The sequence below is a fragment of the Reyranella sp. GW821-FHT14A01 genome (genome assembly GCF_058803965.1).
The window spans coordinates 55,258-165,888 of sequence record NZ_JBXAPM010000010.1 but is presented as its reverse complement, the minus strand read 5'-3'; the positions used below and the strand labels follow the sequence as shown (position 1 = coordinate 165,888).

General features: G+C 65.3%; 107 protein-coding genes and 1 pseudogene (2 of these 108 cut by a window edge). 64 read left to right on the top strand and 44 right to left on the bottom strand.

The window, feature by feature from the left end; all coding sequences use genetic code 11:
- Positions 1-589: the 5' end (the start) of a glycosyltransferase gene (locus AC1ROX_RS18980; RefSeq protein ID WP_493127945.1), read on the bottom strand. 671 nt of this gene lie to the left of the window's left edge; the window shows 589 of its 1,260 coding nt (coding positions 1-589); its start codon is at positions 587-589; its stop codon lies off the left edge, out of view.
- A gap of 86 nt (positions 590-675) precedes the next feature.
- Entirely contained in the window at positions 676-1,359 is a 684-nt protein-coding gene (locus AC1ROX_RS18975) for a type 1 glutamine amidotransferase domain-containing protein (protein WP_493127943.1), read from the bottom strand.
- A gap of 178 nt (positions 1,360-1,537) precedes the next feature.
- Here AC1ROX_RS18975 and AC1ROX_RS18970 point away from each other — a divergent pair, with 178 nt between their 5' ends.
- On the top strand, positions 1,538-3,166 hold the full coding sequence (locus tag AC1ROX_RS18970) for an ABC-F family ATP-binding cassette domain-containing protein (RefSeq protein WP_493127941.1): 1,629 nt from the start codon (positions 1,538-1,540) through the stop codon (positions 3,164-3,166).
- Between the two features lie 66 nt (positions 3,167-3,232).
- Here the strand turns inward: AC1ROX_RS18970 and AC1ROX_RS18965 are convergent, their stop codons facing one another.
- Genes AC1ROX_RS18965 through AC1ROX_RS18955 form a run of 3 tightly spaced genes read right to left on the bottom strand, consistent with a single transcriptional unit; the run spans position 3,233 to position 4,782 of the window.
- Positions 3,233-3,646, bottom strand: a complete 414-nt coding sequence (locus AC1ROX_RS18965; RefSeq protein WP_493128204.1) for a type II toxin-antitoxin system VapC family toxin — start codon at positions 3,644-3,646, stop codon at positions 3,233-3,235.
- On the bottom strand, positions 3,643-3,903 hold the full coding sequence (locus tag AC1ROX_RS18960) for an antitoxin (protein ID WP_493127939.1): 261 nt from the start codon (positions 3,901-3,903) through the stop codon (positions 3,643-3,645). Before AC1ROX_RS18960 ends, AC1ROX_RS18965 begins: the two co-directional genes overlap by 4 nt.
- Before the next feature lie 57 nt (positions 3,904-3,960).
- The gene (locus AC1ROX_RS18955) at positions 3,961-4,782 is read right to left on the bottom strand and encodes an AraC family transcriptional regulator (protein WP_493127937.1); all 822 of its coding nucleotides are present in this window, start codon (positions 4,780-4,782) and stop codon (positions 3,961-3,963) included.
- A gap of 141 nt (positions 4,783-4,923) precedes the next feature.
- Here AC1ROX_RS18955 and AC1ROX_RS18950 point away from each other — a divergent pair, with 141 nt between their 5' ends.
- From AC1ROX_RS18950 to AC1ROX_RS18930, 5 genes are all read left to right on the top strand, one after another.
- Positions 4,924-5,622, top strand: a complete 699-nt coding sequence (locus AC1ROX_RS18950) for an O-methyltransferase (RefSeq protein WP_493127936.1) — start codon at positions 4,924-4,926, stop codon at positions 5,620-5,622.
- Positions 5,597-6,172 carry a DUF4269 domain-containing protein gene (locus tag AC1ROX_RS18945; RefSeq protein WP_493127933.1) on the top strand — a complete coding sequence of 192 codons (576 nt, stop codon included), beginning with the start codon at positions 5,597-5,599 and terminating at the stop codon, positions 6,170-6,172. Before AC1ROX_RS18950 ends, AC1ROX_RS18945 begins: the two co-directional genes overlap by 26 nt.
- Before the next feature lie 98 nt (positions 6,173-6,270).
- Positions 6,271-6,639: a YciI family protein gene (locus AC1ROX_RS18940; protein ID WP_493128202.1), complete on the top strand. Its 369-nt coding sequence runs from the start codon at positions 6,271-6,273 to the stop codon at positions 6,637-6,639.
- A gap of 130 nt (positions 6,640-6,769) precedes the next feature.
- The gene (locus AC1ROX_RS18935; protein WP_493127932.1) at positions 6,770-8,128 is read left to right on the top strand and encodes a UDP-glucose dehydrogenase family protein; all 1,359 of its coding nucleotides are present in this window, start codon (positions 6,770-6,772) and stop codon (positions 8,126-8,128) included.
- 127 nt (positions 8,129-8,255) lie between these two features.
- Entirely contained in the window at positions 8,256-11,378 is a 3,123-nt protein-coding gene (locus tag AC1ROX_RS18930; RefSeq protein WP_493127930.1) for a glycosyltransferase, read from the top strand.
- 9 nt (positions 11,379-11,387) lie between these two features.
- Here AC1ROX_RS18930 and AC1ROX_RS18925 read toward each other — a convergent pair whose 3' ends face one another.
- Both AC1ROX_RS18925 and AC1ROX_RS18920 read right to left on the bottom strand, forming a co-directional pair.
- Complete coding sequence (locus tag AC1ROX_RS18925) at positions 11,388-13,214, bottom strand: glycosyltransferase family 2 protein (RefSeq protein WP_493127928.1); 1,827 nt, start codon at positions 13,212-13,214, stop codon at positions 11,388-11,390.
- On the bottom strand, positions 13,214-13,801 hold the full coding sequence (locus tag AC1ROX_RS18920) for a hypothetical protein (protein WP_493127926.1): 588 nt from the start codon (positions 13,799-13,801) through the stop codon (positions 13,214-13,216). Before AC1ROX_RS18920 ends, AC1ROX_RS18925 begins: the two co-directional genes overlap by 1 nt.
- 205 nt (positions 13,802-14,006) lie before the next feature.
- On the opposite strand from AC1ROX_RS18920, the gene AC1ROX_RS18915 reads away from it, so the two are divergent.
- The 3 genes from AC1ROX_RS18915 (at position 14,007) to AC1ROX_RS18905 (ending at position 17,481) form a co-directional block, all read left to right on the top strand.
- Complete coding sequence (locus AC1ROX_RS18915) at positions 14,007-15,209, top strand: polysaccharide biosynthesis/export family protein (protein ID WP_493127924.1); 1,203 nt, start codon at positions 14,007-14,009, stop codon at positions 15,207-15,209.
- 91 nt (positions 15,210-15,300) lie between these two features.
- Entirely contained in the window at positions 15,301-16,521 is a 1,221-nt protein-coding gene (locus AC1ROX_RS18910; protein WP_493128200.1) for an NAD-dependent epimerase/dehydratase family protein, read from the top strand.
- 30 nt (positions 16,522-16,551) lie between these two features.
- On the top strand, positions 16,552-17,481 hold the full coding sequence (locus AC1ROX_RS18905) for an NAD-dependent epimerase/dehydratase family protein (protein WP_493127922.1): 930 nt from the start codon (positions 16,552-16,554) through the stop codon (positions 17,479-17,481).
- A gap of 1 nt (position 17,482) precedes the next feature.
- Here the strand turns inward: AC1ROX_RS18905 and rfbD are convergent, their stop codons facing one another.
- The 3 genes from rfbD to AC1ROX_RS18890 all read right to left on the bottom strand — a co-directional run bounded on the left by rfbD (position 17,483) and on the right by AC1ROX_RS18890 (position 19,384).
- Positions 17,483-18,391 carry a dTDP-4-dehydrorhamnose reductase gene (rfbD, locus tag AC1ROX_RS18900; protein ID WP_493127920.1) on the bottom strand — a complete coding sequence of 303 codons (909 nt, stop codon included), beginning with the start codon at positions 18,389-18,391 and terminating at the stop codon, positions 17,483-17,485.
- A 3-nt stretch (positions 18,392-18,394) separates the two neighbouring features.
- Positions 18,395-18,946: a dTDP-4-dehydrorhamnose 3,5-epimerase gene (gene rfbC, locus AC1ROX_RS18895; protein ID WP_493127918.1), complete on the bottom strand. Its 552-nt coding sequence runs from the start codon at positions 18,944-18,946 to the stop codon at positions 18,395-18,397.
- A 99-nt stretch (positions 18,947-19,045) separates the two neighbouring features.
- Positions 19,046-19,384 carry a hypothetical protein gene (locus tag AC1ROX_RS18890; protein ID WP_493127916.1) on the bottom strand — a complete coding sequence of 113 codons (339 nt, stop codon included), beginning with the start codon at positions 19,382-19,384 and terminating at the stop codon, positions 19,046-19,048.
- 163 nt (positions 19,385-19,547) lie between these two features.
- Between AC1ROX_RS18890 and AC1ROX_RS18885 the strand changes: the two genes are divergently transcribed.
- From AC1ROX_RS18885 to AC1ROX_RS18855, 7 genes are all read left to right on the top strand, one after another.
- Entirely contained in the window at positions 19,548-20,021 is a 474-nt protein-coding gene (locus tag AC1ROX_RS18885) for an RrF2 family transcriptional regulator (protein ID WP_493127914.1), read from the top strand.
- A gap of 136 nt (positions 20,022-20,157) precedes the next feature.
- Positions 20,158-21,201: a sulfate ABC transporter substrate-binding protein gene (locus AC1ROX_RS18880; RefSeq protein WP_493128198.1), complete on the top strand. Its 1,044-nt coding sequence runs from the start codon at positions 20,158-20,160 to the stop codon at positions 21,199-21,201.
- 35 nt (positions 21,202-21,236) lie between these two features.
- Complete coding sequence (gene cysT, locus AC1ROX_RS18875) at positions 21,237-22,058, top strand: sulfate ABC transporter permease subunit CysT (RefSeq protein ID WP_493127912.1); 822 nt, start codon at positions 21,237-21,239, stop codon at positions 22,056-22,058.
- The gene (cysW, locus tag AC1ROX_RS18870; RefSeq protein WP_493127910.1) at positions 22,051-22,893 is read left to right on the top strand and encodes a sulfate ABC transporter permease subunit CysW; all 843 of its coding nucleotides are present in this window, start codon (positions 22,051-22,053) and stop codon (positions 22,891-22,893) included. The genes cysT and cysW overlap by 8 nt, the downstream gene beginning before the upstream one ends.
- A 40-nt stretch (positions 22,894-22,933) precedes the next feature.
- On the top strand, positions 22,934-23,974 hold the full coding sequence (locus AC1ROX_RS18865) for a sulfate/molybdate ABC transporter ATP-binding protein (protein WP_493128197.1): 1,041 nt from the start codon (positions 22,934-22,936) through the stop codon (positions 23,972-23,974).
- Positions 23,975-24,033: 59 nt separating this feature from the next.
- A complete protein-coding gene (locus tag AC1ROX_RS18860) occupies positions 24,034-25,416 on the top strand; it encodes an FAD/NAD(P)-binding protein (protein WP_493127908.1) in 1,383 nt (460 codons plus the stop codon).
- Positions 25,417-25,449: 33 nt separating this feature from the next.
- Positions 25,450-26,031, top strand: a complete 582-nt coding sequence (locus AC1ROX_RS18855) for an NUDIX domain-containing protein (protein ID WP_493127906.1) — start codon at positions 25,450-25,452, stop codon at positions 26,029-26,031.
- 13 nt (positions 26,032-26,044) lie between these two features.
- On the opposite strand, the gene rfbB is transcribed toward AC1ROX_RS18855, so the two are convergent.
- Positions 26,045-27,106, bottom strand: coding sequence for a dTDP-glucose 4,6-dehydratase (gene rfbB / locus AC1ROX_RS18850; protein ID WP_493127904.1), 1,062 nt, complete (start codon positions 27,104-27,106; stop codon positions 26,045-26,047).
- 140 nt (positions 27,107-27,246) lie between these two features.
- Here rfbB and yghU point away from each other — a divergent pair, with 140 nt between their 5' ends.
- The 12 genes from yghU to AC1ROX_RS18790 all read left to right on the top strand — a co-directional run bounded on the left by yghU (position 27,247) and on the right by AC1ROX_RS18790 (position 36,114).
- The gene (gene yghU, locus AC1ROX_RS18845) at positions 27,247-28,122 is read left to right on the top strand and encodes a glutathione-dependent disulfide-bond oxidoreductase (protein ID WP_493127902.1); all 876 of its coding nucleotides are present in this window, start codon (positions 27,247-27,249) and stop codon (positions 28,120-28,122) included.
- Positions 28,123-28,226: 104 nt separating this feature from the next.
- A complete protein-coding gene (locus AC1ROX_RS18840; protein ID WP_493127900.1) occupies positions 28,227-29,234 on the top strand; it encodes an asparaginase in 1,008 nt (335 codons plus the stop codon).
- A 67-nt stretch (positions 29,235-29,301) separates the two neighbouring features.
- Complete coding sequence (locus AC1ROX_RS18835; protein WP_493127898.1) at positions 29,302-30,285, top strand: Bug family tripartite tricarboxylate transporter substrate binding protein; 984 nt, start codon at positions 29,302-29,304, stop codon at positions 30,283-30,285.
- Between the two features lie 22 nt (positions 30,286-30,307).
- Positions 30,308-31,393 (top strand): hypothetical protein, encoded by a 1,086-nt coding sequence (locus AC1ROX_RS18830; protein ID WP_493127896.1) that lies wholly within the window; start codon positions 30,308-30,310, stop codon positions 31,391-31,393.
- 13 nt (positions 31,394-31,406) lie between these two features.
- Positions 31,407-31,925 (top strand): UGSC family (seleno)protein, encoded by a 519-nt coding sequence (locus tag AC1ROX_RS18825; protein ID WP_493127894.1) that lies wholly within the window; start codon positions 31,407-31,409, stop codon positions 31,923-31,925.
- A gap of 69 nt (positions 31,926-31,994) precedes the next feature.
- A complete protein-coding gene (locus AC1ROX_RS18820) occupies positions 31,995-32,324 on the top strand; it encodes an ArsR/SmtB family transcription factor (RefSeq protein WP_493127892.1) in 330 nt (109 codons plus the stop codon).
- The gene (locus AC1ROX_RS18815; protein WP_493127890.1) at positions 32,321-32,809 is read left to right on the top strand and encodes an SRPBCC family protein; all 489 of its coding nucleotides are present in this window, start codon (positions 32,321-32,323) and stop codon (positions 32,807-32,809) included. The genes AC1ROX_RS18820 and AC1ROX_RS18815 overlap by 4 nt, the downstream gene beginning before the upstream one ends.
- A gap of 12 nt (positions 32,810-32,821) precedes the next feature.
- On the top strand, positions 32,822-33,586 hold the full coding sequence (locus AC1ROX_RS18810; RefSeq protein ID WP_493127888.1) for a DUF899 domain-containing protein: 765 nt from the start codon (positions 32,822-32,824) through the stop codon (positions 33,584-33,586).
- Between the two features lie 194 nt (positions 33,587-33,780).
- Positions 33,781-34,755 (top strand): Bug family tripartite tricarboxylate transporter substrate binding protein, encoded by a 975-nt coding sequence (locus AC1ROX_RS18805; RefSeq protein WP_493127886.1) that lies wholly within the window; start codon positions 33,781-33,783, stop codon positions 34,753-34,755.
- A 78-nt stretch (positions 34,756-34,833) separates the two neighbouring features.
- Positions 34,834-35,187: an ArsR/SmtB family transcription factor gene (locus AC1ROX_RS18800; RefSeq protein ID WP_493127884.1), complete on the top strand. Its 354-nt coding sequence runs from the start codon at positions 34,834-34,836 to the stop codon at positions 35,185-35,187.
- Complete coding sequence (locus AC1ROX_RS18795) at positions 35,162-35,653, top strand: SRPBCC domain-containing protein (protein WP_493127882.1); 492 nt, start codon at positions 35,162-35,164, stop codon at positions 35,651-35,653. The genes AC1ROX_RS18800 and AC1ROX_RS18795 overlap by 26 nt, the downstream gene beginning before the upstream one ends.
- A gap of 77 nt (positions 35,654-35,730) precedes the next feature.
- Positions 35,731-36,114, top strand: a complete 384-nt coding sequence (locus AC1ROX_RS18790) for a hypothetical protein (RefSeq protein ID WP_493127880.1) — start codon at positions 35,731-35,733, stop codon at positions 36,112-36,114.
- Between the two features lie 40 nt (positions 36,115-36,154).
- Here the strand turns inward: AC1ROX_RS18790 and AC1ROX_RS18785 are convergent, their stop codons facing one another.
- The 3 genes from AC1ROX_RS18785 to AC1ROX_RS18775 all read right to left on the bottom strand — a co-directional run bounded on the left by AC1ROX_RS18785 (position 36,155) and on the right by AC1ROX_RS18775 (position 39,244).
- Complete coding sequence (locus AC1ROX_RS18785; RefSeq protein WP_493127878.1) at positions 36,155-37,432, bottom strand: hypothetical protein; 1,278 nt, start codon at positions 37,430-37,432, stop codon at positions 36,155-36,157.
- A 227-nt stretch (positions 37,433-37,659) separates the two neighbouring features.
- Positions 37,660-38,199, bottom strand: a complete 540-nt coding sequence (ogt, locus tag AC1ROX_RS18780; protein ID WP_493127876.1) for a methylated-DNA--[protein]-cysteine S-methyltransferase — start codon at positions 38,197-38,199, stop codon at positions 37,660-37,662.
- Positions 38,192-39,244, bottom strand: a complete 1,053-nt coding sequence (locus tag AC1ROX_RS18775) for a bifunctional transcriptional activator/DNA repair enzyme AdaA (RefSeq protein ID WP_493127874.1) — start codon at positions 39,242-39,244, stop codon at positions 38,192-38,194. Before AC1ROX_RS18775 ends, ogt begins: the two co-directional genes overlap by 8 nt.
- Before the next feature lie 115 nt (positions 39,245-39,359).
- Between AC1ROX_RS18775 and AC1ROX_RS18770 the strand changes: the two genes are divergently transcribed.
- The 3 genes from AC1ROX_RS18770 to AC1ROX_RS18760 all read left to right on the top strand — a co-directional run bounded on the left by AC1ROX_RS18770 (position 39,360) and on the right by AC1ROX_RS18760 (position 42,665).
- Positions 39,360-40,781: an MFS transporter gene (locus AC1ROX_RS18770; protein WP_493127872.1), complete on the top strand. Its 1,422-nt coding sequence runs from the start codon at positions 39,360-39,362 to the stop codon at positions 40,779-40,781.
- 22 nt (positions 40,782-40,803) lie between these two features.
- Positions 40,804-42,273: a DUF2252 domain-containing protein gene (locus AC1ROX_RS18765; protein WP_493127870.1), complete on the top strand. Its 1,470-nt coding sequence runs from the start codon at positions 40,804-40,806 to the stop codon at positions 42,271-42,273.
- Between the two features lie 77 nt (positions 42,274-42,350).
- Entirely contained in the window at positions 42,351-42,665 is a 315-nt protein-coding gene (locus AC1ROX_RS18760; protein ID WP_493127868.1) for a putative quinol monooxygenase, read from the top strand.
- Positions 42,666-42,781: 116 nt separating this feature from the next.
- Here AC1ROX_RS18760 and AC1ROX_RS18755 read toward each other — a convergent pair whose 3' ends face one another.
- Entirely contained in the window at positions 42,782-44,824 is a 2,043-nt protein-coding gene (locus tag AC1ROX_RS18755; RefSeq protein ID WP_493127866.1) for a molybdopterin-containing oxidoreductase family protein, read from the bottom strand.
- Between the two features lie 138 nt (positions 44,825-44,962).
- Positions 44,963-45,175, bottom strand: a pseudogene (gene rpmE, locus AC1ROX_RS18750) (50S ribosomal protein L31); the annotation flags it as partial.
- Between the two features lie 214 nt (positions 45,176-45,389).
- Between rpmE and AC1ROX_RS18745 the strand changes: the two are divergent.
- From AC1ROX_RS18745 to AC1ROX_RS18730, 4 genes are all read left to right on the top strand, one after another.
- Entirely contained in the window at positions 45,390-45,635 is a 246-nt protein-coding gene (locus tag AC1ROX_RS18745; protein WP_493127864.1) for a type II toxin-antitoxin system ParD family antitoxin, read from the top strand.
- Positions 45,622-45,942 (top strand): type II toxin-antitoxin system RelE/ParE family toxin, encoded by a 321-nt coding sequence (locus AC1ROX_RS18740; protein ID WP_493127863.1) that lies wholly within the window; start codon positions 45,622-45,624, stop codon positions 45,940-45,942. The genes AC1ROX_RS18745 and AC1ROX_RS18740 overlap by 14 nt, the downstream gene beginning before the upstream one ends.
- Positions 45,943-46,070: 128 nt before the next feature.
- Positions 46,071-46,376 carry an iron donor protein CyaY gene (gene cyaY / locus AC1ROX_RS18735; protein ID WP_493127860.1) on the top strand — a complete coding sequence of 102 codons (306 nt, stop codon included), beginning with the start codon at positions 46,071-46,073 and terminating at the stop codon, positions 46,374-46,376.
- Positions 46,373-48,127 (top strand): ABC transporter transmembrane domain-containing protein, encoded by a 1,755-nt coding sequence (locus AC1ROX_RS18730; protein WP_493127858.1) that lies wholly within the window; start codon positions 46,373-46,375, stop codon positions 48,125-48,127. Before cyaY ends, AC1ROX_RS18730 begins: the two co-directional genes overlap by 4 nt.
- A gap of 210 nt (positions 48,128-48,337) precedes the next feature.
- On the opposite strand, the gene AC1ROX_RS18725 is transcribed toward AC1ROX_RS18730, so the two are convergent.
- Complete coding sequence (locus AC1ROX_RS18725; RefSeq protein ID WP_493127856.1) at positions 48,338-49,981, bottom strand: AMP-binding protein; 1,644 nt, start codon at positions 49,979-49,981, stop codon at positions 48,338-48,340.
- 101 nt (positions 49,982-50,082) lie between these two features.
- Between AC1ROX_RS18725 and AC1ROX_RS18720 the strand changes: the two genes are divergently transcribed.
- Entirely contained in the window at positions 50,083-50,892 is an 810-nt protein-coding gene (locus AC1ROX_RS18720; RefSeq protein WP_493127855.1) for a hypothetical protein, read from the top strand.
- A 15-nt stretch (positions 50,893-50,907) separates the two neighbouring features.
- On the opposite strand, the gene AC1ROX_RS18715 is transcribed toward AC1ROX_RS18720, so the two are convergent.
- Positions 50,908-52,176: a COG3904 family protein gene (locus AC1ROX_RS18715; protein ID WP_493127853.1), complete on the bottom strand. Its 1,269-nt coding sequence runs from the start codon at positions 52,174-52,176 to the stop codon at positions 50,908-50,910.
- 81 nt (positions 52,177-52,257) lie between these two features.
- Between AC1ROX_RS18715 and AC1ROX_RS18710 the strand changes: the two genes are divergently transcribed.
- Together AC1ROX_RS18710 and AC1ROX_RS18705 are read left to right on the top strand one after the other, a co-directional pair.
- Positions 52,258-54,369 (top strand): molybdopterin-containing oxidoreductase family protein, encoded by a 2,112-nt coding sequence (locus AC1ROX_RS18710; protein ID WP_493127851.1) that lies wholly within the window; start codon positions 52,258-52,260, stop codon positions 54,367-54,369.
- Positions 54,366-55,304 (top strand): division plane positioning ATPase MipZ, encoded by a 939-nt coding sequence (locus AC1ROX_RS18705; RefSeq protein ID WP_493127849.1) that lies wholly within the window; start codon positions 54,366-54,368, stop codon positions 55,302-55,304. The genes AC1ROX_RS18710 and AC1ROX_RS18705 overlap by 4 nt, the downstream gene beginning before the upstream one ends.
- Here the strand turns inward: AC1ROX_RS18705 and AC1ROX_RS18700 are convergent.
- Positions 55,222-56,478, bottom strand: a complete 1,257-nt coding sequence (locus AC1ROX_RS18700; RefSeq protein ID WP_493127847.1) for an MFS transporter — start codon at positions 56,476-56,478, stop codon at positions 55,222-55,224. The genes AC1ROX_RS18705 and AC1ROX_RS18700 overlap by 83 nt on opposite strands.
- 70 nt (positions 56,479-56,548) lie before the next feature.
- A complete protein-coding gene (locus AC1ROX_RS18695) occupies positions 56,549-57,811 on the bottom strand; it encodes an alginate O-acetyltransferase AlgX-related protein (RefSeq protein WP_493127845.1) in 1,263 nt (420 codons plus the stop codon).
- A gap of 100 nt (positions 57,812-57,911) precedes the next feature.
- Here AC1ROX_RS18695 and AC1ROX_RS18690 point away from each other — a divergent pair, with 100 nt between their 5' ends.
- Genes AC1ROX_RS18690 through AC1ROX_RS18680 form a run of 3 tightly spaced genes read left to right on the top strand, consistent with a single transcriptional unit; the run spans position 57,912 to position 61,100 of the window.
- Complete coding sequence (locus tag AC1ROX_RS18690) at positions 57,912-58,616, top strand: VWA domain-containing protein (RefSeq protein WP_493127843.1); 705 nt, start codon at positions 57,912-57,914, stop codon at positions 58,614-58,616.
- Positions 58,613-59,812 (top strand): acyl-CoA dehydrogenase family protein, encoded by a 1,200-nt coding sequence (locus tag AC1ROX_RS18685; RefSeq protein ID WP_493127841.1) that lies wholly within the window; start codon positions 58,613-58,615, stop codon positions 59,810-59,812. The genes AC1ROX_RS18690 and AC1ROX_RS18685 overlap by 4 nt, the downstream gene beginning before the upstream one ends.
- Positions 59,805-61,100 (top strand): alginate O-acetyltransferase AlgX-related protein, encoded by a 1,296-nt coding sequence (locus AC1ROX_RS18680; protein ID WP_493127839.1) that lies wholly within the window; start codon positions 59,805-59,807, stop codon positions 61,098-61,100. Before AC1ROX_RS18685 ends, AC1ROX_RS18680 begins: the two co-directional genes overlap by 8 nt.
- On the opposite strand, the gene AC1ROX_RS18675 is transcribed toward AC1ROX_RS18680, so the two are convergent.
- Positions 61,097-61,849: an SDR family NAD(P)-dependent oxidoreductase gene (locus AC1ROX_RS18675; RefSeq protein WP_493127837.1), complete on the bottom strand. Its 753-nt coding sequence runs from the start codon at positions 61,847-61,849 to the stop codon at positions 61,097-61,099. The genes AC1ROX_RS18680 and AC1ROX_RS18675 overlap by 4 nt on opposite strands.
- 102 nt (positions 61,850-61,951) lie before the next feature.
- Between AC1ROX_RS18675 and AC1ROX_RS18670 the strand changes: the two genes are divergently transcribed.
- Together AC1ROX_RS18670 and gmk are read left to right on the top strand one after the other, a co-directional pair.
- A complete protein-coding gene (locus AC1ROX_RS18670; RefSeq protein ID WP_493127835.1) occupies positions 61,952-62,836 on the top strand; it encodes a YicC/YloC family endoribonuclease in 885 nt (294 codons plus the stop codon).
- Between the two features lie 31 nt (positions 62,837-62,867).
- Positions 62,868-63,473 (top strand): guanylate kinase, encoded by a 606-nt coding sequence (gmk, locus tag AC1ROX_RS18665; protein ID WP_493128195.1) that lies wholly within the window; start codon positions 62,868-62,870, stop codon positions 63,471-63,473.
- Here the strand turns inward: gmk and AC1ROX_RS18660 are convergent.
- From AC1ROX_RS18660 to AC1ROX_RS18645, 4 genes are read right to left on the bottom strand one after another with little or no spacing between them, the layout of a single operon-like run.
- Complete coding sequence (locus AC1ROX_RS18660) at positions 63,448-64,251, bottom strand: lysophospholipid acyltransferase family protein (RefSeq protein WP_493127833.1); 804 nt, start codon at positions 64,249-64,251, stop codon at positions 63,448-63,450. The two genes, gmk and AC1ROX_RS18660, sit on opposite strands and share 26 nt — an antisense overlap.
- 21 nt (positions 64,252-64,272) lie before the next feature.
- Positions 64,273-65,106: a 16S rRNA (adenine(1518)-N(6)/adenine(1519)-N(6))-dimethyltransferase RsmA gene (rsmA, locus tag AC1ROX_RS18655; RefSeq protein WP_493127831.1), complete on the bottom strand. Its 834-nt coding sequence runs from the start codon at positions 65,104-65,106 to the stop codon at positions 64,273-64,275.
- Between the two features lie 2 nt (positions 65,107-65,108).
- The gene (gene pdxA / locus AC1ROX_RS18650; RefSeq protein ID WP_493127829.1) at positions 65,109-66,107 is read right to left on the bottom strand and encodes a 4-hydroxythreonine-4-phosphate dehydrogenase PdxA; all 999 of its coding nucleotides are present in this window, start codon (positions 66,105-66,107) and stop codon (positions 65,109-65,111) included.
- Positions 66,108-66,117: 10 nt separating this feature from the next.
- Positions 66,118-67,383, bottom strand: a complete 1,266-nt coding sequence (locus tag AC1ROX_RS18645; RefSeq protein WP_493127827.1) for a peptidylprolyl isomerase — start codon at positions 67,381-67,383, stop codon at positions 66,118-66,120.
- A gap of 220 nt (positions 67,384-67,603) precedes the next feature.
- Between AC1ROX_RS18645 and AC1ROX_RS18640 the strand changes: the two genes are divergently transcribed.
- Positions 67,604-68,647: an FkbM family methyltransferase gene (locus tag AC1ROX_RS18640; RefSeq protein ID WP_493127825.1), complete on the top strand. Its 1,044-nt coding sequence runs from the start codon at positions 67,604-67,606 to the stop codon at positions 68,645-68,647.
- 36 nt (positions 68,648-68,683) lie between these two features.
- Positions 68,684-69,844 carry an AGE family epimerase/isomerase gene (locus tag AC1ROX_RS18635; protein ID WP_493127823.1) on the top strand — a complete coding sequence of 387 codons (1,161 nt, stop codon included), beginning with the start codon at positions 68,684-68,686 and terminating at the stop codon, positions 69,842-69,844.
- Here the strand turns inward: AC1ROX_RS18635 and rfbC (AC1ROX_RS18630) are convergent.
- The 4 genes from rfbC (AC1ROX_RS18630) to AC1ROX_RS18615 all read right to left on the bottom strand — a co-directional run bounded on the left by rfbC (AC1ROX_RS18630) (position 69,821) and on the right by AC1ROX_RS18615 (position 73,476).
- On the bottom strand, positions 69,821-70,327 hold the full coding sequence (gene rfbC, locus AC1ROX_RS18630) for a dTDP-4-dehydrorhamnose 3,5-epimerase (protein WP_493127820.1): 507 nt from the start codon (positions 70,325-70,327) through the stop codon (positions 69,821-69,823). The two genes, AC1ROX_RS18635 and rfbC (AC1ROX_RS18630), sit on opposite strands and share 24 nt — an antisense overlap.
- Before the next feature lie 13 nt (positions 70,328-70,340).
- Positions 70,341-71,384 (bottom strand): GHMP family kinase ATP-binding protein, encoded by a 1,044-nt coding sequence (locus tag AC1ROX_RS18625; RefSeq protein ID WP_493127818.1) that lies wholly within the window; start codon positions 71,382-71,384, stop codon positions 70,341-70,343.
- A gap of 25 nt (positions 71,385-71,409) precedes the next feature.
- Positions 71,410-72,429 carry a GDP-mannose 4,6-dehydratase gene (locus tag AC1ROX_RS18620; protein ID WP_493127816.1) on the bottom strand — a complete coding sequence of 340 codons (1,020 nt, stop codon included), beginning with the start codon at positions 72,427-72,429 and terminating at the stop codon, positions 71,410-71,412.
- 114 nt (positions 72,430-72,543) lie between these two features.
- Entirely contained in the window at positions 72,544-73,476 is a 933-nt protein-coding gene (locus AC1ROX_RS18615; RefSeq protein ID WP_493127814.1) for a hypothetical protein, read from the bottom strand.
- Positions 73,477-73,610: 134 nt separating this feature from the next.
- On the opposite strand from AC1ROX_RS18615, the gene AC1ROX_RS18610 reads away from it, so the two are divergent.
- From AC1ROX_RS18610 to AC1ROX_RS18600, 3 genes are all read left to right on the top strand, one after another.
- Positions 73,611-74,561: an NAD-dependent epimerase/dehydratase family protein gene (locus AC1ROX_RS18610; RefSeq protein WP_493127812.1), complete on the top strand. Its 951-nt coding sequence runs from the start codon at positions 73,611-73,613 to the stop codon at positions 74,559-74,561.
- A gap of 75 nt (positions 74,562-74,636) precedes the next feature.
- Entirely contained in the window at positions 74,637-75,563 is a 927-nt protein-coding gene (locus AC1ROX_RS18605; RefSeq protein WP_493127810.1) for a thiamine pyrophosphate-dependent dehydrogenase E1 component subunit alpha, read from the top strand.
- A 14-nt stretch (positions 75,564-75,577) separates the two neighbouring features.
- On the top strand, positions 75,578-76,672 hold the full coding sequence (locus AC1ROX_RS18600; RefSeq protein WP_493127808.1) for an alpha-ketoacid dehydrogenase subunit beta: 1,095 nt from the start codon (positions 75,578-75,580) through the stop codon (positions 76,670-76,672).
- A 9-nt stretch (positions 76,673-76,681) separates the two neighbouring features.
- Here AC1ROX_RS18600 and AC1ROX_RS18595 read toward each other — a convergent pair whose 3' ends face one another.
- A complete protein-coding gene (locus AC1ROX_RS18595) occupies positions 76,682-77,659 on the bottom strand; it encodes an NAD-dependent epimerase/dehydratase family protein (protein WP_493127806.1) in 978 nt (325 codons plus the stop codon).
- Positions 77,660-77,845: 186 nt separating this feature from the next.
- On the opposite strand from AC1ROX_RS18595, the gene AC1ROX_RS18590 reads away from it, so the two are divergent.
- Complete coding sequence (locus AC1ROX_RS18590) at positions 77,846-79,819, top strand: B12-binding domain-containing radical SAM protein (RefSeq protein WP_493127804.1); 1,974 nt, start codon at positions 77,846-77,848, stop codon at positions 79,817-79,819.
- Between the two features lie 16 nt (positions 79,820-79,835).
- Positions 79,836-80,810 (top strand): aldo/keto reductase, encoded by a 975-nt coding sequence (locus AC1ROX_RS18585; RefSeq protein ID WP_493127802.1) that lies wholly within the window; start codon positions 79,836-79,838, stop codon positions 80,808-80,810.
- Here the strand turns inward: AC1ROX_RS18585 and AC1ROX_RS18580 are convergent.
- Both AC1ROX_RS18580 and AC1ROX_RS18575 read right to left on the bottom strand, forming a co-directional pair.
- On the bottom strand, positions 80,764-81,981 hold the full coding sequence (locus AC1ROX_RS18580) for an HAD-IIIA family hydrolase (RefSeq protein ID WP_493127800.1): 1,218 nt from the start codon (positions 81,979-81,981) through the stop codon (positions 80,764-80,766). The genes AC1ROX_RS18585 and AC1ROX_RS18580 overlap by 47 nt on opposite strands.
- Entirely contained in the window at positions 81,978-83,042 is a 1,065-nt protein-coding gene (locus tag AC1ROX_RS18575) for a hypothetical protein (protein WP_493127798.1), read from the bottom strand. The genes AC1ROX_RS18580 and AC1ROX_RS18575 overlap by 4 nt, the downstream gene beginning before the upstream one ends.
- Positions 83,043-83,285: 243 nt before the next feature.
- On the opposite strand from AC1ROX_RS18575, the gene AC1ROX_RS18570 reads away from it, so the two are divergent.
- Both AC1ROX_RS18570 and AC1ROX_RS18565 read left to right on the top strand, forming a co-directional pair.
- Positions 83,286-84,404, top strand: coding sequence for a tetratricopeptide repeat protein (locus AC1ROX_RS18570; RefSeq protein WP_493127796.1), 1,119 nt, complete (start codon positions 83,286-83,288; stop codon positions 84,402-84,404).
- 26 nt (positions 84,405-84,430) lie between these two features.
- Positions 84,431-86,008, top strand: coding sequence for a hypothetical protein (locus AC1ROX_RS18565; protein WP_493127794.1), 1,578 nt, complete (start codon positions 84,431-84,433; stop codon positions 86,006-86,008).
- 73 nt (positions 86,009-86,081) lie between these two features.
- Here AC1ROX_RS18565 and AC1ROX_RS18560 read toward each other — a convergent pair whose 3' ends face one another.
- A complete protein-coding gene (locus tag AC1ROX_RS18560; protein ID WP_493127792.1) occupies positions 86,082-87,413 on the bottom strand; it encodes a UDP-glucose dehydrogenase family protein in 1,332 nt (443 codons plus the stop codon).
- A 156-nt stretch (positions 87,414-87,569) separates the two neighbouring features.
- Here AC1ROX_RS18560 and AC1ROX_RS18555 point away from each other — a divergent pair, with 156 nt between their 5' ends.
- Both AC1ROX_RS18555 and AC1ROX_RS18550 read left to right on the top strand, forming a co-directional pair.
- On the top strand, positions 87,570-89,060 hold the full coding sequence (locus AC1ROX_RS18555; protein WP_493127791.1) for a leucyl aminopeptidase: 1,491 nt from the start codon (positions 87,570-87,572) through the stop codon (positions 89,058-89,060).
- Positions 89,061-89,067: 7 nt separating this feature from the next.
- On the top strand, positions 89,068-89,520 hold the full coding sequence (locus AC1ROX_RS18550; protein ID WP_493127789.1) for a DNA polymerase III subunit chi: 453 nt from the start codon (positions 89,068-89,070) through the stop codon (positions 89,518-89,520).
- A 101-nt stretch (positions 89,521-89,621) separates the two neighbouring features.
- On the opposite strand, the gene AC1ROX_RS18545 is transcribed toward AC1ROX_RS18550, so the two are convergent.
- Positions 89,622-90,707, bottom strand: coding sequence for a class I SAM-dependent methyltransferase (locus tag AC1ROX_RS18545; RefSeq protein WP_493127787.1), 1,086 nt, complete (start codon positions 90,705-90,707; stop codon positions 89,622-89,624).
- Positions 90,708-90,721: 14 nt separating this feature from the next.
- Positions 90,722-91,759 carry a cyclase family protein gene (locus AC1ROX_RS18540; RefSeq protein WP_493127785.1) on the bottom strand — a complete coding sequence of 346 codons (1,038 nt, stop codon included), beginning with the start codon at positions 91,757-91,759 and terminating at the stop codon, positions 90,722-90,724.
- A 136-nt stretch (positions 91,760-91,895) separates the two neighbouring features.
- On the opposite strand from AC1ROX_RS18540, the gene AC1ROX_RS18535 reads away from it, so the two are divergent.
- A complete protein-coding gene (locus AC1ROX_RS18535; RefSeq protein WP_493127783.1) occupies positions 91,896-93,125 on the top strand; it encodes an MFS transporter in 1,230 nt (409 codons plus the stop codon).
- A gap of 3 nt (positions 93,126-93,128) precedes the next feature.
- Here AC1ROX_RS18535 and AC1ROX_RS18530 read toward each other — a convergent pair whose 3' ends face one another.
- Entirely contained in the window at positions 93,129-95,006 is a 1,878-nt protein-coding gene (locus tag AC1ROX_RS18530; RefSeq protein WP_493127781.1) for an ABC-F family ATP-binding cassette domain-containing protein, read from the bottom strand.
- 126 nt (positions 95,007-95,132) lie between these two features.
- On the opposite strand from AC1ROX_RS18530, the gene ndk reads away from it, so the two are divergent.
- Positions 95,133-95,555 carry a nucleoside-diphosphate kinase gene (gene ndk, locus AC1ROX_RS18525; protein WP_298317428.1) on the top strand — a complete coding sequence of 141 codons (423 nt, stop codon included), beginning with the start codon at positions 95,133-95,135 and terminating at the stop codon, positions 95,553-95,555.
- A gap of 73 nt (positions 95,556-95,628) precedes the next feature.
- On the opposite strand, the gene AC1ROX_RS18520 is transcribed toward ndk, so the two are convergent.
- Genes AC1ROX_RS18520 through purM form a run of 3 tightly spaced genes read right to left on the bottom strand, consistent with a single transcriptional unit; the run spans position 95,629 to position 97,617 of the window.
- Positions 95,629-95,832 carry an aa3-type cytochrome c oxidase subunit IV gene (locus AC1ROX_RS18520; RefSeq protein ID WP_493127779.1) on the bottom strand — a complete coding sequence of 68 codons (204 nt, stop codon included), beginning with the start codon at positions 95,830-95,832 and terminating at the stop codon, positions 95,629-95,631.
- A gap of 40 nt (positions 95,833-95,872) precedes the next feature.
- The gene (purN, locus tag AC1ROX_RS18515; protein WP_493127777.1) at positions 95,873-96,523 is read right to left on the bottom strand and encodes a phosphoribosylglycinamide formyltransferase; all 651 of its coding nucleotides are present in this window, start codon (positions 96,521-96,523) and stop codon (positions 95,873-95,875) included.
- Complete coding sequence (gene purM, locus AC1ROX_RS18510) at positions 96,511-97,617, bottom strand: phosphoribosylformylglycinamidine cyclo-ligase (protein ID WP_493127776.1); 1,107 nt, start codon at positions 97,615-97,617, stop codon at positions 96,511-96,513. Before purM ends, purN begins: the two co-directional genes overlap by 13 nt.
- A gap of 45 nt (positions 97,618-97,662) precedes the next feature.
- Between purM and AC1ROX_RS18505 the strand changes: the two genes are divergently transcribed.
- The 5 genes from AC1ROX_RS18505 to AC1ROX_RS18485 are packed head-to-tail and all read left to right on the top strand — an operon-like array spanning position 97,663 to position 101,819.
- Positions 97,663-98,751: a hypothetical protein gene (locus AC1ROX_RS18505; RefSeq protein ID WP_493127774.1), complete on the top strand. Its 1,089-nt coding sequence runs from the start codon at positions 97,663-97,665 to the stop codon at positions 98,749-98,751.
- A 23-nt stretch (positions 98,752-98,774) separates the two neighbouring features.
- On the top strand, positions 98,775-99,857 hold the full coding sequence (locus AC1ROX_RS18500; protein WP_493127772.1) for an AI-2E family transporter: 1,083 nt from the start codon (positions 98,775-98,777) through the stop codon (positions 99,855-99,857).
- 8 nt (positions 99,858-99,865) lie between these two features.
- Complete coding sequence (locus tag AC1ROX_RS18495) at positions 99,866-100,549, top strand: P-loop NTPase family protein (protein ID WP_493127771.1); 684 nt, start codon at positions 99,866-99,868, stop codon at positions 100,547-100,549.
- Positions 100,550-100,562: 13 nt separating this feature from the next.
- Positions 100,563-101,024, top strand: coding sequence for a DUF2147 domain-containing protein (locus AC1ROX_RS18490; protein ID WP_493127767.1), 462 nt, complete (start codon positions 100,563-100,565; stop codon positions 101,022-101,024).
- 15 nt (positions 101,025-101,039) lie between these two features.
- Positions 101,040-101,819 carry an SDR family oxidoreductase gene (locus tag AC1ROX_RS18485; protein ID WP_493127766.1) on the top strand — a complete coding sequence of 260 codons (780 nt, stop codon included), beginning with the start codon at positions 101,040-101,042 and terminating at the stop codon, positions 101,817-101,819.
- A 4-nt stretch (positions 101,820-101,823) separates the two neighbouring features.
- Here AC1ROX_RS18485 and AC1ROX_RS18480 read toward each other — a convergent pair whose 3' ends face one another.
- Positions 101,824-102,348: a SixA phosphatase family protein gene (locus AC1ROX_RS18480; RefSeq protein ID WP_493127765.1), complete on the bottom strand. Its 525-nt coding sequence runs from the start codon at positions 102,346-102,348 to the stop codon at positions 101,824-101,826.
- Between the two features lie 121 nt (positions 102,349-102,469).
- Here AC1ROX_RS18480 and AC1ROX_RS18475 point away from each other — a divergent pair, with 121 nt between their 5' ends.
- Together AC1ROX_RS18475 and AC1ROX_RS18470 are read left to right on the top strand one after the other, a co-directional pair.
- Positions 102,470-104,629 carry an RNA degradosome polyphosphate kinase gene (locus AC1ROX_RS18475; RefSeq protein WP_493127763.1) on the top strand — a complete coding sequence of 720 codons (2,160 nt, stop codon included), beginning with the start codon at positions 102,470-102,472 and terminating at the stop codon, positions 104,627-104,629.
- A 72-nt stretch (positions 104,630-104,701) separates the two neighbouring features.
- A complete protein-coding gene (locus tag AC1ROX_RS18470; RefSeq protein ID WP_493127762.1) occupies positions 104,702-106,207 on the top strand; it encodes a Ppx/GppA phosphatase family protein in 1,506 nt (501 codons plus the stop codon).
- Positions 106,208-106,229: 22 nt separating this feature from the next.
- Here AC1ROX_RS18470 and AC1ROX_RS18465 read toward each other — a convergent pair whose 3' ends face one another.
- The 4 genes from AC1ROX_RS18465 to rnd all read right to left on the bottom strand — a co-directional run bounded on the left by AC1ROX_RS18465 (position 106,230) and on the right by rnd (position 110,325).
- A complete protein-coding gene (locus tag AC1ROX_RS18465; protein ID WP_493127760.1) occupies positions 106,230-107,735 on the bottom strand; it encodes a TIGR01777 family oxidoreductase in 1,506 nt (501 codons plus the stop codon).
- Positions 107,732-108,427, bottom strand: coding sequence for a DUF4166 domain-containing protein (locus AC1ROX_RS18460; protein ID WP_493127759.1), 696 nt, complete (start codon positions 108,425-108,427; stop codon positions 107,732-107,734). The genes AC1ROX_RS18465 and AC1ROX_RS18460 overlap by 4 nt, the downstream gene beginning before the upstream one ends.
- A 72-nt stretch (positions 108,428-108,499) precedes the next feature.
- Positions 108,500-109,057: a GbsR/MarR family transcriptional regulator gene (locus tag AC1ROX_RS18455; protein WP_493127757.1), complete on the bottom strand. Its 558-nt coding sequence runs from the start codon at positions 109,055-109,057 to the stop codon at positions 108,500-108,502.
- A 101-nt stretch (positions 109,058-109,158) separates the two neighbouring features.
- A complete protein-coding gene (rnd, locus tag AC1ROX_RS18450) occupies positions 109,159-110,325 on the bottom strand; it encodes a ribonuclease D (protein WP_493127756.1) in 1,167 nt (388 codons plus the stop codon).
- A 125-nt stretch (positions 110,326-110,450) separates the two neighbouring features.
- Here rnd and aspS point away from each other — a divergent pair, with 125 nt between their 5' ends.
- Positions 110,451-110,631, top strand: the 5' end (the start) of a protein-coding gene (gene aspS / locus AC1ROX_RS18445) for an aspartate--tRNA ligase (RefSeq protein ID WP_493127754.1). The gene runs 1,625 nt beyond the window's last position; the window shows 181 of its 1,806 coding nt (coding positions 1-181); it begins with the start codon at positions 110,451-110,453; the stop codon falls past the right edge of the window.

Genomic DNA, 110,631 nt, shown 5'->3' with positions numbered 1-110,631 from the left:
GATCCGGGATCAGGCGGTCGGTTCGGATACCTTCGTGGACGACGGTGATCCTGTCCTGCATCGACGGCGGATGCGTGGCCTTCTGCCACTCGGTGGCGGTGAATCCGAAGTCGCACCGCTCGAAGCTCAGGTGATTGATGGCGTTGTTCGCGAACAGGCGCGGGCCGATGTCACCGGCTTCGGGGAATTCCGGATCGAACCCGACCAGGCCACCCTTGGCGATGAAGTAGTACTCGAAATAGCCGAGCAGGGGAGCATCGGGCCAGGTTTCCTTGATGTAGAGAAGCTCCCCCCAATTGGCATGTCCGACGACGAGGTCCGGCTTGAAGCCGTTCTGCTTGAGCACCTTGCACGCGTCGCCGGCGCCGATCGCATTGCCGATCGATTCCTCGAACCAGGCTGAATACTTCCACGCATCCTTGGCGGGTTTGTGGGCGGACTCGTAGACCGCAATCATGTGGTCCTTGGCCTGGGGCAGCCTGGTCTGCTGCGTCAGGAACACGATGCGATGCCGGCCGGTCGCGGCGAGCGTCGGAACTATCTCCCGGAATTGACCCGGATAGTTCTGATGAACAAACAGGATGTCCATCGGGCGAGTTCGCCAGCCTCGGCGACCGCCGTCAAGACATGTCCTGCTCGGATGGCTTCAACCGGTGCCGGGGCGGTTCGTTCAGGTCACGCCGACGCGGCAATCCGCTTGAGGGCGGCGAGCAGCTCCTTCGCCAACGGTCCCGCCGAGGCGGGGTTCTGGCCGGTGATGAGGCGGCCGTCGACCACGACGTGGGGCTGCCAGTTGGCCACCGACGAGTAGTCGGCGCCTTCGGCCCTCAGCGCGTCCTCGAGTTCGTAGGGGACGTCCTCGCGGGCATAGTCGAATTCTTCCTTCGTCGAGAACGAGGTGAGCTTCTTGCCGCGCACGAAGGGCGTGCCGTCACCGAGGTCCACGCCGAGCAGCGAGCAGGGGCCGTGACAGACAGCAGTCACGATCTTGTTGGTGCTCCAGGCACGTACGACGGCCCGCTGCACGTCCCTGTTGCGCGCGATGTCGACCATGGGGCCGAGCCCGCCGGGAACCAGAATGGCGTCGTAGTCCGCGGCGTCCACTTCGGACAGCTTGCGGCTGTGGTTCAGGCGGCGAAACGCCTTGCTCTCCAGGAACTCCTTCTGGGCGGGATCCTTCTCGTCGTAGGCGTCGTAGGGCGTCCATCCGCCGGCCGGCGAGGCGAACTCGATCGCGATGCCTGCCCTGTCGAGCACCTCGAAGGGATGGGCCACCTCGGCGAAGAAGAAGCCGGTCTTGCGATTGTGTGGGCCGATCACCGAAGCATTGGTGACGATGAACAGGACATGCTGTGTCATGGGTTCTCTCCGTTCGAGCCTTCGCGGGTCGCGACCTGATTATCATCGGAGCCGGCATGGAGGTGGTTAAGCGAGGTAAAATCGCGAGCGATCGGTTGGAGGCAGGGAGACAATCAGCCGCAATATCGTAACCCGGCCGTGCTTGCGTTGATCCCGCTTTACCGCCAGCAACGCCCGCATGATTCGCCTCGACAACATCAGCAAGCAGAACGGCCACCAGATCCTGTTCATCGACGCGTCGATGGGCCTCCAGAAGGGGGAAAAGGCAGGCCTGGTCGGGCCCAACGGCGCCGGCAAGACCACGCTGTTCCGGATGATCTCGGGGCAGGAACAGCCCGATGACGGCCAGGTGACGATCGATCCCGGCATGACCATCGGCTATTTCAGCCAGGACGTCGGTGAAATGTCGGGCATGAGCGCCGTCGCGGCGGTGATGGACGGCGTCGGGCCGGTGAGTGCGCTGGCGGTCGAGATCGCCCAGCTTGAGGCGGCGATGGCCGATCCCGAGCAGGCCGACAACTTGGAGGCGCTCATCGAGCGCTACGGCGAGGTGCAGGGGCGCTTCGAGGAGCTGGACGGCTACGCACTCGATGCGCGGGCGCGCGAGGTGCTGGCCGGGCTTTCGTTCAGCCAGGAGCGGATGGACGGCGATGTCGGGCTGCTCTCCGGCGGCTGGAAAATGCGCGTGGCGCTGGCCCGCATCCTGCTGATGCGGCCCGACGGCATGCTGCTCGACGAGCCCTCCAACCATCTCGATCTCGAAAGCCTGATCTGGCTCGAGGACTTCCTAAAAGATTACGAGGGTGCGCTGCTGATGACCTCGCACGACCGCGAGTTCATGAACCGCATCGTCGGCAAGGTCATCGAGATCGACGGCGGCGCACTCACCACCTATTCGGGCAACTTCGACTTCTACGAGGTTCAGCGGGCACTGGGCGAGAAGCAGCGCCAGGCGCAGTTCGAGCGCCAGCAGGCGATGCTGGCCAAGGAGATGAAGTTCATCGAGCGCTTCAAGGCGCGCGCGTCCCACGCCGCCCAGGTGCAGAGCCGGGTGAAGAAGCTCGACAAGATCGAGAAGGTGGAGCCGCCGCGGCGTCGCCAGTCGATCATGTTCGAGTTCCGCTCACCGCCGCGCTCGGGCGAGGACGTCGTGAGCTTCAAGAACGTCCACAAGGGCTACGGCACGCAGCCGATCTATTCCGGGCTCGATTTCCGCATGCGCCGCAAGGAGCGCTGGTGCGTGCTGGGCGCCAACGGCGCGGGCAAGTCCACGCTGCTGAAGCTGGTGGCCGGCGCGACCGAGCCGGACGATGGCAGCGTGACCCTGGGCGCCAGCGTGAAGATGGGCTACTTCGCGCAGCACTCGATGGACCTGCTGGACGGCGACGACACGATCTTCGAATCGCTGGACGGGTCGTTCCCGCAGGCGGGCACGGGCGCGCTGAAGTCGCTGGCCGGCTGCTTCGGCTTCTCCGGCGACGATGTCGAGAAGCCGTGCCGTGTGCTGTCCGGCGGCGAGAAGGCGCGGCTGGTCATGGCCAAGATGCTGTTCGACCCGCCGAACTTCCTCGTGCTCGACGAGCCGACCAACCATCTCGACATGGCCACCAAGGAAATGCTGGTCGCCGCGCTGGCAGACTTCGAAGGCACGATGTTGTTCGTGTCACATGACCGCCACTTCCTGGCCGCGCTGTCGAACCGGGTGCTGGAAGTCACGCCTGAGGGCGTGCACCAATATGGTGGCGGCTACACGGAATATGTGGCCAAGACAGGCAAGGAGGCGCCAGGTCTCCATCCGGGGCAGTAGAGAGGACATTTCTGCGCCGCGTGCGACTTGCCCAAATTGGCAATAATCGTCGTGCTACGAAATGCGCTACTGCCGGCCCTGCATCCAGTCTTCGACTTCGAGTCCCTCGACGCGCTGGAACTCGGCGAGGTTGTTGGTGACGAGGACCATGCCGCGCGCTCTTGCCTGGCCGGCGATGAGCACGTCATAGGGGCCGATCGGCGTGCCCTGGCGCGCGAGCGAGGCCCTGATCTCGCCGGACGTGCGGGCGTCTTCGCGGTCGAGGTCGAGGATGACGATATCCGCAAAGAGCAGGCGCAGCGTCTCGAGATTGAACTCGATCCTCTGGCTGCGATAGGCGCCGAAGTAAAGCTCGTGCGCGACGATGGAGGAGGTGGTCAGCGTTCCAGGCTCTGCCGCCTGCACGTGACGCAGCAGGGTCTCCGACCGGCGCGTCACGAGCGCAATGATGGCATTGGTGTCGAGCAGCCAGGCCATCAGTCGAATGCTTTATCGAGCTCGCGCCGGTTCTGATCGTCGGGTTGCTGCCGGCCGTCGGCCATGAAGTCCGGGCTGAATCCCCGGTCCACGGCGGCCCGCAAGGAGGCCCACCGTGTCGATGCGCCCCGGCGAGGCCGCAGGATCACGGCGTCGCCCTCCCGCGAAACCTCGACCTCCTCGACGTCGAAGCGGAAGTCCTTCGGCAGGCGGACGGCCTGGGAGTTGCCGGAGCGAAACACCTTGGCGAACTGCGGCATGGGACTCTCGTGTATATACTCCCAAGTATATACGGTGTGGCGTTCCTTTTCGCAAGTTCATCTGCGGGCGCGGGAGTCCTTGTGGCGCTCTGCCATGTAGCGGCCAGGCGACGTGCCGAGCACCTTGCGGAACATGGTCACGAAGCTCGGCACGCTCTCGTAGCCAAGATCCGCCGTGACCTGCTGGATGGACGCCCCGCCGGCGAGCCACTTCACGGCTAGCATGACGCTGAGCTGCTGACGCCATCGACCGAGACTCATGCCGGTCTCCCGGCCGATCAGGCGGAGAAGGGATCGCTCGCTCATGCCGGCGCGCTTCGCCCAGATCGCCAGTGAACCCCGGTCTGAGGGCGCCGCCATCATGGCGTCGATCATCCGGCGCAGACGAGGATCGTTGGGCATGGGCAGGTGGAGATCCTCGATCCGCGCGTTGGCGATCTCGTCGAGCAGCACCGCCATCAAACGCGTGTTCGCGCCGCCTTCTTCATAGAAGAGAGGCAAGGTCGCGGCACGGAGCAGGAGCTCCCGCAGCAGCGGCGTCACGGAGACGGCGGAGCAGGATGCCGGCAGGCCCGCGTCGACGTCGGGGGCGATGAAGGCGTTATAGCCTTCCAGCGGCCCCGTCGCCCTGATGGCATGGAGGACGCCGCCGGGAATCCAGATGGCGCTGCCCGGCGGGACGATCCAGAGGCCGCTTTCGACCTCGCAACTGAGGGCGCCGCGCCGCACCAGCATGAGCTGGCCCTTGGTGTGGCTGTGCGGATCGAGTTCGAAGCCGCCGATATCGACCGAGGCGATACCGTAGGTCACGACCGCACGCGGCACGTCGTCCGGCTCGATCCAGTCGTCGGAGCTAGAGGTGTCGGTGAGGATCGGCATCGGCTCTGCTCAAGTACCGGGTGTTGGCGGGATCGAATAACAATCTGTCCAGACTTCGGAATGACGCCAGACAGGGAGTCTCCTATCGATGCGCGAGGCGCTCGTCGAGGGGCCTGCTCAAGGGCTCGGACAGGAGGATGAATGAATTCGCTCAGCAGCTTACGGGTGTCGCAGACGTTGGAACGACTGCATCGGGAAGCGGACGAAGCAGACCGCGACTTGAAGACGAGAATCATGGCCGAGCTCGAAGCCTCTGGAGAGACGATCGAGGTCGTCGCCGCCCGGATGATGCGGGAGGAACGGGCAGACTACGGGACGATGTATCGGCGCGGTCACGCCGAACACTTTCTCTCCATCTCGCCAGCCTATGGCCGGTACCTCTACGCGATGGTGCGCGCGCGCAAGGCGACCCGGATCGTCGAATTCGGAACGTCCATGGGAATCTCCACCCTCTATCTGGCGACGGCGCTCCGGGACAATGGCGGCGGCCGGCTGATCGGCTCCGAGCTGGCGCCCAACAAGGTGATGCGTGCGCGCGCCCATCTCGAAGAGGCAGGCCTCGCGGATCTCGTGGACATCCGCGAGGGTGATGCGCTCCAGACGCTGCAGGATGTCGGCGGCCCAGTGGATGTCCTCCTGGTCGATGGCGCGTGGTCGCTCTATCTGGCAGTCCTCAAGCTGATCGAGCCGCACCTTGCTGCCGGTGCCATGATCTTCGGCGAGAATGCGTTCGAGAAAGACTACGTGGCTTATGTGCGCGATCCGGCGAACGGCTATCTCTCGCAGCCGCTCGCGATCGACGAAGGGCGTGGCAATGAATTCAGCGTGCGGGTTGGTTGACCCAGGTCGAAGCCCGACGAGGCCCACGACAGCATCGGCTTGGCGGCAAGCCCTCAGCGACAGCGGCGTCCTCGATCTCCTGGCCGGCTTCGATCCGCGGATCGCCGGTACCTTGCCGCTCGGGGTGTCGATTGCGGGCAGCGACATCGACATGGTGGGTCACGCGCCGGAACCCAATGACGTTGCCGATCGCCTGTGGCAATCCCGTGATCGGCTGCCCACGCTGACCTTGCGGCGGTGGATTTCGAAAGGGCGGCCGCTCGTGGCGACATTCAGTCTCGGCGACTGGCCGGTCGAAGTATTCGCCAGCCCGGTCGAGGTCGATCTGCAGGAGGGCTGGCGGCACTTCATTGCCGAGGAGCGGTTGCTGGCGCTGGCCGGCGAGGCGCTTCGCGAACGCGTCCTGAGTTTGCGGCATGCCGGTGCCAGGACCGAGCCGGCCTTTGCGGCGGCGCTCGGGCTGCGTGGAGATCCCTACGTTGCACTTTACCGCCTTTCGCGGGCTCCAGCCGCAGAATTGCGCGAACTGTTGATCTCGGCGGGCTTCTAGCCGGCACAAAAATTCGCAAGGACCTGTCGGTTCCGAAGAGCCCCGTTCGTCGTTCCGTCACAGGGCCGATGAAGTCGGCTTCAACCAGGAGACAGATGATGCGCGTGATGGTGCTCGTGAAGGCGACCGAGAGCAGCGAGAGAGGCTTCGTCCGTTCGGCCGAGACGGCGGCGTTGATGGAAGCCATGGGCAAGTTCAACGACGAGCTTCAGAAGGCCGGCATCCTGCGCGACGGTGACGGGTTGAAGCCGACCTCGGAGGGCAGGCGTATCGCGTTCGATGGTCCGGGCCGCACGGTCGTCGACGGGCCGTTCTCGCCGGCCCGCGAGCAGCTTGCGGGATTCTGGCTCTGGGAAGTCAAGGACATGGACGAGGCGGTCGCCTGGGTGAAGCGCTGCCCCAATCCCATGCCGGGGCCGAGCGAGATCGAGGTCCGGCCGCTGTACGAGATGTCCGACCTGGAATGAGTTCTGCCTCTCCTGCCTGGCCGCCTTTTTGCGTGGCTTGAGAAGTGCGGGCGATCGCCATCATTGACGGTTCGAGGATCGCAACGATAGTACGCTGCCCGATGGGCGTATCCAGGCAGGAGAGTTGGCGATGCGTATTGCGATGATCGGTTCGGGCTATGTCGGACTGGTGTCCGGTGCCTGCTTCGCCCAGTTCGGGCACGACGTCATTTGCGTCGACAAGGATGCCGGCAAGATCGAGCGGCTGCTGAAAGGCGAGATTCCGATCTTCGAGCCCGGTCTCGACAAGCTGGTCGAGGACAATGTGCAGGCCGCCCGCCTGTCGTTCGGCACCGACCTGGCGGCCGCGGTGGGCGATGCCGACGCGGTGTTCATCGCGGTGGGGACGCCGACGCGGCGCGGCGACGGCCATGCCGACCTGTCCTATGTCTATGCCGCGGCGGCCGAGATCGCCCGGGCGATCACCGGCTATACGGTGGTGGTGACCAAGTCGACGGTGCCGGTGGGTACCGGCCGGGAGGTGACGCGCATCATCCGCGAGGCGCGGCCGGCGGCGGAGTTCGACGTCGTGTCGAACCCGGAGTTCCTGCGCGAGGGCGCGGCGATCGAGGACTTCATGAAGCCCGACCGGGTGGTGATCGGGGTGGAGAGCCAGCGGGCGCGCGACGTGATGGCGGGGATCTACCGGCCGCTGAACCTGATCCAGACGCCGATGGTGTTCACCAACGTCGAGACGGCGGAGGTGACGAAGTACGCGGGCAACGCCTTCCTGGCGACCAAGATCACCTTCATCAACGAGATCGCCGACCTGTGCGAGCGGGTCGGTGCCGACGTGCACGACGTGGCGCGGGGGATCGGGCTGGACGGGCGGATCGGGCGGAAGTTCCTGCATCCGGGTCCGGGGTTCGGCGGCTCGTGCTTCCCCAAGGATACGCTGGCGCTGGCCTATACGGCACGCGAGGCCAATGCGCCGCAGACGATCGTCGAGCAGGTGATCGAGGTGAACAACAGCCGCAAGAAGAAGATGGCGCAGAAGGTCATCGATTTCTGCGGCGGCTCGGTGGCGGGGCTGACGATCGGGGTGCTGGGGCTGACCTTCAAGCCCAACACCGACGACATGCGCGATGCACCGTCGCTGGACATCGTGCCGGCGCTGCAGGCGGCGGGCGGGCGGATCGTGGCATTCGATCCGGAAGGCATGACCGAATCGGGTCATCTCTTCAAAGACGTGACCTTTGCCAAGACTGCCTACGAGGCGGTGACGGGCGCCGACGTCCTTGTGGTGATCACCGAATGGCCCGAGTTCCGCGGCCTCGATCCGCGCCGCATCAAGGAGGCGATGCGCCAGCCGCGCATCGTCGACCTGCGCAACATCTTCGATCCCGGCGAAATGCGGTCGCTTGGCTTCGCCTATGAAGGAGTGGGCCGCGGCGGCAACCGAAAACATGAAGAGAGTCCCGAGGCTTCCGCTCGCCAGCCGAACCTCTGACCGGCATCCGACGGGGGTACCTCGACCCGCGACCTTCCCCCTTGACGTAACAGTCGGCGTGCGAGCACAGATGACCCGTGCCCGGCCCAGCCGTCTGTGATCCAACTTGCCTGTCCCCGGAGGTGTGGTGACCCGCGACGCCGATAAAGACGTTAGCTATCGACTTGGCAGCCGCGACGTAGGCAGTGTCGCCATAGAAGAGGTGCTGTGCCAGCCGGCACCGATCGGCGATCTCGAGAAGCTCGTTCCCCGGACCTCCGTGGCATGGTCGCTGACGTTCCCGGGCCTGGAGTCGCTTCCGCGCTTCGACGGCGCTTCACGGCGGCTGCAGATCTGCATCGCCACGGAGGACGTGGTCGGGCCCGTACGCAACGGTGGTATCGGCACGACCTACGCGGCCCTGGCTGAACTCCTGGCCGGCGACCACGATGTGACGATCCTCTATCTGAAGGGCCACGAAGTCGAGAACGAGACCCTGGATCACTGGATCGAGCACTATGACGCCAAGGGGATCAGATTCGTTCCTGTGCCGAACTATGCCCATGTCGACAGGTACTCGGCGGGCAATGATCGCTGGACACATGCATCCTACAATTTGCTGCGCTACCTCATCGCCCATCCCATGGACGTGGTTCACGTCTCGGAGTGGCGGGGCAGCGGCTATCTGAGCCTGCTGGCAAAGCAGCAGGGCCTGGCGCTCAACAAGACCCTCTTCATCGTGAAGGCATCCTCGCCCTATCTGTGGAACAGGCTGTACGGCCTGCAGCCGCTGGAGCGCCTCGACGACATCGCGAAGGTCCACGCCGAGCGGCGCAGCATCGAGCTGGCGGACATGATCATCGGCGGCAGCCTCCATCTCCTGCGCTGGATGCTCAGCCAGGGCTATAACGTTCCAGCGGACAGGACCTATGTTCAGCCGAACGTGGCGACATTCGACCATCTCCTTCCCCTGCAGAGCGCACGCGGGCTGCAGTACGGCACGCGTCATCCGATCGCCGAGATCGTCTTCTTCGGGAGGCTGGAGGCGCGCAAAGGCCTGTTGATCTTCATCCAGGCCATAAACCGACTGCTGCGGGAGAACCGCCCGCTTCCGCAGCGGATAACATTCCTCGGCAAGGCCGGCGCGGCGCTGGCGGAATACAACGGCGAGAATGTCGTCGACTACATCAAGTCGGAGACCGCGAGCTGGCCGGCAACGGTCGAAATCCGTTCCGAGTTTCAGCAGGTCGAAGCGCTGGAATACCTTCTCGGCGGCGATCGCCTGGCGGTGATGCCTTCCATCATCGAGAATTCGTCACTTGCCGTCTATGAAGCGGCGATCTGCAGAATCCCGTTCGTCGCTTCCGACTCCGGCGGGACACCGGAGCTGATCGAGGAGTCGGACTGGCCTCACGTGCTTTGCCCGGCGCATCCGATCTTCCTCTCGGAAAAGCTCGCCGAAGCGATAGAACACGGTGGATACGTCGCAACGCCCAGTTTCGACAATGCCGAGAACCTGGCGCAGTGGCGCCGGTTCCATGGCGACCTCGGTCGCGGCCTCCTGCAGGACTTGCTGGAGCGGCCGAAAAGCGAGCTAGGCGCCCCTGCCGATCGCATTGCCATCTGCATATACCATACCGACGACGACGATTGCCTCACCGCGACGTTGTCATCCCTCAAGCCGCAGCTCGACGCCTTCGAGACACCCGTCGAGATTCTTGTCGCGATCGATACCGACGATGCTTCCGCCGTGCAGCGCGCGATGTCTGCGGTAAACGAAGCTGGCTTGCAGGCGAATATCCTGCCCGCGTTCGATTTTGGCGCGGGAGCGGCCTTCAATCTCCTGGCCGCCGAAAGCCGGGGCGACTACCTGTTCTTCCTCTGGTCGGGCACCGCCCTGAGGCGGGAAGCTCTTTCGATTTTTGCCAGGGTCGCCCAGACCAGCCGCAGCGACCTGCTGACATGCCTGTTCCGCGTAGTATTCCCGTCGCCGGTGGTAGGCCGCAACTATCTCAGCGCCGAATTGCTCGGCGATCCGGCCCAGGCGTTCTTCCACACCGATATCACGCCGATGCCGATCTTCGTCAGACGGCGGGCTTTCGACGCTCTCGGGGGCTTTACGGCAGATTACGGTATCCTCGCACACGACCATGAACTCGTTGCGAAGGCGCAGCTCATGGGCCTGAACTGCCAAACCGTCCTGCAGGAGCTCTGCAGCGTGGATGGATGGGATGGCGATCGCTTGCGTAAGAGGAGATACAGCCGCTCTGCGTCCGAATTTCGCTCGGCCAGGCCGCAGCTCGCCGCAGCTCCCCTGGCGTTGCGTGAAACACTCCTCATGGCCAAGGGCCTGCAGAGAGCGCTGGGGCGCCGCGGCCGACTGGGCGGGTCGTCCATCATTCGACGAGGGCCGCTTCGGGGTGAGGGCCGCATCGCGAGTCTCCTTGGTGTCGTCGCCGTCCCGCTGCGCCAGCTTGGCTGGTTGCCTGACGCCTCGCGACCGCGTCGGCGCCGCCGCACAGCAGGGGCCCTGCAGCCGATCAAGAGACACGTACGGTCCGATGAGGAGACCGGATCGGCGCCTGCGAACGGGACCGGCTTTCATTGGCAAGCCAGCGACGGGCGTCGTTATGTCGGCAGGGTATTCGGGATTCACAACGGCGTGATTCATGGTTGGATGAAGGATCTCGACCATCCCGGGCGCGCGGTGGAAATCGAGGGCGTCATTGATCATCGCCGTTCGAGGATGGTGGTTGCGGACATCGTCTCGCCGGCGATCGCCTCCGCCGGCAGCGACGCGCGAGGCTGCGGTTTCGCGTTCAAGATCTGGCGCGGCCCCTTCGGCTTCACAGGAGACTGGCGGACGAGGGATCTTACGCTCTCCGTCAAAGGTACGGATATCGTGCTTGGGGAGTTCTTCATTCCCGCAGATGCAGCGGCGCTCGAGCAAACCGGGCATGAGGGCTATTGCGACATTGTCGATTCCAGGATTCGCGGATGGGTATGGCAGCCGGACCATCCGGAGCATTCGGTGGAGGTGGCGGCGTTCGTGGATGGAAAATTCCTCGCGCGCGTGGTCGCGAATATGGTGCGCAATGATCTGCAGACGCTCAATATCGGCACGGGCGCCTATGGTTTCCAGATTGCGCTGCCGCGCGCCCTGAGGCAGGGGCAAGCTCATCGCGTCGATGTCGTCGTCGCCGACACCGGCGTGTTCCTGAAGCAGGGACGCCTTCTTCTGAAGGGAAACGACCTCACCGAGGCGGGATGATCGCGTCTCTCAGAGATCGCCAAGCTCGACATGCTGAGCGTAGCGAGCCAGCATCTCGGCATCGAAGCGGCCGCGATAGGACTTGAAGACGAGGGCACGCGCGCTGGCGACATCCAGCTTTATCGACTGGTTGTCGGCCCGTGCCGTGTCGCGACGATATCTGACGGCCGGCCATTGCAGAGCGCCTATTCCCAGGCCGAGACCGTACGCCTTAGCGAGGCTCACCCAATCGAAGCTCGGATATTCGCAGCCGATGTCGTGGAAGCCGCCATGGGCGGCAAAGGCCTGCCGCCGCACCGCCATCGCGGTATCGCCGAAGAAATTGTAGAACAGGCCTGCCGAACGAGCATCGCCCAGGAAGAGGAGGCGGCCGGCACTCGCCGTCGCGTCGTCGCCGTCGAACACATCGAGGTTGGTGACCACGATATCGTGAACGCTCGTCGCAACCGCCAGGCGCTTCAGCCCGTCAGGAACATAGAAATTGTCGTCATCGAGGAAGGCCACCACGTCGCCTACCGCCGCGGCGAGCCCCTGGTTGTAAGCGGCCGATCGTGTCGCTTGTGCCGGCAACTCCAGGACCTTGAGCCGGCGCCGCTGGCCCGCGACGGCTTCGATCCTGCCCTTCATCCCGCTCATGGGGGTCGCATTGTCGATGACGATGATCTCGACATCGCGTCCATCGATGGTGTCGGGGATGCTCGAGAGCGCGCGCTTGAGCAGCGTAAGCCGGTCATGGTGGAGGACGCACACCGAGACACTCGGCGAGGATGTCTGCCGAATGCGGATTGGCTGATCGAGAAGACCCTCCAGCAATCCATTCCAGTCGATCTCGGTTTCCGAAGGCGGATCCCGTCCGGCGTCGTTCAACGCAGAAGAGAGTGCCGCTTCGAGACGGGAGGGGAGATCGCGGTCGGACATAGGTTGCGCCAGGTGGGTGACATGACGGGGACAACTGGCCCGAATGTCTTCCAGCTCGTCGCCGTGGGGTGAAATACCCACGGCAAGCCGGCCCGCCTGTCCCGCAAAAGCGACGGCAGCCTGCCGATTCGATTCGGCGACGATTCGAAAACGGAAGGTCCATCGGGCAGCTCTCTGCCCCAGCCACTCCTTGCTGAGGCCGTACCGCGAATCGCTGATCGGTCCGAGGAAAGTGATCAGACGCCGGCCCAGCAATCCGCGTTTCTCCAGTCGCTCCACGGCTTCGATGAACTCTGCCGCGCCGCTCGACCGCTGAAAGGTCCCGACAAAGACGATCTCATCGACGTCCGTCGTAAGCCTTGGCTGGGACGGGCGGGTGACGCGGCGGCAGGAAACGTGCGGAAGCCGATTGAGGTCTTCCCCCAGGGAGAGGGGCAGGCTGGACTCGTCGTGGACGATGAGGGCGTCAGCCAGGGACAGACACTGGCGCTCCATGGCGTCGGCGATCACCGGCGAGAGATCGGTGACCGGGGCATCTGCGCCGATGAGCCTGTCGCGCGACGGCACATTGGACCACAGCGCAAAGCGCGTGTCGGCGAAAGCCTCGCCGCAGGCCCTCGCCATGAGCGAGGCCTGGGCGATCCCTCCCTGCAGGGGCGCGACGACAAGGTCGGGAGGAGTCTCGGCCAGCTGCATCGCAATCCGGTAGCTTGCCAGCATGTGTCGTGTCGCGATGGCCCGGTTCTGTGCGGTGAGGAGCGGGGGAAAAGCGCCCGAACCGATCTGTGAAGCGTCGATTGCCATCACGTCGTGGCCGCTGCGGGAGAGGCTGCGCGCCGCTTCCCGGAAGGCATGGATCGGCCCCTGCCAACCATCCGTCTGCAGGGCATCGATCAGTGCAATGCGACGTCTCATCATCAGTGGAGGTTGATCGCCGTCCCGGTAGAGGCATCGACGATGGCCAGATCCGGCGAAGCGTCGACGGGAGGCAGGCTGAAACCATGGAGCCCGTCGCCTCCCTCCACGAGGCTGTCCTCGCGAAACAGGGTTGCCGTCTGGGTGACGAGGATGCGCCCATTTGCACAAAGGAGCAGCCGCCGCCTCTGCTCGAGGTCCTGGCGGTTCACTGTCCAACCGGTCAGTCCCGCGGTGGCGGGGCGTCGGTCGAGGCGAAGGACGAGGGGCCCCTTCCTGTAGGTGGTGCCCTTGATGCGCGCGGTCCGGAACGAGAAGCGCCCCAACTCGCGCAGGGGCCGGCCGCACAGGAAACGGACGCGGGCTGCCGGATCGAAGTATTTCGCGGGGACGGCAAAGCCGCAGTACCCGTCTCCAATGCCCTGCTTGTGCACATCGGCCCGATAGCGATCGGCAACAACCTGTCGTCGTTCCGTTCCGCGCGCCGCTTCGACATGGACCACGACGCAACGGCCGGGAGCCTCCAGATCGATCGCCCACCCGCGGATGTGGCCTCGCGAGAGCCCGTCTACGTAACCGATATGACCCATGCGCCGTCGGCCCGATCTGAGAGGAGGCGGAATTTTACGAGATAGGCGTCAACTTTGGGGCGCTCCCGTGCACCGTTCAACGATTTAATTCACAATAGTCACGGCCGCGCCCTGCCTTGCGTCTGGAAATTTATGATACGGTTGCTGCACACCTGTTCCCGTCTCAAGCTAGGGGACCTGTTCCTTTTACGGATTTCGGCAGGAAATGACGCTATTTTCGCGGATATTGTTATGTTCCTTCCTCCTCAGCCTGACGGCTTGCGATGCCCTCCCGGGGGTGGCGCCGACGGCCACTCAGCTGATCCGATCAAAGGACGAAAACTGGGACGTGTACGTGGTGAAAGTCACGTCTCTGGTGAGCCGGACCCTGGCAAGCTATCGGGCGGAGAGTTTCCCGGCCGCCTATCGAGTGCACAAATACACTCCCAGCGTTGCACTTAAGCCGGGAGATCTCATCGGCATCACTGTCTATGAGACGCCGGGTTCCACTCTGTTCCAGGGCACCGTTCCCGCGTTGATGACCGGAACGCCGGGGCTGGCGGCGCCGCAACCCTCCACGATTCCGCTGCAGTTGGTCGAATCCGACGGAAAGGTGACCATACCCTTTGTCGGACGCGTGACCGTGGCCGGGCGCACGCCATCGCAGGCCGCTGCCATTATCCAGGAGGGGCTGGCTGGCCAGACGGTGCGTCCACAGGTCGTCGTGTCGCTGGTGGGCAACGCGAGCAACACCATTTCGGTGGGCGGCGAAGTCAACAGGTCCGGCCTCATGCCGTTGACCTTGCGCGGCGAGAAGCTGCTCGACGCGGTTGCCTGGGCCGGTGGGCCAAAGCAGACCGCGATCCAGATGGATCTCCGCCTGATGCGGGGGCAGCAGACCTTCTCGGTACCGCTTACGCAAATAATGTCGAACTCGGAAGACAATATTGTCGCTCAGCCCAACGACAATATTTCGCTGGTTTTCAATCCCAAGACTTTCCTCGTCATGGGCGCGACGATGAAGGTGAACCAGTATCCGTTCGACGTCGAGTCGATTACGTTGGCCGAAGCCATTGCGCGTGCGGGCGGCGGAATCGAGACGACGACGAATCTCGCGGCTGTCTACCTCTTTCGGTACGAGCCTGCTCCTCTTGCGCGGAAGGTGCTCACGGTCGACCATCAAGCCGTCGATACGCGGTACGTGTCCTCGCGCGTGGACACGCTGGACGGGGCAGGCAGCACCCCATTCATCTACAGGGTCGATCTGACCCAGGCAGACGGCTATTTCTTCGCCCAGCAAGTACAACTGCGCAACAAGGACATCGTCGTGCTGGCGACGGCGGAGGCCGCGCAGTTCCTGAAGCTCATGCAGGTGATCCGTGCAGTCTCCGGTACGTACTACGATCTGACGAGGAGCTCGAACTACTGAGGCCCGTCGCCTCCTTGACGCCATTGTCTGGGAGGAACTTGTGGCGGCGTCTTAAGCCGGGTAAGGATTGTCCCCATGTTGGAACTGCATGATGGCTGAAGGCACGGTCGTTGTCTTCGGAGGCGATGGGTTCTGCGGTTGGCCGACCAGCCTGCATTTGAGCCGCGCTGGTTACGACGTTGTTATTGTTGATAATTTTTCGAGGCGGCGCATAGAGGCGGAGCTTTCGGCCAGTTCGCTGACTCCCATCCGCTCCCTGGAAGAGCGGCTGGAAACCTGGAAATCCCTGACCGGTCGCACGATCCGGTTTCGCGAATTCGACGTCGCCGCCGATTTCGACGCGATCCTCGATGTCCTGCGTGAATTTCGCCCGCTTGCCTGCGTTCACTTTGCCGAGCAGCGCGCGGCGCCCTATTCGATGAAGTCGGCCGCCTGCAAACGCTACACGGTCAACAACAACCTCAACGCGACCAACAATATCCTCGCTGCGATCGTCGAGGTCGATCGCAACATTCAATGCGTGCACCTCGGCACGATGGGCGTCTACGGTTACGGCGCGCTGGGGGCGGTGGTTCCGGAAGGGTATTTCAACATCAAGGTTCCGCTTCAGGACGGAACCTATGTCGATCGTGAAATCCTGTACCCGCCGGATCCCGGCAGCATCTATCACATGACCAAGACGCAGGACGCTCTCTTCTTTCAGTTCTATGCGAAGAACGACAGGCTGAAGATCACCGACCTGCATCAAGGCATCGTCTGGGGAACGCAAACGCCGGAGACGGTGCTCGACGAGAGGCTCATCAACAGGTTCGACTACGACGGCGACTACGGGACGGTGCTCAACCGCTTCCTGATGCAGGCGGCCGTGGGTTATCCGCTGAGCGTCCACGGGACGGGCGGGCAGACGAGGGCCTTCATCCATATTCGCGATACGGTGAACTGCGTGCGGCGGGCTATCGAATTGCCGCCGGCGGCCGGCGATCGCGTTCGCATCATCAACCAGATGACCGAGACACATCGCATTCGCGACCTCGCTGTGCTGGTGCAAAGGCTCACCGGCGCCGCGATCGAGAATATTCCCAATCCACGCAACGAGCTCGAGGAAAACGAGCTCGAAGTCGCGAACCCGAACTTCCAGGCCCTTGGAGTGTCTTCGACGACTTTGGAGCGGGGCTTGCTCGAGGAGATCACGGCAGTTGCCCGGCTCTACCGGGATCGTGTCGATTTCTCGAAGATCCCTTGCGCATCGTACTGGACGCCGGAGCGGGCGCGGGTCGCCCGCGAGCACTTCGACAAGATGGCCGCGGCATAACAGCCTCGATTCAGCGCAGCGGTTCAACTCGTGACCAGACAGAAGATCCTGATTACCGGCGGGCGCGGCTTCATCGGAACCAATCTGATTCACCGGATTCGCGGCAGGACGCCTGCAGCGGAGCTCGTCCTATTGGACAATGGATCGATGGCACTGCCCGATCGCGTGGCTGACGGGAGTGTCGTCGATCTGGACGGCGATGTCCGCGATCTCGCTGCCGTGAGGCAGGCGGCCAGCGGCTGCACCGCGATCGTTCATCTCGCGGGCCATACGCGTGTGATCGAATCGATTGAGGATCCGCAGCTCAATTTTGAGGTGAATGTACGGGGGACGCTGAATGTGCTGATGGCGGCGCGCGATGCCGGCGTGCCCCATGTCGTCATGGCGTCGACGGGCGGCGCACTGTTCGGAGCCGAGACGGCGCCCACTCACGAAGGGTTGGTGCCCGAGCCTTTGTCACCCTACGGCGCATCCAAGCTTGCGATGGAAGGATACGCCCACGCCTTTGCAAGCTCCTATGGGTTCCGAACGACGGCACTGCGTTTTTCCAATGTCTACGGACCTCACTCGGGGCTCAAAGGCAGTGCGGTCGCGCATTTCTTCCGTCAAATTCTGACGCGCCAGCCGGTCACGGTGTACGGCGACGGCAGTCAGGCCCGCGACTTCGTCTTCGTCGAAGATTTGTGCGACGGCATTCTCCAGGTACTGGAGGCGTCGGCGTCGGGTGTGTTCCATCTGGGCTCGGGCAAGCCCACGTCGATTGCCGAACTTCTCGAGAGCATGCGTCGTGTGGTCGGCCCCGAGTGGCCGTTCGAGGTTCGCTACGCGCCCTGGCGCACCGGTGAAGTCGTGCGGACCTATAGCGACATCGGAAAGGCGGCACGCACCTTCGCCTATCAACCCAAGGTCACGCTCGATATCGGATTGCCGCGGACCTGGCGCTGGTTCCTGGATCAGTAGTCTACCGCGCTGCGGCTGCGGCTGCGGCTGCGGTCTCGTCGATGGCGGTCTTGAGTCCGGCGGTCCAGTGAGGCGCCGGGCTTCCCAGGATCTGGGACAGTTTTGTCAGATCAAGACGGGAATTGAGGGGGCGCGGCGCTTTCATCGGATAATCGCTGGTCGCAATCGGCTCGATCCGGACAGCCTTCAACTCAATGCCTTCGGATCGCAGCCCGCCGACGATGGCAGTGGCAAAGCCATGCCAGCTGGTGCTGCCCGAGGCCGTCAGGTGGATGAGGCCGCCCGTCCTGGCGACGACATCGGAGAGGCCGCGAGGGTCGCCAAACAGGGCCGCTACGGTATCGGCAATGATGGCGGCTGATGTCGGAGCGCCGAATTGATCGGCGACGATGCGCAACTCTTCGCGTTCCTTGGCCAAGCGCATGATCGTGCGGAAGAAGTTGGCGCCGGTCGGCGCATAGACCCATGACGTCCTGGCAATCAGATGCGGACCGCCGACATCCCGGATGGCTATTTCGCCGGCAAGCTTGCTGGCGCCGTAAACGGAAAGCGGGGAGGGAGTATCGGTCTCCTTCCAGGGAGTCGTCCCGCTGCCGTCGAAAACATAGTCGGTAGAAAAATGGATAAGGGGGACCTTCTTGTCGGCCGCCCAACGGGCAATGGCGAGCGGAGCGGCTTCGTTCACCAGAAAGGCGGTCTCGCGATCGTCTTCGGCCTTGTCGACCGCGGTATAAGCCGCGGGATTGACGATGATGTCGGGTGCCAGTTCATCCAGTCGACCGACAATCTCGCGAGGCTTGGTCAAGTCGATCAGAGTGCGATCGGCTGCGATGATCGAGCCGAAAGGCGACAGACGAGGAATCAGCGCCGATCCGACTTGTCCTGTGACGCCCGTGATGAGAATCCGCACTGTCTAACCTTCGTATTCAGGAAGCCGATCGATCTGGGACAGCGGAAGGGCGGCGGCGTCCTTCTCGGAGATCTTGGGATCCGAGATCTGCCAGTCGATGCCGAGTTCCGGGTCGCACCAGCGTACCGTGATCTCGTCCTTCGGGCTGTACAGGTCGTCGCACTTGTAGAAGAAGTCCGCACTTTCGGAGAGGACGACAAATCCGTGGGCAAACCCCCTCGGAATGAACATCTGACGGCCGTTCTCCTCGCTGAGTTCGATCGTGAAGGATTTTCCGAAGGTCGGGCTGCCGCGCCGTACATCGACGGCAACATCCAACACCTTGCCGCGAAGAACGCTGACAAGCTTGCCTTGGGAATTGGGATGCTGGAGGTGCAATCCGCGCAGCACCCCATATGCCGACCGCGACAGGTTGTCTTGAATGAAGGGTCTGAGAACTCCCAAAGCGGCATAACGTTCCGCCTGGAATGTCTCGACAAAAAAACCACGTGAATCGCCGAACCGGCGGGGCTCGAAAACAATTACTCCTGAGAGTGGCGTTTCAAATGTCTTCATGCCCGCAAACTTCGTGGATATGGAATTTGTTTATATGAATGATCGTGACCTGTAGGCAAGGTCCGACCTCGGCGCGCGGGCCCCAGGGGCCTCGAAATCTCAGCCTTCCTGAGTCGGATTCGGACCCAGTTGCTCACGGATATGGTCGGAGCGTGCAAGCGCTTTCCTCATCAGGCGGTCGACGAAAGCTTTGCCGGAGCTGTGAAGACGTCCGCGATCGTCTTCGCGCAGGATGCTCGAGTTCGACTCCTGCCCATATCTCCGCTCCCAGCGCTCGATTGCCAGGCGGGCGAGTTTCCGGGCCTCGTCGTGTCCTGTTTCCAGCATGTCGCGCGTAAGCAGGATTTCGAGAATGAAGTCGTGTGCCATCGCCATCGATAGAGCAGCCGTGTTTGCATCGATGCCGCGAATGCGCTCATCTTTCTCAAGCTCGAACATATGCGTCTCCCCAATCGCTGGCGCGTTGAGACGATAGCGATAGTCCCGCGCAAGGGGAAGGCGGCGATCCGGACCGGGTACGGATGTACTTCGTCCCCAACCTAGTATGTGCCAAAGTTATCTTTGAAAGGATTCAGCCGACTCTACCGGCATTGGGTTTGAAATGATCTCGCAAAGGGCAAGGTATGCGCTGAGAGCCCTCATCGCGCTGGCTCAAACGGATCCCGATCAAGCAGTGCTGACGTCGGATCTCTCGACATCCTGCTCGATCCCCAAGAAGTTCCTGGAACAGATATTGCTGGACCTCAAGCGTCACGAACTGGTGCGGAGCAAGCGCGGTAAGCTTGGCGGTTATCAACTCAACAAGCTACCGTCGCAGATCATGTTCGGGGAGGTGTTGCGGATCGTCGATGGGCCGATTGCCCTGTTGCCTTGCCTTTCGAACATTGCTTACCGCCGATGCAAGGATTGTTCGGACGAGACCAACTGTGAAATTCGGCGTGTGTTTGCGCAAGTCGCGAAGTCGAGCCGGGATATTCTTGATAACACGAGTCTTTCCGACGCCATGAGTGAGGTCCGGCCGGGAAAGAAATCGACGCCGAAGAAGATGAGCTCCCGCGTTGCTTACCCGCTGTAGTGCTGATCGTGTCCACAGGCTCACGATCGATCGAGGGCGAAGTGTTGACAATCTCTACCATTCTAGTCGACAAACCAATTAGGCATTTGTAGCCTGCTTTGGTCCAGCTGTTAGACTGACTGTAGGAGGCACGATGATGAGTTTGCACCGTCGTTCGTTTCTCGTCGCAGGCGCCGCTCTCGGCGCGTCGACTGTCTCCTGGCAAGCGAAGAGCCAGACGCCGGCTGCGGTCGTGCTGACCAACGTCTCCTATGATCCGACGCGCGAGCTCTATCGCGTCGTGAATGACGCCTTCGCCAACGAATGGCAGCGCAGCGCCGGACAGAAGGTGACGATCCGCACTTCTCATGGCGGATCCGGCCGGCAGGCCCGTTCGGTGATCGATGGTCTCGAAGCCGATGTCGTGACCTTGGCGCTGGCCGGCGACATCGATGCGATCGCCCGCGAGTCCAAGCGCCTGCCGGAGAACTGGCAGTCGCGCCTGCCCAACAATTCATGCCCCTATACGTCGACGATCGTGTTCGTCGTTCGCAAGGGCAATCCCAAGGGCATCAAGGAATGGCAGGATCTTGCCAAGTCCGGCGTGTCGGTCGTCACGCCCAACCCCAAGACCTCGGGTGGTGCGCGCTGGAACTATCTCGCGGCATGGGCCGACGAACTCGAACGCACGAAGGGTGACCAGGCCGCCGCCCGCAAACTCGTGGAAGAGATCTTCAAGAACGTCCCGGTGCTCGACTCCGGCGCGCGCGGCTCGACGACGACCTTCGCCCAGCGTGCCGTCGGCGACGTGCTGATCTCCTGGGAGAACGAGGCTTTCCTGGTTCTGCAGGAGTTCGGTGCCGACAAGTTCGACATCGTGGTGCCGTCCCTGTCGATCCTGGCGGAGCCGCCGGTCGCCGTCGTCGATGCCGTGGTCGACAAGCGCGGCACGCGGAAGGCGGCGGAGGCCTACCTCAACTTCCTCTATTCGCCGGCCGGCCAGAAGATCATCGCCAAGAACTTCTATCGGCCGTTCAAGCCGGAGGACGCCGATCCGGCCGATCTGGCGCGGTTCCCGAAGATCAAGCTGGTCACGATCGACCAAGTCTTCGGCGGCTGGAAGAAGGCCCAGGCCGAGCATTTTGCCGACGGCGCCATCTTCGATCAGATCTACAAGCCGGCGGGCAAGGCTCCTCGGTGACGGTTGCTCCCGTGACGGGCCGGCGGTTCACCTTCATGAAACCGAGCGCCCTGCCTGGCTTCGGTATCACGCTGGGATTCGCCACCACTTACCTGTCCCTGATCGTCCTGCTGCCGCTGATCGTGCTGGTATGGCGGGCGAGCGCGCTCGGGCTCGGCGGCATCTGGCAGGTCGCGACCACGCCGCGCGTGATGGCGGCGCTCGAAGTGAGCTTCATAACCTCCGCACTGGCGGCCCTGCTCAACGCCTTCTTCGGCACGCTCGTCGCCTGGGTGCTCGTTCGGTACGACTTCCCGGGCCGGCGGCTGCTCGATGCCGCCGTGGACCTGCCGTTTGCGCTTCCGACCGCGGTGGCAGGCATCGCCCTGGCGGCACTCTATGCGCCCAACGGATGGATTGGCGCGCTTTTTGCGCCATGGGGCATCAAGATCGCGTTTACACCCGTGGGTATCTTCATCGCTCTCGTCTTCATCGGTTTGCCGTTTGTCGTCCGCACGGTGCAGCCCGTGTTGCAGGATTTCGAGCACGAGGTCGAGGAAGCCTCGGCAACCCTCGGCGCAACCCGGATGCAGACCGTCTTTCGCGTCGTGCTGCCGGCCCTCGTGCCGGCGCTGGTGACGGGCGTGGCCCTGGCTTTTGCGCGCGCGGTCGGAGAGTACGGTTCGGTGATCTTCATCGCCGGCAATATTCCCTTCGTCTCGGAGATCGCGCCGCTGCTCATCGTGACCCGTCTCGAAGAGTTCGACTATGCCGGCGCGTCGGCGATTGCCGTCGTGATGCTGGCGATCTCGTTCGTCGCGCTGCTGATCATCAACTCCGTCCAGGCCTTGAGCCGCCGGAGGTACGAAGGTGCGTGAGACGGCGCTGAGCGAGAGCCGGCCATTGCAATGGCTGCTGATTGCCGTGGCTCTGGCGTTCCTGGGACTGTTCCTGGTCCTGCCGCTGGTGGCCGTGTTCATCGAAGCGCTGCACCGGGGCATCGAGCCGTTCCTCGCCACCTATGCCGATCCGGATACGCTCTCGGCGGTCTACCTGACGCTCATCGTCGCTTCCATCACGGTGCCGCTCAACCTGGTGTTCGGCCTGGCCGCGGCCTGGGCGATCGCCAAGTTCGAGTTCCGCGGCAAGAGCCTCCTGATCAGCCTGATCGACCTGCCGTTCTCCGTCTCGCCCGTCGTGTCGGGATTGACCTTCGTGCTGCTGTTCGGCGCGCAGGGTGTCTTCGGCAAGGTGCTCGACTCCTGGGATATCAAGATCATCTTCGCCGTCCCGGGCATCGTGCTTGCCACGATCTTCGTCACCTTTCCCTTCATCGCCCGCGAGCTCATCCCGCTGATGCAGGAGCAGGGCACGGCGGAGGAGGAGGCCGCGCTCACGCTCGGTGCGTCGGGGCTGCGGACGTTCATGACCGTCACCCTGCCCAACGTCCGCTGGGCGCTGCTGTATGGCGTCCTGCTTTGCAACGCGCGCGCCATGGGTGAATTCGGCGCCGTGTCGGTCGTATCCGGCCACATAAGAGGCCTCACCAACACCATGCCGCTCCAGGTCGAGATCCTCTACAACGAGTATAACTTCGTCGGTGCGTTCGCGGTCTCGGCCCTTCTGGCCGGACTGGCCCTTGTCACCCTTGCTGCAAAGTCGATCCTCGAATGGCGACACGCAGAAGGCCTCTCAACTTCGCGACGTCACTGATATGGCAAACACCACGGTCGATTTCAGCACGGACAAGCCGATCGCCATCACGGCGGAAGGGCTGGCCAAATCATTCCCCGGCGTCGCCGCCGTCAACGGCATCGACCTGCAGGTGAAGCCCGGCGAGTTGATGGCGCTTCTCGGACCGTCCGGATCGGGCAAGACGACATTGCTGCGCCTGTTCGCGGGCCTCGAGTCGCCGACGGCGGGGCGCATCCTGTTCGGAGACGAGGATGCGACGCATCTTCCCGTCCGCGAACGGCGCGTCGGCTTCATGTTCCAGCACTATGCGCTGTTCAAGCACATGAGCGTCGCCGAGAACGTGGCCTACGGCTTGCGCGTGCGGCCGCGCCATCTGCGACCGTCGAGCACGGAGATCCGGAAGAGAGCCGAGGATCTGCTGGAACTGGTCCAGCTTCCGGGGCTGGGCAAGCGATATCCGGCGCAGTTGTCGGGCGGCCAGCGGCAGCGCGTGGCGCTCGCGCGCGCACTGGCGGTCGAGCCGCGTGTGCTCCTGCTCGACGAGCCGTTCGGGGCGCTCGACGCGCAGGTGCGCCGGGACCTTCGCCGGTGGCTGCGCGAGCTGCACGATCGTACAGGCCACACCACGCTGTTCGTGACACACGACCAGGAAGAGGCCCTCGAACTGGCCGACCGGGTCGCCATCCTCAATCGCGGTCGCCTCGAGCAGCTTGGTGGTGCCGACGATATCCTCGATCGACCCGCAACACCCTTCGTCGCGGGCTTCGTCGGCGACGCCGTCCGGCTGCCGGTGAACGTCGAGGCGGGATGGATCAACCTCGGACGAGGGAAGGTGCCGGCGCCGTTCCAGTTCCCGGCCGGCCCCGCGGAGCTGTTCATACGTCCCACGGACATGGCGCTGGCCCATTCGACCGGGCACGGCACATTCATGGGCAAGGTGGTCGGTACGCGCCGGGTCGGTTCGGCGCGGCGCGCGGAGCTGATCCTCGAGGACAATCTGCCATCGGTCGAGGTGACGCTTCCGCTCGAGCATGCCGTGCTCAAGGGGGAGGAACTCCACCTGAACCTGCTTACCATGCGACTGTTTCAAGCACGCTGACGGAGGAACGCCATGCCGAGAACTGCATGCACGCGCACGCCTGGCCTGCGAGGTGAAAAGTGACTGAGGACAAACGCCCGACCTTCGGCATCATCGGCGGAGGCTTCTCCGGCACGATGCTGGCCGTTCACCTGATCGAGCAGTCACCGGTACCGGTGCGCATTCTCCTGTTCGATCGTGCGGCGGCGTTCGGCAGCGGAGTGGCCTACTCCACGCCCAACGACAAGCATCTGCTGAACGTGCGCGTCGGCAACATGAGTGCCTACGACTCGCGGCCCGAGCATTTCATCGAATGGCTGGACAGCAACCCGCCTGCCGCAGGAGCCCAGGCGCGCGGCGCCTTCGTCTCCCGCGGCCTGTACGGGAAGTATCTCCGCTCGACGCTGTCGGCCTGTCTCGACGCACATCCTGATTCATCGATGCTCGGCGTCGGCGCGGAAGTGGTCGACCTGAGCGTGAACGGCCAATCGGTCGAGTTGCGGACGTCGGATGGCGCCCGGCACAAGGCCGATCGCGTCGCGCTGTGCGTCGGGAATTTCCCGCCGGCTCTTCCCGTCAGGCCGCAAACCGGCGCCGCGGGAGAAGCCCGCTATATCGCCAATCCGTGGAGCGGCGGCCTGTCGCGAATCGGCAAGAACGATAGCGTCGTCCTGGTGGGCACGGGCCTCACGATGGTGGACGTTGTCCTCGACCTTCATTCGCGAGGACATCAGGGCGTCATCACCGCCGTTTCACGACGGGGCTTCATGCCTTTGCCGCATCGCGACGTCAGCCCCTATCCGGCGTTCCTGAAACCGCAGTCCTTGCCGACCACCGTTACGAGCCTGATGCGCATGGTCCGTGGTGAAGTGGTGGCGGCGGCGGCGAGCGGTATCGACTGGCGGGCCGTTCTCGACTCGATGCGGCCGCAGACCCAGGCGCTGTGGCGCGGCCTGTCGATCGCCGAGCGACGTCGGTTCCTGCGCCATGTAAGGCCCTATTGGGAAGTGCATCGCCATCGTGTGGCGCAGCCCGTGGCCGCCGAAATCGAGGAGTTGCAGCGCGCGGACAAGCTTATCGTGATGGCCGGTCGCTTGCAGACCGTCGAGCTGGGGGAGACAGGCGTGTGCGTGACCGTGAAGGCGCGGGGCGACAACGCCGTGCACCGGATCGAAGGCGCGTGGCTGGTCAACTGCTCCGGGCCGCAACTCGACTACGACCGGATCAGCGATCCCCTGCTTCGGTCGTTGTTCGATGGCGGCCTGGCGCGACCGGATTCGCTGTCCCTCGGCCTCGATCTCGGCAACGACTATCGCCTGATCAGCAAGAGCGGTGTCGCATCCGACGCCCTCTTCGCCCTGGGACCGCCCATTCGCGGCAACCTTTGGGAGACGACGGCGGTGCCGGACATCCGCAAGCAATGCGAGGCGGTCGCCCGCCATCTGACCGCCACGCTGGCGTAAGGCGCTGCTTCGGGAGGGATTGCCTTGGAGCCCGTGGACGAAGCCAATCCCTGGAAGACGCTGAAGGAGGAGACCGGCTACGACTGCCGGTACTTCTCGGTCCGCCACGACCGGGTGACCTTGTCCGACGGCGAACCGCGCAGCTATCACAGCGTGCGGATGAAGTATTACGGCGTGTGCGTCGTGCCGGTGGATCAGGATGGTCGTGTCACCCTGATCGGTCAGTACCGTTACGTCCTGGATCGCTTCACTTGGGAAATCCCCGGCGGCGGGGCGCGCATGGGCGATGATCCGCTCGTCGTGGCGCGGGCGGAGCTGAAGGAGGAGACCGGCTGCACGGCCGAGCATTGGCTCAAGATCGTGGAAGGCTCGGTTTCGCCGGGCATCTCCACCGAGGCCGTGCCGGCTTTCGTCGCCTGGGGGCTCGCTCGGGGAGCACCGCAGCCCGACGATACCGAGCAGCTTTCACGCAGGCTCATGCCATTCGGGGAAGCGGTGTCGATGGCCTTGACCGGCGAGATTTCAAACCTGCCGGGCATCGCCGCCCTGCTGGGCATCGAAGTCCGTCGTCAGCGCGGCGACCTGCCGGCGAGCCTGCTCGATCTGTTGAAGTAGGCGAGGCGGCGGCTCACGAGCCGCCGGTGAGCCCGAGCCGTTCGCCGCGATAGGCACCGCTCATCACGCGCTCCCACCAGCTGCGATTGTCCAGGAACCAGCGCACCGTGTCGCGCAGGCCGCTCTCGAAATCGTGGCGTGGCCGCCAGCCCAGCTCGTTCGCGATCTTGGACGCATCGATGGCGTAGCGGGCGTCGTGGCCCGGCCGGTCGGTCACGAACTGGATCAGCGATTCGTGCGGGCGATGGTTGGCGCCGGGCTGCATCTCGTCGAGCAGGCGGCAGATGCCGCGCACCACGTCGATGTTCCGGCGTTCGCTGTTGCCGCCGATATTGTACGTCTCGCCAGGCCGGCCCTTGCGCAGCACCAGGGTCAGCGCCTCGGCATGGTCCTCGACATGCAGCCAGTCGCGTACGTTCTCGCCCTTGCCGTAGACCGGCAGGCTCTCCCCGCGTAGCGCACGAATAGTGACCAGCGGGATCAGCTTCTCGGGGAAGTGATAGGGGCCGTAATTGTTGGAGCAGTTGGTCGCCAGCGTCGGCAGCCCGTAGGTGTGATGCCAGGCGCGGACCAGATGGTCGGACGCGGCCTTGCTGGCCGAGTAGGGCGAGTTGGGCGCATAGGGCGTGGTCTCGCTGAAGAGGCCGGTGGCGCCCAGCGAGCCGAACACCTCGTCGGTCGAAATATGCTGGAAGCGGAAGCGGGCACGCGCGGCCTCGTCGAGCGTACGCCAGTAGGCGAGGGCGGCCTCCAGCATCGTGAAGGTGCCGTTGACATTGGTCTCGATGAACGGCGCGGCGCCGGTGATCGACCGGTCGACGTGGCTCTCCGCAGCGAGATGCAGGACGGCATCGGGCCTGAACTCGGCCAGGACGGCGTCGATGCCGGCGCGATCGCAGATATCGACCTTGTAATGGCGATGGCGATTGCTGGTCTGCGCCTCGGCCAGCGATTCGAGGTTGCCCGCGTAGGTGAGCTTGTCGACGTTGGCGACGGTCCAGTCGGTGTCGCGGATGATGTGACGCACGACGGCTGAACCGATGAAGCCGGCGCCGCCGGTAACCAGAATTCTCATAAGGCCATCATGAAATGAAACCGCCCCTACCTAGCATATCTTCTGCACCGATTTCTAATTCTAGCTGCCAGGCGGGCAAGGCCGGAGAATGGCGCTAAGATGGTCCCATTCACGAAGCCTTCATCAGAGGAAGCTTGAGCATGAGTGACGCATCCGAGTACACGCCGCCGAAGGTCTGGACCTGGAACAAGGCGAGCGGCGGCCGTTTCGCCAATATCAACCGGCCGATCGCCGGACCGACCAGCGAGAAGGAGCTGCCGGTCGGCAGGCATCCGCTGCAGCTCTATTCGCTGGGCACGCCGAACGGCCAGAAGGTCACCATCATGCTCGAGGAGCTGCTGGCGCTCGGTCACAAGGGTGCGGAATATGACGCCTGGCTGATCAAGATTGGCGAGGGCGACCAGTTCGGCAGCGGCTTCGTGGCCGCCAATCCGAACTCCAAGATCCCGGCCCTGGTCGATCGCAGCGGCCCCACGCCGGTGCGCGTGTTCGAATCCGGCGCGATCCTCCTCTATCTCGCGGAGAAGTTCGGCGAACTGGTGCCGACCGATAGCGCCAAGCGCGCGGAGTGCCTGTCCTGGCTGTTCTGGCAGATGGGCAGCGCGCCCTATCTCGGCGGCGGCTTCGGCCATTTCTACGCCTATGCGCCCACCAAGATCGAATATGCCATCGACCGGTTCGCGATGGAGACCAAGCGCCAGCTCGACGTACTCGACCGGCGGCTGGCCGAGAGCAAGTATCTCGGTGGCGACGACTACACGATCGCCGATATCGCGGTGTGGCCGTGGTACGGCGGGCTGGCCAAGGGGCTTCTGTACGGCGCGGGCGAGTTCCTCGCCGTGCACGAATACAAGAATGTCCAGCGCTGGGCCGACGAGATCGGCGCGCGTCCGGCGGTCCGTCGCGGCCGCATCGTCAACCGCCTGCAGGGCGATCCTGCGGCCCAGCTCCACGAGCGCCACGACGCCAGCGACTTCGACCTGAAGACGCAGGACAAGATCGGCGCCAAGAGCTAGACAGCCTTCATCGTTCGCTGCGCGCAATGTCGCCGATTGGCGACATTGCGGCGGCATCGATCTTGCGTTGAGCGCCTTGTGTACGAACAGCGCAGGAGCATCGGGTGAGCAGCACGAACCGGCCCAAGGTGGCCTTCATCGGCACTGGCGGGACCATGTCCTCGCTGGGCATCCATCCGCTTGAGCTGCAGGACTACGGCGTGCACGATAACCGCATGCACGCCAGCGAGATCGTCGCCCGCTTCCCGGTGGTCGAGGAGATCGCCGAGGTGATCCCGGTCGATTTCCGCAACGTGCCGAGCCCCGAGATCTACTTCGCCGAGTGGCAGGAACTCGCGGCGCTTTGTCATCGCGTCGTGGCGGAGCATCCCGATCTTGCCGGCATCGTCATCGGGCACGGCACGGCGACGCTGGAAGAGACGGCGTGGGTTCTGAACCTGGTCCTCAAGGTCGATGTGCCCGTCGTCCTGATCGGATCGCAGCGGCCGGCCTCGGGCCTGTCGACCGACGCTGCGATCAACCTCGTGAACGGCGTGCGCACGGCCGCCAATCCGCAGAGCCGCGGTCGCGGTGTGCTGGTGCTGCTGAACGACGAGATCCAGGCGGCGCGCGAGGTCACCAAGACCTCGAACTGGCGCATGCAGACTTTCCGCACGCCCGACTTCGGTATCCTGGGCCACGCCGATGCCGACCGCATCGCCTACTACCGACGGCCCGAGCGGCGGCACATGCCCGACACCGAATTCGACATCGCGCGTCTCGACGCCCTGCCGAGGGTCGACATTGCCTACGCCTATGCCGGCTCCGATGGCAGCGCGATGCGCGCCTTCATCGCAGCCGGTGCGAAGGGGCTTGTGTCCGCCGGCTTTGCCCCAGGCATGGCGCCCGCCGCCGATCTCGAAGCGATGGCCGACGCGGTGAAGCAAGGCATCGTGGTCGTGCAATCCTCGCGCGCCGGATCGGGTCGCATCTTCCGCAGCAAGAAACTCGCCGACGCCGGTGTGCTCGCGGCCGACAATCTCAATCCTCAGAAGGCGCGGCTGCTTCTGGCACTGGCGTTGACTCGCACGTCGGATCCGGTCGAGATCGCGAGAATCTTCGCGACTTATTAGAGGTCCGCGTCCGAAAGGCCATGGTACGGTCGGATGGGGCCGAGGAGATGTTGCCGATGGAGGAGACGTGAAGAAGAGCCGACTGAAAGGCCTTCGCCTGACGCTTCTTCTGGCGGCAGCATCGCTGGTCACTCTCGCGAGCCAGGCCTCGGCACAATATCCCGACAAGCCGGTCAGGCTGATCGTTCCCTTCACGGCCGGCGGCTCGCCCGACACCACCGCGCGCCGGGTGGCGCAGCGCCTGGGCCAGGAGCTGAACCAGCAGTTCATCGTCGAGAACAGGCCCGGTGCGGCAGGAAATATCGGCGCGGAAATCGCGGCGCGGGCCGCGCCCGACGGCTACACGCTGCTCACGATGTCCAACAGCCACATCACCAATCCGGCGCTCTATTCCAAGGTCAACTATGACCCCATCAAGGACTTCACGCCGATCTGCCTGATCGTGCGCGGCGGCCACCTGATGGTCGTGCCGCCGGAGAGTCCGGCGAAGACCGTGGCCGAGTTCATCGCTCTCGCGAAGGCCAATCCCGGCAAGCTGTTCTACGGGTCCGGCGGATCGGGAAGTCCCGCGCATCTTGCCGCCGAGGCCTTCCGGCAGGCGACGGGCATCGATTACGTGCACGTGCCCTATCGTGGTGCGCCCGAGACGGTGCGGGCGCTGCTGGCCGACCAGGTCCAGGTGGGGTTTCCAACCTTCGACACGCCTTTGTCACAGGTCAGGCAGGGTACCTTGCGCGCCTTGGCAACGACAGGCTCGAAGCGATCGAGGCTGCTGCCCGACGTGCCGACCATGCTCGAATCACTTCCCAACGGCTTCAGCCTGCAAGGCTGGCTGGGCCTGGCGGCGCCGGCGGGGACGCCGCCCGAGGTGGCGAAGACGATCGTCGCCGCGCTCGAGCGGGCGCTGAAGGATCCGGCTTTCCGTGAAGCGTTGGAGAGTGGTGGCCAGGAGATCGACTTCCTGCCCAGCGCCGAATTCGGCGCCATGCTGCCCGGCGAGATCGTGAAGTGGAAGACACTCGTCGACAGTGTCGGCGCCAAGGTCGAGTAGGCGAGGGAAGGGAGCACGCACCATGGCGACAGCCGTAAAACCCCGCGTTCACGACGTGCCGGACGATCTCCTGGCCGGGATCGACTGGTGCTACGAGCAGGGATGGACGGACGGCCTGCCCGTCGTGCCGCCGGTCGTGGACCGGGTGGATGCGATGCTCGCCGCCGATGCGCGGCCGCGCGAGACGGTGATCGCGCATCATCCGGCGACCGGCCTCGACCTGTCGCTGCACGCCGCCGCCGTCAATGCCGTGATGGCGGGCTGCCTGCCCGAGTATTTCCCGGTGATCGTTGCCGCCTTCGAGGCGATGGACCGGCCGGACTTCAACTTCCACGGCTCGACCGCCAGCACCGGCGGCTCGGCGCCCCTGCTCATCGTCAGCGGCGACTTTGCCGACGAGATCGGCATGAACGCCGACGTGAACCTCTTCGGCCCGGGCAATCGTGCCAACGGCACGATCGGCCGCGCGACCCGCCTGATCCTGCGCAACGTCTTCCAGATGCTGCCGGGCATCTCTGACAAGTCGACCCAGGGCAATCCCGGCAAGTACAGCTTCTGCATCGCCGAACGGTCGCGCGGCAATCCGTGGCCGCTGCTCTGCGAAGCGCAGGGCTATGCCAAGGGCGTGTCGAGCGTTACCTGCTTTGCTGGCGGCGGCTTCTTCAATGTCGAGAACCACGGCGGCAACAAACCCGAAGAGGTGCTGGGCTCGGTCGCGGACACGATGGCCAACACCGGCTGTATCACCCTGGGCCAGAGCGTGGTGATCCTGGCGCCCGAGCATATGAAGATCGTGGCCGATGCCGGCTGGTCGCGCGAGAAGGTGCAGGATTTCCTGTTCGTCACGGCGAAGCGCTCGGTCGATGACATGAAGGGCGTCGGCAAGTATCGCGATCGCGAATACGACTCGCAGCACGGCGAGGGCGCGCATGCGCTGGCCATGGAAGGCTTCCTGCATCGCGGTCTGCGGCCGGACGATATTCTCGTGACCATGGGCGGCGGCGATGCCGGCGGCCATTCCTGTTTCATCTCGTCCTGGAGCCGGGGGCGGGGATCGATCATGCAGCACCACGCCATCGCGGCGCCGGCTGCAGGCACCAGCAAGTAGAAGGAGTCCTCCGATGCAGCTCTACTCACCGATGTCGACGACGCCCAAGCGCCAGGCCTTCCGCGCGCCGCCGCTCGCCAGTCTCGACGGCCTGCGGATCGGCCTGTTGGAAAACGGCAAGCTCAATGCCGACGAGATGCTGCGCGAGGTCGCGGCGCTCTTCGTCGAGCGGCATGGCTGCACCATCCGCACGATCGCCTCGAAGAAGAATGCCAGCGCGCCGGCGCCATCGGCCACGCTCACCCAGGTGGCGCAGGAGGTGGACTTCCTCATCACCGGCCTGGGGGATTGAGGATCCTGCTCAACGTGCAGTCTGCACGACAGCATTACCTTCGAACAACTCGGCAAGCGCGCCGTCGCGATCTGCACCACGCCGTTCGAAGTGACGGTGAGGAACATCGCACGGGTGCTCGGAATTCCTGACTTCCCCGTGGTGAAGGTCCAGCACCCGATCGGTAGCTGCACCCTCGACGAGCTCAAGGTCCGCGCCGAAACGGCCTACAGCCAGGCGGTGGCGATCCTCCTGAAGTGAGGATCGCCGGCCGATGGCGGCGACATTTTAGCATTGACTAATGCATTAGTGAAAACTAATGTATTGGTCATGAACCAGCCTGCTCCCATCGATGCAGTCATGCGCACCCTCGCCGATCCGACGCGGCGGGCGGTGTTCGAACGCGTGGTCGGCGCCTCGGAAATCACCGTGGGCGAACTCACGAAGGGAAGCGGGGTGACGCAGGGCGCCATCTCGCAGCACCTCAAGTCCCTGAAGCAGGCCGGCCTCGTCGTCGAACGTCCCGAGGGCCGCAACGTCTACTACCGCGCCGAGCCCAAGGGGCTCGAACCGTTGGTCGACTGGATGAGCCACTACGGCGTCTTCTGGCGCGATCGCTTCGACAACCTCCGTGCCCTCCTGAAGGAAATGGACCCATGAGCAACGCTGCTGCCCGCAAGCTCGATACCCATGACATCGTCGTCGAGGACGTCTTCCCGCACGCGCCGCCCGCGATCTGGAAGGTGCTGACGACCGGCGCGCTCATCTCCCGCTGGCTGAAGATGCCGCTGGCCGGCTTCGAGCCGGTGGTGGGCAATCGCTTCACCTACAAGACGACGCCGGCCGGCGGATGGGACGGCACGATCCACTGCGAAGTCCTCGACGTGGTCGAGAACCGCCGCTTCGTCCATTCCTGGAAGGGCGGGCACGAATCGAACGTGGGCTACGGCGCGCCGCTCGACACGGTGGTGACATGGACCCTGGCGTCGGTCGAGGCCGGCACGCGCCTGCGCCTCGTCCATTCCGGCTTCGTGCTGCCGCGCAACGAGACTGCCTTCACGGGCATGGGCCATGGCTGGACGCAGGTCGTGAAGACCATCGATGCGCTCTCGGCCGAAGAGACTGCCTCCCGCAAGCCGCATTGACGGAGACTTTCCATGCAGCATCAAGTCGTCTCACGGGATGAATGGATGAAAGCCCGCCTCGATCTCCTTGAGGCGGAGAAGGAGCTGACGCGGCGCAGCGACGAGCTGGCGCGGCGGCGACAGGAATTGCCGTGGGTGCGGGTCGACAAGACCTACAGGTTCGACACGGAGCAGGGGAGCGCCACTCTGCCGGATCTCTTCCGGGGACGATCGCAACTGCTCGTCTATCACTTCATGTTCGGCCCCGATTACAAGGCGGGCTGCCCGTCCTGCTCGGCGGTCGCCGACGGGTTCGACGGCAGCGTCGTCCATCTCGCCAATCACGACGTGACCTTGATGGCCGTGTCGCGCGCGCCGCTCGGCAAGCTGCTGGCCTACCGTCAGCGGATGGGATGGAGCTTCCCCTGGGCCTCCTCGGGCGACAGCGATTTCAACTTCGACTTCAATGTCTCGTTCACTGAGCAGCAGCAGCGTGACGGCGATATCCAGTATAACTACGAACGCGCCGGGCATGCGCTGGACATCGTTCCCGCACCGGAGCCGGTCGTGAAGTTCGCCGGCATGTGCGGCGTCGATGCCTCGACCTACGGCCGCGACCGGCCGGGCGTCAGCGCCTTCGTGAGGGAGGACGGCGTCGTCTATCACACCTATTCGACCTACACGCGCGGCGTCGACGGGCTGTGGTCCATGTATCAGTGGCTCGATCGCGCGCCCAAGGGCCGCAATGAGCAGGGGCCGCCGCGCTTCCGACGCCACGACGAGTACGGCAAGCGCTGACACGATAATGTTGGCATTGGAGGAAAGCGAAAGGTCCCTCACTGCGTTCGGGATGACATCGCTTTTTTGATCGGCGCACCTGCGCCAATTTCAACAATTGTGTCATCCCGAACGCAGTGAGGGACCCTTGCCTCATATGTCTGGCGGGTGACCGGAGGTTCAGCTTAGCACGAAGTGTGATTACCCTCCATGCCATGATGACCCTCTCCCGACGCAATCTCCTGGCTACCGGCGCCGCGGCTGGTCTGGTGCCGGCATCTGCCCGCGCGCAGGCCGCCTATCCGTCGCAGCCCATCCGCCTCGTGGTGCCGTATGCGCCGGGCGGCGGTTCGGATTTCACCGGGCGGCTGGTGGCGCAGAAGCTCCAGGAGATCGGCGCCTACAGCCTGATCGTCGACAACAGGGGGGGTGCCGCCGGCATGCTCGGCACGGAGATCGTCGCGCGGGCGCCGGCCGACGGCTACACCCTGCTCTATGCCGACGTCGCCCACGGCATCAATCCGGCGGTCTACTCGAAGGCGCGCTACGATCCGGTGAAGAGCTTCGTGCCGATCACGCTGGTCGGCGCCTCACCGCAGGTGATGGTGGCCCATCCGTCCTTCCCGGCCAATTCGTTGAAGGAACTGCTCGCGATGCCGCGCGAGCAGTTGCAGAAGATCCCCGTCGGCACGCCGGGGCAAGGCAGCGGCCCGCATCTCACCTACGAATTGCTGCGCACCAAGGTCGGTCTCGACCTCGTGCATGTGCCCTACAAGGGCGGCGGCCCGGCGCTCACCGATGCGATCAACGGCCAGATCCCGCTGGTGATGAACGCGATGGCGCCCGTCATGCCGCATCTCCAGTCGGGCAAGCTGAAGGCGCTGGCGATCGCCACGGCCGAGCGTCATCCGCGCCTGCCCGACGTGCAGACCTATGCCGAGAGCGCGCCGGGCGTGGTCGTCTACAACTGGTACGGTTTCCTGGCGCCGGCAGGGACGCCACCGGAAGTGACGAACAAGCTTGCAGGTGACATTGCGCGCGTTCTCGTCCTGCCGGACGTGAAGGAGAAATTCGAAGGCGCCTTCCTCGATCCCATGCCGCAGGGGAGTGCCGAAATGGCGCGCTTCCTCGACGGCGAAGTGCGCCAGTGGAAGACCGTGGCGGTCGAGACCGGCATCTCGCTGGACTGAGAATCAGAACGCACGCTTGACGCGTCGTCGTGCCGTCTATATTTACGATTGGTAATATAACCAATCGACGATATAAAGATGCAACAACTCGACATGGTCTTCTCGGCGCTCGCCGATCCGACGCGACGCGCGATCCTCGCGCGGCTCGCGAGCGGGGAGGCGACGGTCAACCAGCTGGTCGAACGCTCCGACCTCAGCCAACCCACCATCTCCAAGCACCTCAAGGTGCTGGAAGGGGCGGGGCTGGTGTCGCGCGGTCGCGAGGCGCAGTTCCGGCCGGTCCGGCTCAATGCCGCACCGCTCGAGGATGCCGCGAAATGGATCGGCGACTACCGCCGCTTCTGGGAGGAGAGCTTCGACCGGCTCGACGCCTACGTGAAGGAATTGCAAGCCAAGGAGAAATCGAATGTCCGCAAGCGTCGCCGCAAGTAGCAATCCTGCCGACCGCACCGTCGTCATCACACGCACCTTCGACGCGCCAGCCCGCATCGTCTTCCTGGCGATGAGCAGGCCCGAGCATGTGATGAAGTGGTTCGGTCCCGTGGGCTGGCCACTCACCATGTGCGAGATGGATTTCCGCGTCGGCGGCAAATTCCGGTTCGCCATGACCGGCTCGAGCGGCGTGCAGAACATGCCGTTCGGCGGCACCTACCGCGAGATCGTGAAGGACCGCCGCATCGTCTACGACAACGGTTTCGAGATCGCCGGCGCGGGCCGCATGATCGTCACGATCGATCTCGACGAGAAGGACGGAAAGACCACGCTCATCATGAGCACATTGTTCGACTCGCAGTCGATGCACGACGAGCATGTCGGCATGGGATTCGTGCAGGGTGTGAATTCCGGCTACGACCAGCTCGTGGATGTCGTCGCCGCTTTGCGCCACGCCGAAGGTTGATTGCGCGCTGCGGCATCCCACATCGAACACGGCCGCCTGAGGCAATGGAGCCTCGCGGATCTGCAGGCAGTGAAAGCATGTTCGACCAGCTTCCGCACGATCGGGGCGATGGACCCCTCCGGCATCCGGTGAGCAGCCTGCTGTTCATGGCAATTCTCGACAGGAAGTCCCCAATAGCCGAAGGGGGCCATGCGATCCTGCACGATCTCGGCGATCATGCGGCCTTACCCTACGACGTCGTCGAGAGGGCAATAAAGGCGGCGTCCATGGTCGACGCGCATACTATCGATCTCGCATCGCTCCACCGGCGTCTCGGTGCGGCCATGGCAGAAGTCGGCTTGCCGACGACGGAGGTTCAATCGCGCGACGGTGGGGCTGTACGCGAACTCCTGCTAATGCATGCCTTGCTGGGAGGAGGCGGACATGTTCCGCTCGCACGCTGGAAGTTCGGCCGTGCGTAGAAGCTGAAGTTCGCCTCGTGACCAAGATCGTGCTGTCGGCCTATGGCCAGATGGTGTTCATGCCAGGAAGATTGCCGCAGGTTTCTTCCGGCTTCGCATAACCGAACTCAATCGTTTTGAGCAACGCCTCCTGGCGTCCGTACAAGCGGTCCGCTCGAGATTGCAGCTTCGGATCGCTACGCACTTCGTAGACCCAGCATCCCACCACGGAGATTACGTTCCGCACGTGCTCGCGCCCACTTTCGGTTCCCTCCGACGGCCTTATCGGAGGGGATAGGGCGAGCCCTTCTCGGAGAGGGTACGCTGCCCTCAGAGCCTTATCGGCCTCCCTGAATGCAGCGTCCATGTCGTTATTATTCCGCCGGACCGTGAACATCCGGAAGGCGGAGAGGACTTGAGCGAATGTGATCAGCGTACAATCGCGATCGGATCTGAACGGCTTGCCCTCCGCTCTACATAACTGCACCGCTTCGTTTACGGCTTCGCCGGCGGTCGTGACATCGTCTGCATCCCATGCTGCGACTGCCGCCAGTCGAAGCGCGGCGATCTTCGTCTGGTTTTCGGTTGCCCGCCTCGAAATTTCTGTAGCCTGTGCGCTTACCTTCCTGAATTTCTCCGACGCATCACCCAGCACAACGCCTAAGACACTCTGAACACCCGAGGCAGCCAGGTTCCGATACTCTCCCATGAGGCCAGACAAATCGGCACTGGCTCGCATGATGTTTCGACGATGATTCAGGTCCAGCAGCCCTTTGCGGTACGCCTCGAAGTCAGCAAAGCTTTTGGCCTGCGCCAGCTTCAGCTTGGCTACCTCGATCTCGCCCTCAAGCTGGTCAAGTTCCGTCTGTGCCTCGCGCCTGGCGTCCACTGACTGCTGAATTTGGGTCGCTAGCTTGGCTAGTGCGGCAAGCTCAGCCGCCTGCTTAGTCTGCTCATCTTTGGCCCATATCCGGAGTGGATGCTGTTCGAGTTGAGCGAGCGCGCTCAGATACATCAGCCTGTCGTCGCTCTTCAAATCCGGCTTGGCAAGCCGGTCAAGGTAGCTCGTTGCGAGAGTGGCCTTCTGATCCAGTTCCTTCTGAGCGATTATCGAGCGGGTCTCCGCATCCTTCACCTGCTGAGCCGACCAGCCGCGTGCCGCTTCCGTTGCCGGCACTGCCGCAGAAACAATCGCGGTCATAATCGTGACCCATGCGGCCGTGGAGGCTCTGAAGCGCTCGCCGATACCAGCGAGGCGCTGCCAGAAGCTGGGTCTTAAGGAATTCGATTCTAATTTTTTCTCACCAGGGATTTCTGGAGCTGTATCCAATTGTGCCATCTGAAATCGCACTCCCCATCAGCTTTGATCAGGTTGCGGATCTCGGCGGGCGCAGCAGGAGTCGCGCTGCACACTGCCATCTTACGGACGATCTGGCGCACCGGATTAACCCGCGTCAGAGCAGGATCTGAATTCGCCAAGCGAACAAATGCAAATGAGAGATGCGCATGATCCCCTCTCCCGAGAGTTCATTGCAGCACGACTATAAGGCGAGTTGCCGCCGAACTTCAACTCGCTTGGAGCGCGCCCTCGTGCTCCAACAGCCACTTCTTGCGCGGCAGGCCGCCGCCATAGCCGGTCAGGGTGCCGTTGCTGCCGATCACGCGGTGGCAGGGCACGACGATGCTGATCGGATTGCTGCCGTTGGCGAGGCCGGCGGCGCGGATCGCGCGCGGCTTGTCGATGCGCGCGGCCAGCTCGCCGTAGGTGATCGTCGTGCCGCGTCGGATCTTGCGCAGCGATTGCCAGATGCTTCGCTGGAACGGCGTACCCGTCGTCTCGACCGGCAGCGTGTCGATGACGTCGATGTCGCCCTTGAAGTACGACCGCATCGCCTTCGTCAGCCCGCCGGGATCGCGCGCGGGCGACATCGAATAGCGGCCCTTGCCGTAGTAACGATCGAGCAACTGCCGCATGCGCGCCTCGTGATCCGTCCAATCGATCGTGCGCAGGCGACCTTCATCATCGGCCACGATCAGCAACTCGCCGACCGGTGTCGCGAGTCGATCGACCTTGAATTCGAAAGGTCCAGCGGTGTTCTTAGCCATGACGGGCCATCCTGAGATGTTCTGCGGCATAGGCATGCCAGGGCCGCCAGGCTGGTGGTGCCTTGTCGTCGACGGGAATGCCTGCGGGATCGCGCTCCCAGTCGCCCGGTGCGCGCAAGCCGGGACGGCGTGCGATCAGCGGCGCGAGCTTCGGATCGCGTGCGAGATGGCTGTCGATGGTGGCGATGTCGGCGCCGAGGTCGAACACGCGACGCACGCGCGCGACGATGGCGGGCAACGCCTTGACCGACGGGCAGCGGATGGTGACGGCCACGGCATTGCGGTCCGGCAGGTGCGCGACCGCGACGCTGCCCTGCTCACCGTCGAGATCGATGCAGCGATGCCAGACATCCTTTTCGATCCACTCAGTGCCGGCCGTTGCGCGGGCGGCAAGCGCCGCCAGCATGCCGGGCCAGTCGTAGGGCGGGCGGTAGGCGAGCTTCAAGGTGACGCCATCCCGGGCCGACGTGTCGGCGCCGCTCTTGCGGCGGAGCGCACTCGGTGGCCGGTCGAACAAGGTGCGGAAGGTCTCGTTGAAGCGCCGCACGCTGCCGAAGCCTGAGGCCAGCGCCACTTCCGCCATCGGCAGGTGCGTGTCGTGCAGGAGCTGCTTGGCGAACAGCACGCGCCTCGTCTGCGCCACCGCAATCGGCGATGCGCCGAGATGGTGCTGGAACAGGCGGCGCAACTGCCGGCCGCCGACGCCCAGCCGCTCGGCCAGCGCCTCGACGCCGGCCTCGTCCTCGTCGAGGGCGCCGTCGGCGATCAGTGCCAGCGCGCGGCTCACCGTGTTGGCGGTGCCGCGCCAGAAGGCGAGATCGGGTGCGATCTCGGGCCGGCAACGCAGGCAGGGCCGGAAGCCCGCTTCTTGCGCCGCGGCGGCCGAGACATAGAAGCGGCAATTCTCGAACTTCGGCGTCCGGGCCGGGCAGACCGGCCGGCAATAGATGCCGGTGGAGGTCACGCCCACCAGCACGCGTCCGTCGAAGCGGGCGTCGCGGCTCTGGAAGGCGCGGTAGTAGGTCCTGCGGTCGAGCAATTCCATGCGCCCATACTTCCACGCGCGGGCAGGAGGCGCTCGCGGTTTTCGGACCCGATACTCACACGCCGTTTGAGGCCTTCGTTTGACCGCGGCACGGGAAAATGATCAGTCGCCGGCCATGGTTGCGACAGTCGGCTGGTCGGCGCTCCTGAAGCGCGAATGGTTGTCTTTATTGGTGGCGCTGGTGGGCGGCGTCCTCCTGCATTCGATGAATGTGCTGATGCTCGCGACGGTGTTGCCCAGCATCGTCGAGGAGTTGGGCGGCACCTCGATGATGAGCTGGCCGACCACGGCCTTCCTCGCCTCGTCGATCGTCGCGGCGAGCTGCACCGGCCGCCTCACCGCGCAGCTCGGCGCCCGGACGGCCTTCTGCGCCGGAGCGGTCGTGTTCGGCATCGGCGCGCTGATCTGCGCCGGGGCGCCGTCGATGGAAACGGTGGTCGCCGGGCGTTTCGTGCAGGGCTTCGGCGGCGGAGTCCTGTCGGCCATGGCCTATGTGCTGGTCGGCAAGTCATTTCCCGAGCCGATGTGGCCCAGGGTCGCCGCAGTGCTTTCAGGCGCCTGGAGCATGGCGGCGCTGGTGGGCCCGCTGGTGGGGGGCGCCTTCGCCACCTGGGGCAACTGGCGTGGGTCCTTCTATGCCGTGACCGTTGTCGCGGCCCTGCTGGCCATCGTGGCGGCGCGCGTCCTGCCGCGGGCCACGGCCGACACGGGGAGGTCCGGGCGGGCGATCCCGGTGGGGCGCATCGCGCTGATCTGTCTGGCGATCGCCACCATGTCGGCGGCCAGCGTCGTCGCCCTGCCGGCCACCAAGGCCGGGCTCTTCCTGACGGCGGTTGCACTGCTCGTGACGATGATCCTGCTCGATCGCCGCTCCGGCGCGCCGCTCTTCCCGAGCGATTCCTTCTCGGTGGGAAGCATCACCGGCGTGGCCATGTGGTTCGCGCTGCTGGTCTCGGCCGCCTACAGTCCGCTCTCGATCTTCGTGCCGATCTTCCTGCGAACCCTGCACGGTTTCGATCCGCTGATGGCGGGCTACACCGTGGCCGGCGCCTCGATGGGCTGGACCGTCGCCTCGCTCGTCGTTTCAGGCTGGTCGTCCCGGGCCGCCGGCCGCTCGCTGGCGCTCGGGCCGCTGGCGATGGCAATGGGTCTTGCGGGTGTGGCGTTGCTGATGTCGGCGCACCCCGTGGTCGTCCTGCCGGCGTTGATCGCCCTGGTCGGCCTGGGCATGGGTACCTGCTGGGGCTTCGGGGTCCAGCGGCTGATGGGTGGCGCCAAGGCGGGCGAGGGCGATCTCGCTGCTTCCGCGATCGCGACGGTGCAGCAGACCGGCTTTGCGCTCGGCGCCGGCGCGGCCGGCATCGTGGCCACCCTGTCGGGGTTCACGCGTGGACTGACGACCGAAGGCATCGCCAATGCGGCCTTCTGGGTGCCGGCGAGTTTCGTGTCGATCGCCCTCATGGCGGCTGTCGCGGGCGCGCGGATGGCGGTGCTCGCCGGACGTTACAGTGATATGAAAGAGGCAGCGCGACGTTGAGTGGCTAGAGCGGGAGCGACCCATGGCGGTGGTGAAGTTACAGTCGAACATCGACCGGACCTTCGAGCGCATGAACACCGCGATCGACAACATGACGCTTCGCGAAAGCTTCGTCGCGCAAAGGCCATCGGTCGAGGAGCGCATGCAGGCCGGCAAGGCGTTGCGCACGCAGGTGCCGCGCACGTCGCATGCCCAGTTCGAGAAAGCCGCGGACCGGCCCGACCCCGTCGCCATCCTCGAGGAACAGAACGCCAGCCGGGTGCAGAAGCTGGTGCCGGTGCGCTTTGCGCGCATGCTTGCCTCGCCCTTCGCCTTCCTGCGCGGCTCGGCGGCGGTGATGGCGGCGGACCTGTCGACGACACCGACCACCGGCATGGGCGTCGGCGCCTGTGGCGACATGCACGTCTCGAACTTCGGTGTCTTCGCCTCGGCCGAGCGCAACCTGATCTTCGCCATCAACGATTTCGACGAGGTCCATCCCGGCCCATGGGAATGGGACCTGAAGCGCCTTGCCGCCAGCGCCACGGTCGCTGTGCGCTTCATGGGCGGCGACAAGGTGGCGGCGGAAGAAGCCGCGCAGGCGATCGTGCGCTCCTACCGCAAGCGCATGCGGCGCTACGCCGACATGGGATACCTGGAGATCTGGTACGACCGGATCGACGAGCGGGCCGTGCTCGACACGCTGTCGCCGCGGGCGCGGCGCGGCGCCGAGCGGTTGATGGACAAGGCCCGCGCCAAAGGCCATGTCGCCGTACTGGAGAAGCTGACCGAGCAGGTCGACGGCGAGCATCGCATCATCGAGGAGGTGCCGCTCATCGTGCGCGAGACCCATACGGCGGCGGGCACGCCGGCCAACGAAGCGCTCGATATCATGCTCCAGGCCTATATCGAATCGCTGCCGATCGACCGGCGCCTGCTGCTGTCGCGCTATCGCATCGTCGATTCCGCGCGCAAGGTCGTGGGCGTCGGCAGTGTCGGCACCGGCTGCTGGGTCATCCTGCTGCAGGGCATCGACTCGGACGATCCCCTGTTCCTGCAGGTGAAGCAGGCGCAGGCTTCGGTCCTCGCACCCTATGTCGATAACAAGCTCAGGTTCGAGAATCAGGGAAGGCGCGTCGTCGTCGGCCAGCGCCTGGCGCAGGGCTCGCCCGATATCTTCCTCGGCTGGGGCCATGGCGACGGCGCGGATTTCTATATCCGCCAGCTCGCCGACATGAAGGGCAGCGTCAAGTTCAACGAGAGCGACTCGAGCGGCATCGACGGTTTCATCGAGTATTGCGGCCTGTGCGGCTGGGCGCTGGCACTGGCCCATGCCAAGTCGGGCGACCCGGCGATGATCTCCGGTTATTGCGGCAACAGCGACGCGCTGGATGAAGCGATCGGCAAGTTCGCGATGGCCTATGCCAGGCAGACCGACGAGGATCACAACGCGCTCGAGAAGGCGCGCCGCACCGGCCGTATCCGGGTCGCCGCGCAGGAAATGGTGAAGTAGTCGCTTCGACCCTGGCCGAAACGACGGCGCGGTTTGCCGACCTAGAACCTTCCCGTCAGCAACCACGGGAGAATCACATGGTCGATCTACATTCCCTGAAGGACGGGCTCATCGTCACGGCGTTCTGGGAGGCCAAGCCCTCCGAGGCCGACGCCGTCGCCGCGATCGTTCGCGAATACCTGCCGCAGGCCCAGCGCGAGCCCTGGGTACATGCCTTCCAGATCCATCGTTCGATCGCGGAGCCCGAGAAGTTCTTCTTCTACGAGGTGTTCCACGACGAGGCGGGGTTCGCCTCCCACCAGGAGACGCCGCACTTCAAGGCGCTGATCGTGGGGCAGGCGCTGCCGAAGCTCACGAAGCGCGAGCGCACGCAGCACCGCTTCATTTTGTGAATAAAGGGAAGGGTCCCTCGCTGCGCTCGGGATGACAGCTATTTTTGGATCGGCGCACTGCGCAAATTCCAACAACGTTGTCATCCCGAGCGCAGCGAGGGACCTTTAATCCTTCTTCAGGCCGCCGCCGCTTCCTTCCATGGCGCCACGTCGAGCCAGGTGCTCTGGTAGGTCGCGCCTTCGCCCATGTCGGTGTAGCGGTCCGAGCAGAGCATGTTGATCGTGCCGGATACGGCTTCGCCGACCGGCCGCTGGCCGGGGACCAGAAGCACGCCGGGCTGGACCTCGTCGGCGACCTTCAGCATCAGGCCGATTTCGCCACGGTCGTTGAATAGGCGCACCCGGTCGCCGTCCTTGAGGCCGCGCTTGGCGGCATCCTCGGGATGCAGGATGCAGAAGGGCTTGCCCTCGCGCTCGCGCAGGAAGCCGACGCCCGAGAAGGCGGTGTGGGCCTGGAAGTAGCCAGGCGCGGTCAGCAAACGCAGCGGCCACTTCGCGGCTTCCTCGGCCTCGACCGGATCGGGTTCCCAGTCCGGCAGCGGCGGCAGGCCCTGCCTGGCGAGCTGCTCGGAGTAGAATTCGAGCTTGCCCGATGGTGTCTTGAAAGGCTGGCCGTCCCAGTCGTGCTTGATGTTCATCGGCACGCCGGCGAACAGTTCGTTGCGGTCGACCTTCGAGGCCGGGCCGGTCGAGCCCTTGAAGAACTCCTCGGCCGCTTCGCGCGGCGTCAGGCTGAAGATCCTGTCGGTGACGCCCATGCGCTGCGCCAGCGCCTGTGCGACATGGAAGTTGGAGCGCGCTTCGCCCGCCGGCTCGACGGCCTTCTGGCCCCACTGCATCCAGTAGGCGCCATAGGCGCGGTAGAGATCGTCGGTCTCGAGGTAATTCGCGGCCGGCAGCACGATATCGGCGTAGCGCGCGGTGTCGGTCATGAACGGGTCATGCACGACCGTGAACAGGTCCTCGCGCATCAGGCCCTTCTGGACCTTGTGCACTTCGGGGCAGGTCACGACCGGGTTGTTGGCGGCCACGAACAGCGCGCGGATCGGCGGATCCTTCATGTTGAGGAGCTCTTCGCCGAGGCGCAGATGGTTCACCATGCGCGCCGTCGCCGGGCCGGACGGCTTGCGTATCGCCGCATAGTTGAGATCGCACGAGGCAGCCGTGAGCAGCAGCGCGCCGCCGCCCTTCACGCCATAATGTCCGGTGACACCGGGCAGGAGCGCCACGGTGCGCAGCGCCTGTCCGCCGTGGGTGAGGCGGGTCATGCCTTCGCCGAGGCGGATGAGCGCGGCCTTGGCCTTGCCGTACATCGAAGCGAGCTTCTCGATGTCGGCGACGGCGAGACCGGTGATCTCGGCGGTGCGGGCCGGCGTGAACTTCGGCAGCACGTCGCGCTCGACCTTGTCGAAGCCCAGCGTGAGGCGGGCGATGTAGTCGCGGTTGGCGAGGCCGTCGCGCACCAGGATGTGCATGACGCCGAGCGCGAGGGCGGCATCGGTGCCGATCCGGATCGGCAGGTAGAGGTCGGCCGCCTTGGCGCTACGGGTGCGGCGCGGGTCGATCACGACGATCGGCATGCCGGTCTTCTTGCGCTGGGCTTCGGCCAGTGCCCAGAAGTGAACATTGGTGGCCGCGAGGTCGGCGCCCCACGAGATCACCATGTCGGAGTGCACGACCGATTCAGGGTCGGCGCCGCCCACCGGGCCGACCGTCATCTCCCACGCCGTCTCGCAGCACGTGTCGCAGACCGTGCCGGCCTGCAGCCGCGAGGTGCCGAGCGCGTGGAACAGCCCACCCACAAGGCCGCGGTTCATCAGGCCCTGATGGGCGGAGTAGGCGTAGCCCAGGATGGCCTGGGGACCGCTCTCCTCGATGATCGACTTCCACTGGCCGGCGATCTCGTCGAGCGCCTGGTCCCAGGTGATGGACTTGAACTGGCCCGAACCCTTCGGCCCGGTGCGGCGCAGCGGCGTGGCGATGCGCTCGGGGGAGTTCACCAGGTCGCTGTCGCGGTTGACCTTGCCGCAGGCGAAACCGGCCGTGTACGGCTGGTCGGGGTCACCCTGGATGCGCACGACCTTGCCGTTGTCGACATGTGCGATGAGCGAGCACATGTCGGGACAATCGTGAGCACAAACAACTCTAACGGATTTCACTACGCCGCCTCCCGATGGGTATCGCGGCCGTAGTTTAACAGAAGTCGAAATAAGGAGCGGGTGCTACTTCTTCGCTTCGGTCTTTTCGGCGGCCGGCTTCGCCGGAGCAGCCTTGGCGCCGGCACCGACACCGGCGTCGCCGATCATGCCGAAGCGGTTCTTGAAGCGCTGCACGCGGCCGCCGCGATCGATGCTCTGGCGCACACCGGTCCAGGCCGGATGCGTCTTGGGATCGATGTCGAGGCGCAGGCTGGCGCCTTCCTTGCCCCAGGTCGACTTGGTTTCGAAGGACGAGCCGTCGGTCATCACCACGGTGATGGTGTGGTAGTCGGGGTGGATCTTCTCTTTCATGATTCTCTCTCCAGCGCTTCAGGGCCGATTTCCGACCGGCCGGCGCAACAAGGGCGCGGATATACAGTCCCCGGGCCGCGGCGACAAGCGGGTTGCCTGCTCTCGATCCTCAAGGTCCCGGGAGGTCGATCGACGCTAAAATATGACAATAATTGCCATATCTTTTGTCAAAGATCGTCAAGCTCTGGTAAGCTAACAAGAGAAGGAGACAGTTATGGCGACGATGAACGTCTCGCTCCCTGAACCGATGAAGGCTTGGGTAGAGCGTCAGGCCGAAAGTGGCCTCTACGGCAATGCAAGCGACTATATTCGCGACCTGATCCGCAAGGACCAGGCGCGGAAGGAAGCGATTGCGGCCTTGCAGGCCGCCTTCACCGAAGGCGTCGAAAGCGGGGAACCGCAGCCTTTCGATGCGGCTGTGTTCAAGTTGCGCATGCGGGAGAAGCATGTCATCCGGTGACGCGCAACGATACCGACTCACGCCGCGCGCTCGTGCCGATCTCGACGATATCTGGCGGTATTCGGCGGAAACATGGTCGGTCGCGCAAGCGGATCTCTATATCGACGACTTGGCGCGGCTGTTCGACGCAATCGCGGCGATGCCGACGCTGGCGCGGGAACGAAGCGAGTTCACGCCGCCGGTACGCATTCATGTCCATGAAAGCCACCTGATCGTTTACACGGTCGCCGAAGATCACGTCGCAATCCTGCGTTTGCTGGGTGGGCGGCAAGATTGGGTTTCTATCCTGAAGGCGGCCGACCTCTGATGAGGGCAGCGAGGCGATGCCGGGATGGCGGGCCTGCGGTTTGGCGAAGTCTTGTCGCGAGCGGCGATCCCGGCGTGCCGGAAATCCGGGTTGTCCGGCCCCGCGCTGACTTGTAGACCGGCCGAGCCATGAGCGATTCAGCCTACGAGACCCTCGCCGACAGCCTGCTCGCAACCCTCGAGGAGGTGCTGGGCGACCAGGTCGATGCCGAACTGCAGGGGGGCATCCTGACGGTCGAAGGGGACGAGGGGACCTGGATCGTCAACAAACATGCACCCACCAAGCAGATCTGGCTGAGTTCGCCCAAGAGCGGCGCGCGGCACTATGCGTTCGACGCCGAGGCCGGACAGTGGCGGGACACGAGGGGCGGCGGCGACCTGCTGGCGGTTCTGGCCGATGAGCTGGGTGTCGCCGTGGACTGGCAGGCGCCATGAAGCGGTTCGGCGGCTTGGCCCTGCTGGGGCCCTATCTCAGGCCCTATCGCGGCCGTGCGATCCTGGCGCTTTTCTCGCTGCTGGTGGCTGCAGGCACCGTGCTGGCCTTCGGCGCCTGCCTGCGCGCCCTGATCGACCGCGGCTTCGCCCAGGGGCGGCCGGATGTCCTGAACTATGCGCTGGCCTCGCTGCTGGCGGTGGCCGTCGTGCTGGCGATCGCCTCGGGCGCGCGCTTCTATTTGGTCTCCTGGCTGGGCGAGCGGGTGGTGGGCGATCTGCGCCGCGACCTCTTTGCCCATGTCGTGCGACTGGGGCCGGCCTGGTTCGAGGTCAAGCGCTCCGGCGACGTCATGAGCCGCATCTCGGCCGACGCCCAGCTCATCGAGCAGGTGATCGGCTCCTCGGCCTCGGTGGCGCTGCGCAACACGCTGATGTGCCTCGGCGGCGTCGTGATGCTGGTCATCACCAACCCCAAGCTCGCGCTGTGGACCCTCGCGGTCGTGCCGCTCACGGTCGTGCCGATCATCGTATTCGGCCGCCAGGTGAAGGCGCTGTCGCGCGAGGCGCAGGCGCGCATGGGCGAGATGGTGTCGGAAGGCGGGGAGACGCTGGACGGCGTGCGCACGGTCCAGGCCTTCGCCCAGGAAGACCGCGCGGCGCAGCGCTTCGGCGAGGCGACGGAGCGCGCCTTCGATGCGGCCACGCGCCGGGTGTCGCGGCGGGCGATCATGACCACTTTGGTCATCTTCATCGTCTTCTCGGCCGTCGGCTTCCTGCTGTGGATGGGCGGCCACGACGTGCTGACCGGCCGCATCAGCGCCGGCGACCTCTCGGCCTTCGTGTTCTATGCGGTCCTCGTCGCCAGCTCGGGCGGCGCGATCAGCGAGACGATCGGCGACCTGCAGCGAGCCTCCGGCGCTGCCGAACGGCTGGCGGAACTGCGGGCCGAGCCGCCCTCGATCGTCGAGCCGGCGAATCCGACGCCGCTGCCCAAGCCGGTGCGCGGCGCCGTGTCCTTCGAGAACGTCTCGTTCCGCTACCCGACGCGAACCGATTCGCTGGCGCTCGATCGCTTCGACCTGACCGTCGTGCCCGGCGAGACGGTGGCGATCGTCGGCCCCTCGGGTGCCGGCAAGACGACGGCCTTCAACCTGCTGCTGCGCTTCTACGATCCGGAGAAGGGCACGATCCGTCTCGACGGCATCGACATCAAACAGCTGGCCCTGGGCGACCTGCGGCGGTCGCTGGCCATCGTGCCGCAGGATCCGACCCTGTTCAGCACCTCGGTGGCCGACAACATCCGCTATGGCCGGCCCGACGCCAGCGATGCCGAGGTGCGCGCCGCCGCCGAGGCCGCCTCGGCGCTGGGCTTCATCGAGGCGCTGCCGCAGGGCTTCGCGACCGATCTTGGCGCGCGCGGCGTGCGCCTGTCGGGCGGCCAGCGCCAGCGCGTTGCGATCGCCCGGGCGCTGCTCTGCGATCCCGGCGTGCTGTTGCTCGACGAGGCGACCAGCGCCCTCGATGCCGAGAGCGAGCTGGCGGTGCAGCAGGCCCTCGACCGGTTGATGCACAAGCGCACCACCTTGGTGATCGCCCATCGGCTGGCGACGGTTCAGAAGGCCGACCGCATCCTGGTGGTCGACCAGGGGCGGGTGGTCGATGTCGGAAACCATGCGGATCTGGTCCGCCGCGGCGGGCTCTATGCCCGACTGGCGGAGTTGCAGTTCAACCTGTCGGCAGCGGCAAGCTAAGCCAGCACTTTAGGTGTGTTGGTAATAGTATTGAAAATCAATGAAGTAAGTGGTATAGTTAATCTATATTACGAACTTCATTTTTCGGCACAGGTACCGCATGTTTTCCACGATTCCCGCCAACCGGTTGACCTCCTGGTGGCCGGCAGCCCTGATCGGCCTCGTGACGCTCCTGAACGGCCTCTCCGAAAGCGTCCAGACCTTCCTGACCTAACGCCGACCGGCCGTTCCCTTACGCTCTGCGTCGAGGCGCCGGAGCTCCCGGCGAAGGATCTTGCCCGTCGTCGTGAGCGGCAGTTCCGGCACGAATTCGACCTCGCGCGGATATTCATGTGCGGCGAGGCGCGTCTTCACGAAGCCCGCCAGGTCGGCCTTGAGCGAGTCGGTGGGCGCGATCTCGGGCCGCAGCTGGACGAAGGCCTTCACGATCTCGGTGCGCATCCGGTCGGGCACGCCCACGACTCCGACCATCGCCACAGCCGGGTGCTTCATCAGGCATTCCTCGATCTCGCCGGGCCCGATGCGATAGCCGCCCGAGGTGATGACGTCGTCGTCGCGGCTCTTGAAGAAGACGTAGCCGTCCGCGTCGATGGTGCCGATGTCGCCGGTCAGCAGCCAGTCGCCGGCATATTTGCGCGCCGTGGCCTCAGGCGCGCGCCAGTATTCCAGCATGACGATGGGATCGTGCCGCCAGCCTGCGATCTGGCCTTCCTTGCCGGGCGGCAGGAGGTTGCCCTCGCCGTCGACCACCGCGACCTTGCGGCCGGGGCAAGCGCGGCCGCAGGAGCCGGGACGGACCTCGAACCAGTCGGGTGAGTTCAGCAGCATCAGGTTCATCTCGGTCTGGCCATAGCCTTCCGAGATGGTCGTGCCGAACGTGTCGCGGCCCCAGCTCAGCAGCTCCTCGCCCATGGCCTCGCCGCCGGTGGAGATGGCGCGGATGTCGTAGGTCCAGCGGTCCTGCGGCTTGTGGACCTGGCGCATCATCTTGAGCGCGGTCGGCGGGATGAAGCTCACGCCGACACGGTGCTTGGCCAGCATGGCGAAGGCGCGCTCGGGATCGAACTTGGCGAAGCGATGGGCCAGCACCGGCGTGCCGTAGTACCAGGCGGGGAACAGCGCATCGTAGAGGCCGGCGATCCAGGCCCATTCGGCCGGCGTCCACATCACCTCGTTGCCGCGCGGCCAGTGGCCGAGCCACTGCTCCACGGCGGGGATGCAGCCCAGCATCATGCGATGGGCGTGCAGCGCGCCCTTGGGCTGTCCCGTCGTGCCCGAGGTGTAGATCAGCAGCGCGGGATCCTCGGCCGCGGTGTCGACCGTGGTGAAGCGGTCGGAGGCGGCACCCAGCAGGCGGTCCCAGTCGAGGAAAGCGCTGCCGTGCGCGCCGGCGCCGATCACGATCACCGTCTTGAGATGCGGCAGCCGATCGCGCACGGCCAGCAGCTTGGGCAGTTGGCTCATGTCGGTGATCACGGCCGACGCCTCGGCGTTGGACAGCCGGTATTCGATCGCCTCCTCGCCGAACAGGGTGAAGAGCGGTAGCACGACCGCGCCCATGCGATAGCCGGCGAGATGGCAGAGCGTCAGCTCGGCGCCCTGGCTCAGGAACACCGCGACCCGGTCGCCCTTTTCGATGCCGCGCGCGACCAGCGCATTGGCCAGACGCGAGCTGGCGGCGAGGAGCTGGCCGAAGGTCCAGTTGCGCACCGAGCCGTCGGCATTCTCGACGATCATCGCCAGCGTATCGGGCGCATGGCGCTCGCAGACGGCGCGGCCGATGTTGAAGCGCTCCGGCTTGGGCCAGCGGAACTGCTTCATGGCGTCGTCGTAGGAAAGGCCGCGAGGGATCATGGCTTCAGCCTGAATATGCGGCTGAAACTATTAATAGAATTTGTTTTTGTCTTACAATTTACCATGGTATGGTTCGCGATGCCTTAGCTGGAGCATGGATCATGTCGATGTCGGCCGAGGAGATTAAGCAGCAAGAGCTCGCGCTGAAAGCGGAAGAGCTGAGAATTTCCGCCGAAAAACTTAACGACGAAAAGAGAAAATCCACCGTATGGTCAACACCATTGACGTTGGCCGTGATTGGAGGTTTGGTCGGATGGGCGGCCAATATGGGCGTGGAGTATTACAAAGCCTCCGCCAATAAGGATGCCAAGCTCCTTGAGACTGCATTAGACCTCATAAAAGCCTCTAATGTTCCGGGAGACGTAGAGAAGACTCGTGCGAACCTTCGGTTCATTATCGATATAGAACTGGGACCGGGCGATCTGCGTGGAAATCTTACTCGCTACCTGAATAAGCCAGATGCACCTATTCCAACGCTGATTGGGAGTTTGTCGCCCACATCTCTCGTAGCGCCGAATTCGAACATCACGCCAGAAAATTCATTCGGAAAGGCTCCGTCAAGCCAGCCGGCTGTTAGCGGTGAAACTGGCTGGTTCTACTTAGGCAAAGAAGCGGATGGGAAATGGATTGCCTCATCTGCGGTGGGGACGTTCGGATTTGTCGAAGGCGGAAGCGCTGCGTCGACCGTTGTTGGACAAAGAGTGCCTTCCCTGGCAGGCAAAACACTGAAGACATTGTCGTTCAAATACTTGCGGGCCGATGGAATTCCGGGACAAAGAGTAAGAAGCCCGGTGATGCGAACACTAGCGCCAGGGACAAGTTTGCAGATCATTACCGTGGATAACACAGGTAAGGATCCCGACGACAATCAGACAGTGCTGTGGGCAGAAGTGAGAGTCGTTTCTGGGTAGTGTGCGTTGGTACCGTCAGCGATTTACGCGTTGAACGACGCGGCCGGCCAGCAGCTCCTGCGTCGATGGCGTCCAGATCTCGTCGGGGGGCGTATCGATCACGCGCTGCGCGAATTCCGGCGTGACGCCGCTTGCGACCAGGAAGCGCCGCATGTCGCGGTTGCTTTCGTACATGTCGTTCGGGCCCATGCCGGGAAAGCTGCCCTGGTGGAAGCCCAGCCGTCCGGTCGGCGCGATCGAACGGTCGTTGCCGCCCAGGAAGGCGATGGTGCAGGCCGACGCGCAGGCGGTGTCGACGCGCGTCGCCAGCTTGCGATTACGGATCATGCGGTTGATCTCGAAGGCGGTGCCGATGCGTCCGCCGGGACCGGCCAGGACGACGCGGCGGATCGACGAATTCTTGTCCAGGGCACGCCGCACGGCCTCGGCGCTACCGGTGCCATAGGCGCCCTCCACCCTGAGCGTCGCGCCGTCAGGGCTCAGGGAGACGGAGAGCGTGTCGAGCGCTTCGTCTCCCGTGTAGATCGCCCACAGTTCGGAGATCGAGGGCACCGCCCGGTCATAGAAGAGCCCGCTGATGCCGGCGATCGATACGGCGGCGGCAACGAACGTGGCCATCGCGATCAAAGCGGTGGCTCTCCGCCGCGCGGCGATCGCGATGAGACAGACCTGCACGATGGCAAAGATCGAGGCGCCCAGGCAGAGCAGGGCGGGGCCCAGCACATGCAGCAGCGTCACGTCGCCGGAGCCGAAGACGGCGAGCGTGATGCTGCCGAAGCCGAGCAGCAAGGCCATCGCCGCCCAGACACCGCGATAGTAGAGCGTGAGATCGAAGGGCGCGGCACCGTCGCGCCACAGCGGCACACCCACCGCCTCGAGATGATCGATCATCCGGGCGAGCTTGCCGATGCTGATCCGCTTCACGCCATCGCGATAGCCGAGTGCAACGGCGAAGTCGGGCGGGACGAGTCCGGCGGCGAGGCGTACCTGGCGCAGGCCGATCGCACGCGCCGTTAGCTCCGCAAAACCGATCAGCGCGCGGGCCACATCGGCCTGTTCGCCACCGGACGCCCTGTCCAAAGCGGCGACGAAAAGATGATCCGCCTGCTGCTCCAGCAGGACGACCCCGAGCGGCGCGCTCTCGCCGTCGATCAGGAAGATCGCGCGCGTATCGCTTGTCGAGGCGAGGGGCGGGAAGCTGGGGAAAAGTCCCGCGATGGCTGCAGCATCGGCGGCGGTGGCGCGCCGCACGGCGCCCACGGAGACCCGATCCCGAGAAAACACGCTGGCTTTTCCACTCCCTGGGGCCGCTTTCACGGCCGGTGAACGGCCTGTATGCTGCGGTACTTCTCGCGGAGCGTCCACATGTCACCCGACGATCATGCCTACCTGCCGGTCGCCCGTGCAAAGCCGCACGACTCCGGCATCACGACAGTACCGTCGGTATGCCCGCACGACTGTACCAGCACCTGCGCGCTGGATGTCGAAAGGCTGAGCAACACCAGGATCGGCCGTGTCCGCGGCTCGATGCGCAACGACTATACGGCCGGCGTGATCTGCGAGAAGGTCGCGCGCTACGCCGAGCGCATCCACCATCCCGACCGGCTGATGAAGCCGCTGCGCCGGGTCGGACCGAAGGGCTCCAAGCAGTTCGCCGAAATCTCCTGGACCGACGCGCTCGACATCGTGGCCGAGCAGTTCATCGCCAAGGCGCGCCAGCACGGTAGCGAGACGATCTGGCCCTACTACTATGCCGGCACGATGGGCCTGGTGCAGCGCGACGGCATCAACCGCCTGCGCAACGCGATGAAGTACTCGCGCTATTTCTCGACCATCTGCGTGACGCTGTCCGATACAGGCTGGATCGCCGGCGTCGGCGCCAAACGCGGTGCCGATGTGCGCGAGATCGACGAGCACGCCGAGCTGGTGGTGATCTGGGGCGGCAATCCCGTGAGCACCCAGGTCAACGTCATGACCCACGCGATGAAGGCCAAGAAGCGCGGCGCCAAGCTGGTCGTGGTCGATCCCTATCGCACCGGCACCGCCGACCAGGCCGACATCCATCTCGCCGTGCGCCCCGGCACCGACGGCGCTCTGGCCGTCGGCGTCATGCATGTTCTCTTCAAGGAGGGCTATGCCGACTGGGACTATCTGCGGAAGTATACCGACGCGCCGGACGAGCTGGCCGCGCACGTCGCGACACGCACGCCGGAATGGGCCTCGAAGATCACCGGGCTTTCCGTCGAGGAGATCGTGTCCTTTGCGCGTCTCTACGGGCAGAGCAAGGCATCGTTCATCCGCTGCCATCACGGTTTCAGCCGCAGCCGCAACGGCGCGGTCAACATGCATGCCGTGACCTCTCTGCCGGCCGTCACCGGTGCCTGGCAGTACAAGGGTGGCGGCGCGCTCTACGGCCATAGCGGCATGTACCCGATCAACAAGACGCTGATCGAGGGCCTCGACATGGTCGATCCGTCGATCCGCGATCTCGACCAGTCGCGCCTCGGGCCGATCCTCACCAACGACGCCGCGGCGCTGAAGAACGGCCCGCCGGTGACGGGCATGCTCATCCAGAACACCAATCCGGCGATGGTCTGTCCGGAGCTGGAGCTGGTGCACAAGGGCTTCAAGCGCGACGACCTGTTCGTGTGCGTGCACGAGCAGTTCATGACCGAGACGGCGTCCTTCGCCGACATCGTGCTGCCGGCCACCATGTTCCTCGAGCATGACGACTTTTACACAGCCAGCGGCCATACCTTCTTCCAGGTGACGAAGGCCGTCGTTGACGCGCCGGGCGAGTGCCGCGAGAACCACTATGTGATTTCCGAACTCGCCAAGCGCCTGGGTGCCAAGCATCGCGGCTTCGATATGACGCCGTGGGAGATCATGGACGAGAGCCTCAAGGTCTCGGGCATGTGGGATGCCGAGACAAACTGGCAGAAGGGCGGCCAGGATTTCCATCTGGGATTCGAGACGTCGCATTTCCTCGACGGCTTCGCCTGGCCCGACAAGAAGTTCCGCTTCAAGCCCAAGTGGGAGGCCTATGGCGGGCGCGGCAAGGAAATGCCGGAACTGCCCGACCATTTCGACGTGATCGACAATGCCACCGACGACAAGCCGTTCCGGCTGGTCGCGGCGCCGGCGCGCACCTTCCTCAACTCGACCTTCACCGAGACGCCCAGTTCGCAGAAGCGCGAGGTCCGGCCGACCGCACTGATGAATCCCGACGACTGCGTCGCCATGGGAATCGTCGAGGGCGAGCGGCTGGAGATCGGCAACGAGCGTGGCAAGACGATCGTCAATGCCAAGCCGCGCAACGGCCAGCAGAAGGGCGTCGTCGTGGTCGAGGGCATCTGGCCCAACCGAAACTTCGAGACCGGCATGGGCATCAATGCGCTGACTTCCGCCGATCCCGGCTGGCCCAATGGCGGTGCGGTGTTCCACGACACCGCCGTCTGGATCCGCAAGGCCTCGTGAGCGAGGGATTCCAACCAGCGCCCAATCCGAGCATCGCCCAGACGCAGGCCCCTCGGATCGAGGGCCGCGGCCATGTCCTCGTGATCGGCAACGAGAAGGGCGGCTCGGGCAAATCGACGACGGCGCTGCACATCGCCGTCTCGCTGATGAGGGATGGCGCGCGCGTCGCGACGCTCGATCTCGATGCGCGGCAGGGAACGCTCAGCCGCTACATCGAGAACCGCGCGGCCTATGCGAGGAAGAAGGGCATCGACCTGCCGATGCCGGTGCACACGCCGGTGATGATCTCGACCCTGAACGACCGGCGCGAGGCCGAGGCCGACGAGCGCGCGCGGCTGGCGGCGGCGCTGGAACCCGCGGTCGGGGCGGCCGACTTCGTGATCGTCGACACGCCCGGCAGCGACACTCATCTCAGCCGGTTGGCCCATACCTGGGCCGACACCTTGCTCACGCCGCTGAACGACAGCTTCATCGACCTCGACCTGCTGGCGAGGGTCGATCCCGAGACGCTGAAGATCCTGCGGCCGTCGATCTATGCGGAAGCCGTCTGGAAGCAGCGCCAGATCCGTGCCGTCGAGGGCGGCCGGCCGGTCGACTGGATCGTGATGCGCAACCGCCTGTCCTCGCTCGCCGCCCGCAACAAGCGCGACATGGGCAATGTGATCGAGGCGCTGGCCAAGCGCATCGGCTTCCGCGTCGCCGCGGGCCTCAGCGAGCGCGTGATCTACAAGGAGCTCTTCCTGATGGGGCTCACCTTGCTCGACCTCAAGCGCGGCAGTGGCGGTAGTGGGCCATCCCTGACCTTGAGCCATGTCGCGGCACGCCAGGAAGTGCGCGACCTCGTGATGTCGCTCAACCTGCCGGGGGTCGCTCCTGCAGAAGTGGACGCGCCCGCGACAGAAGAAGCCACAGAAGCCCTGCCGCCTGCAGGATGAACAGCAGGCCGAACGACCAGCTGTAGCCGTCGGGCGAATAGCCGGTGGCGGTGCGCGGCCACTGGTCGACGACTTTGCCGATCGCCCACTGGCCGATGAAGATCACGGTGAACACCACGAGATTGCAGCTGGTGCTGACCCGTCCGGCATAGTGCGGCGGGAAGGAGCGCGCCAGCAGCGGCATGTACTGGATCGGATAGGCGCCGAGGAAGCCGAACAGCAGCCAGGCGGCCACCGGACAGAAGGACGGCAGGAAGGCCAGCCAGGCGCAGACCGCGGCAAACAGCGCGCTGACGAAGGTGGCGCCGGCGAAATCGCTGACGCCGACGCGGCGGAAGGCGCCGGCCAGCACGCCGCTCAGGGCGAAGCCCGCGGTCATCACCGCTGTCGTGTAGAGCTGGATGTCGGCGCGGGTCTCGTTGCTGGCGAAGCCGCCGACGTCGCGCAGCCACGGCCCGATCCACAGGGTGATCGCGGCGATGAAGGCCATCTGCTGGAAAGTGAGCAAGGGCTGGATGCGCCAGAAGAAGCCGTTCTTCAGCACGATGCCGGTGATGCGGAACTGGTCGCGCAGCGTGCCGTGGGCCGCGGGGTTCCAGCGTTCCGGCACGACGACGAACAGGATCGCTGAGACGACGAGGCAGAGTCCGGCCAGCCAGAAGAACAGGCCCTGCCAGCTGATGGCCGACAGCGACCACTGGACCGGCAGGGTCGCGGCCATCGAGCCCAATCCACCCGCCATCATGTGGAAGCCGGTGATCAGGCCCCAGCGCTCCGGCGGATACCAAAGTGTGATTGCCTTGATCGCGGCCATCAATCCGCCGGCGAAGCCCAGTCCGATCAGGGCGCGCGCCAGGATCAGCTCGCCGATCGAGAGGCTCAGCCCGAACAAGGCAGACCCGATCGCCGCCAGCGCCAGCAGCACCACCTGCACGCGGCGCGGACCGTAGCGGTCGAGCATGACGCCGAGGATCGGCTGGCATCCCGCGAAGAACAGGAAGAACGCCGAGGTCAGCAGGCCGAGGTCGGCCGCCGTGATGCCGACATCCCGCTCGAGATACGGGAAGATCACCGCATTCACGCCACGGAAGATGTAGGAGAGGAAATAGGCGAGCGCGAACGGGACGAAGACGCGCAGCAGCAGCGTGGCGAAGGTGGGGGCGTTTCCAATCATGCTTCATCTTGGCGCGGGTGCGCGGCGGGCACCTTAGGCAGTGGCGCGCGAAGGGTCAAAGCATCCTCGCTCAGCGCCTGAGCTTGAGGATCTCCGTGGTGAGGCTTGCGGCAACCACCTCATGACCGTGTTCGGTCCAGTGCATGTCGGTCTTGCGATAGGCACCCGGGATACCGTCCAGCACGGGTCGCAGATCGATGAAGGGGATGTCGGTGCGGGCGAGCGCGGCCGCCAGCGCCTTGTGACGCGCATCGCTCTGCAGCGTATAGGCGTAGTAACGCGGCCACGGGCTCCAGTAGTTGGCGAAGGCGGGATCGACGGCGCCAACCGGGATTAGCGCAACGAGGAACTTCACGCCGCGCGAACGCGCGAGCTGCGCCGCGGCAGCGATCCAGGAAAGCGTGTCGTCGATCTCCTTCGCCGAGACCTCGGCCGAGGCTTCGTCCGGCGTGGTCGGCAGCTTCACGCCGTTGGTTTCCCAGTCGATCAAGCCTCGCAGGATCCAGCCCTGCAGATACTCGCGGTCGAAGCGGCGGGGTTTGTACTCCGACCAGAACTTCTCATCGGCGCGCGCCAGCACGTCGCGCACGGTCTGCTCGTCGAGATCCGGGAAATAGTGCTCCTTCATATGCCGCGCCAGCGCGTCCACGCGCTCGCCGATCGGCCGGTGCAACGCCTCGTCGATGAAATCCTCTTCGCCCGGCACATACTTGCCGCGCGAGATACCGGCCAGGCCGAAGGCGCCAACGGCCATCCACGTCGTATGCGGAGCGACGGAGCCCAGGAGCGACGGGCGAGGAAGTTCGGCGATAAAGGGTGGCAGGCCCTGATGATCGCGGAAGGAGGACTGCACAAAGTCGTTTCCGGCGAAGATCGTCATGACGACCGCATCGGGCGACAGCTTCAGGCCGATATCGCTGAGGCGATAGTAGTATTCGACCGGACTTGTGCCGGCGACACCCAGGTTGACGACCTCGACATCCTCCTGGCCCTTGCCCACGAGCATGCCTTCGATGCGCGCGGGCAGGGCGGCGCGCGTGAAGCCGCCTTCGAGGAAGCTGTCGCCGATGAAAACCGAGCGGAAGGCCACGCCCTGTGGCTTCGTCACCGAGCGCTCGCGGTCGCGCATCAGCCAGCTGTTTGTGGCGAAGACGATGTCGGGCATGCCGCTGTTCCAGCGAGCGACGGAGGCGTGCGAGATCGGCAGGGGTCGCAGCAGGTAGCCCGGCCAGGCCGGCGTGACGGTCCGGGCCAGGAGGTCGATGCCGAGGAGGGTTACGCCGCACAGCAGGATGCCGAACAGGGTCTTGGGGAGCAGCTTTCTCTTCGACACGATGATTGTTGGCACGCAGGCTGAAGCGGGCAGCCTTTATGGGGGCTGTGGCATTGCCATGCAACGCGCGCCATAGTCGGCGCCGGGTTGGGAGTGAGGAATGGCCGCTGACGAGAAGCTGCCCGCATCGGGCGGGGCCCATGCCGTCGATGCCTTCGTGCGCGAGGTCGGGCGATTGCCGGCGCAGGGTGCAGCCGGTGGTCGCGGGCGGCTTCTTTTCGCGATGGACGCGACGGCGAGCCGGGAGCCGACCTGGGACCATGCCTGCGCCATCCAAGGCGAGATGTTCGTCGCGGCCGATGCGCTCGGCGGCCTCGACGTGCGGCTGGCTTTCTATCGGGGCTTCGAGGAATTCAAGGTCAGCAAGTGGACCTCCGACGGCCGCGAACTCGCACGCCTCATGAGCGCCGTGCGCTGCGCCGCCGGCCGTACGCAGATCGCGCGCCTGCTGCGCTACGCCGGCGACCAGCGCCGCGAGAGCCGGCTTGATGCCGTCGTCTTCGTGGGCGACTGCTGCGAGGAGGATGTCGACGCGGTCGGCCATGAGGCCGGCCAGCTCGGCTTGCTTGGCCTGCCGGTGTTCGTGTTCCAGGAGGGGAACGATCGCACGGCAACGCGCCTGTTTCCCCAGATCGCCAAGCTGACGCGCGGCGCCTATTGCAAGTTCGACCGGTCGAGCCCCGACCAGCTCAAGCGCCTCCTGGGCGCCGTGGCGGCCTATGCCGCGGGCGGCCGCTCCGCCTTGCTGAAGTACGGCAAGGACCAGGGCGGCGTTGCGGCCCTTCTCACCAACCAGATGAAATGACCTCAGACCTGCTGTCGGCCGTCGAGAGATTCTTCGACGAGGAAATCCTGCCGCGCCATCGCGAATGGGCGGCTCATGTTTCGGCGCGGAAGGGTACGCCTCCGTTCATGGCGGGGCTGCAGGCGAAAGCGCGTGCCGCCGGCCTGTGGAACCTCGGCTTGCCGGACCGGATGAGCAATCGCGCCTATGCGCCGATCGCGGAGATCACCGGTCGGCTGCCGTGGGCGCCGGAAGTGTTCAACGCCCAGGCGCCCGACGTGCCCAACATGATCATGCTGCAGCACGCGGCCAATGCCGATCAGAAGAAGCGTTGGCTGGAACCGCTGCTGGAAGGGCGCACCCGCTCGGCCTTCGGCATGACCGAGCCCGACGTCGCCTCGTCCGACGCGACCAACATCGCCACGACCCTGCGCCGCGACGGCAGCGACTGGGTCGTCAAGGGCCGCAAATGGTACATCACGGGCGGTGCCCATCCCGACTGCGCCTTCGTGATCGTGATGGGCGTGTCGCGGCCCGAGGCGCCGCGCACCGGCCGGCATTCCTGCGTGATCGTGCCCATGCCGACGCCCGGTCTTAGGGTGGTGCGCGAGCTGCGCTTCCTCGGCTGGGAGGACAGCATTGCGCCGATCGCCGAGCTCGAATTCAAGGATGTGCGCGTGCCCGCCGGAAATCTGCTGGGCGAGGAAGGCGAGGGCTTTGCCGCGGCGCAGGTGCGGCTGGGACCGGCGCGGCTGCATCACTGTATGCGCGCGATCGGCACCTGCGAGGTGCTGGTCGAACTCATGATGGCGCGCGCCGCCGAGCGCCGGACGTTCGGTCGCGCCGTGATCGACTACGACTCCACACAGCAGGCCATCGCGCGGTCCCGCATCGAGATCGAGCAAGCGCGGCTGCTGGTCCTGCGCACGGCCGAGCGGCTGGACAGTGACGGCCATCAGGCGGTGTGGCGCGACGTCTCGATGGTCAAGGTCGCGGTGCCGGAGATGGCGCATCGTGTCGCCGACCGGGCGCTGCAACTGTTCGGCGCGATGGGCGGCAGCGACGATGCGCCGATCCATCGTGCCTATGCCGTCGCGCGCATGCTGCGCATTGCCGACGGGCCGGACGAAGTCCATCTGCGCCAGATCTTCCGGCAGGAAAAGCCGGCCCGCTGGACCGTTTCGGACTCGCCGTATATTACGCCGGGCGATGACTGAGAGCGGCCGCAAGCGCATCTATGCGATCGTCTTTGGCCTGATCCTGACCGGGATCACGCTCGCGGGCCTCGAACTGCTGGCCTCGCTGGAAGCGCCGTCGTGGCCCGCGCGAGCCCTGCGCTCGACGCCGCCGGTCAATGTGCAGTCGACCGATTTCGCCGGCCTGGCCGACAAGCCCTGGATTTTCGCGCCGTACAATTCCTGGGGCATGCGCGACAAGGAACGCAGCATCGCCAAGCCGCCAAGACCACCGGGCGGCGGCTTCCGCAGCGTCTTCGTCGGCGACAGCTATCTCGAGTTCCAGCTCACGCGCCTCACGGTGCCGGGCGAGGTCGAGCGGCGCTTCATCGAGGCCGGCCAGCCGAACGCCGAGATGATCAACCTCGGCATCTCCGCCACCGGCCCGCGCAGCTACTACTATCGTCTGCGCGACGTGGCCTTCGCCCTCTCGCCCGATGCCCTCGCGGTGTTCTTCTTCTCGGGCAACGACTTCCTCTATGACGGGCAGGGCTACGGCCAGGGCCTGCCCGATCTGGTGAGCGAGGCGCCGGGCGGTTCGATCCTTGGCAACGTCATGCCGAATGCCAACTGGGTGCTGGTCAACCGTCTGCGCCTGTCGGAGATGCTGACGACCAACAAGCCGGTGCCGCAGGAGTTCGACACGCTGGCGAAGATCGCCCGCCTCCCGCCAGCCGAGCGCACGCCGGCCCTCGTGCGTCACGTCAAACGCTACTACTACCCCGACCTGACGGAACAACAGATCGCCGCCATCTTCGGCCGGGATGGCGATGCCTTCTGGCAGGCCTACGCCTCCGGCAAGGCCGACGACGAGTCGATGCAGGGCTGGCTTCTCAACCTCATGACCAAGGCCGAGATCGAGAAGTCTCCCTATTTCGAGGCCACGACGAAGGAACTTGCCGCGCGCCTGGTGAAGGAGGCCGACATCCAGGCGACCCTGTCGTGGCTGACGGCGATGGATCGAGCGGCCCGCGAGCGCGGCGTGCCATTGGTCCTGTTCATCGTGCCGCCGGGCAGCGTCGATCCCGACTATGTCGCTTACTGGAAGCCGTGGCCGCGCTTCTACGCCTTCAACGTGATCGCGGACTACAGGCAGGACCGGCTGCTGGAAGCCTTGGCCAGGACACCGATCCGCTACGTCGACCTGCGCCAGGATTTCGAGGGCGTGCGCGGCGCCTATCGCCGCAGCGACGCGCACTGGACCGACAAGGGTGTCGAGATCGCGGCGAACCGCGTCTTCCAGGAACTGCGCAAGCTCGAGAAGCGCTAGCCGGCACCCAAAATCCGGGCCGACCAGCGGCCGGGAATGGTCGTGCCGAACCACACGGCGGCCTTGGTGCCGATCGGGAAGGCGATGCGCGGCTTGTTGGCCGCGAGGCCGCGGCGGATGATCTTCGAGGCCTGGGCCGAGGTCATGAGGAACGGCATCGGGAAGGGTGCTTCGGCGGTGATGCGGCTGACCACGAAGCCGGGGCAGATGACGCTGACGCCGATCCCGTCCTTCTTCAGCACGTAGCGGATGCTTTCGCCCCACACGCGCACCGCCGCCTTGCTGGCATTATAGGACGCCGAATAGGGCAGACCGATGAAGCCGGCGAGCGACGACACGATCCCGATCTGGCCGCGCTTGCGCGCCATCATCGGGCCGAGCAGCGGCTCGACCGTGTTCAGCACGCCGTTGATGTTGACGTCGAGCGTCTTGCGGATGATCGAGAAATCGTCGAGCGAGGAATTGTCCTTGTCGATCGAGATGCCGGCATTGGCGAGGATGAGGTCGACGGGATGCACCTCGTCGAAGGCGGTCAGCCAGGGCAGGAAGCGTTCGCGGTCGGTGACGTCGATCGTATCGGCGACGACGGTGGCGCCTTTCGCGCGACAGGCGGACGCCACCGCCTCGAGCCGCTCGGAATCGCGTCCGGTCAGCGCCAGCGCCACGCCGGGCGCGGAATAGTCGAGGGCCAATGCCTCGCCGATGCCGCTCGATGCACCCGTGATGACGATTGCGGAAAAGGTCTTCATGCGGGGAGAAGCCCTCTCCGATTGTCGATTGAATCGAAATGCCGATCCACTTATGGAGTGATCGTGCCCAAGAATGGGGCAGGGGGCAATTTGATTGCAAGTATGACGGGCTACGCCCGGGCGCAGGGATCGGACGACCAGCGGCGCTGGGTCTGGGAGGCGCGAAGCGTCAACGGGCGAAACCTCGAGATCCGGTGTCGTGTGCCACAAGGCTTCGAGCGCCTGGAGAATCCGGCGCGGGGCGCGGTCGGCGGACGCATGAAGCGCGGCAACGTTTCGCTCACCCTCACAATCACCACCGAGCGCCAGGCCAAGCCGCTCAGCATCAACCGGGCGCTGCTTGCCGAACTGGCGACGCTGGTCGACGAAGTACGCAAGAGCACGGGAGCAGCAGCGCCGTCCGCTGACGGGCTGCTGCGCGTGCGCGGCGTCATCGAGGAAGAGGAAGGCGGCGAGGAGTCGGAGGAGGCGCTGGCCGTTCTCGACAAGGCGCTGCAGGCGACGCTCGACGAGGCGCTGAAGGGGCTCGTCGCGTCGCGTGCCGCCGAGGGCAAGGCTCTCGCCAGGGTGATCGATGGCCATGTCGCCGAGATCGAAAGCCTGTGCGGCCGTGCGACAGAGCGGGCGCTGGCGCAGATCGGCACCGTGAAGGCGCGGTTCGAGGCCCAGCTCGCGGAACTGCTGGGGCGGGTACCCGCGCTTTCGGAAGAGCGCTTCGCCCAGGAAGTCGCGTTGCTGGTGGGCAAGGCCGACGTGCGCGAGGAACTCGACCGGCTCGCCGCACACATCGCGCAGGCGCGGACCCTGCTGGCGGAGGCGCGGCCGGACAATCCGGTGGGCCGCAAGTTCGATTTCCTCTGCCAGGAGTTCAATCGCGAGGCCAATACGCTCTGCTCGAAGTCGGCCGACATCGAGCTGACGCGCATCGGCATCGATCTCAAGGGCGCCGTCGAGCGCATGCGGGAGCAGGTCCAGAATGTCGAATGAGGATGCCGCCGTGATCAAGCGGCGTGGCTTGATGCTCGTCCTGTCCTCGCCCTCCGGTGCGGGCAAGACGACGCTCTCGCGGCAGCTGCTCGACAACGACAAGCAGATCCAGCTCAGCGTCTCGGCAACCACGCGCGCCCGCCGATCCGGCGAGAAGGATGGCGTCGACTACCACTTCGTCGACACCGCCACCTTCAGCGGCATGGTCGAGCGCGGCGAGTTCCTCGAGCACGCGCGTGTCTTCGACCATTTCTACGGGACGCCGCTGGCGCCCGTGGAGGCGGCCTTGATGGAAGGCCGCGATGTCCTGTTCGACATCGACTGGCAGGGCACGCAGCAGCTCAAGGAGAAGGCCGGCAGCGACCTGGTGACGGTGTTCATCCTGCCGCCCTCGACACGCGACCTCGAGCGCCGGCTGATCACGCGCGCCCAGGACTCGATGGACGTCGTGCAGAAGCGGATGGCCAAGGCCGCCGACGAGATGAGCCACTGGGCCGAGTACGACTACCAGATCATCAACCGCGACATCGCGACCAGCCTGATGGAACTGAAGTCGATCCTGACGGCCGAGCGCCTGAAGCGCGAACGGCAAGTCGGCCTCTCGGCCTTCGTCAAGGCGTTGCGCGAGGGGCGGTAATCGGCAGGCCGATTCCCAGCTGGCCCTGCGATCGCAGAACGAGCTGGCTCGGTGTGTAGGGACGGCCGGAGAATTCGGCGATCAGCCTGTCGCTGGCGGTCTCGATCGTCTCTTCCAGGCGACGCATGAAGGTCTGCTTGTCGAGACCGGTCTCGATGGCGGGCAGGAATTCGATGGCCGCGCGTCCCGCCTTCTTGCGCCAGTCACGGCGATTCCACAGCAGGCCGACCGACGTGGCGACGGGCGTCACGGGCAGGTTGAGGTCCCGGTAAAGATAAAAGATGCCCGAGCGATAGCGCTCGCGCTCGCCCGGCGCCATCAGGTGACCTTCCGGGTAGATGGCGATGTGGCGGCCGCTGTCACAGGCGCGTTTGGCGAACTGGGCAAGGTTCTCGCGCTCGCGACCGCCGCCGCAGGTATCGACCCGGATCATCTGCAGGCGATAGAGGATCGCGCCGATTAGCGGGTAGCGGAACAGCTCCTGCATGGCCACGAAGGCGATGCCGCGGATCTTCGCGGCCAGCAGGATACCGTCGCTCTCGCTGTGATGCTTGTTGGCCAGTAGTACCGGACCCTGCTTGGGCAGGTTCTCCAGCCCGCGATACTCGATCTTCATGCCGCCGATCCAGCGCATGCCCCAGACGACGGCCCGCGCCCAGTGGAACAGCAGGCCGCGCAGCAGGACCGGCGTCGGGACGGGAACGAGCACGATGCCGATCAGCGCCACCAGCAGCGTGCCGAGGTAAAAATAGACGTTGAAGGCTAAGGAGCGGATCATGGCGTTAATGATAGTGAGCGCTCACTCACTGTCAAGGGAGCCCGCCAGTCTCACAAAGTCATCGACCAATAGTTCTTCGGCCCGGGCGGTGGGCGCCAGGCCCAATCCTTCCAGCACCGCCACAGGATCGGGAAACAGGCTTGCCAGGGAGCCGCGGAGCATCTTGCGGCGCTGGCCGAAGGCGGCCGCCGTCACGCGCTCCAGCGGCCGCAGATCGCGCAGGCGGGCTTCGGGAGGCCGGGGGGTGAGGCGGGCCACGCCTGAAACGACCTTGGGCGGCGGCACGAAGGCTGTCGGCGCCACGTCGAACAGCCGTCGGACGTCGCAGACATGCTGGGCCAGCACCGAGAGGCGGCCATAGTCCTTGGTGCGCGGAACGGCGACCAGGCGGTCGACGACCTCCTTCTGGAACATCAGGACCATGTCGGTGATGTCGTCCGCGGCATGCAGCCATCGCAACAGCAGGGCCGTCGAGACGTTGTAGGGAAGGTTGGCGACGATCCGCCGGGGCGCTGGCCCCAGGTCGCGCGGCTCGACCTTCAGCGCGTCGGCTTCGACGAGTTCGAGATGGCCGTCGGCGGCGCCCTGCAGTTCCAGCAACAGCCCCAGGGCGCGCGGGTCGACTTCGACGGCGACGACCCGCGTGGCACCTTCGAGCAGCAGCGCGCGGGTGAGGCCGCCGGGACCCGGGCCGATCTCGATGACGGTGCCCTCGTTCAGCGGCGCCGCCGCGCGGGCGATGCGGCGCGTCAGGTTGAGGTCGAGCAGGAAGTGCTGGCCGAAGCGCTTCTTCGCATCGAGACCGTGTGCCGCGATCGTCTCGCGCAGAGGCGGCAGGGCGGCGACGCCGTCCATGCTCAGTGCCGGCGCCGTCGCGCCATGTCGTCGGCCATGTCGATGGCCGCGATCAGGCTCGCCGGATCGGCGCGGCCGGTCCCGGCGATATCGAGCGCCGTGCCGTGGTCGGGCGAGGTGCGCACGAAGGGCAGGCCAAGCGTGACGTTGACGCCGCCCGCAAAGTCGATGGTCTTGATCGGGATCAGCGCCTGGTCGTGATACATGCACAGCGCCACGTCGTAGGCCGGACGGGCCGCCGCATGGAACATCGTGTCGGCCGGCGCCGGTCCCTGCGCGGCGATACCCTCGCGCCGCAGCGCCTCGATGGCGGGGACGATGATGCGGCGCTCCTCGTCGCCCATGGCGCCCTGTTCGCCGGCATGCGGGTTGAGGGCCGCCACGGCGATCCTCGGCCGCTCGATACCGAAGAGGTCGCGCAGCCCCAGGGCCGCGATCCGGCCGGCGCGGACGATGGCGTCGCCGTCGAGCGTCTTCACGGCATCGGCGAGCGACAGGTGGATGGTCACCGGGACGACCCGAAGCTGCGGGCAGGCCAGCATCATCGCGACGTCGACCCCGCCGGCGAGTTCGGCCAGGAATTCCGTGTGGCCGGGATGGCGGAATCCCGCATCCTGCAGCGTTTTCTTCTGGATCGGATTGGTGACGATCCCGGCGACCGTGCCCTCCTGGGCAAACCGGACGGCCCGTTCGATCGCCTCGATGGTGGCAGGTGCGTTGGCGACATCCGGCCGGCCGGGAACCGGGGGCACGGCGAGGCGGACCGGCAGGACGGGCAGGGCGCTGGAGAACAGGGGCGCGGCTTCTTCCGGCCGGGAAATCTCGCGCACCGGGACGTCGAGTTCGAGCTTGCGTGCGAGACCGGCGAGGCGATCGGGATCGTCGAGGACGAAGAAGGGCCGGGCGCCCGTATGCCGGGCCAGCCAGGCCTTGAGGCTGAGTTCGCCGCCGATTCCGGCCGGCTCGCCCATCGTGACGGCGAGCGGCGCGGTCGTATTCATCGTGGGGACGTCACGACTTGACGTCGATCGTGGCCTGGCGGCGAAGGTCGCGCATGTAGCGCCGTCCGGCGGCGTCGAGCTTCTGGAGCAGGAGCTGCTGGGAGATCGCCTCGCGGGTCGGCAGGCCGTCGCCGCCGACCTTGCTGCACAGGGACACGACCTGAAGGCCTTCGGCAACGCGGAAGGGACCCGCGGTGCCGCCGACCGGGAGGCGCGGCAGCTGCTCGTACATCTGCGGGTTGCCGGCGAGGTCGCCGACCCTGACGCCGCTGAGATCGCCCGAGGTGCTGCCCCTGATCTGGCGCGACTGGGTATGAAGATCGGTGCACTGACGAACGCCGGACATCGCCTTCTGCGCATCGGCGGTCGCGCGATTGGTCTCTTCCGGCGAGGCGTTCGGCGGCAGCGCGAGGGTCAGCTGGACGAGATTGAGCTTCATGTCGTCAGGGCGCGCCGCGGCGAAGGGCCGGCGATCGACGACATAGAGGATATGCCAGCCGGACCCGGAACGGACGGGCTCGGAGTAGGAGCGCGGCTGTACCTTTTCGAGGGCCGAATCGAGGGCGGGATCGAGGGCGCCGGGCAGGACCCATCCGAGATCGCCGCCGGATGCGGCGGAAGCGCCTTGCGAGAATTGCTGGGCGACGGCTGCGAAGGGCGCGCCGCGGCGGAGCTGCTCCATGATGCGGTCGGCGCTGCGCTTGCCTTCATCCACACCCTCGGCCCGGTCGACCGGCACGAAGATTTCGGCGACCCGGGTCTCGGTCTTGCCGACATTGGTGCGCATGCGGCTCAGCGCATCGTCGACCTCGGCTTCGGAGACGTCGATCTGCGAACGGACCTTGCGCCGGAGGATCTTGCCCCAGGCGATCTGCGCCTCGATCTGCTGGCTGGCGATATCGGGGGCAATGCCGACACTCTGCAAATACTGTCGGAACTGACCGCGTGCCAGACCGGCCGAGCGCTCGATTTCGACATAGCGGCCCTGGATCTCGCTTTCCGTCGGCCTGACACCCAGCTTCTTGGAATCCTGGACCTGCAGGCGCTCGTCGATCATTTGGCGCAACATTTGCGGCGCCATTCGCTGGCGCAGTTCGGGACTGTCCTGCAGGCCCGACGTCTTGATGGCGAACAGCACCCGCTGCGACAGGTCGAAGTCGGTGATGGCGTCGTCGTTGACGCGGGCCACCACGCGCAGGCCCTGGCCGGGCGCGTTCTGCGCGGCCGCGCCTTGCGCCGTCGGCCTTTGGGCAGATGCGACGGCGGGCAGCAGCACGATCGGGAGGACGATCAGAGCGCGGAGGACGGGGGCGCGGAGGAGGGGCGCTAACATTTCACCGACGGAACGTGAGAGGGACATCGATTATATTTCCGCAACAGGCTAGCTGCAACGCACGCCACTAAGGACAGAAAGTGGCAACACACAGGCACGCTTGACGCTTGGCGGTGGGTACGTTAGCCGAACCATCGCATAGTTGGGGGCAAACAGTTCAGGCATGACGACGGCCCGCCGTTCGATCAGCGTTGCAAGCGCCTGGGAACGGGTTTGCTCGGGCGTTGGCTATCATCTCGACAATATGGGCCGTTGGCTGATCGTGCGGGCGCCCTCGATCGGTGCTGCCTATGCGTCAATCTTGGCGCCCCGCGTGCCCCGGCTCGATCCGCGGCCCGGCTGGCGGTTCGCCGAGGAATATTACGACCAGCGCCGGTGGCTCGCCTGCCGCAGGGGCGCCCTGTGGGAGGCCGCGCGGGAAAAGGAGCTGGCGGTACCGCTCAGCGTGCGCTGGCACGGCGGCACCACCGTGGACGTGACCCTCGGCAACGATAACAGCCTCTGCCTTTACGTCTGTGGCTCCTTCGAGCCCAACGAATTCGCCTTCGTCGATCGCATGCTGAAGCCCGGGATGGTGTTCGTCGATGTCGGCGCCAATGACGGCTACTACACGCTCTTCGCCGCCCGCCGCGTCGGCCCGACTGGAAAAGTGATCGCCGTCGAGCCGAGTTCGCGCGAACGCGCGCATCTCCAGCGCAATCTCGGCCGCAACGGCCTCGACAATGTCAGCGTCGTCGCCGCGGCGCTGGGCGCCGATTCGGGTTTCGTCGACCTGCATCTCGCCCATGGCGTCCATGCCGGCCACAACACGCTGGGGGATTTCGCGCATGACGATGTCGTGCGGGCGAGTTCCGAGCGCGTCCCGCTGGAGATGCTCGACGCGGTCGTCGCCCGGCAGGGACTGACCCGCGTCGACGTGATCAAGATCGACGTGGAGGGCGCCGAGGCCGGTGTCGTCGGCGGGGCGCGGAATGTGCTGAAGACCATGCGGCCGGTGCTGCTGATGGAATTGAACGAGCGGGCGTTGCGTGCGCAAGGGCAGAGCGCGGAGGCCTTGCTGGGAATGCTTCGCGAGGAGTTGGGCTACCAGATCCTGACATTCTCCCCGGTCGGCGGCTGGCCCGAACGCGCCGTCGAGGGAGCACCCTTGTCGCCGAACGTCGTCGCAATGCCGAAAGAACGTGCCGACAATCTGCTCAAAGCGTAGGGATCCCGCCCTACAGCGTTCGAGGGGCGGGCCGTGATGTTCCGGGACATCGGATCCGCCGCGACGTTCATGCAGGCGTGGATGCGGGAGCAGGCTTTGCCTCTATGGGCGACCTCGGGATTCGACGCCGAGGCCGGACGCTTCGAGGAAGGCCTCGCCTTCGGCGGCGGTCGGCTTGCGGACGTTCCCATCCGGCTGCTCGTTCAGGCCCGGCAAGTCCATGTCTACGCGCTCGCCGCCCGCCGGCGGCATCATGCCGCTGCGGGTGCGTTGATCGACCGGGCTTTCGACTCGATGCGGAGGGACTATTTCCGCCGCGACGGCCGTGACGGCTGGGTCTTCTCGATCGCGCGCGACGGCAGCGTCGTCGATGCAACGCGCGATTTCTATGCGCATGCCTTCGTGCTGCTGGCCGTCGCCTCCTATGTGCAAGCGACCGGCAAACGGGACCGGCTGGGCCTTGCCCACGAGACGCTGGCGTTCCTCGATCGCGACATGACGGCGCCGCAGGGAGGCGGCTATCTCGAAGCCTGGCCCGTACGGACCGGCCCCCGCCGGCAGAATCCACACATGCACCTGTTCGAGGCCTTGCTGGCCCTCTGGGAGTGCTCAGGAGAGCGCCTCTTCCTCGAGAGGGCCGAAGGGCTTTTCCAGCTCTTCGTCTCCCGGTTCTTCCAGCCGGAGCCGGGGGTGCTTCTGGAATATTTCGACGCTGCCCTGATGCCTGCCGCCGACAGGGAGGCGCTCGTCGAGCCCGGGCACCACTTCGAATGGTGCTGGCTGCTGCGTCGCTATGAAAAGGAAACGGGCGATGTCCGGGCCGGAGCGGTCATCGATGCATTATACGCCCATGCCGACCGCCATGGATTCGACCGGGACCGGCTGATCGTCGATGAAGTGCGACCCGACGGTTCGGTCGCGAAAGGCTCGCGGCGACTTTGGCCGATGACCGAGGCCATCAAGTGCCATCTGGCTGAAGCGGCACGGGGGCGCCCGGGGAGCCTGGAGAAAGCCCTCGCCGCGACCGAAACGCTCCACGGTCGCTTCCTGGCCACTGCGCTGCCGGGTGGATGGGTGGACCGGCTGGGCGAGGACGGATCGCGCCTCGGCGATTTCATGCCCGCCACGAGCCTGTATCACCTGGCCGGCGCGGTGGACGAACTCGGGGGCTCGCTATCGCCCCTGGTCCCTCTCTGAAACGATCGGGTCGCGAACCGGCCACCAGATGTTCAAGGCGGGATCGTTCCAGACCAGCGTGAACTGGCCGGAGCGGTCGTAGTCCGTGGTCTGCTTGTAATGGAAGATCGCCTGCTCGCTCATGACGACATGGCCGTTGCCGAACTTCGGCGGCACCAGCACCTGGAGCCGGTTGGTGTCCGAGAGGGTGAACGACGTCCACTTGCGGTATTGCGCGGATTCGGGATCGTTATTGATCACGACCATGTAGAAGCTGCCCTGCAGGCACGATATCAGCTTCCAGGTCTTGCCGTCGCCATGGATGCCGCGCAGCACATGCCGGCGAGAAACGGAGATGTCGTCCTGGATGAAGTCCTGGTCGATGCCGATCTCCCGGTAGAGCCGCTTGTTCCAGGTCTCGACATAGTGCCCACGGAAATCCTCGAAGATCGTCGGCGGCTTGATCAGCCGGACGGAGTCGAGGGAGGTCGGAAAGGTCTCCATTGGTGTCCCGTCTCTATTGAGCTTGCGGCAGTGTCTCTTGCTGGCGATAGACGATCGTCGATCCCGTAAAGTCAATCCCGGCCGGCACATGAAGGAGATGGGCCAGCGCCGCCCGCACATCCGGCTGTCTTTCCGGCGGGACGATGAAGGCCATGAAGCCGGCACCGCCGGCGCCGAGCAGCTTGCCGCCGAGGGCGCCTGCGGAAAGGGCGGCCGAATAATTGTCGTCGATGCTGGTCGTCGTGACGCCCTCCGACAGTTGGCGCTTGAGCTGCCAGGCTTCGTTCAGAAGCTGGCCGAACGACTGCAGGTCGCCACCGCGAAGCAACTTTGCCGCCGGAGCGACCATGTCGTTCATGCGCTGGAGGTGTTTGCTCTTGGCGTCGAGATTGGACACCAGCAGCTTCGAGATGCTGGAGGAAAGCCTGGTCGTGCCGGTGTAGAACAGCAGCAGCCAGTCCTCGAGCTTGCGCTGGTTCGCGCCCGAAAGGTCGAGCGGGACGACGTCGATCGCCCCGTCGCTGCCGAACTTGATCACATTCAGGCCGCCATAGGCGCTGGCGACCTGGTCTTGGCAGCCCACGGTCTCGTGCAGGACATCGCGCTCCAGATGGATCGCGGCATTGGCGAGGTCGCGCTTGTTGATCGCCTGACCGCGCATCGCGTGCAGGACGTTGATCAGGCCCACCGAAAAGGAGGAGCTCGATCCGATGCCCGAACGCGCCGGCAGGTCGCCCTGGTGGTGGATTTCCACGCCGCGCGCGTCGTCGAACTGCATCGTCTGCAGCCCCGCGCGCACGGCCGGGTGGAGGATCTCCGAGATCGAGTTGACGGTCTCGATATGCGACCAGACCACGCGATGGCGGGTGGCGAAGAACGGCGGCAGATGGCGGCCGACGATGTAGCAGTACCTGTTGATCGCCATCGACAGCACGCTGCCGCCGTGATTGCGGTACCACTCGGGATAGTCGGTTCCGCCACCGAAGAACGACACCCGATAGGGCGTTCTCGACATAGCCATCGACATGTTGTCGGTTGCCGGCGCGCGATTCATCATCGGATTCTCTGTTCGATTCTTCTGGTCATCGCGTCAGGAAGCGGTTGCCCTCGACACCGATCCGTTGCCGCCAGTAGTTGAGCAGGTCGCTCATCGTCTGCTCGAAGGGAATTTCGGGGCGCCAGCCGGTATGCTTCTCGAATTTGGAGGTGTCCGGAATCTGGAGGTCGGCATCGATGGGGCGAAGCCGATCCGGGTCGATCTCCACTTTGATCTCCGCCCGCTTCGGCGACAGGGCGATAAGATGCTCGAGGATGTTTCCGACGGTGCAGGAGTGCGTGCCGCCGATATTGTAATAGGCGCCCGCGACCGGATTCGTCGTCACGAGGAGAAAGTAGGCGCGCACCGCGTCGCGAACGTCGGCGACCGTACGCAGCGACTCCAGGTTGCCGACCTTCACGACCGGCGGAACCAGGCCATGCTCGATCATCGCGATCTGCTTGGCGAAGGTGGATTCTGCGAACACGTCGCCGCGGCGCGGGCCGGTATGGGTGAACATGCGCGTCGTCATGACCTTCATGCCGTAGGCCTCGGCATAGAAGCGTCCGACGAGATCGGTGCCGACTTTCGAGATGGCGTAGGGCGAGGCGGGGTGGAAGCTGCACTCCTCGGAGATCGGCAGCTTCTCCTTGGGGACGCGCCCGAATACCTCCGACGAGGCGCAGACGTGAATGACGGCCTCGGGCGCCGTGGTGCGCAAGGCGTCCAGCACCCGGACGGTGCCCAGGATGTTCGTGTCCATCGTGTCGAGCGGCGAGTCGAAGCTGGTGCGGGGAAAGCTCTGCGCCGCCAGGTGGAACACATAATCCGGCTTCGCCGATTCGACGGCGCGTTGGATGGACAGCGTGTCGCGCAGGTCGCCATAGACGAGGCGGACGCGGGAGCCCGAGTTGATCGGCCCGACGATGGCGCTGAGATTGTCGAGCGGGCTGCGCCAGCGCAGGAGGCCGATGATCTCCCAGTCGGTGTGCTTGAGGATGTATTCGGCGAGGTGCGACCCGACCATTCCCGTGATGCCCGTGATCAGGGCGCGCTTGGCCGACATCTTTGGAGTGCCTCTCGCTTGGCTTTTGGCTGCCTCGGCGCCCATGCGCTCCGGTCGGGGCCTCAATAGCCGGTCTCGCTCCTGAATGCGACCCCCGGGGATTCCCTATGCCGGCTAGACCGGTTCCCAGGCGACCACGGAAAAACACTCGTGGAAGCGGCTGCCGAACTTGAGCCTCTGCACCTTCAGAATCCTGATGGAACCGGCACTTTCCAGGGCGCGGAGTTGGGGCAGCAGGCCGCTGAGGTACTTGCGCTGCTGATGGTAGCGGACCGCCAGCGCGTCATGCGGCAACTGGGGGTCGTATAGTTCCAGCATGGGCTCGACATGGACGACCCGCCGCGGGCGCTTCTCGCGGATGAAATCCACGAAGGGGAGGTACCTCTCGCCGACCTGTTCGAGGGCGCACATGGTCAGGACGCAGCTGTTCGGGGCGAATTCGAAGCCGCTGTCGGGGGCGAAGAAATCGAACCGCTGGCCGCCGATCTTCATGCCGTGATGTTCGCCGAGCAGGTTCGCGAGCGTGACGGCGGCGGGCGCCCAGTCGAGCGCGGTGATGGCGGCCTCGGGATAGAGTTTCGCATAGGCCGCGACGTTGAAGGCGCTGCCACTGCCGAATTCATAGAGATGCGAGACGTCGGAGAGGTATGTGCGAAACAGCCAGTCCCGGAAGATCTCCAGGAAGGCCAGCTCGAACCGCTCCGTGACGCCTTCGACGTAGGCGCCCTGCCAGCGCAGAATAGCGGTGCCGCCGACGAATCGCGGATTGAGCGCCTCCAGCGCGTGTCCGGACCGGACGAAGTCGTCCAGGTGATCCTGCCACGCGTCTCTCCATATGCCGGCGCGATGCTCGCCGACGACCGTGAAGCCGCGATCGATGTCTTCGGCGACCTTCGCGCGCGTGGCCGCCTGGGCCGCCTCGTCGAGGGGGGTGAACAGGAGCGGGGTCTTCTCCAACAGCGCCGTGGTGTGCGCGTCGAGGCTTCCAGCCGGAATCCCTACCGCAATTTCAAATTCTCTGGGTCCCAGGCGCTGCTGCGGCGGCATTCGTATTCTTCCGTGTCACTTGTCGATTCGGCGGCTTCCATAGCACGTTCCGCGGCCGGGTCGACCGAACTGTGCGACAATCCGCCGGCCGGCGCTTACGGCCGGCGAGGCATTGGAGCAGGGGCGGAAGCACGATGACGATTGCGGTGGCGGGGGCGACGGGGCTGATCGGAAGGCACGTGGTGGAGGCGCTCGCCGGTTCGGGAGCGGAGCCCGTCGTTGCAACCTACCGTTCGCGCGCGCCTTTTCCCGCCGCAGACGTCCGCTGGGTCCAATGCGACTTTGCCGACAGGGGCGAGGCCGCCCGAGCCTTCGCCGGCTGCGACACAGTCGTCCTGTGCGCGGGTCGCGTGTCCACCAGCGCCGTGTTGCGCGATGAGCCGGTGGAATCGGTCCTCGACAATCTGCGCATCGTCACGAATGCGCTCGAAGCCGCGGCAAGAGGCGACACGAAGCACGTCGTGCTCATCAGCTCCTGTACCGGCTATCCGGCTGCGACAGAATTGCAGGAGGAAGAGCAGTTCGAGAGCGGCAATCCGCCCGGGCACTGGTTCGGCGTGGGCTGGATGCACCGCTACCTGGAAAAGCAACTCGAATGGTATGTGCGGTCGGTTGGATGGCTCGAATCCGCCGTCATCCTGAGACCCAGCCTGGTCTACGGGCCTCATGACGACTTCGACCCCCGGACAGGGCATTTCCTGCCCTCGTTCGTGCGGCGGGTCGTCGAACGGGAGAAGCCGATCCGGCTGTTCGGCGACGGTACCCAGACGCGGAACCTGATCCATGCCCGCGACCTGGCGCGAGCGGTCCAAGCGGTCCTCGGACCGGGCGGGCGGGCGTTCCAGGCCTTCAACGTGGCGACACAAGACGAGGTGTCCGTCCGCTCGATCCTGCAAATGCTGCTCGATGCGGACGGGTTCGGCGACGCGGTCGTCGAGCTCGAAGGCCAGAATCTGGGGCCGGCCATGCTCCGGGTTTCGGGTCGCCGCTTCATGGAAACCACCGGCTGGCGCCCGGCCACGACGATTCGCGACGGCCTGGCCGACCTGATCGCCTGGTACCGGGCGAACCGGCATGTTGAATAGTTGCAACGGGCTCGCTAGGAGAGGCTTCCGCGGCGGCCGGCTTGGCCGATTTTCAGTCTTGAGGAATGAAGTTTGATGGACAGCGACGAGCGCTATCGCCGCCTTTTCCGGACAGCGCTGACGATCAGGCTGGTCGAAGAGCGCATCATTGAGCTTTACCCCTCGGACAGGATCCAGAGTCCCGTTCACCTCTCGATCGGTCAGGAAGGCGTGGCGGTCGGGGTTTGCGATGCCCTGAACCCGGACGATCTCGTTTTCGCCACCTACCGCTCGCATGGCTTCTATATCGCCAAGGGTGGCTCTCTCCCCAAGATGTTCGCGGAACTGTATGGGCGTGTCGGCGGCATTTCCAAGGGCAAGGCTGGCTCCATGCACCTGTCGGCGCCCGAAGTGGGGCTCATGGGCTCTTCCGCGGTCGTCGCCAGCAGCATTCCGCACGCCGTTGGCGCGGCGCTCTCCTTCAAGCGCCGGGGCAGTTCGCGCGTCGCGGTGGCGGTGTTCGGCGATGGTGCGACCGAAGAGGGCGTCTATCACGAGAGCCTGAACTTCGCGGCGCTGATGAAGGTGCCGGTCCTGTTCATCTGCGAGGACAACGGCCTCGCCGTGCACAGTTTCAGGAACGCCCGGCAATCCTATGGCTTGCTGGAGCATGCCGCGACGTTCGGCATCGAAGCGCGCCGCGTCGAGGCGGGATGGGACATGCTGGCCATTCGGCAGGCAACGCTGGATGCGCTGGACGTCGTCCGCTCCGGCAAGCCTTTCGTCCTCGAGATCGCGACGGGACGGTACAAGGAGCATGTCGGCGTCGGCGACGATTTCCATTTCGGCTATCGCAACACCGGCGAGATCGACGCGTGGAAGGCAAAGGACCCGCTGCTTCTCGACAAGAAGCTCGTCGCCGAGCTGACGCCGGAGATCGAGCGGGAGATTGCGGCAGCGGCCGAGTTTGCCGAAAGCAGCCCGTTCCCCGGGCGCGACGAATTGCTGACCGATATCATTTAGGCAGGGCTTAAAGCATGAGCGTCTCTACGAAAGAGCGTCCGTCTACCCAGACGCGTGTCCTGTCCTATGCCGGTGCGCTGCTGGAGACGATGGATGCGGGTCTGGCGGACCATCCCAACGCCTTCATCATGGGACAGGGCGTCGACGACTTTAAGGGCATCTTCGGCTCGACCACCGGCCTCGCGGAAAAGTACGGCGCTGCCCGCGTTTTCGACGTCCCGCTGATGGAAGAGGGCATGACCGGCGTGGCGATCGGCGCCTCGCTCGTCGGCGACTATCCGATCACCACCCACATCCGCGCCGACTTCTCGTTCCTGGCGATGAACCAGATCATCAATCTGGCCTCCAAGTATCGCTATATGTTCGGCGGCATCATGTCGTGCCCGATGCTGATCCGCCTGGTCGTCGGGCGCAGCTGGGGGCAGGGCGCACAGCATTCGCAGAGCCCGCAGGCGACGTTCGCCCACTATCCCGGCCTGACGGTCGTCATGCCGTCGACCAGCCAGGCAATCCTCGACATGTACCCGCAGATCATCAACCGGCATCCCGGGCCGGTGGTGAGCATCGAGCATCGTCTGCTCTACAACCTCGATTTCTCGGTGTCCGCGTCCACGCCCGCGAAGCCCATTCCGCTCACGAGCTACGTGGCCCGCGAAGGCAGCGACGTGACGGTTGTCGCGACGTCGGTGATGGTGCTCGAGGCCATGCGCGCGGCCCAGTATGTTTCGGAGAAGGCGGGCATCGAGGTCGAAGTCATCGATCTCAATTCCATCAGCCATCCGGATTGGGATCTCGTCGCCGGCAGTGTCCGGAAGACCGGCAAGCTGGTGATCGCCGATACGTCGTGGCTCGAATACGGCGTGACCGCCGAGGTCTGCCGCCAGCTCATGCTTCGCGACCCCGGCATGTTGCGTCAGCCGCCGGCGATGCTCGGCATGGCCGCCGCTCCCTGTCCGACGGCGAAGAGCCTCGAGGACATCTACTATCCGAGCCAGCACGAGACCGTGGAAGCGATCCTGGCGCAGGTCCGTGGCGCCAGCCACGGTATCGAACTCCCGGCCGAGCGATCGATGACCGAAGGCTACAAGCGCTTCCGGGGACCGTTCTAGGCGCCCGTTCTATGGACTGGCGGGCCTGAACGGATTGTTCCTGTACCAGGCCAATGTCCGCTTGAGGCCTTCGGCCAGGGATATCTTCGCCTCGAAGCCGAGGAGGGAGCGGGCGAGCCCGTTGTCCATGAGGCGCACGGGCACCGTGCTCGGCTTCGATGCGTCGAACGTCACGCGGGCGTCCTTGAAAGCATCGACCTCCAGGAGCGTTTCCAGGGTCTGCCGGACGGCATAGCCGCGTCCGGCACAGATGTTCACGGCCAGGAACGGCAGGTCCGTCGCGACGGCGGCGAGCGTCCCTTCGACGAAGTCGTCGACGTAGATCAGGTCCCGGATGTCCTGGCCCGTGCCCCAGACTTCGAGCGGCGTCTGCCGCTCGGCGACGCGCCGGACCAGCGCTGCCGTCACGTGGCTGACGGCGAAGTCGAACTTGTCGTAGGGGCCGTAGACGTTCGAGGGGCGTATGACGACGGTCTGCATCGGGTTCGAGATCTTCTCGGCGTAGGTCCGGCAGAGGATCTCCGCATAGCGCTTCATCCAGCCTGCCGGGAAGTAGACCTCTTCCGGATCGCCGTTGAACATCTCGGCTTCGGCGACCGCCCGCGCGCCGGTGCCGGGGTAGGCCGCACCGCTGGAGAGGAAGCAGACCTTCTCGACCCGGGCCTGGTAGGCCGCTTCCAGGAGCAAGGTGTTGATCAGCACGTTCGGCGTCACGTGCACCAGGGGGGTGGTCCTGATGATGCCGGCGCCGGAAGTTTGTGCAGAGCAGATGAATACGACGTCCATGCCCTCGACAGCACGGGCGCAGTCTTCGGGGCGCCGCAGGTCGGCTTCCACGATTTCGGCGCCCGGGAATGCCACCTGGAGGGGCTTCCGATGGACCGTCAGGCGCAGCCGGGCGCCCAGGGAGGCCAGTTTCAAGGCCAGGTTGGTCCCCAGAAAACCAGCCCCACCCGCAATCAGGACCCTTTTGCCTGCAAACTGCATTTCGCCCCCGACAAATCCAAAAATCCCTGCTGAACCAGAGGATTATCGCAGTCAATCCTATTGCAATGCGAAGAGTGGCGCTCTACCTCTGCGTCTTCCGCCAAGAAGACGGGACACAGAGCGCAGCGAATGTCGACGCCCCACGCCGCAGAAGCCGCTACGCAAACGACGCCCCGAGCGGGGGCGTTGGTTGTCGGACTGGTTCAGATCAACAACTCCTTCTCCGGCCAGAACTATCTGCCGTATTCGGTCGCCTTGCTGCAGACCTATGTGCAGAAGTTCGCCGCCCAGCCCGAGCTCTATCGGTTCCTGCCGCCGCTCTACAAGCGCGTGCGTATCGCCGATGCGGTCGAGGCCCTGAAGGACGCCGATATCGTCGGTTTCAGCACCTATGTCTGGAACGGCCGGATCTCGCTCGAGATCGCGCGCCGCCTGAAGGCATTGAAGCCCGGCATCGTCATCATTTTCGGCGGGCCCCATGTGCCTGACCAGCCCGAGTCCTTCATGCGGGCCAACCGGCAGATCGATCTTGCCGTGCACAATGAGGGCGAGCGGACCTTCCTGAAGCTCCTGGAGACGTTTCAGGATCGGAGCACCTGGGAGACCATTCCCGGCGTCAGCATGGTGAAGCCCGACGGCAGCTTCGTGCGCACAAAGAATCTCGACCGCGTCCGGGACCTCGACGAGATCCCGTCGCCATTCCTCGAAGGGGCGTTCGACGAGATCATGGCGGCCAACCAGACCGAAAGCTGGATCGGCCTGTGGGAAACCAATCGCGGCTGTCCCTTCCGCTGCACCTTCTGCGACTGGGGCTCGGCCACCGCGGGCAAGGTCACGAAGTTCGGTGAGGAGCGGCTCTATCGCGAGGTCGACTGGTTCGCGGAGAAGAAGATCGAGTACATCTTCTGCTGCGATGCCAACTTCGGCATCCAGAAGCGCGACGTCGACATTGCGAACTACGTTGCCGGCATCAAGCAAGAGACCGGGTATCCAGTGGCGCTTTCCGTCCAGAACACCAAGAATGCGACGGAGCGGGCCTACGAGACGCAGAAGATCCTCTCCGACGCCGGATTGAACAAGGGTGTCGCGCTGTCCATGCAGAGCGTCGACATGCCGACCCTCGAGGCGATCAAGCGCGACAACATCTCGCTCGGCACCTACATGGAGCTGCAGCGCCGCTTCACGCGCGACAAGGTCGAGACCTATTCCGACCTGATCCTGGGCCTGCCCGGCGAGACCTACGAATCCTTCGTGCGCGGCGTCGATCTGCTGATGGAGAACGGCCAGCACAACCGGATCCAGTTCAACAACCTGTCGATCCTGCCGAACGCCGAGATGGGCGATCCCGCCTACCAGGCCAAGTACGGCATGGTCACCGTGGAATCGAAGATCATCAACATCCACGGCGAGCGGATCGAGCTCGACGACGACGTGCCGGAAGTCCAGGACCTGGTCATCGCCACGGCGGCGACGCCGCTCGACGACTGGCGCCGCACGCGCACCTTCTGCTGGATGACGGCGCTGCTGCACTTCGACAAGCTGTTCCAGATCCCGCTCATCCTGGCGCACGGCATTTCCGGCATTTCCTATCGCGACATGATCGAGGCCTTCATGGCCGCCGACGCGAAGCGGTTCCCGACGATCGCCTGGATCAATGACTTCTTCGAGAGCGAGGCCAGGTCCATCCAGCAGGGTGGGTCCGAGTATGTGTTCTCGAAGGAATATCTCAACATCTTCTGGCCGGCGGACGAGTACATCTTCGTCAGGCTGACGGCCGACGGGAAGTTCGACGATTTCTATCGTGAGGCCGGCGAGCTTCTGTCGGAGACCGTGCAGGCGCGAAGCTCGGGCCTTCCCATCGAGGTCGTCGAAGAGGCCATCAGGCTCAACCACGCGTTGGTCCACCAGCCCTTCGTCCGCGGCAACGTGAAGGTGAAGCTCAACTACGATCTGCTCGACTACTGGAACAAGGTGCGCGGCGGCGAGCCGGCGCTGTTGCGCAAGGTGCCGATCGTCGTGGAAATCGACCGGACCAGCAGGCCCTACGACGACTTCCAGAAATGGTGCCGGGAGATCGTCTGGTGGGGCAACAAGAAGGGCGCGTATCTCTATTCGCCGCGCGCCGTCGAGATCACGCCCGAGCTGGCCGGCCACTACTGATCCTGCGGCCGAGGCGATGAAGTATCGTAAGCTGGGCAGGACCGGGATCCTGGTCTCGGAAATCGGATTTGGCGCGTGGGGGATCGGCGGCAGAACCGCCGGCGATACGTCCTACGGCGATACCGACGATGCGCAATCGCTGAGGGCGCTTCACCGGGCCCTCGACCTCGGCATCACCTTCTTCGACACGTCCAGCGCGTACGGTTCAGGGCACAGCGAGGTCCTGATCGGACGGGCCGTGGCCGGCAACCGGCACAAGGCAGTGATCGCGACGAAGGCCGGCTACGAGGACTGGACGAAGCCGCCGGATTTCTCTGCCGCCGCGATCCGGCGCTCCACCGAACTCAGTCTGACCCGCTTGGGGACGGACTATCTGGACGTTCTGCAACTCCACAATCCGCCCGCCGAAGTTTTGGCATCTGAAGAGACGAGGGACGTGCTCGCGGCGCTGCTTGCTGAGGGGAAGGTCCGGTCCTGGGGTGTTTCAGCCAAGAATCCTGCCGGTGCGATCGATGCGTTGCGCGTGGCCGGCGCACCGATCGTCCAGGCCAACTTCAACATGATGGATGTTCGGGTGGTGACCGAGGGCCTGCTCGACGCGGTCGCGGGACACGGCGCGGCGTTCATCGCCAGAACACCGCTCTGCTTCGGCTTCCTCACGGGCACGATCGACCGGAGCACCGTTTTTGCCGCGGGAGACCACAGGGCCGCCTGGTCGCGCGCCCAGCTCGACAACTGGATCGACGGGGCGCAGGACCTGATGTCAGCGGTTTCGGCAACGCCGGGGCGGGAGGCCGTGTTGAGCGCTCTGCGATTCTGTCTGTCGTTCGAAGCTGTTTCGAGCGTCATTCCCGGCGTGTTGCATCCGGCCGAAGCGGAGATGAACGCCGAGGCGAGCCAGCAGGGCGCCTTGCCCGCCAGCATCGTCGAGGCGGTGCTGGCGATCAACCGGACGAGGGAGTTCTTCGTCTCGCCGGCGCGTGCGTCCTGATGAAGTCGAGCAGGTTGCCGCCGGCAAATTTGTAGCCGGGAATGCCCGCCGCCGCGGCGGCCTGCATGTCGGTGTCGCGATCGCCGATCAGGAAGGATCCTCCGGCATCGACGTTCCACGCCTTCTGAAGCTTGAGGATCATGCCCGGTGCGGGCTTCCGTAGATCGGAAACCTGTCGATATCGTTCGACGGCCCCCTCGGGGTGGTAGGGGCAGTACTCGAAGCAATCTATGTGCGCGCCGGCATTCTGCAACTCGCGTTGCATCCAGGCATGAAGCGACTTCACGTCGTCCTCGCCGTAGTAGCCGTGCGCGACTCCGGCCTGGTTCGTGACGGCGAACACATAATATCCGGCATCGTTCAGCCAGCGGATGGCTTCCTTCGCGCCGTCGATCCAGCGGATCTGATCCGGACGGTGCACATAATTGTCGTCGTGATTGATCACGCCGTCCCGGTCGAGGAAGGCGGCCGGCCGGTGCACGAAGGCCGGCATGGCTTCCTGCGAGCGTGCAAAGTCGTGGGGGATACCGATGTCGATGAACGTGCCTTCCGCGGCGAAGCCCAGGAGCTGGCCCTCCGAGGCGAGCGGGGGAAGGATGTCGTTCTCGAGCGAGCAGGGGATGTCCCTGATCCTGTCGAGGATGCGCCGCCGGACCAGATAGATGCCGGCGTTTATGGGCAGGTCGCTTTCGGCCTTGGGCAGGAACCTCGATATGCGATTTCCCTGGGTTTCCACGCGGCCATACCGGTCGCCCCTTATGCCGCGAGCGAGCGCGAGATGAACTGTCCAGTCGTCCCGGTCGAGTGCCGGCACGAGGGACAGCCAGTTGAAGCCGAAGAAGGAATCGCCGTTGGTCAGGAAGAAGGTCGGATCGAGCGCGGCGGCGGCATTGGCCAGAGCGCCGGCAGTCCCCGCCGGAGCCGTTTCGACGATGACGTCGATCGACAATCCGCCGACGACCTTGCCCGCGTAGTGCCGGACGACCTCGCCGGCATTGTGCCCGGCCAGCAGCAGCAGCCGTTCGAGGCCGAAGCGGTTCGCCTCCTCTATCAGATAGTCGAGGAAGGGGCGGCCGCCGACCTCGAGAAGGGGCTTCGGCATGCTTTCGGTGAGGGAGCCAAGGCGGGTCCCGCGGCCACCGACCAGGCAAACGACCTGCCGGACGGTCATTTGGTGTCCCACGCGGCGCGAACCACGGTTTTTTCTGGCAGAGACTCCCGGCCCAACCCCCAGTTGGCATCGTTCGTCACAAGGGAGGTGTCATTCTTCGCATACCGCGCCGCTTTCGCGACGAAGTGGCGCTCGATCGAGGGGGCGAGGATTTCCTCCAGGCCGCGGACGCGCCGCCGGGGATAGTTGAGCCAGACCCGGAGGTTCATGGCCAGCTCCCGGCGCTGGCGCCCGATCAGATAGTGGTCGAGCCGGAGTTGCCAGTCCTTCCAGATCGTCGCCGTGCGTTGCGCGTGGGTGTTGCCGTGCACGACCTTGTAGATGCACTCGTCCTGCCAGTGGACTTCGGAGGCACCGTGCGCCGCCGCGGCATGAAGGGCGATCGAGTCCGAATCCAGGCACAGGACGGTCGGGTCCTTCTGGTAGCCCCGGATTTCCGCCCATCTCGCCGCGGTCATGAGGATGAAGTCGCCGCAGGCATTGGTGTGGAGGTCCCGCATCTTCCAGTCGATGCTGTGCGTCAGCCGGTCATTCCTGAGGACGATGTGACCCGCCAGCGCCGCCAGGAGCGCGTCATCCGGCAGGTCGAGCCAGGTCTCGTCTTCCATGCGCGCGTCGAGCCTGTCGCAGCGATAGACGTGCTGCTCGCCGAGATCGAGCCGGCCGATCGTCGAGACAAGTTGCTCCGAATAGAAAGTATCCAGCGCCTTGGGCGTCACAAATCGCCCCCGGGCGCGCCGCATGCCGACATTGGCCGCATTGTTCACGTGCATGCCGCGCTTCTGCCATCCCCGCGGGCCACGGTGGAATTGCGGGGGCACGGTGATGAACCGGACGCTCGCGTACGACGTGTTGCCCAGGAAACCGTTCAACAGGTCGGCAAGGAGGGGATTGCCCGGCGGCGGGTTCCATTCCACGACGATCACCTCGGAGGGGATCTTGTGCCTCTCGAGTTGGCGGACGAGAAAGCCTAGGGAGTGCTCCAGTCGCTTTGCGTAGTTTGGCGTGTAGCCGTCGTTCCGCGCCCAGCCGACGATGCTGAGATAGGGCTGGGCATTCATTCGTTTGACACCTGCTCGAACGGCTGACGCGCCGTGTTCATGCCCGGTTTGTTATCGGTGCGGTCGGATTCCGTCAATTGAGCCCCTGTGCCGAAGGGCGCTGCTGTGGACTGGACGTCTTGACGTTCCTGCGACGCTAAGTTAGCGGACTGCCTTAAACGGCGGATGGGCAGGCGCTCAGAGCTTTCCGGCGGGTCATCCGGTCCCATACCGTGCAGGAGCAATCGTGTGAGTAACTCAGGGATGTTGTTGCGGCTGTCGGGAAGCCTGCGAGGGGCGCTGAATACGCGGCGACGGCATCCGGTCGATGAGTGGGTCCCCGGCCGCAACGGGGACGAAGCGGAACAGCTCTTTCTGCGGGCGACGGCTCTTTTTCGCATGGGCGATGGCGAGACGGCCGTCCGCCTGCTCCGGCAGGCGACCGCGATTGCTCCCTCGTTCTCGGACGCGATCGAGGCCGAGGGCGAAGCGCTCGACATGAGCGGCGACGTTGCCGCGGCGGCGGCCCGGTACGACGAAGCCCGCAGGCTCCGGCAGGAAGGGCGGCCGGGCGCGCCCGACCGGCATTTCGTGATGCGCCAGCAGGGCGCGCACACCGCCGAGATCGTCGCCTATACGAGGGTTCTGAAGTCTCTCCGGAAGTTCGCCCTGCCGCATCTCGCGCGCGGGAACGCCTATCTTGCCGACGGGCAGCCGGAGCTGGCGCTGGCCGACTACGAACGCGCGCTGAAGCTTCAGCCCGAGTCGCTGGACGCCCTGGCGCTGAAGGGGGAAGCCCTGTCCGCCCTGGGCCGGTACGCTGCCGCTATCGAAGCCCTCGACAAGGTCGTCACCGCGCGGCCGAAGGACGCCGAGTCACTGAACGCGCGCGGGATCGCGCATATGGCGCTGGGACATGCCGACCAGGCCAACACGGATTGGCGGCATCAGCTCGATCTGCTGGGCGGCCGTCCCGCCGCCAGTGCCTATGTCGCCCTGCGTCTGGCGGACTATGAGCAGGCGCTGCCGCACCTGGAAACGATGGTCAGGAACAACGGCCGCGATCCCTACTGGACCCTCTACCTGCGCACTTCATTGCTCCGGCTCGGACGGCCTCCCTCCGACGGGGAGTCGGTCGATGGCAATTCCTGGGTCGCGTCGCTGCTGGCGGCACAGTCGGGATCGGTCTCCCGGGAGGAAGTGCTTGCCCGGGCCGACACGGCCGGCCGCCGCACCGAGGCGCTGTTCCAGCTCGGCGTCGCAGCCCATGCCACCGATCGGTCCGCCGCCCGTTCATATTGGCAGCAGGTGGTCGACCAGGGGATGCCGACTCTTGTCGAGTCTGCAGCAGCCCGAAATGAGCTGTCGCGTTCTGCTTCCTGACTGATCGCCCCGTCACGCGAGGTCCCATGTTTTCCGTCATCATCTACGGCCGCAACGACTCGCACGGCTACAACCTGCACAAGCGGGCAGCCATCAGCTTCAATGCCCTCGCCGAAGTGATGTCGGATCCGGACGACGAGATTCTCTTCGTCGACTACAACACGCCCGACGATCATCCGACGTTTCCCGAGGCGATTCACGACACGCTGACCGAGAAGGCCAAGAAGGTCATTCGAATCCTGCGGATTCGCCCCGAGCAGCATGCGCATCTGAAGTCGAAGACCCACCTGGTTGCGCTGGAAGCCCAGTCACGCAACGTCGCCTTGCGCCGCTCGAATCCGAAGAACCGGTGGATCCTCTATACGAACACCGACATGCTTCTGGTGTCGCGCACCGAGGGCGAATCGCTCAGCGATATCCTGGGCTCCATTCCGGACGGCTTCTACCAGATCCCGCGCTTCGAGCTGCCGGAGATGCTGTGGGAGGCGGCCTTCGACCGCCGCGATCCCGCTGGCAACCTCGCCAAGCTTCGCGACTGGTCGGTGCGTTATCACCTGAATCAGGTCGTCCATAATTTCATGCCCATGAAATACGACGCCCTGGGCGACTTCCAGGCGGCCCTGCGCGAGGACATGTTCGCCATCCATGGCTTCGACGAATCGATGCTGCTGGGCTGGCATTGCGATTCGAATCTCGCCGCCCGTCTCGCGCTCTATCGCGGGCGGGTCGATACGCTGATCGACAAGCTGTTCGGCTATCACTGCGATCATACCCGCGTCGCCGCGGCCAACAACAAGGGCCGCCAGACCCGGATGAACGACCAGGACCAGTATATCTGGAACGTGTCGACCCCCTATGTGCCGGCGCAGGCCGACACTTGGGGCTGGCCCGACGTCGAGATCGAGGAGGTGCGGCTCGACCGCGAGACGTCCTACCAGCGCTTCACCGCCGGTCTCGATGCGGCCCTGAAGCCGGCCACGGTGCCGTACACGTCGACCAGCCTCGAATGGTTCCTCTACGACGACCTGACCTACGATATCGACCACACGCTGCCCTTCGTGGCCGATCAGATGCTGACCTATCCGCGCTCGACGGCGGTGATGATCGTCGGAACGCGGGCTGAGTTCGTCGAGCGCTTCCTGACGACCTGGCGGGCCATGGGATTCACCGGTCCGGTCCTGGTGCCGGACGAGTGCGAAGGGCTTCCGTCGGGCCTGGAGGGGCTGGAAAGGGGCGCCTTCGAAGCGCTGCTGCCGAGGGCGGAGATGTTCATTTTCGAGTTCGGCCTGGCGACGCAGAGTCCCGACGAGCCGATCCGCATCGGACGGCAGGCCGGTCCGCTGGATAACAAGCGCCTCAAGGTGGTGAAGAGGCTCTTCCGGCAGGCCACCTCGACGGAGGCGGAGACACGGCCGCCGGGTCGGCGCACGCCGCGCCGCTTCGTCGGCGTGAACGTGATCTACAACAAGTTCTGGCCGCTGTTCACCGACTATGTCGGCGCCAACATCAACCCGTTCTGCAGCCAGGTCCTGGCGGGATTGCCGCGCATCGACCCGAGCCTTCGCGGCAAGGTGCTTCGCTTCCGCGGACGGCGTGCGATTTAAGATGATCCGGGCGTAGACATGAAAAAGCCCGCACGTGGCGGGCTTCCTCATCGGATGCGTGTCTGGGTAGTCTCTAGCGGCCGGAGCCGAGATACAGCAGGTCCGCAACCGCGTCGAACTTGTCGGCGGGCAGGGTGCGCCACAGGTCGAGCACCGTCAGGCGCTGGCCGTCGCGCTTGCACCAGGCCGGGTCGATCTCCTTGTATTCCGGCCAGCCGGTCGCGACGATCAGCAGGTCGCATTCGCGCACCGCGCCCTCGATCGAGGAGGCGCCGACCACCTTGTCGCCCAGCACGGCGAGCGCCGCGTCCTGCGCCAGCGGATCGTGCACCGTCACGACATAGCCCGCATCGGCGAGCTTGGCCGCGAGCTTCACGCTGTGGCTCTCTTCCACCACCGGGGTCTGCGGCTTGTAGGAGAGGCCGAGGATGGCGATGCGCGTGCCGGCCTTGGCGAACTTCGCGACCAAGGTCGACAGGCGCTCGACCTGGAAGTTGTTGATGCGGTCCGTCGCTTCGGCCACGTCGGCGCGGGCGCCGATCTTGCGGGCGAAAGCGGCGAACGCGACGTTGTCGCGCGGGAAGCAGGGGCCGCCATAGCCCATCGCGCCCTTGAGGTACTTCGCGCCGATGCGGGTATCGGCGCCCAGCGCCTTGGTCACCGCGTCGACGTCGGCGCCGGGGATGCGGTCGCAGATGTCGGCCAGCATGTTGGCGTAGGAGATCTTGGTGGTGACGTAGGTGTTCACCGAGATCTTGGTGAGCTCGGCGTTAACGAAGTTCATGCGCTGCACCGGCGGCTTCTTCTCGCACATCTGCAGGTAGATGGTCTGCAGCATGTCGCCGGCCTTGGTGTCGCTCTCGCCGATCAGGATCGAGTCGGGGAACAGCATGTCGCGCACGACGCTGCCGAGCGCGATGAATTCCGGATTGTAGCAAAGGCCGAGGTCGGCCCCGACCTTGCGGCCGGACGCGGCTTCGAGGGCTGCCTGGATTTCGGTGCCGGTCGTGCCGGGCATCACCGTGCTGGTGATGACGACCATGTGATAGCCCTTCTTGTTCTTCAGGGCCTTGCCGAGCGTCTCCATGGCCTGGAGGACGAAACGGTTGGAGAAGAAGCCGGTGCTGTCCGACGGGGTCGGCACGATCACGAAGCTGGCGTCGCTCTTCTGGATCGCCTCGTTGGCGTCCATGGTCGCCGTGAGGCGCTCCCTGTTAGCGGCGATCAGCTCGTTGAGCTGCGGTTCGACGATCGGCATCTTGCCGGCGTTCATCGCATCGACGAACGTCTTGTTCACATCCAGGCCGATGACGGTGAAGCCGCGGCTGGCGAGGACGGCTGCGAGCGGGGCACCGAGCTTGCCGAGACCGACGACCGAGACGCGAGGCAGAGTTGCTGAGGTCATTTCCATGTCCGTTTTGAGGGCCGGTACTGATACTGGTGCCAGCGACCGGATGCCACCTCGATTTTGCAGGGTTGTGGAGGGCAAACACCGCTTGCGCGCACCCGTCGCAGGGGCGAAAAATCCAGTCCGATCAAGCGCTAGGCGCAGGGGAACTGGATGAAAGTGGAATTTTCGGCCTTTCCGAAGGCGTTTGCGGGCAATGTTGCGGTCTTTGTCGGTGCCGACAAGCAACTCTTGGCGACCGCCCAGTCCGTCGATGCCACCGCCGGAGGGGCTATCACCCGGGCATTCGAGGGAGGCCGGTTTACGGGCGCCAAGGGGCAGACCCTGACCGTCCTGGGCCATACAGGCGATATTGCACGCCTTCTGCTACTGGGGGTTGGCAAAGGGAAGGAACTGGACGCCCGTGCGGCCGAGGGGCTGGGCGGCGTGATCGCGGCCGAAGCCAATGCCGCCGGCCACACCGCCGTGACGGTCGTCATCGACCCGGTGAAGGGCAGCCGGCTGTCGCCGGCGCAGATCGCGGCCCACATCGCGCTGGGCGTCCGGCTGCGTTCCTATCGCTTCGACAAGTACAAGACCAAGGACAAGCCCGAGCAGAAGCTCTCGCTCCAGCAGCTCACCATCGTCCTGGCCGGTCCCGCCGACGCGCGGAAGGCCTATGCCCAGCTCGAGCCGGTGGTCGACGCCGTGTTCCTCACGCGCGACCTGGTGAGCGAGCCGCCGAACGTTCTCTATCCGGTCGAGTTCGCCCGCCGCGCCGAGGAGCTCACCAAGCTCGGCGTGAAGGTGGAGATCCTGGGCGAGGCCGAGATGAGGGAACTCGGCATGGAGACGCTGCTGGCCGTCGGGCAGGGCAGCGGGCGCGACTCGCAGCTCCTGGTCATGACCTGGATGAACGGACCCAAGGGCCAGGCGCCGGTGGCGCTGATCGGCAAGGGCGTGTGCTTCGACACCGGTGGCATCTCGCTGAAGCCGGCGGCCGGCATGGAAGACATGAAGTGGGACATGGGCGGTGCCGGCGCCGTTACGGGGGCCATGAGCCTGATCGCCGGCCGCAAGGCCAAGGCGAACGTCGTGGCCGTATGCGCCCTCGTCGAGAACATGCCCGACGGCAATGCCCAGCGTCCGGGCGACGTCGTGAAGTCGATGTCGGGCCAGACGGTCGAGGTCATCAACACCGACGCCGAAGGCCGCCTGATCTTGTGCGACGCCATGTGGTACGCGCAGGAGAAGTTCAAGCCGCAGGCGATGGTCGAACTGTCGACCCTGACCGGCGCCATCATCGTGGCGCTCGGCCATGAGCGGGCGGGCCTGTTCTGCAACAACACGCAGCTCTCCAACCGCCTGCGCGCGGCGGGCTCGGGGATCGGCGAGAAGCTGTGGCGCATGCCGCTGGGCCCCAAGTACGACAAGCTGATCGATTCGGAGATCGCCGACATGAGGAATGTCGGCGGCGGCCGCGACGGCGGCTCGATCACGGCGGCTCAGTTCCTGCAGCGCTTCGTGCAGGACGGCGTCGCCTGGGCGCATATCGATATCGCGGGCGTGGCCTGGGGCAAGGGCGACGTCACCACACCCAAGGGCGCGACGGCCTTCGGCGTGCGCCTGCTCGACCGGCTGATCGCCGAGAACTACGAGCGCTGATCCGCCGATGGCGACCGAGGTCAATTTCTATCACCTGACCCGGTCCTCGCTGGAAGACACGCTGCCGCGCCTGCTGGTCAAGACCCTGCAGGCGGGCGAGCGGGCGGTGGTGCTGCTCGGATCGACGGAGCGGGTGGACTCCTTGAACACCCATCTCTGGACCTACGATCCCAACGGCTTCCTGCCACACGGCGCGGCACGCGACGGCGAAGCCGACCGCCAACCGGTCTGGCTGACGCACCTCGACGAGAATCCGAACGGTGCGGCGTTCCTCTTCGTGGCCGACCGCGCGAAGTCGGAGAAGGTCGGCGACTACAAGCGCTGCTTCGAGCTGTTCGATGGCCGTGACGACACCGCCGTCGCCGACGCCCGCGAGCGCTGGAAGGAATACAAGACCGCGGGTCATGCGGTGGCCTACTGGCAGCAGACCGACACGGGCGGCTGGGAGAAGAAGGCGTAGTCGTCTCAATGGAGCGCGCAACTCCAGTTGCGCTCAAGCTTCGTCGGTCAGCAAGATATGAGCGCAACTGGAGTTGCGCGCTCCATTGATGGTCTTCACCGCTAACGCCTGTCGCGCGGCCTCAGATAGGCGCGCCAGGCGGCGGCGAGGCGTTCGCGCAGCGGGATCGGTCCTTCGGGACGGTAGAAGTCCGGCGGGTCGGATTCGAACCTCGCCATATAGCTTCGATAGTCGAGCGGCCGGGCGCGATCTCCCTGGGCCTGGGCGGCGAGCTGGTCGAGGCCGCGGTCGACATCGATGACCGGCTTCAGCCTGTCGCGGCAGCCGAGCAGGAGTTCGGCGGCGGCATCGGGCACGTCCCAGGCCGACAGGATCGCGGCCAACTTCGCCACCTTCTCGGCGCTGAGGCCTGCAAGCCTCGCCGCGCCACTGGGGCCGAGCAGATCGAGCGCGTAGTAGGCCTCGCCCTGGAAGGGGCGGCCGGAATGTGTCTCGGCCGGGGTCGGCCAGATGTAGCGCGCGGGCAGGGCGCGCGAGGAATAGTTGCGGACGTCGAGCCGGAACAGGTCGAAGCCGTGACGGCGCATGAAGCGGTCGGTGTTGTGGAAGGAGTGCTCGTCGGCGGCGCCGTCGCCTACGAAGTTCACTTCCATCTGAACGGCCAGCAGGTTCGCCGGCAGGCGTCCCTCGAAGCTCTGCAGGATCTGCCAGTCGATGCCGTCGGTATCGATCTTCATATAGTCGAGATCGGTCCAGCCGCGCTCGGCCAGAAGGTCGGGCACGACCACCGGCTTCGTCGGATCGGCGAGCCCGGTCAGTTCCCAGGCATTGTGCCGCAACTGCTCCTCGGTCGATGCGGTCTGAAGCTTGGCGTCGCGGATCTCGCGCGTGCGCATGAAGCTCATGCGGTCGCGCATCTTCATGATCAGCGGCGCGGCGGGACCGGCCGACAGGTCGATCGGCTTGTCGGCGCTCGGGCTCACGAAGGCCGCCACGTAGGAGACCTCGGGATTCTTCTCGGCCGCGGCAAGACGCTTGCATTCGCCGTCGCTGGCGTCGATGCCGAGCGCCTTCAGCCTGTCGCCGAAGGCGCGCCATTTCGGATCGAGGCCGCCGGAGCAGCCGATGTCCAGCAGCGCGAACCGTTCCGCCTTCAGCCCTCGGGCGACGAACGCCAGGAACGACATCGCGATGACCGGACTCAGACCGTGGCGACGGGCGTGGCGGGCGAGCCGACGGCGCCCGGCAGGCGCAGCGGCGGTGCGGTCAGCAGGAAGCGCGAGCGCTTCTTGTCGCGCAGCCATAGCGCCAGGTCCTTCAGCCACCAGATCTCGCCGAGATTAAGTCCCAGCTTGAACAGGCAGTGATTGTGGATCGGCAGCGAGGGATGCTCGGCATTCTCGGGGCCGGGCTTGGCCGGCACGGCTTCGACGCCGTAATTATCGGCGATCAGCGCCGATATCTGGCTGTCGGTGAGCCACTGCAGCAGGCGCTTGTCGCGGCCGTCGAGCACGCAGCACATCGCGTGCGCGCGCGCCGGGTCGACGTTCTTGTTCATCTTCACGATCTCGTCGGTGAAGCCCGTGTACAGCAGCAGCATGTCGCCGGGCTCCGCGACCACCTTGTCGGCATCGAGCACGCGCTTGAAGTCGTCATAGTTCACGTACTTGTGGTCGCGGCCATAGTGCTTCTCGAGATCGACCAGCACCGCGCGGCCCTGGATCGCCTTGGCCGCCATGTTCTCGACGCCGAGCTTGTGGGCGTAGGAGAGATGGCCGCAACCGTCGCGACCGGCATCGGGTTGCGGGCCGACCACGTCGGTGCCGGGCTTGAAGCCGTTGTAGTAGAGCGGCTCGGGCACGCCGTCGCCGTCGGCATCGAACAGGCCGCCCACATGGGCCAGCGTGTCCCATTGCGTCGAATACTGCAGCGTCAGGATCACGCGGTCGTCGCTGGCCACATCCACGAACAGCGGGTTGATGCTGTTGGTCAGGAAGTTGAAGCGCCAGCCATTCTCGTCGCCGGTCGGCGAGAGGACCGGTGGGAGGCGGCGGGAATTGAGGACGTTGCCGCCGGGAAAGTCGAGCGGCAGGCTCAAGCAGAACGAAATCCCTTCCTTCACCTCGGCGATGCCTTCGAGCACCTTCTTCGGGGTGATCAGGTTCAGGCGGCCGAGCTGATCGTCGTCGCCCCAATCGCCCCAGGTCGATCCTTCGGGGCGATGCTTCCAGCGCTTCATGATGCGTTTCTCCCTCTTGCCGGCGGGGACACTACAAGGGCTGTCGCAGCGCGTCATCACGTGCGCATGGCTCCCCCGCGCATTTCCGCGGACGTTCGCGATGCGGATCGCCTATGATCGGCATGACGAGGTGTTCATGTCCGCTGCAACTGTCGCGCCGCTTCAACATGATTTCCGGGTGATCAGCCTGATCGGCGTCGCCCACGGTGCCAGCCACTTCTACCAGCTCTCCTTCGCGACGATGCTGCTGATCGTTCGGCAAGAGGTGGGGCTCAGCTATTCCGATGTCGGCCTGCTCGCCGGTATCTTCTACGGTGTTTCGGGTCTCGCGCAGACGGCCGCCGGCTTCGCGGTCGATCGCTTTGGCGCACGACCTATCCTTGCGGGCGGGCTCTTCGTGGTCGGTCTCGGCCTTGCCGCGATCTCTTTCGCGCATTCCTTCGTGGGCTTCGCCTGCATCGCAGTGTTCGCAGGGTTGGGCAACTCGGTCTTTCATCCGGCCGACTTCGCGCTGCTCAATTCGTCGGTGAACCAGAACCGCCTCGGCCGCGCCTTCAGCATTCACGGGCTCGGCGGATCGCTGGGCTGGGCGGCAGCACCGGTGATGTACTTCCTCGACAGCCTGTTCGGCTGGGTCGGCGCTGCCCTGATCGGCGCGCTGCCCGGTCTCATCCTGTCGGGCCTGGTGCTGACCCACCGCGAGCAACTGGTCGATCATCGCGTCAAGGTGCGGGCTGCGGCCGCGCAGCACGGCGCCAAGCCCGGGCTGGCGCTTTTCCTGCAGCCTGCGCTGCTGATTTGCCTTCTCTATTTCGCACTGATTGCGGCCAATACCATCGGCATCCAGCAGTTCGCGGTGCCGGCCTGGAGCAGCATGTTCGGCGTCACCGAGAACTACGCCGCCTTCTGCCTGATCGTGTTCATCGTCGGCTCGGCGAGCGGCATCCTGGTCGGCGGCTACTTTGCCGACCGCGTGCGTCGGCACGACCTCGTCGCATCGTTCGGCCTGCTGGCCGCGGCCTGCCTCACGGTGCCGATCGCCACGCAGGCCGTGTCGCCGGCCCTGCTGCCGATCCTGCTGGCGCTCGCGGGAGCGGCGGGTGGAATCACCAACCCGTCGCGCGACATGATCGTGCGCAACGCCACGCCGCCGGGCGCGTCCGGAAAGGTCTTCGGCTTCGTCTATTCGGGACTCGACATCGGCTCGTTCGTGGCCCCGCCGTTGTTCGGCGTCCTGATGAACATGGGCCTGCCGACGGTGATCTTCTGGATCGCGATCGGCCTCTACACCGTCAATTCCGGCCTGGTGATGCTGATCCGAAACAGCAGCGCGCCGAAGCCGGCCTATCCGGCCGTCGCCGAATAGGCGTCAGGCGGCGGCTTCCAGCGCTTCCTGGGCAGCCAGCCAGCGCTTCTCGGCATTGGCGACTTCGCGTTCGAGCCGCGCCTTTTCCTTCTGCAGGTCGGTCACGACACTGCCGGGGCCGGAATAGATCTTCGGGTCGGCCAGCTTGGCCAGCACGCCATTCATCTGCTCGGTGAGACGTGCCAGCATCTTCTCGGCGCTGTCGACGGCCTTCTTGAGCGGGGCCTTGTTGGTCCGGTTGTCGGCGGCAGCCTTGCGCTGGTCCTTCTTGCTGCCCGCGTCGGCTGGCTTCTCGGCCTTGGGCGGCCGGCTGCCGCGCTCCTTCAGCAGCTTGGTCTGGTAGTCGTCGATGTCGCCATCGAACGGCGCGACCGTGCCGCCCTGGACGACCCAGAGGGTGTCGGCGACCATCTTCACCAGATGCGTGTCGTGGCTCACCAGCACGACCGCGCCCTCGAAATCGTTGATCGCGTCGACCAGAGAGGCGCGCGCATCCATGTCGAGATGGTTGGTCGGCTCGTCGAGCAGCAGCATGTGCGGCGCGGTGCGGGTGGCCAAGGCGAGGAGCAGGCGAGTCTTCTCGCCGCCCGACATCACGCCAATCTTGAGGTTGGCGCGATCGCGCGAGAAGCCGAAGCGGCCGAGCTGGGCGCGCACCTTGGCCTCACCGGCACCGGGCCCGAGCGCGCGGGCCATGTGGTCGTACGGCGTCGCCTCGAAGTCGAGGCTTTCTTCCTGGTCCTGCGAGAAGTAGCCGACGCGAAGCTTCGGCGCCTTCTTCAGCTGGCCTTCACGCGGCTCCAGCCGCTGCGAGATCAGGCGGATGAAGGTCGACTTGCCGTTGCCGTTCTGGCCGAGCAGCGCGATGCGGTCTTCCATGTCGATGCGCAGGTCGAGGTTGCGCAGCACCAGCGGCCCGTCGGGATAGCCGACGGAGACCTCGTCCAGCGTCTCGATCGGTGAGGCGAGGATCTCGGGCGAGGGGAAGTTGAACGAGATGCGCTCGTCGATCGGCACCGAGGCGACGGGCCCGAGCTTCTCGATCATCTTCATGCGCGACTGTGCCTGGCGCGCCTTGCTGGCCTTGGCCTTGAAGCGGTCGACGAAGGCCTGCATGTGCTTGCGCTGGGCGGCGACCTTGGCCTGCTGCGCGGCGTCGTTGGCGAGGCGCTCGGCGCGGGTGCGCTCGAAGAAATCGTAGTTGCCGGTGTAGGGCACCAGCTTCTGCTGGTCGATGTGCACGATGTGGTCGCACACGTCGTTCAGCAGGTCGCGGTCGTGGCTGACCATCAGCACCGTGTTGCGGAAGCGCTTCAGATGCTCGGTGAGCCACATCATCGCTTCGACGTCGAGATGGTTCGACGGCTCGTCGAGGATCAGCAGATCGGGGTCGCTGAACAGCGTGCCGGCCAGGGCCACGCGCATGCGCCAGCCGCCGGAGAACTCGCCGCAGGGGCGGGACTGCTTTGCGTTGTCGAAGCCCAGGCCGTTCAGGATCGAAGCGGCGCGCGACGGCGCGGCCGCCGCCCCAATCTCATCGAGCCGTGCATGAATCTCGGCAAGCCGCACGCCGTCCTGGCAGGTCGCGTCCTCGGCCAGCAGGGAACTGCGCTCCACGTCGGCCGCCAGCACGGCGTCCAGCACCGTGATGTCGCCGCCGGGCGGATCCTGCGGTACCGAGCCGATGCGGGTGCGGCCCATCAGGTTGATCTCGCCGCTATCGGCTTCGATCTGTCGCTGGATCAGGCGCAGCAGGGTGGACTTGCCGGCGCCGTTGCGGCCGACCAGGCCGACCTTCCAGCCGTCGGAGAAGGCCGCTGAGGCGCGGTCGAAGAGCACACGCTCGCCGTGGCGAAAGGAGATGTCATTGATGTGGAGCATGGGCGGCGGGCATTTACCATGCGATTTGGCCGCAAACCAAGCTCATTGGCCGCGCTTGCCGGGTCCAAACCCCGCGTCTATAAGGCGCGCCCAAGCGCTGAAATCACTGCCTCCACGAGGGAATTCATGGCCGTCGAACGTACTTTCTCGATCCTCAAGCCGGACGCGACCCGCCGGAACCTGACCGGCAAGATCAATGCCCGCTTCGAGGAGAAGGGCCTGCGCATCGTCGCCCAGAAGCGCATCCAGATGAGCCGCCAGCAGGCCGAGGAGTTCTACGGCGTGCACAAGGCCCGTCCGTTCTTTGGCGAACTTTGCACTTTCATGACGTCGGGCCCGGTCGTGGTCCAGGTCCTGGAAGGCGAGAACGCCGTCGCCAAGAACCGCGAGATCATGGGCGCCACCAACCCGGCCAATGCCGATGCCGGCACGATCCGCAAGGACTTCGCCGAGTCGATCGAGGCCAACTCGGTGCACGGCTCGGACTCGCCCGAGAACGCCGCGATCGAGATCGCCTACTTCTTCGCGGGCTCCGAGATCGTCGGCTGAAGCCGGGTCTCTCCGACACGAAAAAAGCGGCCCGAAAGGGCCGCTTTTCTTTTGGGCGGTCTGCTCCGGAGCGTCAGCCCAGGATGGCAAAACCGATCAGGAGGGCGATCGAGCCGCCGACGCCCAGCACGATGCCCAGCAGCGGCAGGTGGGCGATCAGGCCGATCGCCATGGCGACCAGCAGCAGGACGATCCAGAGGATGCCGAACGTCACCAGCTTGTTGAAGGCGGTGTAGGTGGCCAGGTGAGCCGGATAGTCGTCCTTCGCTTCAGCCATATCTCGTCCCCGCGTAAAATCGTTGCGGTCTTATATCGGACTAGGGTTCTGGGGAAAAGAGGAGCGCGGCGTCGCATGCCACGCCCTTCACGGCGACCCGGTCACCGTCGATCGAGACGCGCCCCTCGGCGAACCAGCGTACCACCAGCGGATAGAGCCGATGTTCCTGGCGCAGGATGCGGGCGGAGAGCGTCTCCTCGGTGTCGCCGGCCAGCACCGGCACCGCCGCCTGCGCGATGATGGGGCCGGAGTCGAGGTCCGGGATGACCAGGTGGGCGGTGCAGCCGCTCACGCGGACGCCGGCTTCGAGTGCCTGCCGCTGCACATGGATGCCCTTGAAGGCCGGCAACAGCGACGGGTGGATATTGATCAGCCGGTTCGCCCAGCGGGTCGGAAACCACGGGCTGAAGATGCGCATGAAGCCGGCCAGCACGACCAGCTCGATGTCGTGGCGCTCGAGTTCGGCCGAGACGGCGCGATCGAAGCTCTCGCGATCGGGATGGTCGCGATGCGAGACGACGGCCGTCGGGACACCGGCCGCGGCGGCAATGGCGAGCCCCGGCGCATCTTCCTTGTTGCTCACCACGCAGGCGATTTCAGCGGGATAGTCCGCAGCCCGTGCCGCTTCGATCAAGGCGGCGAGGTTGCTGCCGCGGCCGGAGATGAGAACCCCGACCTTCAGCTTGGCCATAGGGTGTCGGCATGGTCGACGACGCAGTCGGCCTCTTCGGTCGGCGCCTTTTCGATCACGCCGATCTCGCTCACGCTTTCGCCGGCATCGGTCAGGGCCTTGGCCACGCGCGCGGCATCGTCCTTCGCCGTCACGACGATCATGCCCAGGCCACAGTTGAAGGTGCGCAGCATGTCGTCGGTCGGCACCTGGCCGACCTGCTGCAGCCAGTGAAAGACGCGCGGCGCCGTCCAGGTGCGCGCATCGAGGCGCGCGCGCAGCCCGTCGGGCAGGCAGCGCGGCACGTTGCCGGGCAGGCCGCCGCCGGTGATGTGGGCCAGTCCCTTGATCGCCCCGGTCGAGCGAATGGCCTGAAGGAGCTGCTTCACGTAGATGCGGGTTGGCTCGAGCAGCGCCTCGCCCAGGGTCGCGTCGGCGAAGGGGGCGCGGTCGGTGTATTTCAGGCCGCTGCGCTCGACGATGCGGCGCACCAGCGAATAGCCGTTGGAATGCGGGCCGGTCGAGGCGAGGCCCAGCACCACGTCGCCCACGGCGATATCGGGGCGCGGCAACAGCGCATCGCGCTCGGCAGCGCCGACGGAAAAGCCGGCGAGATCGTAGTCGCCATCGACATACATGCCGGGCATCTCGGCGGTTTCGCCGCCCACGAGGGCGCAGCCCGCGCGGCGGCAGCCTTCGGCAATGCCGGCCATGAGGCGGCGGCCGACATCGACGTCGAGACGGCCGCTGGCATAGTAGTCGAGGAAGAACAGCGGCTCGGCGCCCTGCACCACGATGTCGTTGACGCACATCGCCACCAGGTCGATGCCGACCGTGTCGGGCACGGCGGCCTCGATCGCGACCTTGAGCTTGGTGCCGACACCGTCGGTGCCGGAGACCAGGATCGGGTCGGTGAAGCCCGCCGCCTTGAGGTCGAACAGGCCGCCGAAGCCGCCCAGCCCACCCATCACGCCGGGGCGGTTGGTGCTCTTGGCCAGCGGCTTGATGTGCTCGACGAGGTCGTCGCCCGCATCGATGTCGACGCCGGCGTCCTTGTAGGTGAGGGGGGGCCGATTGTGGCCGGGGGCGTCAGGCTTCAAGCCGGGCTCATTCATGCTAGATAAGACGTCGCGAACATAACCAAAAACCGGACCCCCGCAATGCCGATAGGCCGCGTCTTTTCCACGATTGCTGCCGTGCTCCTGGCGGTCCTCGCCGCCAACGTCGCCCTGGCGCAGTCTCCGGCCCAATCTCCTGGGGGCACGGGTTACGACGTGACGGGCGTCGAAGTCGATGTCAGCGGCCCGGATGCCGTGCAGGCCCGCCAGCAGGGGATTCGCGAGGCACGGCGCAAGGCGTTCGGCCTCCTCGTGAACCGTATGGTCTCGGCGGAGGATCGTGCGCGGTTGCCGCAGATAGACGATGTGCAGCTCGAGAACATGGTGCGCGGGGTCGAATTCGTGCGCGAGCGGCCCTCGCCCGGCCGCTACGCCGCCACGTTGAACGTCGTTTTCGCTCCCGATGCGGTGAAATCGTACCTGAGCGGAGCCGGAGCGAAGATGGTCGAGACCGTGTCCCGGCCGGCCCTGGTGATCCCGCTGTGGAAAGGTCCGGCCGGCCTAGAGCCGCTCAACGACCGCAATGCGTGGCGCGAGGCCTGGCAGCAGCTCGACAGCGCCGGCAGCGCGGTGCCGGTTACGCTGCTGCGCGGCGACCCGCCCGACCAGAACGCCCTGTCGGCGGAGCAGGCCTATGTCGGCGACGTCTCGGCGCTGGCGCGGCTCAACGAACGCTACCGGGCGCCGACGATCATCGTGGCCACGGTCGAGGGCGACAAGGCCAGCGGCGCGCTCACGGTCGGCGGCATGCGCTACGACACGCAGACCGGCGCGCGCAGCGAGATCCCGCGCATGCCCGTCGCCAGCGCGGCCGATCTGCCGGCGGCGGTGAAGGCGATCCACGGCCGGGCCGACCAGGATTGGCGCAGCATCGGCACCATACGGCGCGACTCGCAGGACTCGCTGGACGTCGTCGTGCCGATCCGCACGCTGAGTGACTGGGTGCAGGTGCGTCAGCGCCTGGGCGCCATCCCGGCCGTGAAGTCCGTGACGGTGAAGACACTCGAAGCCGATCGCGCCGACCTGAAGCTCGACTATTTCGGCTCGCCCGAGGAGCTGCAGCGCCTGCTGGCGCAGGCGGGCCTGAACCTGTCCCAGGACGCGGGCCGGTGGCAATTGCAGGCGCGTTAGGCGCGCATCAGGGAGTCTGATCGATGGGGCAAACCCTCACGACGGGGCGCTGGATCTTCTGGGTCGCGGCGGCCGCGACCTTCCTGGTGTTGCTGTGGCTGCTGAACGACATCCTGCTGCCCTTCGTCGTCGGCATGGTGGTGGCCTATTTCCTCGACCCGGTCGTGGCGCGGCTGCAGCGGGCGCGCCTGTCGCGGACCATGGCAACCACGCTGGTGACGATCGTGGCGGTCCTCGTCAGCGTCGGCGTGGTGATGGCGATCCTGCCGCCTCTCTTCGGGCAGGTACAGTCGCTGATCACCAACGCGCCCGACTATGTGATGAAGGCCCTGAGCCGCATCCAGCCTTTGATCGAACCGCTGCGCGACAGGCTTGGCCTCGACCCGCTCAGCGTCCACGACCTGCAATCCCAGGCGACACAGTGGGCCGGGAAGGGGCTCGCCTTTGCTGGCGGAATCGCCGGCGCGCTGGCCGAACGCGGCGTGGCGATCATCAACCTGCTGGGCCTGCTGTTCATCACGCCCGTCGTGACGTTCTACATGCTGCGCGACTGGGAGAAGGTGCTGGCCGCCATCGACAGCACGCTGCCGCTCGACCATGCCGACACGATCCGCAAGCTCACCCGCGAATCGAACGCCGCCATCGCGGGCTATGTGCGCGGCCAGGCACTCGTCTGCCTGACGCTCGGCTCCTTCTATGGCATCGCCCTCACTCTGGTGGGGCTGCAGTTCGGCCTGGTCATCGGCCTGATTGCCGGTGCGATCTCGTTCATTCCCTTCGTCGGCACCTTCGTGGGAGGGGTCATGGCGCTCGGCATGGCGCTGGCACAGTTCCCGCCGGACTGGATCGGCGTCGTCAAGGTCGCGGCGGTGTTCCTGGTCGGCCAGATCGTGGAAGGCAATTTCCTCTCGCCCAAGCTGGTCGGCGACCGCGTCGGCCTGCACCCGGTCTGGATCATGTTCGCGCTGCTGGCCGGCGGCTCGTTGTTCGGCTTCACCGGCGTGCTCATCGCCGTGCCTGTAGCGGCGGTGCTCGGCGTGATCGTGCGCCACTTCATCGCGCGCTATCGCGAGAGCGATCTCTATCGCGGCAGTGCCCCGGGTTGAGCCGGCCGATGTCAAACCAGCTCACCCTGGATCTCGCGCTGCCGCCGCCGACCTATGCGCGGGGGGATTTCGTCGTGGCCGACGGAAACCGCGAGGCCCTGGCCTGGATCGACCGCTGGCCGGATTGGCCGGCGCCGGCCCTGTCGCTGAATGGGCCCACCGGATGCGGCAAGACCCATCTCGGCCGCATCTGGGCGGCGCGCAGCAGCGCGGCGGTCATGTCGGGCGCCGACCTCGGCGGCAAGAGCGTCGCCGACCTAACCGACCTTGCGGCGACCTCGCCCGCGATCGTGATCGAGGAGGCGGAACGGGCGCCCGAGCGCGGCCTCTTCCATCTCTACAACCTCGTGCGCGAGCGGGGCGGGTACCTCCTGCTGATTTCCGCCGAGCCGCCCGCCCGCTGGTCGATCGCCTTGCCGGACCTCGCCTCGCGGCTGCGCGCCGCGCCGGCCGTCGCCGTAGCGCCGCCCGACGACGAGTTGCTGGGCTCGATCATCCTGAAGCAGCTGGCCGACAGGCAATTGCATGCAGGTCCGGGCGTCGTGCAGTATCTCGTCTCGCATATGGAGCGGTCGGCGGAAGCGGCGCGCCGGGTCGTCGCGGCGCTCGACCGGCGGGCGCTGACGGAACGGCGCGAGATCGATCGCCGCCTGGCGGTGGACGTGCTGGCAGACCTCGCCGGCGCATCGTGAGGGAGAGAAAACGATGAAGACGATCCTCGCGGCCCTGGCACTCAGCCTCGCGGCCTCGGCCGCCTCGGCCCAGCAGGGAACGGTGATGGGGACGTGGCTCTCCGAATCGGGTGTCGCGCAGATCAAGATCGGGCCTTGCCCGGATGCGGCCAGCGGCCCGATCTGCGGCTATGTCGCGAACCTCATCAATCCCAAGGGACCGGACGGCGCACCCGTGACACCCGATGCCGCCACCGACTATCGCAACGAGAATCCGTCGCTGCGCACGCGCAAGGTGATCGGCATGCCGCTGATCTGGGGCTTCAAGCAGACCAACGAGCCGAACTCGTTCGAGGACGGCAAGATCTACAACGGCGAGGACGGCAAGACCTACAGCGCCAATATCAGCCTGCAGCCTGACGGCAAGCTCAGGTTGCGCGGCTTTGTCGGCACGCCGATGTTCGGCAAGACGCAACTCTGGACACGTGTGAATTAGGAGAGGAAACGCGAAATGGATATGGGCATCAAGGGCCGCAAGGCGATCGTCTGCGCGGCGAGCAAGGGGCTGGGCCGCGGCTGTGCCGAGGCACTGGCGGGCGAAGGCGTCGACCTGGTGATCAATGCGCGCACCCAGTCGGAGCTCGAAGCGACGGCGGAAGCCATCCGCAAGAAGTACGGCGTGAAGGTCACGGCCGTCGCCGTCGACGTCACGACGGAAGAGGGCCGCAAGCAGGTGCTGGCGGCGTGCCCGGAGCCCGACATCATCGTCAACAATGCCGGCGGTCCGCCGCCGGGCAACTTCCGCGACTGGAACCGCGAGGACTGGATCAAGGCGCTCGACGCCAACATGCTGACGCCCATCGAGTTCATCAAGGCGAGCGTCGACGGCATGATGAAGCGCGGCTTCGGGCGCATCGTGAACATCACCTCGAGCTCGGTGAAGGCGCCGATCGACATCCTCGGCCTCAGCAACGGCGCGCGTTCGGGCCTGACCGGCTTCGTGGCCGGTGTCGCGCGCACCACGATCCGTCACGGCGTGACGATCAACGGCCTGCTGCCGGGCCCGTTCGACACCGACCGCCTGCGCGGCACGACGAAGGCGCGGGCGGCCAAGGCCGGCCGCAGCTTCGAGGAGGAGTACGCAGCGGGCGCCAAGGCGCATCCCGCCGGCCGCTTCGGCACGGCCGAGGAGTTCGGCATGATGTGCGCGTTCCTGTGCAGCGTTCACGCCGGCTACATGACCGGCCAGAACATCCTGATGGATGGCGGCCAGTACCCGGGAACGTACTGAGGCGTCAGCGCGGGTCCAGATCGCGCGGCCGGACGAAGGCCATGAGTTCGCAGGTCCCGGGAGCGAGAGTGCTCCAGGGGCCTGAAGGCGGGCGGAGCGTGGCGAGGGCCCCCGTCGGATATTTGTCCCGGAGGCGCTCCAGCGCCTCCGTCGGCCCATGCGAGGCGAGGGCGGCCGCGAGCTGGCCGATCCCCTCGTTGTGGCCGATCAGCAGCACAATCCCGGTTTCCTCAGGCAAGGCCTGCAGGCGCTCCAGCAGTTCTTCCTCGGAGGCGAGGTAGAGTCCCTTCTCCAGCGAGATCGGCGGCGTAGGATTGCCGAGCGCCTTCACGAGCGGCGCCAGCGTCTGGCGTGTCCTCGCGGCCGTGGAGCACAGGATCAGGCTGGGGCGAGGGGCCTTCGCAGCAAGATGGTCCGCCATGGTCCTGGCAGCCCGTTCGCCTCGATCGTTGAGCGGACGATCGTGATCGTTCTGGTGCGGCGTGTTCCAGGCCGATTTTGCGTGGCGCAGGAGGAGAATGGTCTTCACGCCCGTCATTCCAATTAATACAGTCAGAACAATGGTTTAGTGAATTGCCATGACATGGTCATGTAGAGACGCTACCGTCCCTGTGCATAATTTCAGGGAGAGTGCCCCGTTAGGGGTCCACATGGACGCGCTCAACTCGGCAGATCCGGCTTCGCTCGAAATAACACCCGACAGTCCGCGACGCTTCATCAATCGTGAGCTGTCGTGGCTGGCTTTCAACACGCGGGTGCTCGAGGAGGCCAGCAACAAGCGCCATCCGCTGCTGGAGCGCGTGCGCTTCCTGTCGATCTCGGCGGCGAACCTCGACGAGTTCTACATGGTCCGCGTCGCGGGCCTGGTCGACATGCTGCAGACCCGGTCGAGCCTGTTGAGCGACGACGGCATGACGCCGGCCGAACAACTGGCCGCCATCCGCGATCGCGCCTCGACCTTGATGGCGCAGCAGCAGGATGTCTGGGCCGCGCTGCAGGGCGACCTGCGCGAAGCCGGCATTGCGGTGCTCGATGCGGACGAACTCACCGAAATCGAACGGGGCTGGCTCGACCAGTATTTCATCGACCAGGTGTTCCCGATCCTGACGCCGCTGGCGATCGATCCGGCGCATCCGTTCCCCTTCATCCCCAACGGCGGCTTCTCGGCCATCCTGAAGCTGCAGCGCCGCGACGATCGCCGGCCGTTGATGGCGCTGCTGCCGCTGCCGCCCCAGGTCGACCGCTTCGTGCGCCTGCCGGGACCGGACATCCGCTTCCTGCCGCTGGAAGACCTGATCGACATCTACCTGCCGCGCCTGTTCCCCGGCTACGAGGTGATCGAGCGCGCCTTCTTCCGCGTGATCCGCGACAGCGACGTCGAGATCAACGAGGAGGCCGAGGATCTCGTCCTGCTCTACGAGAGCGCGCTGAAGCGCCGCCGCCGCGGCGACCTGATCTCGATCTCGGTCAATAGCGCCATGCCGGCCGAGCTGCGCGACTTCCTGTTCGACCAGCTCGAGATTCCGGAGCAGACCCAGACCGTCCACGTCTTCCATCTCGACCGCATGCTGAACATCGGCGACGTGAAGGCGGTGATCATCGACGACCGGCCCGACCTCAAGTTTCAGCCCTACAACGCGCGCTTCCCCGAGCGCATCCGCGATTTCGGCGGCGATTGCTTCGCCGCGATCCGCGCCAAGGACATCGTCGTCCACCATCCCTACGAGAGCTTCGACGTCGTGGTGCAGTTCCTGCGCCAGGCGGCGCGCGACCCGGCGGTGGTGGCGATCAAGCAGACGCTTTATCGCACCAGCCACGACTCGCCGATCGTCAAGGAACTGATCGCGGCGGCGGAGGCGGGCAAGACGGTGTCGGCGCTGGTCGAACTCAAGGCGCGCTTCGACGAGGAAGCCAACATCCGCTGGGCGCGCGACCTCGAGCGTGCGGGCGTGCAGGTCGTCTACGGCTTCATCGACCTCAAGACGCACGCCAAGGTTTCGATGGTGGTGCGCCGCGAGGCGCAGTCGATCCGCACCTACGTGCATTTCGGCACCGGCAACTATCACCCGATCACGGCGCGCATCTACACCGACCTGTCGTTCTTCACCTGCGACCCGGCGATGTGCCGCGATGCCGCGCGCCTGTTCAACTACATGACGGGCTATGCGCGGCCCGAGCAGATGGAGAAGATCGCCTTCGCACCGGTGACGCTGCGGCCGACGCTCTACGGCCTAATCGACGCCGAGATCGCCAATGCCACGGCCGGCAAGCCGGCGGCGATCTGGGCCAAGCTCAACTCCCTGGTCGACGCGGCATTGATCGATCGCCTGTACCAGGCCTCGCAGGCCGGCGTGCAGATCGACCTGGTCGTGCGCGGCATCTGCTGCCTCAGGCCTGGCGTTCCGGGGCTGAGCGAAAATATTCGGGTGAAGAGCGTGATCGGCCGCTTCCTCGAACATGCACGCATCATCTGCTTCGGCAACGGCAAGGCGCTGCCGTCGCTGGACGCCAAGGTGTTCCTGTCCTCGGCCGACTGGATGCCGCGCAACCTCGATCGCCGCGTCGAGCTGCTGTGCCCGGTCGAGAATCCGACCGTGCATGAACAGGTCCTCGACCAGATCATGGTCGCCAACCTGAAGGACGACGGCCAGAGCTGGCTGCTGTCACAAGACGGTAACTATCGCCGGCCGCAGACCGGCAAGGAACCGTTCATTGCACATCACTATTTCATGACAAACCCGTCGCTCTCGGGCCGCGGCAGCGCGCTCAAGTTGAGCGGCGCGGTTCCTCGATTGGTCTTGAGTTCGTAATTGGGCCAGCGGCGTCGCGTGCGCCAATTATGACGCTGTAATCCTTCCCGGTTTCGGCTAGACGGAGCGCGCATGGACGGCCATCCGACCGCAGGCGCTTCCGCCGCTCGCACTCCTCTCCACAAGGGGCGGGTGGGCATCATCGACGTTGGTTCGAATTCGATCCGCCTGGTCGTCTACGAACGCGCGAGTCGCGCGCCGCTGCCCGTCTTCAACGAGAAGGTCCTGTGCGGCCTGGCCCGCGGCCTCGACGCGACCGGCCGCCTCAATCCCGAAGGCGTCGAGATGGCGCTGGCCAACATCGATCGCTTCGCGACTCTCGCGCACAACATGAAGGTCACGTCGCTCGACCTGCTGGCGACCGCCGCGGTCCGCGACGCCGCCGACGGCGCCGATTTCATGCGCGAGCTGGCGAGCCGTCCCGGTATCGTCGCCCATACGGTGAGCGGCCAGGACGAGGCGCGCTTCTCTGGCTACGGCGTGATCTGCGGCATGCCCGACGCCGACGGCGTCATGGGCGACCTGGGCGGCGGCAGCCTTGAGCTGGTCTCGATGTCCAAGGGACAGCTCGGTCATTCCAGCACGCTGCCGGTCGGCCCGCTGCGTCTCATGTCCTCGGGCAAGGGCGATCCGCGCAAGGCCGTCGTCGACGCCGTCGAGAGCGTGCGCTGGCTGCGCGAGGAGCAGGGCAAGACCTTCTACGCGGTCGGCGGTGCCTGGCGATCCTTTGCGCGCCTGCACATGGAACAGGCGGGCTATCCGCTGCACATCATCCACCAGTACGAGATCTCGGCCGACGAGGCGCGCGCGGTGGCACGGCTGATCGCGGTGCAGAGCCCGAAGTCGCTGGAGAAGATGCCGGGCGTGTCGCGCCGCCGCGTCGACACGCTGCCGCTCGCCTGCCTGGCGCTCGACAAGTTGTTGGCGACACTGAAGCCGAAGACCGTGGTCTTCTCGGCCTTCGGCCTGCGCGAAGGATTCTACTATTCGCGGCTGAGCGAGGCGGAGCGCGCGCGCCATCCGCTGATCGCCTTCGCCGAGGAGCAGGGCGAGAGCTGGCACCGCTTCGATCTGTCGCCGGAGGAAATCTTCGACTGGCTGACACCGGCCTTCGCCGGCGAAAGCGAGAGCGAGCGGATCCTGCGCAAGGCGGCCTGCCACCTCAGCGACATTTCGTGGGACGACCATCCCGATTATCGCGCCGACCAGGCGTATTTCCGCGTCCTGCATCTGCCGGCGCCGGGGATGAACCACCGCGAGCGCGCCATTCTCGCGATGACGCTGACCTATCGCTACAAGAGCGATCCAAGGGCCGCGATGATCGACACGGCGCTGCGCCTGTCGGACAGCAAGGGCCGCAGCTACGCCAAGCGCCTCGGCGCCTGCCTGCGGCTGGCCTACAATCTGAGCGGCGGTGCGCCGGGCCTCTTGCCGCAGCTCCAGCTTCGCCGCACCGAGCGCGACCTTCGCCTCCTGGTGCCCACCTCGCTCAAGCGAAGCCTGGGCGACGTCACCGCCCGGCGCCTCGAGACCGCCGCCCAGGCATTCGAACTGAGGCCGATGATCGTCTCGGCTTAGGCCGGCGAATTTCCGCAATTTCCTATCGGCTTGGCTTTCGCGACATCAGGGACACGCGGAAGGCGCTCGCCGGCGAGCATAGGGGTGGAGCGGGCCCCGTGATTGCACCGAGAGCTGCCCTCAAGGTTGGGTAGGTGAACTCAAATCCACTCTTCAGTGCTGCCTTCGGCACGACTCTCTGCCCGCCGAGAAGAAGCTCATTGGCGAAGCCACCCAGAGTGAGCCGCAGGGGTAGGGCAGGGACGGGGAGGATCGCCGGACGTCCGAGGGCTCGGGCGAGGCAGATGGTGAACGTTTTGTTGCGCACCGGTTCCGGTGCGGTGCCGTTGACCGGGCCCGAGAGTGAAGGCGTCGCAATAATGTGGATGATCAGGCGGACGAGATCGTCGCGATGTATCCAGCTCATCCATTGTCGGCCGCTGCCCAGGCGGCCGCCCAGGCCAAGCTCGAACGGCGGCAGCAGGCGGGAGAGCATGCCGCCTTCGGCGGCGAGAACGAGGCCGATGCGCAGGCAAACCACACGCACACCTTCGCGGACCTGCTTCGCCTCGCGCTCCCAGCGAACACAGACGTCGCGAGTGAAACACGCAAGCCCCCTTGAGGCCTCGTCCAGGACTTCATCTTTGTGAAGACCGTACCATCCTATCGCCGAGCCATTGACCAGCACCTGCGGCGGGGTCCGCAAGCGTGCCATCAAGGTCCGCACAGCGCGGGTGACATGAAGGCGTGAACGGACGATGCGTCGGCGCTTTTGCGTCGTCCATAGCCCGTCGGAGATCGGCTCGCCGGCAAGATTGACGACGGCGTCGAACAGGGCATCGTCGGGGATCTGATCGAGTGAAGTGACGATACGCAGCGGAGCGGGCAGGTTCAGTGCGCTGCTGCGCTTGCGTGTCAGGACGGTCACGTCGTGGCGAGCGGCAACGAGAGCTTCGACGAGCCGTTGCCCGATGAAGCCTGTAGCGCCCGTCACCAGGATGGCATGACGCCCGGCCAGCGCCGCCGCGAGCGGGCGGGCATCGGGTGGGACGAGGGAGGGTAGACGTTGTGCCGCCTTGAGGTCGCGCAAGCCCGAGACGACCACCCCCAGCGCTGCGATGGCGCACAGCCAGCTCCAGGGCCAATAGTATGCGGCCAGGATATCGGTCGGCTGCGCAGCCCATTCGAGAACGATCGGCGCGAATAGTGCGAGGATCACACCATAATTCAGTGTCAGAAGGGCATGGACGACGCGCTCGGTGGCCGGAAGAAGGCGCGTACGATCCTCCTCGACGAAGTCCCAAAGCGTGATGAAGAGTTCGCCCACCATCAGCGCAGCCAGGGCCACAGCAAAGGCTCCGTGTGGCTCGGTCCAGCCGAGCACCACGAACATGACCGCATAGGCGAGATTGCGGACGCCATGAAGTCTCAGTTCAAGCGACTGCGTCTGTCGCCAAGCAAGGCGCTCGGTCATTTCATGGTGATAAAAGGTGTCGAAGCCGCCCATCATCATCTGGACGAACACGAACGACCAAAAAAGGTCGATCATTGCAGGTCTCCTTGAAAACGCTCGGCCCGCTCGCGAAACAGGCAGGTCTGGCCGATGATCTCGCCAAACAGCGGATGCCGAAGGGTCAGGACGAACGCGAACCAATCGCCGGCAAAGTCGACATGGCTGATGGTGAGATCGCCCGGGCTCAGTAGCGATGGAAGCCTCAGACGCAGGTCTCCAAGGCGAAAAAAGTAGTGATGGCTATGAAAGTGCAGGGCCTCGGCGTCCGCGTTTAGGGACAAGGCGATGCCAAAGCCGCATCCGATGTATTCTTCGAGTCCCGTAGGACCAGCGAAACGCTTGCTGCTGTGAATGATCTGCGGAAAGCCTCGCCGGCGGCCGTACATGCGTGTCCAGAACTGGCCGCCGGTGGCGCGGTCTTCCGTCACGGTGACGACCGATGGCACCCCGAGGTCGTCGTGGAGTGGCAGTGGTCCGCCGATCGCAACGCAAAGGTGCGCGAGCAAGCTTCCGAACCAGGTGCGCCGGCTTTGTACGATGGTCCCCACGTAGGTCACGGCTGCGCCGGCATCCAGTGGCTTGCCGAAGCGGCGGCGTATGGCCGACGGCAGCAGCAGCCATGCGTGCTCCCCCAGCAGCGTGTGGAACCGGTTATCCTGCGGAACGTCCGGCGTGGAGGAGGCCGGAACCGTACATCCAAGATCGACCAACTTTTTCCAGGGTGCCATAGAGCCTTCCTGATATCCCGTTATGTCAGATATTTCTGTTGAAAGAGAAATAACCGCTCAAATTTTTGTCCTTCATTTCATCCGCGCCAACCCGGCCAGCTTGATGACACGCGATCCGAGCCTGATCAGGGCCATCAGCGTGCTGGGAGGGACGGTCACCATCTGGCTGAACCATGTGTCGAGCGTTGTGACGAAGGCCTGCATCTCAAGAAGGCGCGCCCGGGCAACCTTGCTCACGGTGGGATCGCTGTCGGCTGCTTTCAGCACGTCGCCGATTGCGGCCACCGCCGGATCGATCTCTCGCTCTTTTCTGCCCTGAACGATGCGGGCCATGATTTGCCAGAGATCGGCTTCGGCTTCGTAGTGGTCCCGGCGGTCACCCAATACGGGGACGCGGCGAATGAGCTTCCAGTTGATGAGTTCGCGGATACTGTTGGAGACGTTGGACCGTGCCATGCCGAGGGAATCGGCGATATCCTCCGCCGTGAGCGGCCGATCCGACAGGTAGAGCAGGGCCTGTATCTGAGCCACCGATCGATTGACGCCCCATTGGCCACCCATATCGCCCCAGCGGAGAATGAACTGTTCGACTGCAGCGGGCAGGGGTGTATTGACTGTCTTTTCTGTCATTACAGAAATATATGACGTGCCGTATGGCGAGTCAACTCGTTGGTCCTATGAGCGAGCGAGACGCTCGCGGTCCATGGCTGCGGGCCGCGAGCTCGCGGTCGTCAGGACGAGGAAGACTCGGCCGGGAGCTGGATGAGCTTGGGCTGGTCGCCGTTCAGCGCCAGCGCGAGCCGGCCCTCGATCAGGTCGACGGCATCGGACCCGAACACTTCCTGCCGCCAGCCCTTCAGGGCCGCGATGTCGCGCTTGCCGGCGGCCAGGCGATCGAGTTCGTCGGCGCTCGCCACCAGGCGGCCGGCCACGCCGGCCTGCTCGGCCTTGAGCCGCAGCAGGGTGCGCAGCAGGTCGACGATGGCGCCCGGCGCGCGGATCTGCTCGGGGGCCTTGTCGCGCACCGGCAGCTCCGATTCCGGCAGGGCGCGCGCCCGCTCGATGGCTTCCATCAGCTCGCGACCCTGCCAGCCTTCCGCGAAGCCGCGGCCGAGGCCGCGTGTCGCGGCGAGCTCGTCGATCGACTTCGGCGCATGGGCCGCGATCTCCAGGAGCTGCTCGTCGCGCAGCAGGCGCTGGCGGGGAATGTCGATGCGCTGGGCCGTGCGCTCGCGCCAGGCGGCGACCTCCTTGAGGATCGCCATCACGCGCGGGGAGGCGCCCCGGGGCTTCAGCCGGCGCCAGGCCTGCTCGGGGTCGGCCCGATAGGTCGCCGGATCGTTCAGAATCCCCATCTCCTCGGCGATCCACGAGAAACGGCCGGTCTTGTCGAGCTGCTTCTTCAGCTTCTCGTAGACGACCCGCAGGTGGGTGACGTCGGACAGGGCGTAGGTGATCTGGCGCTCGCTGAGCGGCCGGCGGCTCCAGTCGGTGAACCGGCTCGACTTGTCGATCTTGGCCTTGGCCAGCCGGGTGGCGAGGGACTCGTAGGAGGCGGCCTCGCCATGGCCGCAGACCATGGCGGCGACCTGGGTGTCGAACAGGGGGCCCGGCACCTTCTGGAGGCGCAGGTAGAAGATTTCGAGGTCCTGCCGGGCCGCGTGAAAGACCTTGAGGACCTTGGGGTTGAGCATCAGCTCGTCCAGCGGGGCGAGGTCGATGCCTTCGGCCAGCGTGTCGATCGCGGCCGCGTCGTCGGGGCCGGCGACCTGGGCCAGGCAGAGCTTGGGCCAGTAGGTCCGCTCACGCATGAACTCGGTGTCGACGGCAACAAACTCGGTGTCGGCGAGGGGCTTGCAGAACGCTGCCAGCTCGTCGGTCGTTGTGATGAGCTTCATTGGGGACGATCTATAGACCCCGCCGCGGCTCCGGCATAGTTGCCGCAAACGGAAAGTGGCCAATCCCTTGACTTGGCATGACTTTCGGTGCCTTTTGCCGGGCCTCAAAACCCGGAAAATACGTAATGTCTTCAGTCTACCGAACCCATACGTGCGGCCAGCTGCGGCCCGAGCATGTCGGCCAGCAGGCCCGTCTTTCGGGCTGGGTCCAGCGCAAGCGCGACCACGGCAACCTGCTGTTCATCGACCTGCGCGATCACTATGGCGTGACCCAGGTCGTGGTGGACGTCTCCAGCCCTGTCTTCA

What these genes read in the sequence shown, in the direction of transcription:
- AC1ROX_RS18975 (WP_493127943.1), bottom strand. Translation starts at nt 1,359, where the DNA reads ATGACACAGCATGTCCTGTTCATCGTCACCAATGCTTCGGTGATCGGC.
- AC1ROX_RS18970 (WP_493127941.1), top strand. Translation starts at nt 1,538, where the DNA reads ATGATTCGCCTCGACAACATCAGCAAGCAGAACGGCCACCAGATCCTG.
- AC1ROX_RS18960 (WP_493127939.1), bottom strand. Translation starts at nt 3,903, where the DNA reads ATGCCGCAGTTCGCCAAGGTGTTTCGCTCCGGCAACTCCCAGGCCGTC.
- AC1ROX_RS18955 (WP_493127937.1), bottom strand. Translation starts at nt 4,782, where the DNA reads ATGCCGATCCTCACCGACACCTCTAGCTCCGACGACTGGATCGAGCCG.
- AC1ROX_RS18950 (WP_493127936.1), top strand. Translation starts at nt 4,924, where the DNA reads ATGAATTCGCTCAGCAGCTTACGGGTGTCGCAGACGTTGGAACGACTG.
- AC1ROX_RS18945 (WP_493127933.1), top strand. Translation starts at nt 5,597, where the DNA reads ATGAATTCAGCGTGCGGGTTGGTTGACCCAGGTCGAAGCCCGACGAGG.
- AC1ROX_RS18940 (WP_493128202.1), top strand. Translation starts at nt 6,271, where the DNA reads ATGCGCGTGATGGTGCTCGTGAAGGCGACCGAGAGCAGCGAGAGAGGC.
- AC1ROX_RS18935 (WP_493127932.1), top strand. Translation starts at nt 6,770, where the DNA reads ATGCGTATTGCGATGATCGGTTCGGGCTATGTCGGACTGGTGTCCGGT.
- AC1ROX_RS18925 (WP_493127928.1), bottom strand. Translation starts at nt 13,214, where the DNA reads ATGATGAGACGTCGCATTGCACTGATCGATGCCCTGCAGACGGATGGT.
- AC1ROX_RS18920 (WP_493127926.1), bottom strand. Translation starts at nt 13,801, where the DNA reads ATGGGTCATATCGGTTACGTAGACGGGCTCTCGCGAGGCCACATCCGC.
- AC1ROX_RS18915 (WP_493127924.1), top strand. Translation starts at nt 14,007, where the DNA reads ATGACGCTATTTTCGCGGATATTGTTATGTTCCTTCCTCCTCAGCCTG.
- AC1ROX_RS18910 (WP_493128200.1), top strand. Translation starts at nt 15,301, where the DNA reads ATGGCTGAAGGCACGGTCGTTGTCTTCGGAGGCGATGGGTTCTGCGGT.
- rfbC (WP_493127918.1), bottom strand. Translation starts at nt 18,946, where the DNA reads ATGAAGACATTTGAAACGCCACTCTCAGGAGTAATTGTTTTCGAGCCC.
- AC1ROX_RS18890 (WP_493127916.1), bottom strand. Translation starts at nt 19,384, where the DNA reads ATGTTCGAGCTTGAGAAAGATGAGCGCATTCGCGGCATCGATGCAAAC.
- AC1ROX_RS18885 (WP_493127914.1), top strand. Translation starts at nt 19,548, where the DNA reads ATGATCTCGCAAAGGGCAAGGTATGCGCTGAGAGCCCTCATCGCGCTG.
- AC1ROX_RS18880 (WP_493128198.1), top strand. Translation starts at nt 20,158, where the DNA reads ATGAGTTTGCACCGTCGTTCGTTTCTCGTCGCAGGCGCCGCTCTCGGC.
- cysT (WP_493127912.1), top strand. Translation starts at nt 21,237, where the DNA reads ATGAAACCGAGCGCCCTGCCTGGCTTCGGTATCACGCTGGGATTCGCC.
- rfbB (WP_493127904.1), bottom strand. Translation starts at nt 27,106, where the DNA reads ATGAGAATTCTGGTTACCGGCGGCGCCGGCTTCATCGGTTCAGCCGTC.
- yghU (WP_493127902.1), top strand. Translation starts at nt 27,247, where the DNA reads ATGAGTGACGCATCCGAGTACACGCCGCCGAAGGTCTGGACCTGGAAC.
- AC1ROX_RS18830 (WP_493127896.1), top strand. Translation starts at nt 30,308, where the DNA reads ATGGCGACAGCCGTAAAACCCCGCGTTCACGACGTGCCGGACGATCTC.
- AC1ROX_RS18820 (WP_493127892.1), top strand. Translation starts at nt 31,995, where the DNA reads ATGAACCAGCCTGCTCCCATCGATGCAGTCATGCGCACCCTCGCCGAT.
- AC1ROX_RS18815 (WP_493127890.1), top strand. Translation starts at nt 32,321, where the DNA reads ATGAGCAACGCTGCTGCCCGCAAGCTCGATACCCATGACATCGTCGTC.
- AC1ROX_RS18810 (WP_493127888.1), top strand. Translation starts at nt 32,822, where the DNA reads ATGCAGCATCAAGTCGTCTCACGGGATGAATGGATGAAAGCCCGCCTC.
- AC1ROX_RS18805 (WP_493127886.1), top strand. Translation starts at nt 33,781, where the DNA reads ATGATGACCCTCTCCCGACGCAATCTCCTGGCTACCGGCGCCGCGGCT.
- AC1ROX_RS18800 (WP_493127884.1), top strand. Translation starts at nt 34,834, where the DNA reads ATGCAACAACTCGACATGGTCTTCTCGGCGCTCGCCGATCCGACGCGA.
- AC1ROX_RS18795 (WP_493127882.1), top strand. Translation starts at nt 35,162, where the DNA reads ATGTCCGCAAGCGTCGCCGCAAGTAGCAATCCTGCCGACCGCACCGTC.
- AC1ROX_RS18790 (WP_493127880.1), top strand. Translation starts at nt 35,731, where the DNA reads ATGTTCGACCAGCTTCCGCACGATCGGGGCGATGGACCCCTCCGGCAT.
- AC1ROX_RS18785 (WP_493127878.1), bottom strand. Translation starts at nt 37,432, where the DNA reads ATGGCACAATTGGATACAGCTCCAGAAATCCCTGGTGAGAAAAAATTA.
- ogt (WP_493127876.1), bottom strand. Translation starts at nt 38,199, where the DNA reads ATGGCTAAGAACACCGCTGGACCTTTCGAATTCAAGGTCGATCGACTC.
- AC1ROX_RS18775 (WP_493127874.1), bottom strand. Translation starts at nt 39,244, where the DNA reads ATGGAATTGCTCGACCGCAGGACCTACTACCGCGCCTTCCAGAGCCGC.
- AC1ROX_RS18770 (WP_493127872.1), top strand. Translation starts at nt 39,360, where the DNA reads ATGGTTGCGACAGTCGGCTGGTCGGCGCTCCTGAAGCGCGAATGGTTG.
- AC1ROX_RS18765 (WP_493127870.1), top strand. Translation starts at nt 40,804, where the DNA reads ATGGCGGTGGTGAAGTTACAGTCGAACATCGACCGGACCTTCGAGCGC.
- AC1ROX_RS18760 (WP_493127868.1), top strand. Translation starts at nt 42,351, where the DNA reads ATGGTCGATCTACATTCCCTGAAGGACGGGCTCATCGTCACGGCGTTC.
- AC1ROX_RS18745 (WP_493127864.1), top strand. Translation starts at nt 45,390, where the DNA reads ATGGCGACGATGAACGTCTCGCTCCCTGAACCGATGAAGGCTTGGGTA.
- AC1ROX_RS18740 (WP_493127863.1), top strand. Translation starts at nt 45,622, where the DNA reads ATGTCATCCGGTGACGCGCAACGATACCGACTCACGCCGCGCGCTCGT.
- cyaY (WP_493127860.1), top strand. Translation starts at nt 46,071, where the DNA reads ATGAGCGATTCAGCCTACGAGACCCTCGCCGACAGCCTGCTCGCAACC.
- AC1ROX_RS18730 (WP_493127858.1), top strand. Translation starts at nt 46,373, where the DNA reads ATGAAGCGGTTCGGCGGCTTGGCCCTGCTGGGGCCCTATCTCAGGCCC.
- AC1ROX_RS18725 (WP_493127856.1), bottom strand. Translation starts at nt 49,981, where the DNA reads ATGATCCCTCGCGGCCTTTCCTACGACGACGCCATGAAGCAGTTCCGC.
- AC1ROX_RS18720 (WP_493127855.1), top strand. Translation starts at nt 50,083, where the DNA reads ATGTCGATGTCGGCCGAGGAGATTAAGCAGCAAGAGCTCGCGCTGAAA.
- AC1ROX_RS18710 (WP_493127851.1), top strand. Translation starts at nt 52,258, where the DNA reads ATGTCACCCGACGATCATGCCTACCTGCCGGTCGCCCGTGCAAAGCCG.
- AC1ROX_RS18700 (WP_493127847.1), bottom strand. Translation starts at nt 56,478, where the DNA reads ATGATTGGAAACGCCCCCACCTTCGCCACGCTGCTGCTGCGCGTCTTC.
- AC1ROX_RS18690 (WP_493127843.1), top strand. Translation starts at nt 57,912, where the DNA reads ATGGCCGCTGACGAGAAGCTGCCCGCATCGGGCGGGGCCCATGCCGTC.
- AC1ROX_RS18685 (WP_493127841.1), top strand. Translation starts at nt 58,613, where the DNA reads ATGACCTCAGACCTGCTGTCGGCCGTCGAGAGATTCTTCGACGAGGAA.
- AC1ROX_RS18680 (WP_493127839.1), top strand. Translation starts at nt 59,805, where the DNA reads ATGACTGAGAGCGGCCGCAAGCGCATCTATGCGATCGTCTTTGGCCTG.
- AC1ROX_RS18675 (WP_493127837.1), bottom strand. Translation starts at nt 61,849, where the DNA reads ATGAAGACCTTTTCCGCAATCGTCATCACGGGTGCATCGAGCGGCATC.
- AC1ROX_RS18670 (WP_493127835.1), top strand. Translation starts at nt 61,952, where the DNA reads ATGACGGGCTACGCCCGGGCGCAGGGATCGGACGACCAGCGGCGCTGG.
- gmk (WP_493128195.1), top strand. Translation starts at nt 62,868, where the DNA reads ATGCTCGTCCTGTCCTCGCCCTCCGGTGCGGGCAAGACGACGCTCTCG.
- AC1ROX_RS18660 (WP_493127833.1), bottom strand. Translation starts at nt 64,251, where the DNA reads ATGATCCGCTCCTTAGCCTTCAACGTCTATTTTTACCTCGGCACGCTG.
- rsmA (WP_493127831.1), bottom strand. Translation starts at nt 65,106, where the DNA reads ATGGACGGCGTCGCCGCCCTGCCGCCTCTGCGCGAGACGATCGCGGCA.
- pdxA (WP_493127829.1), bottom strand. Translation starts at nt 66,107, where the DNA reads ATGAATACGACCGCGCCGCTCGCCGTCACGATGGGCGAGCCGGCCGGA.
- AC1ROX_RS18640 (WP_493127825.1), top strand. Translation starts at nt 67,604, where the DNA reads ATGACGACGGCCCGCCGTTCGATCAGCGTTGCAAGCGCCTGGGAACGG.
- AC1ROX_RS18635 (WP_493127823.1), top strand. Translation starts at nt 68,684, where the DNA reads ATGTTCCGGGACATCGGATCCGCCGCGACGTTCATGCAGGCGTGGATG.
- rfbC (WP_493127820.1), bottom strand. Translation starts at nt 70,327, where the DNA reads ATGGAGACCTTTCCGACCTCCCTCGACTCCGTCCGGCTGATCAAGCCG.
- AC1ROX_RS18625 (WP_493127818.1), bottom strand. Translation starts at nt 71,384, where the DNA reads ATGATGAATCGCGCGCCGGCAACCGACAACATGTCGATGGCTATGTCG.
- AC1ROX_RS18620 (WP_493127816.1), bottom strand. Translation starts at nt 72,429, where the DNA reads ATGTCGGCCAAGCGCGCCCTGATCACGGGCATCACGGGAATGGTCGGG.
- AC1ROX_RS18615 (WP_493127814.1), bottom strand. Translation starts at nt 73,476, where the DNA reads ATGCCGCCGCAGCAGCGCCTGGGACCCAGAGAATTTGAAATTGCGGTA.
- AC1ROX_RS18610 (WP_493127812.1), top strand. Translation starts at nt 73,611, where the DNA reads ATGACGATTGCGGTGGCGGGGGCGACGGGGCTGATCGGAAGGCACGTG.
- AC1ROX_RS18605 (WP_493127810.1), top strand. Translation starts at nt 74,637, where the DNA reads ATGGACAGCGACGAGCGCTATCGCCGCCTTTTCCGGACAGCGCTGACG.
- AC1ROX_RS18600 (WP_493127808.1), top strand. Translation starts at nt 75,578, where the DNA reads ATGAGCGTCTCTACGAAAGAGCGTCCGTCTACCCAGACGCGTGTCCTG.
- AC1ROX_RS18595 (WP_493127806.1), bottom strand. Translation starts at nt 77,659, where the DNA reads ATGCAGTTTGCAGGCAAAAGGGTCCTGATTGCGGGTGGGGCTGGTTTT.
- AC1ROX_RS18585 (WP_493127802.1), top strand. Translation starts at nt 79,836, where the DNA reads ATGAAGTATCGTAAGCTGGGCAGGACCGGGATCCTGGTCTCGGAAATC.
- AC1ROX_RS18580 (WP_493127800.1), bottom strand. Translation starts at nt 81,981, where the DNA reads ATGACCGTCCGGCAGGTCGTTTGCCTGGTCGGTGGCCGCGGGACCCGC.
- AC1ROX_RS18575 (WP_493127798.1), bottom strand. Translation starts at nt 83,042, where the DNA reads ATGAATGCCCAGCCCTATCTCAGCATCGTCGGCTGGGCGCGGAACGAC.
- AC1ROX_RS18570 (WP_493127796.1), top strand. Translation starts at nt 83,286, where the DNA reads ATGTTGTTGCGGCTGTCGGGAAGCCTGCGAGGGGCGCTGAATACGCGG.
- AC1ROX_RS18565 (WP_493127794.1), top strand. Translation starts at nt 84,431, where the DNA reads ATGTTTTCCGTCATCATCTACGGCCGCAACGACTCGCACGGCTACAAC.
- AC1ROX_RS18560 (WP_493127792.1), bottom strand. Translation starts at nt 87,413, where the DNA reads ATGACCTCAGCAACTCTGCCTCGCGTCTCGGTCGTCGGTCTCGGCAAG.
- AC1ROX_RS18555 (WP_493127791.1), top strand. Translation starts at nt 87,570, where the DNA reads ATGAAAGTGGAATTTTCGGCCTTTCCGAAGGCGTTTGCGGGCAATGTT.
- AC1ROX_RS18550 (WP_493127789.1), top strand. Translation starts at nt 89,068, where the DNA reads ATGGCGACCGAGGTCAATTTCTATCACCTGACCCGGTCCTCGCTGGAA.
- AC1ROX_RS18545 (WP_493127787.1), bottom strand. Translation starts at nt 90,707, where the DNA reads ATGTCGTTCCTGGCGTTCGTCGCCCGAGGGCTGAAGGCGGAACGGTTC.
- AC1ROX_RS18540 (WP_493127785.1), bottom strand. Translation starts at nt 91,759, where the DNA reads ATGAAGCGCTGGAAGCATCGCCCCGAAGGATCGACCTGGGGCGATTGG.
- AC1ROX_RS18535 (WP_493127783.1), top strand. Translation starts at nt 91,896, where the DNA reads ATGTCCGCTGCAACTGTCGCGCCGCTTCAACATGATTTCCGGGTGATC.
- AC1ROX_RS18530 (WP_493127781.1), bottom strand. Translation starts at nt 95,006, where the DNA reads ATGCTCCACATCAATGACATCTCCTTTCGCCACGGCGAGCGTGTGCTC.
- ndk (WP_298317428.1), top strand. Translation starts at nt 95,133, where the DNA reads ATGGCCGTCGAACGTACTTTCTCGATCCTCAAGCCGGACGCGACCCGC.
- AC1ROX_RS18520 (WP_493127779.1), bottom strand. Translation starts at nt 95,832, where the DNA reads ATGGCTGAAGCGAAGGACGACTATCCGGCTCACCTGGCCACCTACACC.
- purN (WP_493127777.1), bottom strand. Translation starts at nt 96,523, where the DNA reads ATGGCCAAGCTGAAGGTCGGGGTTCTCATCTCCGGCCGCGGCAGCAAC.
- purM (WP_493127776.1), bottom strand. Translation starts at nt 97,617, where the DNA reads ATGAATGAGCCCGGCTTGAAGCCTGACGCCCCCGGCCACAATCGGCCC.
- AC1ROX_RS18505 (WP_493127774.1), top strand. Translation starts at nt 97,663, where the DNA reads ATGCCGATAGGCCGCGTCTTTTCCACGATTGCTGCCGTGCTCCTGGCG.
- AC1ROX_RS18500 (WP_493127772.1), top strand. Translation starts at nt 98,775, where the DNA reads ATGGGGCAAACCCTCACGACGGGGCGCTGGATCTTCTGGGTCGCGGCG.
- AC1ROX_RS18495 (WP_493127771.1), top strand. Translation starts at nt 99,866, where the DNA reads ATGTCAAACCAGCTCACCCTGGATCTCGCGCTGCCGCCGCCGACCTAT.
- AC1ROX_RS18490 (WP_493127767.1), top strand. Translation starts at nt 100,563, where the DNA reads ATGAAGACGATCCTCGCGGCCCTGGCACTCAGCCTCGCGGCCTCGGCC.
- AC1ROX_RS18485 (WP_493127766.1), top strand. Translation starts at nt 101,040, where the DNA reads ATGGATATGGGCATCAAGGGCCGCAAGGCGATCGTCTGCGCGGCGAGC.
- AC1ROX_RS18475 (WP_493127763.1), top strand. Translation starts at nt 102,470, where the DNA reads ATGGACGCGCTCAACTCGGCAGATCCGGCTTCGCTCGAAATAACACCC.
- AC1ROX_RS18470 (WP_493127762.1), top strand. Translation starts at nt 104,702, where the DNA reads ATGGACGGCCATCCGACCGCAGGCGCTTCCGCCGCTCGCACTCCTCTC.
- AC1ROX_RS18465 (WP_493127760.1), bottom strand. Translation starts at nt 107,735, where the DNA reads ATGATCGACCTTTTTTGGTCGTTCGTGTTCGTCCAGATGATGATGGGC.
- AC1ROX_RS18460 (WP_493127759.1), bottom strand. Translation starts at nt 108,427, where the DNA reads ATGGCACCCTGGAAAAAGTTGGTCGATCTTGGATGTACGGTTCCGGCC.
- AC1ROX_RS18455 (WP_493127757.1), bottom strand. Translation starts at nt 109,057, where the DNA reads ATGACAGAAAAGACAGTCAATACACCCCTGCCCGCTGCAGTCGAACAG.
- rnd (WP_493127756.1), bottom strand. Translation starts at nt 110,325, where the DNA reads ATGAAGCTCATCACAACGACCGACGAGCTGGCAGCGTTCTGCAAGCCC.